The organism is Actinokineospora terrae (genome assembly GCF_900111175.1).
In the GTDB taxonomy this organism is placed as follows: Bacteria; Actinomycetota; Actinomycetes; order Mycobacteriales; family Pseudonocardiaceae; genus Actinokineospora; species Actinokineospora terrae.
On sequence record NZ_FOGI01000001.1, the window covers coordinates 288,358 to 403,700 of the forward strand.

The following is a 115,343-nucleotide window of genomic DNA, read 5'->3' on the forward strand; positions in this document are numbered from 1 at the left end:
CCGCGGCCGGTCTCAGCGAGATCCGGTACCGGCGCAGCCGCACCGCGACCACCAGCGCCGCGGCCAGCAGCGGCGGCAGCAGCACCGCCGCGCTGAAGTACCAGATCGACGCCTGGTCGATGAACTCGACGGCCCCGCGCCGCGCGCGCTCGACCCGGCGGCGCTGCTCGCTCGCCGCGGTCAGTTCCGTGTAGGTCAGCGCGCACGCGACCAGGACCAGGAACACGCCCCAATCGCCCGCGCTCACCCGTGGCGCCAGCACCACCGCGGCCACCACCGCGAGCACCGCGGCCGTGTCCGTGCCCAGCAGCATCGCCACCGTCGGTCGGTCGAACTCGTCGGTCCACCGCCTCCTGCGCCGCGGTGGCATCACCCAGCCGCGCCCCGCGCCCGCCGGACCGGTCAGCCCGCCGTCGACCGGGCGCGACAGCGCGAACGGGATCCCGGCGAACCGGGACGCCGCGAGCTCGTCGTACCGCGGCCGCGCGCGCACCCGCCGGTCGAGGCCGGACCTCCGGCAGTCCGACCCGGTGTGGATTCCCCCCATACCGCCCCTCCCCGTGAGCAGCCCAGAGCGGACCCGCCGTCGCACAGGGGGTGGAAGATGTCGGCCGGACCCCCGTCCGGCCTCGCGGAGGCCGCCCCCAGGGCGTGGCTCCGCGTGATCACCTCGCGGTCCCCCGTGGGCGCGAGTCCCTCACCCAGAACCTTAGGGCAAGCCACCGACAACGGTGGGCGGAGCGCGTCAACCACTCATTCGGAGCACCGCGGCGGGGGCGAACAGCGGCGCGAACCCGGCGCGACCGGCGGCCGCGATGCCCGCGGACGGCGCTATCTCTTGATCATCAAGGCAGTGTGCGCACGCGCGGGGACTCAAGGAGCCCAAGTCTGCGCCACCGGGCGGTCGCTGTCGAGACCTCGCCGCCCCGGGCGGAAGAGGTGAGGCCGCGGCGGTGGGTTGGTGGACCACCGCCGCGGCCTCGGCTCGCGGTGCCGGACGAGTTCCGCCCGGCAGGTCCAGGGTGTCAGAAGAACCCCGGACCGGCGTGGCGAACCCATCGGACGTTCGGGCGATGCAGCACGGCCCCGCCCGGGCGCCGATACCCGCGACGGTAGGTGGCCTAGACCAATTCGTCAATGCGGCAGCAGGTCAGTGCGCGTCGAGGTCCCCGGCGACGAACCCGGCGAGGTCCTTGCCGCCGGGGAACAGGCCCTGCGCGACCCAGGTGTCGTAGGTCTTCTGCAGCTTGCCCGCCAGCGCCGCGTCCAGCGGGACCCGCTGGTAGGCCGTCTCGTCCGGGCGGACCTCGGTGGCGACGGCGAGCGGCTGGTGGGCGAACTCGGCGTACCACTTGTCGAAGGCGTCGGGGTTGGCGCGCGACCACTCGTAGCCGCGGTCGAGCCGGGCGGCGAAGTCCTTGATCGCGTCGCGCTTGCCGTGGTCGGCGAGCGCCTTGTCGGTGGCGCTGAGCACGTTGAGGCCGGTGTTCACGCCCGCGCCGTCGCTGAGCACCCTGGCGCCCTGCTCGGTCCTGGCCCGCACCGCGTACACCGCCCAGGTGGCCCACGCGTCGATCCGCCCGGTGGAGAACGCGGCGTTCGCCTCGGTCGGGGCCAGGAAGTTCAGCGTCACGTCCTTGTCGGAGATGCCCGCCTTGGTGAGCTCACCGATCACCAGGTAGTGCGCGACGCTGCCCTTGGTGGTGGGCGAGATCCGCTTGCCGCGCAGGTCGGCGACGGTCTTGGCCGGGCTGTCCTTGGGCACCAGCAGGTAGGTGCCGCGGCCGCCGTTGGTCCACGCCGCGGCGACCTTGATCCTCGAGCCGTTCGCGATGGCGGTGACCGTGGGGGAGTCGCTGGCGCCGCCGATGTCGATCGCGTCGGCTCGCAGGGCCTCGTGCAGGTTGACCGCCGCCGCGAACTGCGACCACTCGATGTCGTAGGGCAGGTCGTCGAGCAGGCCCGCGGCGCGCAGCCGGGACTGGGTGGCGCCGGTCTGGTCGCCGACGCGCAGCACCACCCGGCCTGCGCTGTCCGAAGTGGACGAACCGCAGCCGGTCAGCGCGGCCGCGCCGAGCAGGGCGACGAGCAGCAGCAGGACACGTCTCGAACGCATGGCGGGCTCTCCCCAGGGCGGTAAACGATCACCAACGGGTGTCCATTCTCGCGGCCGGGCCGGGGGAGTCAACGGCTCCAGGCACGTTCCCAGCGGGCGAGACGGTCTTTCGCGATCCACAGTGGACCGTTCGCGGTCGGCACCTCGACGCCGGGCGCGCGGTCGGTGCCCGCCAGGAGCGACAGCTCGGGACCGGTGAGCGTTTCGTAGTGCGCCAAAGCCTCTTCGGCCGTCAGGGGCGGTTCTGGAGGCAGTGCAATGCCTGACGCGGAGTGGACGGCGTCGATGTACTCGTGCAGCGGCCGCCAGCCCGGGACCACGAAACTGCCGCCCGCGCCGGTGAAAACCAGGGTCGGCAGCGCGTAGCGGACACCGTCGTCGAGTTCTTTCGCCTGACCACTGTGCGGTCCGGGGCCGTTGACTGCCAACACCTTGTCGCACGGGCGCCGCGTCTCCGCGTGGTCGGCCCGTACGGCGTCGGTGGCCGCTGCCAGGTCGGTGACCAGCCGGTCGACGTCCAAACCCGGCACACCCGTGACCGCGCGGCGGATCCCCGGCTCGTCGTCGGCCGGGGTGCCCGCGATGAACGTGCTTTCCCGCAGCCGCCGCACCACCCGCCCGGCGACGTCCACGCCCTGGGTCTCGGCCGCCTTGCCCGCCAGCGACGCGGGCAGGCTCGACCTGGTCAGCCAGGCCAGCCGGTCCGCGTGCGGCGCCCCGGTGTGCGCGGCGACCTCGGCGATGAAACCGGTGTACCAGCGGGCCTCGGCGACCGGGTCCGGGGCCGGGTCATCGCCGTCGTCGAACAGGATGCCGAACACCCGCCGCCACCGCACCGCGCCACCCGCCAGGCCGAGCCGCTGCCGCAGCCAGCGCAGCTTCGGCTCGGTGCCCCACGCCCACGGGCAGGCCGGGTCGGTGTACTCGGTGACCGCGAGCGCGGCACCCGTCACGGCAGCGGCAGGTCGACCGGCGCCCACAGGCTGGGCAGGTTCACCACGATCCCCTCCTGGCTGCTGCGCGCGATGATCACCACCGCCGGTTCGTCGCCGGGGTTCTCCTCGCGGTGCGGCACGTACGGCGGCACGAAGATGTAGTCGCCGGGGCCGGTCTCCAGCCGCACCTCCTGGTCGCCCTCGGCGAAGACGAACACCGGGTTGCCGGACTTGATGTAGATCGCCGTCTCCGCCTCGCCGTGGTGGTGGTCGCCGGAGTTGGTGCCGGGCCCCACGTGCGTCTCGCCCATCCACACCTTGGTCGACCCGACGGTCTTGCCCGACACCGCCTCCAGCCTGCGCATGCCGCTGGTCTGCGTGGTGTCGCCGCTGAGGTCGGCGCCCCTGATGTGGCGCAGCGGGCGGTGCCAGTGCTCGGTGCCCGCCACCCGGTCGTCGTGCTGGGTCATGGTTCTCCTAGTTCGCTATCCGGTGCGGGGTCGGCCCCGCGAGCAGGTGGGCGATGGTGGTCGCGCGCAGCACCAGGTCCAGTTGGGACTCCACGGCGGACCACAGGCCGCCCAGGTGCGCCGCGGTGCCGTGGTAGCCGACCGCGGGCCGCGGCTCGCCCCGCACGCTCAGGTGCGGACCGTCCACCGCGGTCACCGCGTCCCGCACGGTGATCGACGCCGCGTCGCGGGCCAGCCAGTAGCCGCCCTCGCAGCCGCGCTGGCTGCGCACCAGGCCCGCCTGGCGCAGGTCCCTGATCACCGCCTTGATGAACCGCGGCGGGATGTCCTGTGTGGACGCCACCGCCTCACAGGTGATCGGCCGGGAGGTGTCGGCGGCGAGTTCGAGCAGGACCCGGATCGCGTAGTCCGCCTTGGCCGAGACGCGCATCACGCCCGCACGAGCACGGCGTCCGCGTGCACCCGGCCCAGGAACCGGAGCACCTCGTCGGCAGCGGCGTCGTGGGTGGTGTCGTTGAGGATGTCGTGGGCGCCCTCGACCTCGACGAACCGGGCGCGCAGGCGCTCCGCGATCACCCTGGCGATCGCGATGTCGGCCACGGAGTCGTTGGTGCCGTGCAGGAGCAGTGCGGGGACGGCGATCTCGGACACCAGGACGACGTCGGGCTCGGTGTTCAGCGCGCCGCGCACGAAGTGGGCGTCTGCTTCCAGCAGTTCCCGGTAGACGGGGCACGAGGTTCGCGCGGCCAGTTCCTCGCGCCAGGGCAACGTCGGCCCCGCGCCGTGGGGGAGACCGGCGGCGATCGCCCCGCGCACACCTGGGATTTCGGCGAGAGCGAGGGCCGCTGCGGCGCCGGTGTCACTGCCCAGCAACACAACTGGACCTTCGGCCGACGCGATGACCTCTGCGGCTTCGTCTACCCGGGTCGCGACGACGTGATAACCCTCCGCGGCCAAACGGGTGCCGAGGCGTTGGTAGATGCCGGGGTGCTCGCCTCGCCCGGGAAGCACGACTACGGTGCCACGGGTCGCTGATGGTCCCCAGTGGACTGTCCTCGGTGCGCTGGTCATACCGCCACCAGTGCCCGGTTGGCCAGTTCCTGGCGTACCAGCGGGAGGACGTGGCGGCCGTAGTCGATCGCGTCGTCGAGGGGGTCGTAGCCGCGGATCAGGAGCGTGGTGACGCCGATGTCGACGTAGTCCAACAGGGCCTTGGCGACGGTGTCCGGGGTGCCGACGAGGGCGGTGGAGTTGCCCGCGGCGCCGGTGGCCGTGGCGGTCGGGGTCCACAGTGCACGGTCGTGGCGTTCGCCCTTGCGGGCTGCTTCCAGGAGACGCTGGCTGCCGACGTTGGTCGGTTCCCCGCCGCGCCACTGCTTGGTCACCGCCGCGGCGGGGGAACCCTTGATGACGTCCAGGATCCGGTGCGCGCGCTCCCACGCCAGGTCCTCGGTCGGGCCGAGGATGGGTCGGAACGAGACGCTGATGCCCGGCGCCGGTCGACCGGCCGCGTGCGCGGCGGCGCGGATGGCGGCGATCTGCTCGGCCGTCTCGGCCAGGGGCTCGCCCCACAGCGCGAAGGTGTCCGCGTGCTTGCCGCCGACCCGGTAGGCGGCCTCGGAGGAGCCGCCGAAGTAGAGGGGGAGCGCGGGGCCGTTGAGCGGGCGGACCTCGGCCCGGTAGCCGTCGACCCGGTAGTGGGTTCCGTTGTGGGAGAAGGGTTCCTCGGCCCGCCACGCCGCCTTGAGGACGTCGAGGTACTCGTCGGTGCGGGCGTAGCGCTCGTCCTTGCCCAGGTAGTCGCCGTCGCGGGCCTGCTCGACGTCGCTGCCGCCGGTGATGACGTGCACCGCCACCCGCCCCGCACTGAAGTGGTCGAGCGTCGCGAACGCCCGCGCCGCCAACGTCGGCGCCACGAACCCGGGCCGGTGCGCGACGAGCAACCCCAGCCGCTCGGTGTGCGCGGCCACGTACGCCGCGACCTGCTGCCCCTCCGGCCACCCCGACCCGTACCCGATGAGCACCCGGTCGAACCCACCGTCCTCGTGCGCCCGCGCGAACCGCCGCAGGTACTCCCGATCGATCACCGGCCCCGACGGTGCCCTGGTCTCGCTCTGATCCCGAGTCCCGACCATCCCGACGAACTCGACCGCCATCGCTTTCCCTTCCACCCCTGCGAAAACCCCCGCACCCGACCCCGCCCAGCGAACGACACCACCCACCGCGGTGTCAATTGGTCATCTCGGGGTGTCCATTCCCTGGACCCCCCTTGCCCCTCCGCGCTCCGGGGCCTGCGGCGGTCCCGGGTGCTGTTCGGATTCACCCGGTTCAGGGACAGAAGTTATCCACATGTGGATCTTCGGCGGGGTGCTTTCAAGGTCGTCTGTCGGGGGGTGCCGGTAGAGTGGGACCTGGGACGCCCCCCGGTGAGGGTGGGGGCTGGGCCGGGTCGGGACCGCGTGCGCGCGAGGCGGCTGGGGCGGGGTAAGGGCTCAGGTGGGGGTAAGCGGCTTCGGTGGGGGTAAGCGGTTCGGGCAGGGAAGTGGTTTGGCTAGGGGAAGTGGTTTGGGGGAGGGCTAGAGGCTCAGGTGCGGGGCTTGAGGTTCGGGTGGGGGCGGCGCCGTGGGTGTCGGGGCTTGGTGGGGTGGTCGGGTTACCTGCGGCGTTTGGCGGCGGCGATGAGTTGGGAGCGGAGTTCGGTGCGGGGGTGCTGGTCGCCGGGGAAGAGGAGGGTGGTGTGGGTGGGGGTGGCCAGGACCAGGACGGGGTCGCCGGGGCGGGGGATGTGGATGGGGTTGAAGGAGCGGGTCAGGGTGGTGGGCCCGCCGGGGTGGGTGACCGTGACGGTGGCCTTGGGGGACTCGTGGTCGGCGCCGGTGGCCTGGACGTGGGTGATCTCGCCGGTGTGGCGGGTGCCGTGGGCGATCAGCTCCTCGACCAGGGGGTCGTAGGTCGCCCGCTGCCGGGCCTGGGAGACGAAGAGCAGCGTGCCCGCCAAGGTGCACGACAGCAGGTACGCGCCGATGCCGAGGCGTAGCCAGTCGGTGTCGGGCAGACCGGCGAGGACCAGCGCCAGACCCACGCTCAACGACGTTGCCAGCAGCGCGTAGGGGAGCGCCAGGAACACGGCGGCCAGCAGCACCACCGCGCAGACCACGATCCGCGCGACGAACGCCTCCGCCCCGCCGGTGAGCTGCTCGTACAGCGTCCACCCCGCGAACGCCGCGACGAGGCAAGCCACCACGGCGGCCGGGGTGCGAAGGCGCCTGCGCAGCGCCGAAGGGGGTGGGGGAGGCGGGGTGTCGCGGGGGTCGACGGGCACCGTCAGCTCGGCCATGCGCGGAGCAGATCACGGCGCGCGAACCGGGGCTTGACCGGGGGCGGCTCGTCGGCGATCCTGAAAGGGAACTTTCGAAAGAGTCCTTTCAGATCGGGGTCGTGCGATGGCCGAGCTGCCCGAGCGGATGCGGATCCGCGACGTCGAGCTGATGCGCGCGCTGGCGCACCCGCTGCGGGTCGCGCTGCTGAGCTACCTGATGGCGGTCGGCCCCAGGACGGCCAGCGAGTGCGCGGCGGCGGTCGACTCGTCCGCGTCCAACTGCAGCTGGCACCTGCGGCAGCTGGCCAAGTGGGGGCTGGTCGAGCCGGTCCCCGGCGCGGACGGTCGGGAGCGGCCGTGGCAGCCGACGCAGGTGGGCCTCGAGGTCGGCGAGTTCGACCCGGACCCGGCGATCCGGGGCGCGCAGCTCGCGGTGTTCGGCGCCGCCCTGGGCAACGAGCAGGTCCTGACCCAGCGCTACATCGACGTCGCCGGTGATCTCGACCCGCAGTGGCGGCGGGCCTCGCAGCTCAACCAGTACTCGATGCGCATCAGCCCGGACGAGCTGGCCGCGCTCAACGACAAGATCGACGCCCTGGTCCGCCCGTACGTGTCGACGATCCGCGAGGACGCCCCCGACGACGCGCGCCCGGTCCAGGCCAGTTGGCGGGCGTTCCTGCGCATCGAGGCGGACGGTCGGTCGAGCGAATGAGAGACCTGTTGGGGCGCGGGCCGTTCGCCCGTTTGTGGCTGGCGGGGCTGTTCGAGGAGGCCGCCGAGTGGATGGCGCAGGTCGCGCTGCCGGTCTACATCTACCAGAGCACCGGGTCGGCCGGGTCGACGGCGCTGGCCATGGTCGCCGGATTGTTGCCGACCGTGCTGCTTAGCCCGGTCACCGGCGTGCTGGTCGACCGGTGGGACCGCGGGAAGGTGCTGCTCGGGGTCTGCGTGCTGCAAGCGCTGGTGTTGTTACCGCTGCTGGTGGGGCGGGGGTCCGCGTTGGTGATCGCTGTGCTGGTGGGGCAGTCCGCGGTTGCCTCGGTGTTCGAGCCGACCAGGTCCGCGATGCTGCCCGCCGTCGTCCCCGCCGACCGGTTGACCGCCGCGAACGGCCTGATGGGCTTCAACAGCAGCGTCGCGCGACTTGCGGGCAGCGCCCTCGGCGGGATCGTGCTCGGCGCTTTCGGCTTGGAGTGGGTGATTGTAGGCGCGGTGGGGGCACTGGCCGCGGCCGCGGTGCTGCTGCTGCCCGCGATGCCGGGGTCGTCCGTGGTGGTCGTGCCCGCGGCGGTGTTCCGGCAGTGGCTGGCGGGCGTCGCCGAGTTCGGTCGCGGTCCACTTCGGACTCTAGGGGTCAGCCTGGTGCTGGTTTCCCTTGCGCAGGGGATGTTCCTGGTGCTGTTCGTGGTCTTCGTGACCGGTCCGCTCGGCGCGGGAGAGGCCGAGGTCGGACTGCTGCGCGGAGTCCAGGCGATCGGTGGCCTCGCGGCCGGGATCGCCCTCGCGACCGTGGTCCGCGGCGCGCGCCCGGGCACCCTGCTCGGCTGGGGCGGCGTGGCGTTCGCCGCGCTGTCGGCGTCCATCTGGAACATGCCGTCGATCAGCACCGCCATCACGCTCTACATCGGACTCTTCGCTCTCATCGGCGCCCCTGCCGTGGTCGCCACCACCGGCTCACTGACCCTCCTGCAATCCACCGTCCCCCCGGACCGCACCGGCCGCGTGATGACCACGGCCTTCGCCGGGATGGCCGCCTTCCAGGCCGTCGGCATGCTGGCCACCGGCGCCCTCGCGGAACTCGTCCCCCTCGTGGTCCTACTCGACACCCAAGCGGCCCTACTCCTCGCGGCAGGCGTAGTCGCCCTGGTCGGCCTGCGTAAAAGCACCCGACGCCACGACGTGGTCCTGGCATAGTCACCGCCATGATCCACACCGGTGGCGGCCCGGCATGAAGCTCGTGGCGGAGGACTACGGCGGTGGCGGGCCGGTACTGGTCGCCCTGCACGGCACTTTCGGCACCGGCGCCACGTTCCACCGCCTGGCCGCGGACCTGCGGGGACGCGTCCGCGTCATCGCGCCCGACCAGCGAGGCCACGGCCGCACCGGCCCTGCCTCCCGCTACACGCTCGCCGACTTCACCGCCGACGCCGCGGAGTTCGTCGACGGCCTCGACCTCGGCCCGGTCGTCGTCCTCGGCCACTCGCTGGGCGGGCTCATCGCCTTCCACCTGGCGGCCCGGCACCCGGCGCTGGTCCGCGCCCTCATCGTCGAGGACGCCGCGGCCATCAACTCCGCCACACTCGACGTCACCGACTGGCCCACCTCGGCTCCCACCCGGGAAGCCCTCGCGGCGGCCCTGGTCGAGCGCGGCATTCCCGACCCCGCCTACTTCATGCAGAGCGCGGTCCCCACTGACGCGGGCGGCTGGCGGTTCCTCTTCTCGTGGTCGGACATGACGACCGTCCAGCGAGAGGCCCTGGGCGACTGGTGGCCGGACTGGCTGGCAGGCACGCGGCCCACCCTTCTCCTGCGGGGCGCGCGCAGTCCGCTGCTGTCCGCCGCCGAGGCCGACGAGATGGTCACCCGGCGCCCCGACACGGTGCTGACCACCTTCGCCGAGTCCGGCCACTGGATCCACGACGACGAGCCCGCCGCGTTCGCCGAGCGGGTGGCTGCCTTCGTGGACGGGCTAGGTCGTCGGTAGGTAGCGCGGGGCGTGGCGGATCGGGTAGGCCTTCTCGAAGGCGGCTGCCAGGGAGAGGATCTTGGCGTCCGACCACTGGGGGCCGATGAAGGAGAGGCCGATGGGGAGGTGGCCCACGTAGCCCGCGGGGACGGTGGTGGAGGGGTAGCCGGAGGCCGCGGCGGGGGTCGAGGTGCCGAGGATGTAGGCGTCGCCCGCTGTGTAGTCGGTGGGCCAGGCGGGGCTGTTGGTGGGGGCGATGATGGCGTCGAGGTGGTGCGCAGCGAGGGTTTCGTCGATGGAGCGCCGGGCGAGGGTCGTGGTGGTCTGGCGCTGCCTGCGGTAGGTGGGGTCATCGGGGCCGGGGGCGGTCGCGGCCTGTTCGAAGAGTTCCTGGCCGAACTTGCTCAGCTCCACCGGGTCGCGGCGGTTGAAGTCGACAAGAGCCTGGATGGTCTGCGGTGCCCGCGGGCGGTGCTGGAGGTAGATCGGAAGGTCACGGGCGATCTCGGTGATGAGGGCGGGGAACTCGACCTCGGCGATCTCGGCCTGGTACGGCAGGTCAACGTCTACCACCGTGGCACCCTGCGCGCGGAGGAGCGACACGTTGCGCTCCACGATCCGGTCCACGTCCTTGTCCACGCCCGCGTTACGCCAAACGCCGATCCGAGCGCCACGGAGTGCGCGCGGCCGGATAGCGCTGGCGTAGTCGGTGGGCTGAGTGCTCGGGTACGCCAGGGTGGCCTTATCGCTGCGGTCACGGCCCTGAAGCACAGACAGGGTAATCGCGACGTCCTCGACGTTGCGGGCCATCGGGCCTGCCGTGTCCTGCTCCAGCGAGATCGGAACCACACCGGTACGGCTAACCAGGCCCAGGCTGGGCTTGTGTCCCACGATGCCGTTCGCGGCCGAGGGGCACACGATCGAGCCGTCCGTCTCCGTGCCGATGGCCACCTGCGCGAGACTCGCCGCGACGGCCGCACCGGAACCGGACGACGACCCACACGGGTTGCGGTCGAGCACGTAAGGGTTGTTGGTCTGCCCACCGACCCCCGACCACCCCGACGTCGAGTGGGTGGAGCGGAAGTTAGCCCACTCGGACAAGTTGGCCTTACCGAGCACCACCGCCCCCGCCTGCCGCAACCGCGCTACCAGCGTCGCGTCAGCCGATGGGGGAGACCCGAGCAGTGCGCGCGAACCGGCGGTGGTGGTTAGTCCACGCGTGTCGATGTTGTCCTTCAGCAGGACCGGGATGCCGTCCAACGGCCCTCGGCTGTGACCGGACCGACGACGCTGGTCGCTCGCCTTGGCCTGCGCGAGCGCGGTGTCGTCGACCTTCAGGACCGCGTTGACCTTCACGTCCACGGTCTTGATCCGGTCGAGGTAGGTCTGGGTCAACCGGACGGAACTAAGCGAACCCCGGTCCATCAACCGCTGGAGTTGCGGGATGGTCGCCCGGTCCAGGTCGAAGCCAAGAGCCGGGCTCGCCGTCGCCACCTCGCCGGGCAGCACCGTGGACAGCAGGGTCAGGCCGAGGATCGCGATCAATCGCTGCACGCGCACCCGGGTGATTCAAACCTGGACCGCGGGCCACGTCAACGACTCCCGGTTGCCCGTTGGGGAAGCCGCCCGTTCCCCCACCGACGGCGCGGCGCGGGTGTCCGCGCCGACCCGGGCGCGCGATAGTCGACCGCAGGTCAGCACACGCGGGAGGCGCGGTGATTCACGAGGTCGACCTGTGCCTGCGGCGGTTGGTCCGCGACGACGCCCTGCTCGGCGGCGACGTGGACGTCGCGTTCGAGGCGCCGACCAAGGACTGGGCGTCGCGCCGCAACGCGCCCACCGTCAACGTCTACCTCTACGACGTGCGCGAGGACATGCGCCGTAGGCAACGCGGGCTGCACAACGAGTACACCGACGGCGTGGTCACCGCCCGCCACATGCCACCCCGCTACTTCAAGCTCTCTTACCTCGTCACCGCGTGGACCCAACGCCCGGAAGATGAGCACAGGCTCCTGTCGTCCCTCTTGAGTCGATTCCTGCGCTATGAGGCGATCCCGGCGGAACTCCTCGAAGGTACCCTTGCCAGCCTCGGTCTCCCCCTGCCGATGACGGTCGCCCTACCGCCACCGGAGGACCGTGCCTTCGCCGATGTGTGGTCCGCGCTGGGTGGCGAACTCAAGCCGTCACTCGACATCGTCGTGTCCGCGCCTATGGAGACCGGACGCGTCTTCCCAGCAGGCCCACCCGCCAGCGAGGGTGTTCGCCTGGAGGTCGGCGGCGATCACGCGGTCGCGCACAACGTGCCCCAAGACAGCACACCCGGCCATGTGCCGGAGCGGGTCGCGATGACCAGGGTCCGGAGGGGGCAGCAGTGACCGACACCAGCGTTGTGCACTTGTTCGACCGTCTAGCAGCCTTGGAACAACGCATCCGTGACGCCGTAGCGCTCAGACGCGCCGGTGACCCCAACCCGGATGACCCATTCCGTGGGCTCTACCTGTCCGAGGAAGCCATAGACGCGCTGTTCGCCGATAGCCGCTCACCGTTCCCGCTGCCCGGCGACCTCGACCCGTCAGGCCTGTCCGACCGCTTGACCAGTCTGGTGCCTCTTAGCCCACTGGACACCGAGTTGCTGCTCATCGCCGTGGCCCCCGACATCGATAGCCGCTTCGAGCAGTTCTATGGCTACCTCAACGACGACGTCACCCGCCGCCGCGCCAGCGTCGGACTCGCCCTGCGCCTGTGCGGGGTCCCCGAGGCCTCCGCCCCGGCCAGGGCCAGGCTCGACGCCGACGCCCCGCTCATCACCTCGGGCCTGCTCGTCGTCGACGACCGCGACCGACCCCTGCTGTCCCGCTCACTGCGCGTACCCGACCGCGTCGTGGCCCACCTGCTCGGTGACACCCGACTGGACCCCGGCATCACCGGATTCGCCTCCGTCACCACCGAGTTCGACGCGCTACCGGGCAGCGAACTGCTCGCCAGGGCCTTCGCGGGCGGCGTCCGGTCGGTCTACCTGCGCGAGCAACCCGGTTGCGGTGCCGGGGAAACCGCGGCGGCGGCCCTCGCCGAGGCGGGCTTCGCCGCGCTGACCGTCGACACCGGCCGACTCCCCGGCGACCACCCCGAGGACATCGCCCGCGCCCTGCTGCGCGAGGCACTCCTGCGCGGCGCCGGCATCGTCATCGGCCCGATCGACGCGGACGGCACGCCCTTGCCTCTTAGCCGACTCTCGCACCCGGCTGTACCGACCGTGCTGCACGGGACCGCGGTGTGGGACCCCAGGTGGAGCCCCATGCCGCCGGTGCAACACGACCTCCGCCCGCTCACGGCCGCCACCCGCACGGCCATCTGGCGGGCCAGTCTCGCGGGCAGGCTGGCGCCCGACACCGACCCCGGTGAGGTGACCGCTCACTTCGTGCTCGGCCCCGGCCAGATCCGGCACGCAGCGCACGCCGCCGAGCTGGCCGCCGTCGCATCCGGAAGCGCTGTCCGCGCCGAACACCTCCGGGCGGGCGCACGCGGCCAGAACGCCGCGGGCCTGCAACGCCTCGCGCGCCGCATCGAACCCGCCGTCGGTTGGGAAGACCTCGTACTGCCCGAACCGATCCTCATGGGGCTACGCGAACTCGCCGCCCGTGCCCGCCACCGCGACCGCGTCCTCGACGAGTGGCGCATGCGTCCTGGAGCGGGGCGCGGTAGGGGGGTCACGGGTCTTATGGCGGGGGACTCCGGTACGGGTAAGACCATGTCGGCGGAGGTCATCGCCGGCTCGCTGGGCATGGACCTCTACACGGTCAACCTGGCGACCGTGGTGGACAAGTACGTCGGCGAGACGGAGAAGAACCTGGAACGGATCTTCGCCGAGGCCGCGGGCGTCAACGGCGTCCTGCTCTTCGACGAGGCCGACGCGATCTTCGGCAAGCGCTCCGAGGTCCGCGACGCGCACGACCGCTACGCCAACATCGAGAGCGCGTACCTGTTGCAGCGCATGGAGACCTTCGAGGGCATCGCGCTGCTCTCGACCAACCTGCGCGCCAACCTCGACGAGGCGTTCACCCGCAGGCTCGACGTCGTCGTCGACTTCCCGGTCCCCGACGAGCGGCTGCGCCGACAGCTCTGGGACCGCTGCCTCGGCACCGCCCTGCCCCGCGGCGACGACCTCGACCTCGACTTCCTCGCCGACTCCTTCGAACTGGCAGGCGGCCACATCCGCTCCGCCGCCATCACCGCCGCCTACCTCTCCGCCGACGCCGCCGAACCCGTCTCCATGGCCCGCCTGGTCGGCGCCGTGGCCAGGGAATACCGCAAACTCGGCCGCCTCTGCCTCGAACGCGAGTTCGGCCGCTACCACGACGTGGCCATGGCAGGCTGAGCTCGACCCGAGGCTGTTCCTATCTCACACCCCCGTGTTCGCCTACCGCGAACCCGGCTTGCCTCGCCCCCACTACCCGCCTCAAACCCCGCGCCAACCAAGATCAACTCCGCTGGCCGGGGCCCTCCCTCCCGGGGCCTGGGGGCCCATCTCTGAACTTATCGAACCGGGCGGTTTGTCAATAGGGCCGCGAAAAGGCTGTGGATGGCTCGGGGGGTTGGGGATGGAAGGCCGGCCGGGTCTTCGGGAAGTGCGACTGGCGCGCGAGCCGCTTGAAGGCGCGCCGTGCGTTTCCTGTGGGACGCCGACGGCGGTTCGCCGATCCCGCGGTTGAGGCAGTTTGGGTGACCGCCAGCGGGATGGTGCCGGTGACCGCGATGGCCTAGGCCAGGGCTGGTTGGGTTTGACCAGCGCTACTCGGGACCGGAAGGCCATCACCGGCCGCAGGTCTTCCTGCCGGAAGCAAGCCCTGCGACACCTGCGCCCACCGACCGAGGGCGCTCCGTGGCTGTCCAGCACTACCTGCGTGCCACTTGCCGCCGCATATTCAGTCGCCGCGAACCCCTCCACGGCCCACCGCAAGGCATCCGGCGGCGGGCCAGCACGGCCCCGGCCACGGGTTCGCCCACCCCGAACCCCCGGCACACCCCACCAACCGCCCCGGAGCTTCCCCGCCGCCCGCCGCCCATCGCCCATCGCGATGCCGCCCGCCAGCCCCCGATGCTGCCCGCCAGCCACCCCGGAATCGCCCGCCCCGATGCCACCGCCTCGACGTTGCCCGCCTCAACGCCGCCAACCTGCCCCGCCGCCCGCCTCAACGCCGCCTGCCTCGCCGCCGCCCATCGCGCCGCCGCCCGCCTCGGCGCCGCCCGCCTCGGCGCCGCCTGACTCGGCGCCGCCTGTCCCGATGCCGCCCGACACCGCCCGACTGCCGCGACGCTGGCTGTCCCGATGCCGCCTGCCCGATGCCGCCTGCCTCGACGCTGCGTGCCTGGATGCTGCCCGACTGCCCTGCCGTCGCCTGCCTCGACGTTGCCCGCCCCGACACCGCCCGACTGCGCTGATGTTGCCCGCCCGACACCGCCCGCCTGCCTCGACGTCGCCCGCCCCGACGTCGCCCGACTGTCGCGACGCTGCCTGCCTCGGTGCTGCCCGCCTTGATGCCGCCCGTCGCCCGGCCCGGAGTCGCCTGCCGATCAAGATCCACTCCGCGGCCGGGGCCCTCCCTCCCGGGGCCCGGGGGCCCATCTCCGAACCTATCGAGCCGGGCGGTTTGTCAATAGGGGGTGGGCGGGGGCTGTGGATGGTTCGAGGCGTTGTGGACAAACGAACGTCGGCGGGGGCGTGGCCAGGGAGGGACTGTCGCGTGTGGAGAGTGACGAGGGCGCCTGAAGCGGCCATCGCGCGGTGGTCACGGCGTGTGTCTGGCGTACCCGCACGGGAAGTCGCGCGTGGCTGCCTCTTCGGGCAACCGGTGTTACCCCCCGGCGCCGTCGGGTGGCCCTGGGAGGCAGTGGGTATGCGCCGCCAGTATCGGATTCGTCAGCGGTCGACTCCTTGGAGGCAGGTCATGCCCAATTACCTCTCGCCGGGTGTGTACGTCGAGGAGGTGGAGTCGGGGTCTCGGCCGATCGAGGGAGTCGGGACCGCCGTCGCCGCCTTTGTCGGGCTCGCCGAGCGCGGTCCGCACGACGAGCCGACGTTGGTCACGAACTGGGGGCAGTTCACCCAGACCTTCGGCGGTTTCCTGGAGGGCGGGTACCTGGCGCAAGCCGTCTTCGGCTACTTCCTCAACGGGGGCAGCACCGCGTACGTCGTGCGGGTCGGCGCGGGCGGCCGGAACGGCGGCAACGGCAACGGGTCCGCCCCGCCGCCCGCGCAGGCCGAGATCGGCAACTACCGCATCGCCGCGAAGCAGCTGCCGGGGGGCCGCGCCGAGGAGATCACCGTCGAGGTGACCCACCCGACCGAGGAGGGCGCGCCGGAGGACCGGTTCACCCTCGTGGTCAAGCAGGGCGGCAAGGTCGTCGAGACACACACCGCGACCACCAAGCGCGGCAAGGAGAACGTCGTCACCGTCGTGCGCGAGAAGTCGGCGCTGATCACCGTCGAGGAAGTCGCCAGCGGCCAGTTGGCCAAGCCCGACCGCGGAACCGTCGTGCTCGCCGCGCCGCCCTCCGCGCCCGCCGAGGCCATCCGCGCCGACGACATCGTCGGCGACGTCGCCGACCGCACCGGCTTCGGCGGACTGGAGATCGTCGACGAGGTCACCATGGTGGCCGTGCCCGACCTGATGGGCCTCTACGAGCGCGACCTGATCGACCTCGACGGCGTCCGCGCCGTGCAGACCGCGATGATCGCCCACGCCGAGCTGATGGGCGACCGGATGGCGATCCTCGACGCCCCACCGGGACTGACCCCGCAGGGCGTCAAGCAGTGGCGCGACGAGGTCAACTACGACACCCGCTACGGCGCCCTCTACTACCCGTGGATCAAGGTCGCCGACCCCGCGGGCGAGGGCACCGTGTTCGTCCCGCCCAGCGGTCACCTCTCCGGGGTGTGGGCGCGCAACGACGGCACCCGCGGCGTGCACAAGGCACCCGCCAACGAGGTCGTGCGCGGCGTGCTCGCCCTGCAGAGCGGCGTCACCCAGGCCGAGCAGGCGCTGCTGAACCCCATCGGCGTCAACGTGCTGCGCTCCTTCACCGGCCGCGGCATCCGCGTCTGGGGCGCGCGCACCCTCTCCAGCGACACCGACTGGCGCTACCTCAACGTCCGCCGGCTCTTCAACTACCTGGAGGAGTCGATCCTCAACGGCACCCAGTGGGTGGTTTTCGAGCCCAACGACGACGCGCTGTGGGCGCGCATCCGCCGCACCATCAGCGCGTTCCTGGTCAACGAGTGGCGCAAGGGCGCGCTGTTCGGCACCACCCCGGACGAGGCGTTCTACGTCAAGTGCGACCAGGAGACCAACCCGGCCGAGAGCATCGACGCCGGGCACGTGGTGTGCGAGATCGGGGTCGCCCCGGTGAAGCCCGCCGAGTTCGTGGTGTTCCGGCTCGCGCAGCTGTCCGGTGGCACCAGCCTGGTCAACGAGTAACCGGAAGGCGAGAAGCAGATGGCACTCCCCGATCTCGACACCTCGGTCGGCCACTCCTTCGGCCTTGAGGTCGACGGCATCCAGATCAAGAGCATCAACGAGGTCAGCGGCCTGAAGATGGAACAGGACGTGATCGAGCTCAAGCAGAACACCGCCGACGGCAAGTACGTCATCAAGAAGCTGCCCGGGCGGCCCAAGGCGGGCGAGGTCACCCTCACCCGCGGCCTCACCGGCGACACCAGCTTCGAGAAGTGGGTCAAGGACGCCCACTTCGGCAAGATGGCCGACGCGCGCAAGGGCGGGGCGATCATCGTCTACGACTACGAGGGCCAGCCCATCAAGCGCTACAAGCTGACCAACGCCTGGCCCAAGACCCTGGAGATCGGCTCCCTCAAGGCGGGCGACACCAGCGTGCTCACCGAGAAGCTCGTGGTCACCTACGAGCAGATGGAAGTCGAGTAGCCGTGCGCCGATCGATGGCGGGCGTCGCCGACCCGCCGCGGCCGAGCGAGCCGCGGCGGGAGCTGCGCACCGAGTTCGCCTTCGAACTGCCCCGCGGCTACGTCGACGACGCGGGCGTCGTCCACCAGGCGGGCACCATGCGCCTGGCCACCGCCCGCGACGAACTCGTGCCGCTGCGCGACGACCGGGTCCGGGAGAACGCCGCCTACCTGACCGTGGTGCTGCTGGCCAGGGTGGTGACCCGCATCGGCGACGTCACCGACGTGCACGCCGGGGTCATCGAGAACCTGTTCGCCGCCGACCTGGCGTTCCTGCAGGACCTCTACCGCAGGGTCAACAGCGAGGGCCACACCAGGGCGGGGGTCCAGTGCCCGCAGTGCGGCCACGGCTTCGCCGTCGACGTCTCCGGTGGGCGCCTGGGGGAATCGTGACGTACGCGGCCGACCGCCTGCACGAGGAGGTCGCGTACGTCGCCTACCACTTCCACTGGCCGCTCGAGGACATCCTCGACCTCGAACACCCCGACCGGCTGCGCTACGTGGCCGAGATCGCCCGCATCAACACCAGGATCACGCAGGGACGGTGAACGCGTTCGATGTGGCCGTGGCGACGCAAACCCGCCCCCGAGGCCCCGCCCGTGGTCCGGGCGGACTGGCGCGCGCTACCCCCGATCCAGCGGGTCGTGCCCGAGCACCCGGTGGTGAACCCGGTGCAGCGGTTCAGCTCCGGGCTCACGGCCTGGCAGAACCCGTCGATGCTGCGCCCCCTGGCACACCGCGTGGGGGAATCGGAACCCGGCGGGGTGGCCGATGTGTTGTCGCCGGTCGACCTGCCGCTCGCCGGGCGCGATCCGGCGGGATTCCGGCCGACTGTGTGGCTGCCGGTGGTGTCCGAGCCGAACCCGCCTGTGGCGCAGCGGTCGGTTGACGAGGCCGCGCTTTCCGGTGCGGGACAGCGTGTGGATGGTGGGGACGTCCAGCGTGCGGCGGATGCGCCAGTGCCGCTGGATGGCGGGGAGCGGCCGGTGGTCCAGCGTGCGGACACTGGGAGCTCGCCGGGGTCGGAGGCGGGCGCGGTTCAGCACACCGGGGATGCGCTGGAGTCTGGGGATCCGCGGCCGTTGGTGGATGGCGGGGACTTGCCGGTCACGCGGACGGACTCGTCAACGGTCCAGCGGGCCGAGGATGGTGGGGACCTCGCCGCCACGCGGTCGGTTCAGCGGGAGGGTGCGGCTGGCCAGGGGGACGCGCCGGTCGTCCAGCCTGTTCTGCAGCTCCCGGTGCCCCACGCGGTATCCACGGACCCGGCTCAGCTGGACCACACCACTCCGAACGACCCTGGCTGGGACCGCCCGATCACCGCTGCGGATCCCGCCACCGACGAGTCCGGTTTGGACCTCCCCACCGTGAGCCGCTCGACCACCGACCACTCGACTGCGGCCCACCCGGCTGCGGATCTCCCGACCGTGGGTCGCTCGAGCTCCGATCACTCGGCCGCGGCCCACCCGGACGCAGACCGCTCGGGAGGCGAGCGCTCGACCGCGGGCCACTCGGCCACAGAGCTCCCGATCGCAGGCCAGTCAGCCGCGGATCTCCCGACCCTGAGTCGCCTGGCCACTGGGCATTCGACCGCCGCTCATGCGGGCGTGGACCACTCAGTAGGTGGGCACTCGACCGCAAGCCAGTCGGCTGCGGACCTCCCGACCGTGAGTCGCTTGGCCACTGGGCAGTCGGCTGCGGGTCACTCGGCCGCGGACCTTCCGACCGTGGGTCACTCGGCCGCCGAGCACTCGGCTGCGGCCAGTCCGGGCGTCGACCACTCGACTGTGGATCGCCTGACCGTGGGGCGGGAGGCCATCGACTCATCGGCCACTGGGCACTCGGCGGTCGATCACCTGGGCAGGGGCCGCTCGACTGTCGAGCACTCTGCCGCGGATCTTCCAACGGTGAGCCGGTCAGTCACCGAGCCCTCGGCTCGTCCGGGCGCGGATCACTCGGTGGGCGAGCGGTCGGTCGTGGATCGCTCGACGGTGGGTCGTTCGGCTGCCGATCACTCGGGCGGGGGCGACTCGGCGGGTGAGGACTCGGTCGCGGCTCTTCCGATGGTGAGCCGCTCGGTCATCGAGCCCTCGGCTGCGGATCGCCCGGGCACGGAGCACTGGGTAGGCGAGCAGGCGACCGCCGATCGCCCGACTGTGGGGCGTGAGGTCGCCGATCACTCGGGCGGAGGCGACTCGGTGGGCGAGGAGACGGCCGCGGACCTTCCGACCGTGAGCCGCTCGACTGCCGAGTATTCGGCGGCCGAGCACCCGGGTGCGGGCCGTGCGGCAGGTGGGCGCTCAGGCGCGGACCTCCCGGCTGTCAGTCGGTCGACTACCGAGTTCTCTGCCGCCGGTCACTCGGGCGCGGGCCACTCGGCTGTGGATCGGCCGACCGTTGGTCAATCGGCCACTGAGTACTCGGCTACCGGCCACTCGGCTGCGGATGGTCCCTCGGTGGGGCGTGAGGCAGGCGGGGACTCGGCCGGAGGTCATGTGGCCGCGGATCTCCCGACGGTGAGCCGCTCAGTTGCCGGATCCTCGGCTTCGGCTCACCCGGGTGCGGATCACCTGACTGCGGGGCGTGGGGTCGCCGACCACGCGGGTTCGGATCGGCTGGTGGGCGGGCAGTCGGCTGCGGATCTCCCAGCGGTGAGTCGTTTGATCGCCGGGCACTCGGGCGTGGAGCACTGGGCTGGCGGGCAGTCGGCCGCGGGGCGTTCGGACACGGACTACTCGGGCACCGACTACGTGGCTGGCGGGCAGGCGGCTGTGGATCGGCTGACTGTGGGGCGCGAGGGCGCTGAGCACTTGGCGACCGATCGCTCGGCCGCGAGCCAGTCGATCGGCGACCATCCGGTCGTCCAGCCGCTTGGGCTGGGGGCGCCGGTTCAGCGGCAGGTCGTCCAGTCGGGGCAGTCCGGGACTCCGGTGGTTCAGCGGCGGCTCGGGCTTGGGGCGCCGATCGACCCGGCGATCGGTCGGCCGAGTCTCCAGGACTCCACGGGCCCGCTCGTCCCGGCGCCGCACGAGGACCTCCAGGTCGTCCCTGTCTCCCGGGCCGCAGATCCCACTCCCGCGCCGAGCGACGTGCCGACCCTCCAGGACTCCCCGAGCCAGCTCGCCCCGGCGCCGCACAAGGACCTCCCTGTCTCCCGGGCTGTGGACCCCACTGACGTGCCGACCCTCCAGGACTCCCCGAGCCTGCTCACCTCGGCGCCGCACGAGGACCTCCAAGTCGTCCCCGTCTCCCGGGCCGCAGATCCCACCCCCGCGCCGAGCGACGTCCCAACACTCGGTACCCCGATGATCCCCAGGCAGTACCCCACCCGACCCGACCCGCCCGCGGTGCAGCGCGCCCCGGACTTACCCACCGCCGCGCCGCCGACAGCGGTCCAGCACGTCGCGCGGCGGCCCGTCGACCTCGTTCCCGCGGTGCAGCGCGTGGACGACCCACCAGCACCGCCACCGGAGCCCGAGCCCGCCCCGACACCCGAGGCGGCGCCACCCCCGGTGGTCCAGGCACCCGCTCCCGCGGCGGTGTCCACGGCGGCGCCCGCGTCCGGGGCGCCGCCGGAGACCGTTGCGGAGGAACTGGTGCGCAAGCTGTTCGACCCGTTGCTGCGCAGGCTCAAGACCGAGCTGCGGCTCGACCGCGAACGCCGCGGCCGGGTGACCGACCGGTGGCGTTGAGAGCGAGGGGGGCGTGATGACCAGCATCGAGGAGGCCGTCGCCGTCTGCTACGTCGTCAAGATCGACGACGAGAGCCTCGGCGCGTTCAGCAGTTGCGACGGGCTGGGCTGCGAGTTCGTCATGGAGCAGCGGGAGGAGGGCGGCAACAACGGGTTCGTCTGGCAGCTGCCGACCAGGATCAAGTACGGGAACGTGAAGTTCTCCCGGCCAGTCACCGCCGACAGCGCCAAGGTCACCGCGTGGATCGCGGGCATGGCGGGCGGCATCCGGCGCAAGACAGCCACCATCGAGGCCAGGACGCTGGCGGGCAAGGTGATCGCGCGCTGGTCGCTGGTCGACGTTGTGCCGGTGCGCTGGACCGGGCCGCAGCTGTCCGCCGACTCGCCGAAGGTGGCGACCGAGACGCTGGAGCTCGCCCACCACGGGTTCCTCGGCCGGGGGGCGTGATGGGCTCCCCGATCACCTTCACCTCCGCCGGGTCGCCCGCCTCGGCCAACTACGGCGCGGGCGCGCCGCCGAACCTGCAGCGCGCCAAGCTCTCGGTGCACAAGCCACCGCAGGCGGGCAGCACGGCCAAGCCGGGCGCGCTGATGTTCGACATCCCGTTCCAGTTCAACCCCAAGGAACTGTCGCTGTCGAAGAACGCCAAGTGGAAGCGCGACGAGCAGCGCAACGCCAAGAAGAGCGGGCCGCCGGAGTTCAAGGGCGCCGACCCGGTGAAGCTGGCCCTGGAGATGTTCCTCGACGCCACCGACACCATGGACGACAAGGTGGTCAAGACCGTGGAGAAGGTCTTCGGCTGCTGCGTGGCCACCGAGGAGAGCAGGCAGAGCGGCAAGGGCTCGCCGCCGTGGGTGGTGTTCAAGTGGGGCGGGATGACCGGGTTCCCCGCCTACGTCGCCAGCGTCACCGCCAAGTACACCCTGTTCACCCCGGCCGGGGTGCCGGTCCGCGCGGTGTGCACGGTCAACCTGGAGGAGATCTCCGGCGAGCAGGGCGGCCAGAACCCCACCTCCGGCACCCGCGCGGTCCGCTCCACGCACACCCTCGTCGCGGGCGACACGTTGCAGTCGGTGGCCTTCGCCGCCTACGGCGACCCCCGGTTCTGGCGCGACATCGCCGAGCTCAACGACATCGACGACCCGATGGTGCTGCGCCCGGGCACCCGGCTGCGGGTGCCCGCGCTGGAGGAGATCTCCCGTGGCCAATGAGAGCTTCGCCAACTCGCTGGTCGTGGCCGTCAACGGGCAGCCGCTGCCCGCCGACGTCAAGGCCATGCTGGCGGTGGCCTACGTGGACGACAGCAGGAACCTGCCGGACATGTTCGTGCTGCGCTTCCGCGACCCGGGCGGTGTCGTGCTCGGCAAGGCCGGGTTCAAGGTGGGCGCGCCCGTGGAGCTGAAGGTGCAGACCGCCGACCCCGGTGGCCCGCAGCCGCTGATGAGCGGCGAGGTCACCGCGGTGGGCCTGGACCTCGACCGCACCGGCACCTTCACCGAGGTCCGCGGCTACGACCACGCGCACCGGCTCTTCCGCGGCAGGCGGGTCGCGGTGTACCCGGAGATGACCGTGGCCGACGTGGTCCGCAAGGTCACCACCAGGGCGGGCCTGCAAGCGGGCCGGATCGACGACGTCAAGGGCTACGGCGGCACCCCGCACACCCAGTTCGGCCAGGACAACGTCAGCGACTGGGAGTTCCTGTCGCGGCTGGCCGACGCGGTCGGCGCGCAGATCGCCGTGGTGGACAAGAAGCTGGACTTCCGGCTGCCCGAGCAGCCCGCCGCCGCGCCGGACCAGTCCGCGAAGGCCGCCACCGACCCGCTGGTGCTGGAGGCGCACCGCAACCTGCTGTCGCTGCGCGCCGGGGTGACCGCCGCCGAGCAGGTGCCGAAGGTGGAGGTGCGCGGCTGGGACGTGCAGGCCAAGCAGGCGATCACCGCCACCGAGCCCCCCAAGCACGCGGGCATCGAGGTCCCCGGCGCCGACCCGGTCAAACTGGCCTCCGGGTTCGGCAGCCCGCCGCTGGTGGCCACCACGACCAAGGGCACCCAGGGCGCGGCGACGGCGATGGCCAAGGGCCTGGCCGACGAGTTCGGCAGCGCCTGCGTGGAACTCGACGGCGTCGCCAAGGGAAACCCGAAGCTGCGCGCGGGCGCCCAGGTGTCGCTGGCCAACGTCGGGGAACCGTTCGCGGGCAAGTACACCCTCACCAACACCAAGCACCTGTTCAGCGACGAGGTCGGCTACACCACCGAGTTCTCCGTCTCCGGCAGGCAGGAACGCTCCTTCTACGGCCTGGCCTCCGGTGGCCGCGGCGGCGGCAGCGGCGGTCACGGCGGGCTCGTCACCGGCATCGTCAGCGACGTGCGGGACCCGGCGAAGCTGGGCCGGGTGAAGGTCACGTTCCCGTGGCTGGCGCAGGACTACACCAGCGGCTGGGCGCGGATGACCGAGTGGGGCGCTGGCAAGGACCGCGGCGCGATGATGCTGCCCGAGGTCGGCGACGAGGTCGTGGTCGGCTTCGACCACGGCGACTTCGACGCGCCGTTCGTGCTCGGCTCGCTGCACAACGGCAAGGACACCGTGCCCAAGTTCAGCAAACCCGTGCTGGACGAGGGATCCGGCGAGGTCGCGGTGCGCGGGTTCGTCTCCCGCAAGGCGCACAAGCTCGAGTTCGTGGAGGCCGACGGCATCACCATCGCCACCGGCGACGGCAAGTTCGTCATCCGGCTGGACCAGACCAAGCAGACCATCGAGATCACCAGCGGCAAGGAGATCTCGGTGAAGGCCACCAACGGCATCACCGTCGACGCCGGGCAGGGGCCGTTGCAGCTCACCGGCCAGACGGTGAAGGTCAAGGCCACCACCGAGTTCACCGCCGAGGGCGCCACCGTGGCGGTCAAGGGGCAGGGACAGGCCGAGTTCAGCGCCAGCGGGGCGGTCACCGTCCGCGGCGGCATCGTCAAGATCAACTGAGTCAAGATCGGCCGAGGCGCAGTCAAGATCGACCGAGTACGCAGACGAGATCAACCGAGTGAGGATCGAGCAGGGGAGGCGAGATGCCACCAGCGGCGCGGATCGGGGATCCCACCGGCCATCCGGGCACCGTCACCGGGCCCGGGGTGCCGACCGTGCTCATCGGCGGCAAGCCTGCGGCCACGGTGGGCGACATGCACGCCTGCTCGTTCCCGCCGCCGCCACCGCACCCGCCGACCCCGATCGTCCCGCCCGGCTGCCCGACGGTGCTGATCGGCGGCAAGCCCGCGGCCCGGATGGGTGACATGTCCGGCTGCGGGGCACCCATCATCGTCGGCTGCCCGACTGTCCTGATCGGAGGGTGACGTGGAGTTCATCGGCAGGGGCCTGGCGTTCCCGGTGCGCACCGACGCCACCGGGTCGGTGGCGCTGGTCGGCGGGGACCGGGAGATCGTGGAGAGCATCCGGTTGATCCTGGGCACCTCGCCGGGGGAGCGGCCGATGCGCCCGGAGTTCGGCTGCGCCATCCACGACCTGGTGTTCGCCCCGGCGGACGCCGCCACCGCGGGTCAACTCGCCTACGAGGTGCGGATCTCGTTGGAGCGGTGGGAGCCGCGGATCACCCTCGACGACGTGGTGGTCGGGTTCGACGCGGTCGACGAGGGCATGCTGCTCATCGACATCCGCTACACGCTGCGCGACCGCAACGACCCGCGCAACCTCGTGTTCCCGTTCTACGTCATCCCGCAGCACGACCCGGTCGCGCCGCCCGCCGACCGCACGCCTGGGCTGCCGGGTGCCGAGCAGCGGGCCCTGTCCTCCTCGGCGCGGGAGGGCCTCTGATGGGCATCCCGATCCCGAACCTGGACGACCGCCGGTTCCAGGACCTCGTCGACGAGGCCAAGCGGCGGGTGCAGCAGCGCTGCCCGGAGTGGTCCGACCACAACGTGTCCGACCCGGGCGTGACGCTGATCGAGACCTTCGCGTTCATGGTCGACCAGCTGATCTACCGGGTCAACCGGATCCCGGAGCGGTCCTACCTGCGGTTCCTCGACCTGATCGGCGTCACCCTGTTCCCGCCCGCCGCGGCGCGGGTGCCCGCCACGTTCCGGTTGTCGGCGCCGCAGGAGAACCCGGTGTTCGTGCAGGCGGGCAGCCAGGTGGTCACCCAGCGCACCGAGGTGTCCGACCCGGTGGTGTTCACGCTGGAGCGCACGGTGGAGATCCGGCCGTGCACGTGGACCAGGCTGGCCACCTCTTCCGGTGACCGGCCGCCGGTGGACCGCACCGACGACATCGTCGACGACCGCAACCCGCTGCTGTTCGGCACCAGGCCGCAGCCGGACGACACCATCTACTTCGGGCTCTCCGACCCGGTGCCCGGCGGCCTGGTGCTGCTGCGGATGCAGTGCCAGGTCGAGGGGGTCGGCATCGACCCGAAGGACCCGCCGCTGGTCTGGGAGGCGTGGGACGGCGACCGGTGGGCGCCCTGCCAGGTCGCCCACGACACCACCGGCGGGTTCAACACCGCGGGCGATGTCGAGCTGCACCTGCCGGAGAACCACGCGGCCTCGGTGGTCGGCGTGCACCGCGCGGGCTGGATCCGCTGCCGCGCCACCGCTCCCGAGCCGGGGCAGCCGTTCTACCAGGCGTCGCCGACCCTGCGGACCGTCACGGCGTCGACCATTGGCGCCACCGGGTTCGCCGTGCACGCCGAGGTGGTGCGCGACGAGGTCATCGGGGTGTCCGAGGGCGTTGCGGGGCAACGGTTCCCGCTCGCCCGCCGCCCGGTCGTCGCCGGGGACCCGCTGGCGGTGGAGATCGGCGCCGACGACGGCTGGCAGGAGTGGACCGAGGTCGGCTCGTTCGCCGACTCCGGCCCCGACGACCGGCACTTCACCGTCGACCGGGTCGCGGGCGAGGTCGTGTTCGGCCCCGCGATCCGCCAGCCGGACGGGGCGTTCCGCTACTACGGTGCCGTCCCGGCGAAGGCCGCCGCGATCCGCGTCCCCCAGTACCGCACCGGTGGCGGCCGGGGCGGCAACGTGGCCAGGGGCATGCTGGCGGTGCTGCGCGACCCGGTCCCGTTCGTCAGCGGGGTCACCAACCACCGGCCCGCCAGCGGGGGAGTGGACGGCGAGTCGGTCACCGACGCGGCCATCCGCGGCCCGCTGACCCTGCGCACCCTCGACCGCGCGGTCACCGCCCAGGACTACGAGGCGCTCACCAGGAGCGCGTCCCCGCAGGTCGCCCGGGTCCGCTGCGCCACCGATCCGAGCAGCCCCAACGGGGTCAGGGTGCTGGTCGTGCCCGACATCCCCGACACCGGGGAACTGGCGTTCGCCTCGCTCAAGCTGCCCGACCGGATGCGCGACGAGGTCGAGCGCGCTTTGCGGGCCCGCCGCTGCCTCGGTGCCCGGGTCGTCGTCGAACCGCCGTTCTACCAGGGCATCACCGTCGTGGCCCAGCTGCGCGCCCGCCCCAAGGTCGTCTCCGACACCCTCGCCGCGCGCGCCACCCAGGCGCTGCACGACTACCTCAACCCGGTCACCGGCGGCCCGGACGGCGACGGCTGGCCGTTCGGCAGACCGGTGCAGGAGGGCGAGATGTTCGCGGTGCTGCAACGCCTGTCCGGGGTGGAGATGGTGGAGAGCGTGCTGCTCTTCGCCGCCGACCCGGTCACCGGCGCCCGCGGCGACATCGTCAAGCGCATCGACATCCCACCCGACGCCCTGGTGTTCTCCTACGGGCACCAGGTCAGAGTGACGAGGAGCTGACGGCGTGCGCACCGCGTCAGCGGACGTCCCGGTCCGCCACCCGATCGGCGACCGGCTGCCCGCGATCTACGCCGAGAACGACTTCACCCAGCGCTTCACCGCCGCGCTGGACGAGGTCATCGCGCCGCTGTTCGCGGTGCTGGACTCCTTCGCCGACTACCTCGACCCCGACCTGGCCGCCCCGGACTTCCTGGACTGGCTGTGCACCTGGGTCGCGCTGGAGTCCGACGAGGGCTGGAGCGCCCGGCAGCGCCGCGACCTGGTCGGCGCCGCCGTCGCCACCCACCGCAGGCGCGGCACCGCCGCCGGGATCGGCAGGCAGTTGGAGCTGCTGACCGGAGGGCAGGTCGAGATCACCGACAGCGGCGGCTGCGTGGTGCGCGCCGAGCACGGCGGCCCGCTGCCCGGCGCCGACCCCGGCGAGGTGCGGGTGCTGGTGCGGGTCGCCGACCCCGGCGCGGTGGACGTCGCCGCGGTGCGGGCCGCGGTGGCCGAGTCGGTCCCGGTGCACCTGCGGGTCACCGTCGAAGTCGTCGGCGGGACGCCCGCCGGGAACACCCAGGGGAGCACGTGATGATCGTCTGCGCGAAGTGCGGGGAGCGCTCGGCGGGCACCACCCGGTTCTGCCCCGGCTGCGGCAGCTTCCTCGACTGGTCGGGCACCGACGCCGAGCAGCAGGCCCAGGCCGTGCCGACCGCCCAGCCCGCCCCGGTGGTCGAGTCGGCCCGGGTCGCCGCGCCGGTCGGGCCGAGCGGGGTGGTGACGCCGGACCCGATCGGACCGCAGCAGTCCGCCGAGCCGCCCACTCCAACCTCGCCCGGCCCGCCCACCCCGACCCCGCCCACACCGGCCACCCAGTTCGGTGCCCAGCAGCCCGCCGACGCCAGACCACTGCGGGCCAAGGCCCAGGGGGCCGAACCGCGCGTGCTCGCCGAGGACGACCTCGTCTGCGTCGGCTGCCGCACCAGGAACCCGGTGACCCGCAAGCTGTGCATGGGCTGCGGTCGGCCGCTCGACGAGCCGGAGCCGGTCAAGCCGCCGTGGTGGAAGTGGTGGCGCGGTGGCGATCGGGAGCGCAAGCCCAGGAAACCCCGCCGCCGCGGCACCCTCGCCGCGATCTGGCGGTGGACACGGCGGGTGTTCCTGGCGATCCTCGCGGTGCTCGCCGTGCTCTACGGCATCATCCCGGGGTTCCGCGGCTCGGTGAACAAGGAGATCACCGAGGGCCGCAAGTGGGTGGAGCGCCAGTTCGGCACCCAGCTCACCCCGGTCCGCCCGACCAAGGTGACCGCCACCGCCGCCACCCCCGGCCACGAGGCCGTGCTGGTCGCCGACAACGCCAAGAACACCTACTGGGCCGCGCCGACCGGGGCCGCCGAACCGGTGCTGGTGTTCACCTTCGCCCAGCCGGTCGACCTGCGCCGCGCCATCGTGCGCGTCGGCGACCCGGCCGCGTTCCAGGCCACCCACCGGCCCGCCAAGCTGCACCTCGTCTACTCCACCGGCAAGACCTTCGACGTGCCGCTGGCCGACACCCCCGACCCGCAGACCGTGGAGATCGGCGGCAGCGCCGGTGCCACCGAGGTCGAGATCCACGTCGTCGAGGTGCACCGGTCGTTGCAGGGCCTGGACGTGGCGCTGTCCGAGATCGAACTGTTCGAGCAACGATGACCCGGGGGACAGGGGGAGCGTGGCCGCGCCGGGGTGGACGGGCGGCCGCGCGGGTCGCGGTGGCCGCGGTCGTGCTCGGCGGGGTCGCGTACGTGCCGGGGACGGTCGCGGTGGCCCAGCAGCGGCCGACGACGGTCACCGTGTCGATCGACCAGCCCGCCGAGGGCGCCGTGCTCCCGCCGGGGCCGGTCACCGTGCGCGGGACCGCGGCGGTCGGGGACAGCTCGCTGCCGCCGGACACCGCGCTGGTGCTGGTGGTCGACATCTCCGGCAGCACCAACACCCCGTGCGCGCCGAGCACCATCCTGCGGTGCGAGATCACCGCGGGTACCGGACTGCTGCACCAGGCCGCGCTGGAGGGGTCGGTCGGGTCCGTCGCCGTCGTCGCCTTCGCCACCACCGCGGGGACGGCCGACCTGAGCCCGCCGGAGGTGTACGACAACCCGTTCACCGAGTACGTGGCGCCCGGCACCGACGCCGACCACAACGGCGCGCCCGACACCACGACCGTCCTGCTGTCGCTGGACAACGACGACAACGGCGAGAACAGCGACGGCGAGGGCGGGATCGGCCAGTTCACCCCGGTGGGGATCAACGTGGCCTACACCAACTTCCCGCGGGCGGTCACCGAGGCCAAGCGGGTCGCCGCCGCCATGCCGCAGCGCAACAAGCTGATCGTGTTCATGTCCGACGGGCTCAACAACGGCGGCTCCGTGCAGGAGGCGCTCGAACCGATCACCGACACCATCGTCTTCCGCACCTTCGCCGTGGGGGTGGACGCCGTGTGCGGCACGGCGAGCGACCCGACGACGCTGGCCTACATCGGCTACCAGACCCACGGCGGGTGTGACACGATCCTCGACCCGACCACGCTGCCCGACGTGCTGCCCGGGGTGGTCAGGTCATCGCTGGACGGGGTGTTCCTGACCGTCGACGGCGGGCCGGAGCGGCGGATCGACGTCGACGGGCTCCCGCACAGCGGCCCGTACAGCACGCCTTACGAGACCACTGTGAACAACCTCGGCCCCGGCGGCCACCGGGTGTGTGTGACCGCGCGCGGTAAGGACCTCTACGGCAACGGCAGCGCTACCCGGTGCCGCAACATCACCATCAACAGGCCGCCAGAGGTGGACGCCGGTGGCCCTTACGACGGGTTGCAGGACAAGGACATCCCCATCGCGGGAACGTTCACCGACACCGATGGGCTCTCCCAGAGCACCACGTGGTCGATCTCGCCCGCGCCGGGCACCGACGAATCCGCCGAGTGCGAGATCGCCGACGCCGAGGACCTGACTACGACCGTGCGGTGTGACCGGTACGGCACGTACATCCTGACGCTAGAGGGCTCGGACGGCGTCAGTGACGCCGAGCCGTCGAGCACCACGTTGGTGCTACGCAACGCGGGGCCCAAGGTCGACGCGGGTGGTCCTTACACCGGGCAAGAGGACACCGCGATCGCCATCGTCGGCACGGTCGACGACCCGGACAGCCCGGAGTTGGACACCACCTGGTCGGTGGAGCCGCCAACGGACACCTCGCCGGAACCGCCGTGCACGTTCACCGCGGTCGGCGAACTGTCCACTTTGGTCACCTGCGCCGAGTCGGGCACATACACGTTGGCGCTGACCGTGGATGACGGGGTCAACCCACCGGTAACCGACCGTGCGGAACTAGTCGTCACCAAGGCCCCGGTACCGCAAGGGGCACTCTCGGTCGGTCTTACCGCCGACCCGACACCTGGGTACGTCGGCGGGCTACCCGTGACCGTCACCTACACCGTGCGCAACGGCGGTCCGGTGCCGATGCCAGGGGTGCGGTTGACCGCGCCCGCCCCCGCGGGGCTGGCCGCGGGGACACCTGCCGGATGTCCGGTGGCCTGCGTTCTCGGCACCCTGGCACCTGGGCAGGTGGTGCAAGTCCAGGCCGCTTACATCGCCACCACGGCCGTCGACATACCGGTGACGGCGACCGTTAGCACTACCGGGCCGGACATCGACCCGGCCGACAACACCGCCACGGGTCGGGTCGTCGTGCGGCAGCCGGTGCTGCGGGTCGACCCGGCCGCGGGGCCGCAGGGCGCGGTGACCAACGCCATCGGCACCGACTTCCCGCCCGGCGCCACCGTCCGGCTCAGCTGGGACACCGGCATCTCCGAGACCCCCGGCCTGGTGCCGGTCCGGCCGGACGGCACGTTCCAGGCCCAGGTCCTGGTGTTCCACAAGGACGTCCTCGGGCCCCGGCTGCTCGCCGCCGACCCGGTGACCGGCCCGGCCTTCGGTCGGGTCGCCACCGGCCAGTACGTCGTGATGATCCGCTCGCTCAAACCGGTCGCGTTCGTGCTGCGCGGGGACCCCCGCACGTTCGTCCTGCGCTGACCTGCCCCGATCCCCGTTCCAGCACGAAGGAAGGAGCCCGGCCATGGGTGCCTCCGCCACGATGACCACCCCGACCCTCGCGGTCCAGGCTGGCCGGCAGACCACCACCACCGTGGTGATCCGCAACGCCGGTGCCGTCGTCGACCACTTCACCGTCGACGTGATCGGCCCGCCCGCGCCGTGGGCCACGGTCACCCCGAACTCGGTCAACCTGCTGCCCGACGAGTCGACCACCGTCACCGTCACCTTCGCGCCACCGCGCACCGCGGACGTCGCCGCGGGCGTGGTGCCGTTCGGGGTGCGGGTGTTCGCCCAGGAGGACCCCGAGGGCTCGGTGATGGCCGAGGGCGAACTCGACATCGCCGCGTTCGGCGAGGTGACCGCGGAGATCGTCCCCGCCAAGGTGGAGGGCGCCTCGGGGGCGACCTTCGAGGTGGCGGTGGACAACCGCGGCAACCAGGCGACCCCGGTCGTGCTCGCCGCGGTCGACCCGGAGGCGGACCTGTCGTTCGACTTCCGGCACACGGAGGTGACCCTGGAGCCGGGCACCACCGCGTACGTGCGGCTGCGGGTCCGGCCGCCGCGCCGGTTCCTGCGGGGGCAACCGGTCCGGCGGCCGTTCAAGGTCACGGTGACGCCGGTCGGCGGGGCCGTGGTCGTGGCCGACGGGGTGTACGTGCAGCGGCAGTTGCTGCCCAAGTGGGTGCTGCCCGCGCTGGCCGTGCTGCTGGCGTTCCTGCTGGCGATCATCGCGCTGTGGTTCACCGTGTTCAAGCCCGCGGTCCGCTCGGCCGCCTCCGACGCCGCCGCCAAGCAGGCCGCCGAGGTCAAGCAGGTCGCCCAGGCAGCGCAACAGGACGCGGGCGCCGCCAAGCAGCAGGCGGGCGAGGCCAAGACCGGCTCCGACCGAGCCCTGCGCGCCCAAGGCGTCGACCCGGCCCAACCCCCGGCGTCGGACCCCATCGCCCCGCCCCGCACCCCCGCCCCGCCCCCCGCGCCCGCCACCGCCCCCTTCGACCGCCGCATCGCCGCCGACGCCCCCATCGACGCCGACGTCCGCCGCTTCCGCGAGTTCGACTTCGTGGTCCCGGAGAACAAGACCCTCCAGATCACCGACCTCATCCTGCAGAACCCCCGAGCCGACATCGGCACCATGCGCGTCGTCCGCCGCACCCCCGACGGCCGCTCCCTGATGTTCGAGTTCGGCCTCGGCAACTTCCGCGACCTCGACCACCACTGGGTCCAACCCCTCGTCTTCACCAGCGGCGAGGCCATCACCCTGGCGGTCAGCTGCCAGAACCCCCCGGAGAAGGGCAACTGCACCCCGGCCATCGCCTTGTCGGGCCGCATCGAGGGCTGAGCCCTCCGCGGTGGGCGTGGCCCTAGACCACACCATCAGGGCCACGCCCACCGCGCGGCTCTCGAACGCCCGCCCTCAGCCCCTGAAGCCACAGCCACAGCCACAGCCCCGGCACAGCCTCAACCCCTGCCGCCGCCCCGAATCCCGGCCGCAGCCCCGAATCCCGGCCGCAGCCCCGAAACCTCTGCTGCAGCCTCAACCCCGGCTACAGCTTCAACCCCTGCCGCGGCCCCGAATCCCGGCCGCAGCCCGAAACCTCTGCCGCAGCCTCAACCCTGCCGCGGCCCCTAAACCCTGGTCGCAGCCCCGAAACCCTGGCTACAGCGACGAAATCCCCGCCTCGCCCAAGCCCCCGAACCCCCGCCTCGCGCGCCCGCGAGGACCCCGCCCAGCCCCCACCCTCACCGGGGGGCGTCCCAGTGCCAGTCTATCGGTACCCCCCGACAGTCGATCTTGGAACAGGGGGGCGCAAGATCCAGATGTGGATAACTTCTGTCGCTGAACCGGGTGAAGTCCGGGCGGCGGGTGAGGCGCGGCAGCAGAGTGCGGAAGGGGACCACGGCGCCCAGTCCGGGCGGTAAGCCCGGAAGGCGTGGGCCGGAAAAGCGTAGGCCGGGAAAGCATGGGCCGGGAAAGCGTGGCTGGGAATAGGCGGCAAGCGGGAAAGCGCCGCGGAGAAGGCGCGAAGGGGAAAGCGCGGCGGGGACAGCGCGAAGGGAAAGCACAGCGGGGCGGCGGATCGGTATCCGCCGCCCCGTGCGCGTGAGAAACCCCTGTCAGATCAGGCCTTCGCGGAGGGCGAAGGCCACCGCGTGGGCCCGGTTGCGGAGTTGGAAGCGGCTGGTGATGTCGTGCAGGATTCCCTTGACGGTGCGTTGGGAGTAGCAGAGCTGTTCGGCTATCTCGCGGGTTTCCATGCCCTCGGCGACCATGCGCAGGACCTCGGCCTCGCGGGCGGACACCCCGGCCAGGTCCCAGCCGCGGGGGTTGAGGACCTGGCGTTGCAGGCGGGAGACGCGGTCGAGCAGGCGGGCCAGCAGGTCGGGGGGGAGAGTGCCGTCGCCCGCTGAGGTGGCCTCGATGAGGCGGACCAGGGTTTCCGGGGTGGCCTCGGCGCGGCGGATGACGGCGGCGACGCCGATGCCGACGGCTTCCAGGAGTTGGGAGTTGTCGATCTCGCCTGCGACCAGCACGACCCGGCGCCTGCCCTGGACCTGGAGCTTGCGGAACAGGGCCTGGGTGGCGGTGTCCCAGGTCTCGGCCACCACCAGCGCCACCGAGCGGTCGGCGGCGTCGGGGGCGGGCAGGACCTCCTCGGCGGTCAACCGGATCTCGGGGCGGGCGCGCAGTGCCGCGTCCACCCCCGCCCTGGTGATGACGTCCATCGCGTGCAGCACGACCGGGATCGGGTCGGTGATCATCCTCGTCGATCTCCTCCCTGGGATGTGTCCGATAGCACATATCCTCCCGCTCGGCCGGATGGGCGAGAAGTGACCGGCTGTCCCCATTGGTCCCGATCGCCGGGGCCTGGTCCCACGCCGGTCCCACGGTCGGCAGGGACCACGACGGTTTCACCGCAGGCCGGCCGCGTGGCCCTTGCGGATCGCGTCGGCGCGGTCGACGACGTCGAGCTTGCGGAAGATCCGGGTGATGTGGTTGCGCACCGTCTTCGGGCTCACCACCAGGTGCCTGGCGATCACCGCGTTGCCCTCGCCGCGCACGATCATCGTCAGCACCTCGCGCTCGCGGGCGGTCAACCCGGTGAGGTCGCCGGCGGGGGCGGGGTTGTTGGCGACCATCGCGCGCACCCGCGCCGCCACCGGACCACCGAAGATCAGGTCCCCGTCGGCGACCGCGTGGATGGCGCGCACGATCTCGTCCTGGCCCGCGGTCTTGAGCAGGTAACCGCCCGCCCCGGCGCGGATCGCGGCGAACACCGCCTCGCCGTCGTCGTCCATCGTCAGCACCAGCACCGCGGTCTCCGGGTGCGCGCGCACGATCCGCTCGGTGGCGGCCACCCCGTCCACATCGGGCATGTGCAGGTCCATCACCACCACGTCCGGGCGCAGCGACGCGGCCATCGCCACCGCGGCCTGCCCCCGGTCCGCCTCGCCGACCACCTGCACGCCGGGCACGGTCTGCAGCAGCGCGCCGAGCCCGAGCCGGAACGTCGCGTGGTCGTCGACGATGAGCACCCGGCGCACGGCGGCTCAGCCCGAGCCGAGCGGGAAGGTCGCCACCACCCTGGTGCCCACCGGGACCCCCGGCTCGATCGACCACTGGCCGCCGAGCTCGGTGACCCTGGTGCGCATCGAGGTCAGCCCCACCCCGCGCCACGGGTCCGCGTCGCGCCACGGGACCCCGATGCCGTCGTCGACCACTTCCACGTTCAGCTCCCCGTCGCGCTCGTCATCGGTCCGGATGAGCACGACGCAGGTGCGCGCGCGGGAGTGCCTGGCCATGTTGCTCAGCGCCTCGCACACCACGCGGTAGGTGGCCACCTGCACCGGCAGCGTCAGCACGGTCATGTTCCCGCGCGCCTGCACATCGATGCTCAGGGGTGTGCCGGAGCCGGACACGTGGCCGCTCAACGCGAGCGCGTGCCTGCGGATCGCCTCCACCAGGCCCACCCGGTCGAGCACGTCGGGGGGAGCGCCGTCGGTCAGCCCGCGCAGGTCGCAGATGGCCCCGTGCAGCTCCTCCTCCAGCTGCGCCAGCAGCCGCGCGGCCGACTCCGGGTCGCGGCCGACCAGGTTGCGCGCCGCCCGCAGGCCGAACGCCATCCCGGTGAGCGCGGGCCCGATCGCGTCGTGCAGCTCCCGCAGCAGCCGCGCGCCGTCGGGGCCGGCGTCCCCGGTCACCGCAGAAACCGTCTTGTTGCGACGCATGTCCCCTCCGCAACACCCTTATCGGTGACCATAGGGGCTGCGTTTCCGCCATGCGGCCACCTGGCGACGGCGTAGCCCGTTCGTAGCAGCGGATCACACCCGGCCGGGGAACAATCGCACTTTCCGCTCATCGCGGCGATCGGGATAGGGCCACCCGGGGTGCGCCGCGGCACCGGCCCGGCGCGCCGACCGCGCCGGATTCCGTTGCGGCACGGGCAATCCGCACTGCCCTAATGGGTGAACGCACGGTCGTTGCCCCGGCCGGGCGACCCGGGGACGCTCGGCGTCGAGGCCTCGCCACGGGCGATGACGCCCCGCGCGGCGCCGACACGGCGGACGAGGGTGGGGGAGGGCAGGCGGCAGATGCGCGAGCACGAACACGACCAGGAGACCGAACACCGGCAGGCGGCGGACCGTGGCCACGACGGCGAGGACCACGCCCTGCTCGGCAAGGCGGCCGCGGCGGGCCGCCCGGAGGTGCTCGGCGCGCCGGGCCTGCTCGGGTTGCAGCGCGCGGTCGGCAACGCGGGCGTCGGCGCGCTGGTGGAGGAGGAGCGCTCCCCGGTGCACTCCGTCGTCGGCTCCGGCGGCAGCCCGCTGGCCGCGGGCACCCGCGCCGAGATGGAGGACCGCTTCGGCGGCCAGGACTTCTCCGACGTCCGCGTGCACACCGGCGGCGCCGCCACCGAGTCCGCCAAGTCGGTGCACGCGCAGGCCTACACCGTCGGATCCGACATAGTGTTCTCCGACAACCACTACGACCCCGGCTCGGCGCAGGGCAAGCACATGCTGGCCCACGAGCTGACCCACGTGGTGCAGCAGCGCTCCGGCCCGGTCGACGGCACCGACACCGGCGGTGGCGTCAAGGTCAGCGACCCCGGCGACCGCTTCGAACGCGAGGCCGTCGCCAACGCCGACCGGGTCATGTCCGCCCCGACCGCCGACCCGGCCGTCCAGCGCAGCGCCGACCACGACCACTCCGGCCACGACCACGCTGACCACTCCGAACACGACCATGCCGACCACGGGACCGACGCGGAGTTCGGCGAGCCGTCCGTGCAGCGTGCCGAGGAGCCCGCCCCCGAGGAGGAGGAAGAGGAGGCGCCCGCCGCGCAGACCTTCGTCCAGCGGCAGGAGAGCGGCGAGGACTTCGCCGAGGAGGAGTGATCGGGCGTGCGGACGCCCGGCACGAAAGGGGACCAGGAGCCCCGGCGCGCGCCCCCGGTCGACCGTTCGGACGAACCACGGCACAGGGCCCTCCCCGCCGCACGGATGTCCGTCGCCCACGTGCGGCGGTTGCAGCGGTCGGTGGGCAACCGGGCCGCGACGAAGGCGGTCGGTCGGCCCGCCGTGCAGCGCCTGGAGTCTCCGCCTGAGACGGTCACCCGGCCCACCGCCGAGGCCGACCCGCGGTTCGCGTCGGTCGAGGCCGATGTTCGGGGGAAGCAGAAACAGGTCGCCGCGCACCCGCCCGCGGCGTCCGAGGCCTCGGCGGCCCAGGCGGCCGCCGTCGCGCCGCAGGACGACAAACTGGCGCAGGGCAAGGCAGCCAACGCCGAGAAGATGAACGCGGCCAAGCCCGGCGAGTTCGACAAGGCCGGGTTCGTGCGCGCGGTCGAGCAGGCGATCGCCGCGCAGGCACCGAAGAACCTCGACGAGGCCGACGACTTCGCCGGGTCCGGCAAGGCCGACGCGGTCAAGGGCCAGGTGCAGGGCCAGGTCACCGCGGGAAAGCAGGCGTCGGCCGGTCCGATCGAGTCGACGACCAACGCGCCCCCGGACACCGCCGCCGCCACCGAGAAACCGGTCACCCCGCTCGCGCCGGACCGCCCGCCGGGAGCGCCCGCCGCGCCGGACGCCGCCAAGGCCGTGCCGGAGAAGGCACCCGCGGCGGCGACCGACTTCTCCGCCGGGCCCAAGCAGGTCGACGGCGACATGGCCGCGGCGGGGGTCACCGAGGAGCAGCTGGCGAAGTCCAACGAGCCCGAGTTCACCGGTGCGCTGCAAGAGAAGAAAGAGGTCGAGCAGCACGCGGCGACCGCCCCGGGGAAGGTGCGCGGCGCCGAGGCGGAAACCCTGGGCGAGGCGAGGGCCGCGGCGGCGGGAACGGGCGCGGCGGCGATGGCGGGCCTGGCCGGTGAGCGGGCGAAGGCCGGGGGCAAGGTCACCGCGGACAAGCAGGGCGCCAAGGGCAAGGACGAGGCGAGGCGCGCGCAGGTCACCGCGACGCTGCAGAAGGTGTTCGACGCGACCAAGACCGATGTCGAGGCGATCCTGTCCGGCCTGGACAAGAAGGTCGACGACGCGTTCACCACGGGGGAGAAGGCGGCGCGCGACGCGTTCACCGCCGAGCACAAGCAGAAGATGGACGCCTACAAGGACAGGCGGTACTCCGGGTTCACCGGGAAGCTCAAGTGGGTCAAGGACAAGTTCGCCGGGCTGCCCGAGGAGGCGAACCAGATCTTCGTCACCGCGCGGCAGGGCTACGTGACCCGGATGCGCGCGGTGATCTCCTCGGTCGCCGACGTCATCGGCGGCGAGCTGACCCGCGCGAAGACCCGGATCGCCTCCGGCCGCGAGCAGTTGCAGGCCGAGGTCCGCAAGCTGCCCGCCGACCTGCAGGCCGTCGGCAAGCAGGCGGCGGGGGAGCTGGCGGGCAAGTTCGACGAGCTGACCGAGTCCGTGGACGCCAAGGGCTCGGAGCTGGTGCAGACGCTGGCGTCGAAGTACAACGAGGCGCTCAAGTCGGTCGACGCGGAGATCGACGCGGAGAAGGAGAAGAACAAGGGCCTGGTGGCCAAGGCGGTCGGCGCGATCAAGGGCGTGATCGACACGATCCTGAAGCTCAAGGACCTGCTGCTGGGGATCCTGGCCAAGGCCGCGGCAGCGGTGCTGGGGATACTGAAGGACCCGATCGGGTTCCTGGGGAACCTGGTGTCCGCGGTCGGTTCCGGGCTGCGCGCGTTCATGGCCAACATCGGCGAGCACCTGAAGAAGGGCCTCATCGGCTGGCTGCTGGGCGCCATGGCCGGGGCCGGTGTGCAGCTGCCCGCGAAGTTCGACCTGCGCGGCATCATCATGATGATCGGCTCCCTGCTCGGCCTCACCTGGTCCGCCATCCGCGGCCGCGTCCTCTCCCGCGGCGTCCCGGAACCGGCGATGGCCGCCGCCGAGGGCGCGGTCCCGGTCGCGCGGAAGCTGAAGTCCGAGGGCGTCGGCGGCATCTGGGAGACCATCAAGGCCAAGACCGGCGACCTCAAGGCGGGCCTGTTCGGCAAGATCGCCCAGTTCCTGGTCCCCACCGTGCTGATCGCGGGCATCACCTGGATCATCAGCCTGCTCAACCCGGCCTCCGCCTTCGTCAAGGCGGTCAAGATGATCATCGACATCGTGACCTTCATCGTCACCCAGGGCGCCCAGATCCTCCAGTTCGTCAACGCCGTCCTCGACGCCGTCATCGCCATCGCGGGCGGCGGCGCGGGCGGCGTCCCCACCCTGATCGAGGCCGCCCTGGCCACCTCCATCCCCGTCCTCATCGGCGCCCTCGCCGCCATCCTCGGCATCTCCGGCATCGCCGACAAGGTCAAGAAGATCATCCAGTCCCTGTCGAAACCCGTCATGAAGGTCATCGACTGGGTGGTCGACAAGATCGCCGGGATCGCCAAGAAGCTGTGGGCCAAGCTCAAGAGCAAGGTGGGCGGCAAGGACAAGGGCAAGCGGGGGGAACCTGGCGCGGACGGTGCGAAGAAGGGCAAGGACCCGCGTATCCGCGAACTGGTCGCGGCGGACGTCGCCGCCGCGCTGCCCGACGGGGTGGCCGACGAGAAGGTCCAGCCCGCGCTCCGGTCGATCATGGCCAAGCGCGGCCCGCAGGGGCTCGACATGCTCGAGGTCAAGCGCGGCGACGCGCCCGGCCGGTTCGACGTGTCGATGGCGGCCAGCCCGGTCACCCGGATCCGCACCACCAAGGTCGACCCCGGCAACGCCACCGCCCGCCAACTGCTGGACCCGGGCAACAACCCCTACGCCGAGTTCGGGTTCGCCATCCCCCGCAACGTCGTGCTGTCCGGGTCGTTCAAGCTCCCGGTGGTGGGGAGACCGGGCGGGTTCGGCGAGACCAACGCCCTCGGTGAGCTCCACACCCAGTCGCGGGTGACCTCCTACGAGAAGAAGGTCAGCAAGGACGAGCACACCCACGCCGAAGACCTGCTCATCGGCGAGGTGAAGTCCACCTGGGACGCGCACGTCGGGACACCGGCAGAGCAGACGCGCGCGGGGGAGGCGAGGCCCCGTGGCGTGCTGGAGGTGAAGGTGACCCGCACGCCCTGCCCCCGGTGCGCGGGCAGGCTCGGCGAGTTGCGCGTGTGGGCAAGCTCCGTCAAGGGCTGGGACCTCGGGGTCGAGGTCCGCTCACTCGGCCTCTACCACGGCAAGACCGAGGTCACCGACGCCGTGGGCACCACCAGGACGCTGCGCGGGGTCACCAGCGGCAAGGAGGGCCTGCTGCGCCTGAGGCAGTGGGGGATCGCCGTGACGCCGATGCCCGCCACCGACCCCGCCATCCAGCGCGGGCTGGCCGCGCTGGACCCGGCGGACCAGATCGCGATGATCGACAAGATCGACGCCTACAACACCAAGCTGGACGCGGCGATCGCCGAGATCAACCTGGTCCCGGTGACACTGCGCAGGATCTGAGGATCATGCCCGTTCGACCGCTTCCAGCAGCAGCCTGGAGTTGCCCGCGAACCGCCGGACGCGGTCGCTGCCGTCGGACTCGGCCACCTCGCGGACCCGGGGCAGCAACCGCGTCCAGCGGGTGTAGTTCGCGACCTTCAACGCCGCCACCCTGACGTCCTCGCGCTCGTCGTCCAGCGCCGCCGTCGTCGCCTCGACCACCTGGTTGTCCACCGGGCCCGGCGCCGTGCACGCCAGCAGCCGAAGCGCCCTGACCACGGTCTCCCGCGGCTGCGCCAGGTCGAGCGCGCCGAGGCAGTCCGCCTTGTCGTAAGCGGTGAACTCGGCCTTGACCGCGTCCTCCACCGGCCCGCTCGGCTCAGCCTCGATGTCGAGGTACTGCACCTCGACGACCGTGTCGTCCACGAAGGTGACCCGCCCGCCTGGCGCGTCCCACCGCTGCCGGGGCCGGTCCTCGTCCTCCTCGTCCGCCCCGGCCTCGTCCCAGCCGTTGTCGCGCGCGTGTTCGGCGAACACCTCGGGGTCGATCTCCAACACGAAAGCCAACCGACGCGCCATTCGGACGCACCTCCGCTCCTGGACCGAGCAGGAGTCTACCGAGCCGGGCGCGGCCCGCCGAGCCCACGAAAGGATGACCTATCTGTCCACAAAGGACGTTTCAGGTCCGCGGACAGCACGGTGCCCCGGTGAGCCGAAGCTCACCGGGGCACCGTCATCCTGTCGCTATCTCAACTCGGTGGGGCTCACTCAGAGGGTGAGGGTCCACGAGTTGATGTAGCCGGTGTCGTTGACGTACTGGTCGGACACCCGCAGGTTCCAGGTGCCGTTCTTGTTCTCCGAGGACAGGTTCACCGTGTACGAGCGGTTGATGTTGTCCGCGGAGCCGCCCGCGCGGTTGTGCAGGACGTAGGTGCTGCCGTCCGGGGCGACCAGGGTGACGACGAGGTCGCCGATGTAGGTGTGGACGATGTTGACCGCGACCGTGGCGGTGGCCGAGGCGCGGCCGGTGCAGTTGGCGACGGTCACCGGGCTGGAGACGGTGGCGTTGTCGCGGATGGTGTAGTCGGCGGAGTTGGTGACCGGGCCGCAGGAGCCGCCGGTGGTGCCGACGGTGATGGTGAACGACGCGGTGCCGGTCTTGCCCGCGGAGTCGCGGGCGGTGACGGTGACGTTCGCGGTGGCCGCGGCGGTCGGGGTGCCGGAGATGGTGCCGGTGGAGGAGCTGATCGATAGGCCCGCGGGCAGGCCGGTGGCCGACCAGGTGTACGGGGAGGTGCCGCCCGAGGCCGAGTTGTTCAGGCTGAACGGCTGGCCCACGGTCGCGGTCTGGTTGCCCGGGTTGGCGACCGAGACGTCACCGGGGGTGGTGCCGCCGTTGAGGAAGCTGATGTTGAGCAGGCGGTTCGGCGAGCCGGTGCCGATGCTCGTCAGCTTGTTGGTGCTGGAGTTGTTCACCAGGGCGGTCTGCACCTGCGCCGAGGTGGCGGAGGGGTTCTTGCCCAGGTAGACCGCCGCCGCGCCCGCGGTATGCGGGGACGCCATCGAGGTGCCGGTCATCGTGGCGGTCCCGGTGTTGCTGGAGTACGACGCCGAGATGATGCTGGTGCCCGGCGCGAAGATGTCCAGGCAGGAACCGTAGTTGCTGGTGGAGTTGCGCGCGTCGCTGGAGTTCGAGTTGCCGACGTTGATGGCCTCGGGGACCCGCTGCGGGCTGTAGTAGCAGGCGTCGTCGCTGGAGTTGCCCGCCGCCTGGACCCACTGCACGCCGCTGGCCACGAGGGCCTTCACCGCGTTGTCGAGCGAGTTGTCGGTGCAGCGCTGCTGGCAGCCGATGCTGTAGTTGACGACCGCGGGCTTCACCGCGTTGTTCCGGATCCAGTTGATGCCGGCGATGATGTCGTCGTTGGCGCCGGAGCCCTGGCAGTTGAGCACCCGGACCGCGGAGATGGTGGCCTTCTTCGCCACGCCGTAGGTGGTGCCCGCCGCGGTGCCCGCGACGTGCGTGCCGTGGCCGTGGCAGTCGGTCGGGCTGCTGTCGCCGTCGACGAAGTCGTAGCCCGCGGCCATCCGGCCGGAGAACTCCTGGTGGTTGGCGTTGATGCCGGAGTCCATGATGTACACCCGCACGCCCTGGCCGGGGTTGCTCGGGTAGGTGAAGGACCGGTCCAGCGGCAGGCTCGCCTGGTCGATGCGGTCGTCGCCCCAGTTCGGCGGGTTGGTCTGGGTGTCGGTCAGCGCCATGGTGGTGACCTGCTGCACGTAGGCCACGCTCGGGTCTTTGGCGACCTTCGCGGCCTCGGCGGCCGACATCCGCGCCGAGTAGCCGTTGATGCCCGCGTCGTAGGTGTGCCGGATCTGGCCGCCGTAGCGCTGGGTGAGCGAGGTGGCCGAGGCGCTGACCGAGGCGATGCCCTGGCCCTGGGACTTGAAGGCGACGATGTAGCGGTCGGCGACCGAGTTGGCGGCACCGGCGTTGACGATGGCGGCGGAGCTTTCCTGGGCGGAGAACGCGGGCGGCGCGATGATCGCGGCGGCCCCGGCGACGGCGGCGACGGAGATGGCCACGACCGCGGATCTCCGCGAGAGGCGAATCTTCATTGGTGTCCTTCTGTGCAGGGGACAGAGCCGAACGGTCCACGATGCCCTCACGGTGGACCGGACTCCGGAACAGTGCAATTGTCCCAATTCGGATACAAGCCCTAGTCCTTCCCTGTGACCGTTCCGCTGTGAAAGCGCAGGTGAACGGCGTGAAGAACTGGCAAGGATGGAACGTTCACAGTTGTTCACAAAAACAGTGAATGTCGCGCAATTCACTGTATTGACCAACCGCCTGCCTGCCGCTGCCCCGTTGAGGCGCGAATGCGGCGCCACTCCGACGAAGGGTGGACGCGGTATCGGCCACGCGGATGACGCGGACCGGCGCGCCCCATCGTTACCGTCGGTGGTATCCGGTGACAAGGGGGAGTCACGATATGGGACGGGTGTCGAGTCTGGACGTGCTGCGCGGGGTCGCGATCCTGGGCACGTTCGGCACCAATGTGTGGATCTTCAGCAGCCCGGACGGGCTCGCCGCCGTGCTCGGCGGCGGTGGCACTGTCGAGTCAGGACTGCGTGCGCTGAGCAACGGCAAGTTCCTGGCGCTGCTGTCGATCCTGTTCGGCGTCGGTCTGGCCATCCAGCACGCGTCGGCGGTGCGTCGCGGCGCTAGATGGCCGGGCTGGTACCTGTGGCGCTCGGCGCTGCTGTGGGTCGAGGGCGCGCTGCACTTCGTGCTGGTCTTCGAGTTCGACGTGCTGATGTTCTACGCGACCGTGGCCGTGCTGTGCGCGTTCGTGGTCGGCAGGAGCACCAGGGTGATCCGAGGCTGGATGATCGGCGCCGGGCTGCTGAACGTGGCGGTCGTCGGTCTGCTCACCGCTGCGCTGTACGGCCAGGACCTGGTCGGCGGCGACTCACCGGACACCTCGCGGTGGACCGACCAGGTCGCGTTCCGGCTGGAGCACGCACTCACCCTGCGCTTCGAGGCTGTTTTCGTGCTGCCACTGGGCACTGTGCTGTTCCTGGCGGGTGCGCAATTGCTGCGTGCGGGCGCTCTGGAACGGTCGGTGCGCGGAGACGCGATCCGACGGCGCCTCATGGTGTGGGGACTCGGGCTCGGCGTTCCGCTCAACGCGCTCACCGCGTTCGCGGGGACGGACTGGGCGCTGGTCGACCGCTACCTGTGCGCGCCGATCGTCGCTTTCGGACTCCTCGGCGCGGTCACGGCCCTTGTTCACCGAATGGCCGAGGCGCCCGGTCCGCTGCGCCAGGGAATTACCGCGGTCGGCCGTAGCGCGCTGTCGTGCTACATCGCACAGAACGTCCTGGCCTCGGTCCTGTGCTACCAGTGGGGACTCGGCATCACCGGCGGTCCGCTGTGGACGATCACCTGCTTCGCCGTGGTGTCGGCGGTGGTCACGACCGGGGCGTGGCTGTGGCTGCGGCGGTTCCCGCGGGGGCCGGTGGAGACGGTGTGGGACGTGCTCCACCGGGCGCCCCAGCGGTGGCTCAGCTCACGCAGAACTCGTTGCCTTCCGGGTCGGTCAGCGTGACCCAGCCGTGCGGGCCCTGCGTGCCCTCGTGCAGCCGGGTCGCGCCCCTGGCCACCAGCGCCTCGACCGCGGCGGGGATGTTCTCCTGGCCGACCCAGACGTCGACGTGCACCCGGTTCTTCACCGTCTTGGCCTCGGGCACCCACTGGAACAGCACTCGCCGCCTGGTGCCGGTCGTCGGGTCGTCCGGGTGCTGGATGGCCGCGCCGACGCGCCAGACGAGCACCCCGTTGTGCCTGGTCGTGTCCTCGTCGGTGGCGAACCCCTTGTCGATCATGGAGCGGATGAACGCCTCGTCGGAGGGCTCGACCACCCAGCCGAGGGTCTCCGCCCACCAGTCGGCGAGCGCGTGCGGGGTCTGGCTGTCGACGACGACCTGGAAGACGTGTGGACTCATGCGGACAACCCTAGGCACCCTTGCGGACAAGTGCCGTCCTCAACAGACTCGTCACGAACCCAAGGTCTGACTGGGCAGGACACCGAAGGCCTCTCGGTAGTAGCCGGTGAAGCGGCCCGCGTTGAAGAAGCCCCACCTGGCCGCGACAGCGGTGACGGTCTCCTCGCCGGGGGACGCCGACCGCAGTTCCTGGTGGGCGTGGTCTAGCCGGATCCGGCGCAGGTAGGCCAGCGGCGTGGTGTCGAGGTGGCGGCGGAACGCCAGTTGCACGGCCCGGACGGTCACCCGCGCGGCGGCGGCCACCTCCGGCACGCTGACGTCGCGGGCGGCGTTCTCCTCCAGGTAGGCGATGGCCCGGCGCAGGGTCGGCGGGTACGCGTCGTGCCGGTCGGCCCCGGTGGGCTCGGCGGCGGTGGTGCTGGGGAAGGTGTTCAGCGCGGTCGCCGCCAGCAGCCTGCCCGCGTTGGACAGCACCAGCCGGGAGACGGGTTCGCCGGTGAGCACGTCGTCGACCAGGTAGGCCACCATCCGCCGCCAGCGGCCCGCCGCGACCGGGCTGACCGGCCGGTACCCGGTGAACCGCGGCTGCCCGCTGGACACCTCGCCGAGCAGGGCGGTGTCGAAGGTGACCGACCGCAGCAGCGCCATCGACGACCGCGCGGCGAACCGCTGGCCGGGACCGGCGTGCACCAGCACGTCACCGGGGACGAGTTGGGCGTGGTCGCTGCCCTGGGTCCGCTCCGCGTGCCCCGCCCACAGCTCGACCACCAGCGGCCCGGTCGACTCGGCGCTGAAGCTCAGCTCGAACGGCAGCTGCAGGTCGTCGACGACGAACCGGCCGCCGCAGGCCCGCTCGTGGCGCAGCGTCCCGCCGTCGAGGGAGCCGATCCGCAGGTCGTGGTCCAGGGTCTCCACCAGGTACTGGTGCGCCACGTCGGGGTCGTCGGTCTCGAACCGGGACCGGCCCGGGTCGCGCTGGCTGGGCAGCACCACGTGAGTGCCGCCGGGCGCACTCGGTCGCGTCGTCATCGCCTGCCCTTCCGCCTACGGGTGTCACACCCGGCTACCCACCGCTGAACTGGGCTACCCCTGCTGTCCACCGCCCCGGTGACCACCACCGGGTGACCCCGGGGCATTCGGGCTGGTCACCGTGGACCTGGGAGCAGCCTGTGCGACCCATGAGTTGGCTGTGCGTACCGCGGGTTCGCTCGGATGGGCTAGTGGCGGTGCCGACCTCCCCGGGGCAAGCGAACCCCACCGCGAGGCAGGAACGATGACCGTAAGCAGCATCTCCAGCGCGCAGACCACCGCGCTGACCCAGAAGTCCGACGCCTCGTCCACGCGCAAGGCCTTCCAGGCCGCGGCCAAGGCGCTGGACATGTCCACCGACGACCTGCGCGCCGCGTTGCGGGACGGCCAGTCCCTCGCCGACATCGCCAAGGCCAAGGGCGTCAGCGAGTCGACCCTCACCGACGCGATCACCAGCGCGACCTCCTCCAACGGCGCCGAGATCGCGCAGAAGCTGCTCGCCGGTCCCGGCGGCGGCCACGGCGGCCCTGGCGGCCCCGGTGGTGGCCCCGGTGGGCCCCCGCCGCCGCCCCGCGACTCCCGCGTCGACTCGGCCCTCAGCGCCGTCCAGGACGCCCTGGGCATCGACGACCTCGACGACGAACTGGCCTCCGGCGAGTCGCTCACCGACGTCGCCGCCGCCAACGGGATGGACGCCGACACCCTCAAGACCACCCTCACCACGGCCATCAGCGCCGCCGACTCCACCCTGTCGGCCGACGCGGTGTCCGAGCTCGCCGACAAGATCATCGAGGGTCCACCGAAGCCCGAGCAGGACGACGCGGGCCCGCGCCGGCAGTTCGACCTGGCGCAGCGCGCGTACGACTCCACCGCGGTCGGCAAGCAGTTGGTGCAGAGCCTCTATGCGCAGCAGTCGCAGTTGGCCACCTCGTCGACCTGGGCGGCCTGAGCGGGTGCGACGCGCGTCATGTAGTCGGGTAGTTCGACAGGTGGCGACGTAACATCGCCGCTGGACGTGGTGGTGACGGGACGGGAGACGCGGCATGGCGACCTCGAGCGCACGTGTGGTGACCGATCGGCCGGGGCGCTACGCCAAGCAGTTGGCGGCGCACATGGCCCGCAAGGTCGACACCAGCTGGGACGCCGACACCGGGGTCGGTGAGCTGCGTTTCCCGTTCGGCACCTCCAGCCTGGTCGCCGAGCCGGACGCGCTGCTGCTGACCGTGGACGGGGCCGCCGAGGACCTGGAGCGGCTGGAGGCCGTGGTCGGCAAGCACCTGGTGCGCTTCGGCGCCAAGGACGAGCTGGTCGTGCTGTGGAGCCGGTCGACGGGCGAGGCGGGCACCGAGTGGCGGCACTCCGGGGATGAATGACGCGTCCGGTATGTGTCACCCGGTGTGCTGACCCGCCTCAAGGCGGCGCGGCCCGACGGTCGATGATCAGGGCATGCTGATCCGCCTCGTCCCACCGGTGGTCATCGCGTTGGCGCTGACCGCGTGCTCGTCCACCACCCCGGCCCAGCAGGCCGGAGCCCCCGCCGTCACGGCGGAGGAGATCGGCTGCCTCAAGACCGGGCAGTCCGCGGCGCCGGTCGCGCCCACGACGACCACGCAGGCGTTCCGGGCGGCACCCCGGGTCCGCCAGGACGACGAGGAGAAGGGCGCCGACGCCGTCTCCGCCGAGATCCGGCGCCAGCTCGACACCTACCAGAAGTCGGACTACCAGCACACGACCACGGTCAACCGCTCCGCGGGCACCTACATCGTCGACTGCTCCGGCTGGGGCAACGTCCTGCTCCGCGCCGCCGACTGCCCCGCCTACGCCGACCTGGTGCGCATCACCAACGAGACCAGGGGCACCGGCTTCCTCGCGGGCTGCGACCTCGGCGTCGGCGCCATCGAGCACGGCCCCTACGCCGCCGACTGGGCCGCCATGCTCACCCAGATCGAACCCGGCACCACCAACGGCCACTGGACCCGGGTCCGCACCGTCCCCGCCCTCACCCCCGGCGACATCGTCACCTACGCCCTGGGCCCCGGCGCCACCGACACCGGCCACGTCATGTTCGTCGCCGCCAAACCCACCCCCACCAAGGACCCCACCCGCTGGGTAGTCCCCATCGCCGACTCCACCGCGTTCCAACACGGCCCCACCGACAGCCGCAAGAACAACCCCCGCAACGTCGACGGCAAGGGCATCGGCACCGCCGAGATCACCCTGATCACCGACGCCGCCGGGGTGCCGACCAACCAGTTCCTCTGGTACCCGACAGCCCCGAACGTGGACACGGTGCCGAACCCGGTGCTGTTGGGGCACCTCAACTAGCTGTTTCCCGCGTACCTAGAGCGCTATGCCGGTGTAGTTCTCGGCCAGGGCGGTGGTGGCCGCGCGGGAGGCGGTGAGGTGGCGGAGCCGGGCGAGTTGGAGGTGGGTGTCGAACTCCGACTGGTCAGGGGCCAGGTGCAGGGTCGTGGTCATGAAGTGGGAGAAGTGCTGGGCTCGCCAGACGCGGTGCAGGGCGGTTCTCGGGTAGGCGTCCAGCAGGGCGGGGGAGCCGGTGCGGTTCAGCTGGTCGAAGGCGGCGGCGAGGAGGGTGACGTCGGAGGCGGCCAGGTTGAGGCCTTTGGCGCCGGTGGGTGCGACGATGTGGGCGGCGTCGCCCGCCAGGAACAGGGGGCCGTTGCGGAGGTTCTCGGCGACGGAGGCGCGCATGGGGAGTACGGACTTGGCGGTGATGGGGCCGCGGTGGGGGCGGTGGTCGGCGAGGCGGTGCTCGAGTTCGGTCCAGACGCGCGAGTCCGGCCACGCGTCGGGGGACTCGCCGTTGGGGACCTGGAGGTAGAGCCTGCTCACCGACGGCGAGCGCATGCTGGCCAACGCGAAGCCGCGCCGGGAGTGCGCGTACACCAACTCGTGGTGCACCGGCGGCGCGTCGGCCAGGATCCCCAGCCACGAGTACGGGAACGCGCGCTCGTGCACCGGCCCCGGCACCAGCCCGCGGGTCACCCCGTGGAAACCGTCGCAGCCCACCACGTAGTCGCACACCAGGGTCCCGCCGTCGTGGTGCACCCTCGGGCGGCCGTCGAGGTCGGTCACCGCGTGGACCTCGGTGTCGAACAGCAGCGGCAGCCCGTCGCCGAGCCGCAGCGCCACCAGGTCCTTGACCACCTCGGTCTGGGCGTAGATCCACACCCGCGCGCCGGTCGTGCCGAGGAAGTCGACCCGGTGCGCCGCGCCGTCGAACACGAGGTCGATGCCGTCGTGCGGGATGCCCTCGCGGTCCAGCCGCTCCGCCGCCCCCGCCGCGCGCAAGGTGTCCACCGTGCCCTGTTCGAGGATCCCCGCCCGCTGCCGCCGCTCGACGTACCCGCGGTCACGGCTCTCGAACACCACGCTCTCGATCCCCGCGCGCTGCAACAACCTGCCCAGCAGCAATCCCGCGGGCCCGGCGCCGACGATCCCGACCAGCAGGCTCATTCCAGGACCTGTTGCGCGATGGCGAAAGCGGCGTTCGCGGCGGGCACCCCGCAGTAGATCGCCGACTGCAACAGCACCTCGCCGATCTCGTCGCGGGTGAGCCCGTTGCCCAGCGCCGCGCGCACGTGCATCGCCAGTTCGTCGTGGTGCCCGCGCGCCACCAACGCGGTCAGCGTGATGGCGCTGCGCGTGCGCCGGTCGAGCCCGGGCCGGGTCCAGATCTCGCCCCACGCGTAGCGGGTGATCAGGTCCTGGAACGCCTCGGTGAACGGCGTGGTCCGCGCGATCGCCCGGTCGACGTGCTCGTCGCCCAGGACCTCACGCCGCACCCGCATCCCCGCGCGATCCCCGTCCAGGAAGGCGAGCAGCGCCGCGGTCACCGCCTCCGGTCGATCCACGACGGCCAGGTGCGCGGCCCCGGTGATCTCGGTCAGGCTCGCGTCCGGGATCCCGTCGACCAGCTCACGGGCCAGCGCGGGCGGTGTTGCCGGATCCGCCCGCCCCGCGATCACCAGCGTCGGTGCCTGGATCTCGGGCAACCGGCCTCGAATGTCGTAAGTGGACAGCGCGTCGCAACAGGCGGCATACCCGGAAGCGTCCACAGTGGCTAGATCGTTGACAAGTCGTTTGCCCAAAGGGGACGAACCGGCGCCGGCGAACCACCGTGCCACGGTCGGCTCCAGCAACGACGCCGTCCCGTTGGCCCGCACGGACTCCGCCCGCTCCCGCCACTGCCGCGACTCGCCGAACCGCGCCGACGAACACACCAGCGCCAGCCGTCCGACCCGGGCGGGCTCCAGCAACGCCAGCGTCGCCCCGACCGCGCCGCTGATCGAGATCCCGGCGTAGTCGAACCGCTGCCAGCCGAGGGAATCGGCCAACCGCAGCACCAGCCGGGCCAGGTCCTCGACGGACGCTCCGGCCGGGAGTGACGGCGTGCCCGCGTGGCCGGGCAGTTCGAACCGCGCCACCCGGAACCGCCTGGCCAGCGCCGGGACCTGGTGGTCCCACACCGCGCTGGAGGTCCCCACCGACGGCCCCAGGACCAGCGGCGGCGCGCCATCGGGTCCGTCGAGCCGGTAGGTCAGGTCAGCAGAAGTCAAAGAACACCGTCTCTCGCTCGCCCTGCAGCCGGATGTCGAACCGGTACAGACCAGCGCGCTCGCGCACCGCCAGCAACGTGTCCAGCCGCTCCGCCGGCAGGTCGGGGAAGTCCGCGCGCACGTGGTCGGCCCGCTCCGGCAGGTACACCCGCGTGTAGAGGTGCCGCAGCAGCCCCCGCGCGAACACCGCCACCGCCAGGTACGGGGTCGCCCCCGGCCGGTGCGGGCCCGGCGCCACCGTGCGCACCGCCCAGTGCCCGTCCGCGTCGGTCGGCACCCGGCCGAACCCGGTGAACGCCGTCCCGTCCCGGCCGACGACCTCGCTGGTCACCTGGTCGTGCCGCAGCGAGCCGGGCGCCCCGGCCAGGCAGCCGTCCCGGTCGGCCTGCCAGATCTCCACCAGCGCGTCCGGCACCGGGCCGCTCGCGCCGTCGAACACCCGGCCGTGCACGGTGATGGTGTCCGGGTCGCCGTGGCCCGCGATGTGGCCGCCGCCGGTGAAGGGCAGCGCGTAGCCGAAGAACGGGCCCACGGTCTGCGCCGGGGTCGGCGGCAACCAGCCGGGGGCGTGCCCGCCGGGAGGGTGCGGGTCGGGCTGTGGCGTCATCGATCCTCGTACGGCGTCATCGATCCTCGAACAGGGTGCGGGCCGGTCCACCCAGGACGATGTCCCAGCGGTAGCCCAATGTCCACTCGGGCAGGGACAGGTCGTGGTCGTACACCGCGACCAGCCGGTCGCGCGCGGACTGGTCGGTGACCGACCGCAGCACCGGGTCGTACGGGAACAGCGGGTCGCCGGGGAAGTACATCTGGGTCACCATGCGCTGGGTGAACGCGGTGCCGAACAGCGAGAAGTGGATGTGCGCGGGCCGCCACGCGTTGAGGTGGTTGCGCCACGGGTAGGCGCCGGGCCGGATGGTGGTGAAGTTGTACTCGCCGTCGGAGTCGGTCAGGCAGCGCCCGGAGCCGGTGAAGTTCGGGTCCAGCGGCGCGGGGTGCTGGTCGAGGTCGTGCGCGTAGCGGCCCGCGGCGTTGGCCTGCCAGATCTCCACCAGCTGCCCGGCCAGCGGCCGCCCGGTGCGGTCCAGCACCCGCCCGGTGATGGTGATCCGCTGCCCGGCGGGCTCACCGGTCTGGCCGAGGGTCAGGTCGTTGTCCAGCGCGGACACGTCGGTCACGCCGAACACCGGGCCGGTCAGCTCGACCGCCTCGGGGTCCACGACCGGCAGCGGCGCCTGCTTCGGGTGGCGCAGCGCGCTGCTGCGGTAGGGCGGGTAGTCCCGGTCGGGGTGGTCCGGGTCCGGTGGTGGTCGCCGGTCGGCCTCGGCCATCGCGGCGTCGATGTCGCGTTGGGTCGGTTCCCCGGTCAGCGGTGTCGGCGGTCGCACGGCCTTGCTCCCCTCAGCGCGCTTGCAGGTCGGCGTCGGTCCGCGCGGCCACCTCGGCCGCGCTGACCCCCGGTGCCGTCTCGACCAGCACCACCCCGGTGGCGCCCACGTCGAGCACGGCGAGGTCGGTGATGACCCGGTGCACGCAGCCGCGGCCGGTCAGCGGCAGGGTGCACCGCCGCACGATCTTGGGCGCGCCGTCCTTGGTGGTGTGCGTCATGACCACGATGACCCGCCGGGCGCCGTGCACCAGGTCCATGGCGCCGCCGATGCCGGTGACCAGCTTGCCGGGCACCGCCCAGTTCGCCAGGTCGCCGGTGGCCGACACCTGCATGGCGCCGAGCACCGCGGTGTCGATGTGCCCGCCGCGGATCATCCCGAACGACAGCGCCGAGTCGAAGTAGGCGGCTCCGGGCAGCACCGTGACGGTCTGCTTGCCCGCGTTGATCAGGTCCGGGTCGACCGCGTCCGCGGTGGGGAACGGCCCGGTGCCCAGGATCCCGTTCTCCGACTCCAGCGTGACGCTCACCCCCGGCGGCAGGTGCTCGGGGATCAGCGTCGGCAGCCCGATGCCCAGGTTCACGTACTCGCCGTCGCGCAGCTCCGCCGCCGCCCGCGCCGCCATCTGCTCCCTGCTCCAGGCCACTACTCGGCCCGCCCGCGCACCGTGCGGAACTCGATCTTCTTGTCGGCGGCCTGCTGCGGGGTCAGCTCGACCACCCGCTGCACGAACACGCCGGGCAGGTGCACGTGGTCCGGGTCGATCTCACCCGGCTCGACCAGCCGCTCGACCTCGGCGACGGTGGTGCGCCCGGCCATCGCGGCCAGCGGGTTGAAGTTGCGCGCGGACTTGGTGAACACCAGGTTCCCGTGCCGGTCGCCCACGGCGGCCCGGACCAGCGCGAAGTCGGTGGTGATGCTCTCCTCCAGGACGTACTCGACGCCGTGGAACACCCGGGTCTCCCTGGCCGGGGAGGCGAGGGCCACGGTGCCGTCGGGGTGGTAGCGCCAGGGCATCCCGCCCTCGGCGACCTGGGTGCCCACGCCCGCCGGGGTGAAGAACGCGGGGATGCCGTGCCCGCCGGAGCGCAGCCGCTCGGCGAGGGTGCCCTGCGGGATCAGCTCGACCTCCAGCTCCCCGGCCAGGTACTGGCGGGCGAACTCGGCGTTCGCGCCGATGTAGGACCCGGTCACCCTGGCGATCCGCCCCGCCGCGAGCAGCACGGCCAACCCGGAGTCCAGCGCGCCGCAGTTGTTGGACACCACGTGCAGCCCACCCACCCCGGCCTCGTGCACCGCCTCGATGAGCGCGTTCGGCACACCGCTGAGCCCGAACCCGCCCACGGCCAGGCTCGCGCCGTCGGCGATGTCGGACACCGCTTCCTTGGCACTGGTGATGACCTTGTCCATGTGCTGCCTGCCCCAGGTGGTTGGTCTGCTCTGCTGTGGTCTTGCTCTGCCTCGGTGTGCTGTGGTCTGCCTCGGGTGTGTGGGTGGGTTCGCTTGGGGGTGTTCGCCTGGTGAACTTGTCTTCACCGTGTTCTCGCGGACGAGTGTCGGGCCGGGGCTGGGATGCTGTCAACCGGACCGGAATGTTGGATGACCTGGCGTGGGCTGGTCGGGGCAGGGGGTCACGGCCGTTCAGTGGCTGGGGTGGGTGCGGTTGGGCATGGTGGGCTGGGTGCTGGTTGGGGGTTGTCCACAGGCCTCTGGCTCGCTTGGTGTGTTGAGTCGGTGCTGCTCGGTAAGCTGTATATCGGGGGCTGCTGTGGCGAGTTTGATCTTGAGCTGGGGGTCGGCGGCTCCCGTGCTCGCCTGCGGCGTCGACGGAACCGCCTCGCCTTCGGCATTGGCCTTGACGCGAGTTTCGAGCTGTGCTCGATGCGGCGAACTCGTTTTGCGCGGGGCCCCTACGACACCCGGGCAGAACCACAAAGCAGGGGCCCACAAACAGGCCCTGCCACGGTGAGCGACGCTACGGGTGCCGTCCCCCCCCCCCACACACAAAACAATTCCACCCCATCGAGCCGGCTTGGCACCAGCGAAACCGAGGAGCGCTTGTCGGCCAACGTCTGTGAGGGCCGGGTGGGGGCCAACGTTGTTGGGGGTCCTGGCTTCTAGCGTCCCTACTTGATGGGGGGTTAGACCTTGGGGACTGTGGCGAAGCGCTCGGTGACGTGGAGGTCGGATTCGATGGTGGTGGCGGCGTGGTGGAGGAGGGGGAGGACGTCGGTCAGGCATTCTTCGGGGGTGCGGCGTTGGCTGTGCATGGCGACGTTCACGGCTGCGACTACTGCTCCGGCTCGGTCACGTACCGGTACCGCCACCGAGCGCACGCCGATCTCCAGTTCCTCGTCGACCACTGCGTAGCCCTGGGTTCTGACCTCGTCCAGTGCGGCTAGCAGTTCCGCTCGGCCGGTGATGGTGTGTGGTGTGAGTGGCCGCTGCTCGGTTCGGTCCAACCGCCTGCGTAGTTCGGTTGGGGGGAGGCTGGCCAGGAGGACTCGGCCCATTCCGGTGGCGTATGCCGGGAAGCGGGTGCCCAGGGTGATGTCGATGTCCATGATCCGCCGGGTCGCGGCTCTGGCGACGTACTGGATGTCGCGGTCGTCCTCGGCGGCGATGGCCAGGGAGGAGGAGTCGCGGACCTGGGCTGCCAGTTCTTCCAGGTGCGGGGTGGCGATCCTGGCCAGTGTGGTCGCGGCCAGGACCGGGAAGCCGAGGCCGAGCACGCGGGGTGTCGGGCGGAACAGGCGGCCGTCGGTGCTGACGTAGCCGAGGTGGACGAGGGTGATCAGGGCGCGCCTGGCCGTGGCCCTGGCCAGGCCGGTGGCGTGGGCGACGGCGCTCAGGCCCAGTTCGGCGCGGCCCGCGCCGAACGCGGTCAGCACGGTCAGGCCCCTGGCCAGCGACTCGATGAACTCGCGGCCCAGCTCCTGCTTCGACGCCCCGGTCCACGCCGCCAGGCCCACCGCCGAGTCGCCGTCCGCGGGCTCGCGCGCGGTCCGCAGTTCGTGCTCCATCGCGGCGGCGGCGTCGCGCAGGCAGGGCAGCAGCTCCCTGCGCAGCGACTCGGCGCTGTGGCGGCTGGTGTGGCTCGACACGCTCGTCACGCAGGCCACCCGCCCGTCCGGCGCCCGCACCGGCACCGCCAGCGCCACCAACCCGCGCTCGACGAGCTGGTCGTCCACCGCCCACCCGCGCTCACCGGCCGACGCCACCAGGGCCGGGAAGTCGGGCGACGGGCCCTGGCGCGGGCCCACGGCGGGGAAGCCGTGGTCGTCCGGGTCGGCGACGCGGCGGTCCTGCCAGCGGGCCCAGTCCTGCTCGTCCCAGCCCGTGGCGACCAGCTGCCCGGCGGCGGTGCGCTCGGCGGGCAGCAGGTCGCCGATGCCGAAGGTCAGCGACACCGCCCGGCGCCGGGTGGCGTGCTGGACGAACCGGACCCCGTCGCCGTCCCCGACGGCCAGCGACACCGACTCGTCGAGCTCCTGGGCCAGCCGCCGCGCCATCGGGCCGAGCCGGTCGGGGATGCCGAGCGCCGCCAGGTAGGCGTTGCCGAGCTCGAGCAGCCGCGGCGCCAGGCCGACCTCGCGCCGGTCCACCCGCAGGTAGCCCATCCGGGCCAGGGTCGCCACCACCCGGTCCACCGTCGAGCGGGCCAGGCCGCTGGCCCGCTGCAGCTCGCTGGGGCTGAGCGTGCCACCGGCGTCGGTGAGCAACCGGGTCAGCAGCAGGCCCCTGGCCAGCGGCGCGACGGCGTCCACCGGGACGTCGGCTGGGGCTGGGTCCTCGGGCGTCGGTGGCATCGGCTCTCCGTACGTGGTCAGCGCTAGACCCTAAACGACCACATGCGACCCTGGATGACCCCGGTCACGCCCGGTGCCCGGCTAGTTGCCCGCGGTGGGCTGCGTCGGCGGCTGGCCGCCCTCGGTGCCCTGCTCACGGACGGTGGTCGCGGTGGCGGTGTCGCCGGACACGGTCGCCACGACGGTCACCGTGTCACCCGAGGCGATGTCGTCCGTGGCCGCCCCGCTGGCGGTGCCCGCGGTGAGGTCGGTGTCCGCGGTGATCGTGTAGGTCTTGGTGTAGCCGTCCTCGCTCACCGCCGTCAGCTCGGTCGCGCTGATCGCGGTGACCTCCCCAGTCTGCAACACCTGGGTCGTGGTGCCACCGGACCCGTCGGAAACCTGGAACTCGCCGTGCAGCGCGCCGGTCAGCCCGCCGCCGGGGCCCACGCCGCCGCCCTGGCCGCCCGGACCCTGGTCCGTGGTCTGGCTGGTGTCGCTGCCGGTGGCGGCGTAGGCCGCGTACCCGCCCGCCCCGGCGATCCCGACCGCGACGATCATGGCCAGCGCGGCCCTCCTCGGCGACCAGCGGCGGGGGGTGGGGGAGTCGCCCTTCTCGGCCGGAGCGCCCCAGGTGGACTGGTCGGTGGTGGGGGACTCGGTGTTCATGCGGTGCTCCTCGGGTGTCTGCGCCGTTCGTTCGGTACGCACCGAGGTTCGCCGCCGCCGCTATGCCTGGCCTGTGTGGTCGGCCAGAGGACCCTGTGCGGTGGGCGCGGTCCACTGTGGGCACTTCGGCGGTCGACAAACAAGATCATCTAATGGTCGCCCGGGTGCCGGGCCGCGCATAGGGTTCGCCCGCAGGAAGGGAGTTCCATGCTGAAGCGACTCACCCTCGTCACCCTGGCCCTGCTGGTGGCCGCCACCGCCCCCGCCGCGGCCGCCGCCCCGACCCCCACCGGGGAGGTCGTCTACACCACCCGGAGCGCGGGCAAGGTCCTCGCGCTCACCTTCGACGACGGTCCGGCTCCCGAGATCACCCCGGCGCTGCTGGACCTGTTGCGGGAGCACCGGATCCGCGCGGTGTTCTGCCTGATGGGGTCCACCGCGGCCCAGGCGCCCGACCTGGTCAAGCGGATCGTCGCCGACGGTCACCCGCTGTGCAACCACTCGTACGCGCACGAGGACCTCTCGGCGCTGACCCCGGCGGAGGTCCGGGCCAACCTGACCGCCACCGACGCCGCCATCCGCCAGGCGGCGGGCAACCCGGGCCTGCCGATCCCGTACTTCCGGGCGCCGTTCGGCAGCTGGGGCAACGGGGTCACCGACATCGCCGCCTCGCTGGGCCACTCGTCGGTGGCCTGGACCGTCGACCCCCGCGACTGGGACGGTTCCGCCGCGCCGGTCCTGGTGGAACGGCTCGCCGCGCAGGTCTACCCGACCGCGGTCGTGCTGTCCCACGACGGCGGTGGCGACCGCCACCCCACGCTCGCCGCGTACCAGCAGCTCATTCCCCGCTGGAAGGCCGAGGGCTACACCTTCGACCTCCCCGCGGTGACCGGTGGGCCGTACCCGCCCGCGTGCACGGCTCCCGTGTGGCAGAAGAACTCCACCTACGTCGCGGGCAACCGGGTGTCGCAGGACGGGAAGCTCTACCAGGCCAACTGGTGGACCAGGTCCGAACGGCCCAGCGGGGCACCGTGGACGTGGACCAGCCTCGGCGCCTGCTGACAGTTCCGTGCATTGTGGCTGATAATGCGGAGCCCGGTCACCGGTGGTGGCCGGGTTCCGTCATTCGTCGCGCTACAAGGGTTTTCGCGGCGTCCAGTGGGGTGGCGCCGGTGTCGAGGATCGTGCGGACGGTGTCGGCGATGCGGTCGACCTCCGCCAGTGCGGCGTCGTGCGGGAGGCGGTCCACCTCGCGGGCGATGGTGTAGATGATCCCGCCCGCGCTCGCGACGAAGTCCGGGATCCAGGTGATCCCCTTGTCCGCCAGGGTGTCGGCGACGTCGTCGGTGACCAGTTGGTTGTTCGCCGGGCCGACGACGAGGTCGGCGGCGATCTCGGTGTCGTGGTCGATCAGGCCGCCGATGGCGGCGGGGATGAGGACGTCGGCGGGAACGGTCAGCGCCTGTTCCGGGGCGACCCACTTGGCGCCGAGTCTTGTTGCCGGCAGGTGTTTTTCGGCGTCGATGTCTGTGATGGTGACCTCGGCACCGTCGCGGATGAGGCTCTCCGCCAGGTACGCGCCCACCGAACCGAGCCCGACCAGGACCACCTGTTTCCCGGCCACGGAACCGGTGGCCGCGCGCAGTGCCGCCCGGACGCCGATCGCGGTGGGTTCACTGGACGACCCGCTCCCGCCCGCGGACTCGGGGGCGCAGAAGGCGTGCGGGAACTCGAGCATGTCCGCCGGGCCGGTGCCGATGTCGGGGCCCGCGCGGTAGTCGCCGTCGAAGTCGGCGATGAGGTCGGCGTGGTCCAGGATCGCGGCTCGGCGGAGGTCCGGGTCGAGTCGCGTGCCCGGGGGCAGCGCGATGACGCTCTTGCCGCCGCCGAACGGGACACCGGCGGCCGCGCACTTCGCTGTCATCGCACGGGAAAGCCGCAGCACATCGGCGATCGCGGCGTTGAGGTCCGGGTAGTGCTTGAGCCTGCACCCGCCGATCGCCGGTCCCCGCGCGGTCGAGTGCACGGCGACCATCGTCGGCAGCCCCGAGCGTGCGCCGCGGCGGACCACCAGTTCCGAGTGCTGTGCGTCCATTCCCTGTCCCTCCCGGATGTCGAACACCTCACGGCCGGAAAGCTAGGGTGATCACCAGGCAGGTGGGGGCGCCGCCGAACGAAGTTCGGTGGCCGGGGGAGTGGGGGCGTCGTGGACGACGTTGATTCGGCGATCGTGCGGCAGTTGCAGCTGGACGCGCGGCAGTCCAACCGCGACATCGCGGCCAAGGTGGGCATCGCGCCGTCGACCTGCCTGGAACGCATCCGGCTGCTGCGCGCCCGCGGCGTGATCCTCGGCTACCACGCCGAGATCGCCCCCGCCGCCCTCAACCGGGGCGTCCAGGCCATCGTCTCGGCCAAGGTCCGCCCCCTGAGCCGCCGGGTGATCGACTCCTTCCAAGCGGGCCTGGCCACCCTCCCCGAGGTGGAGTCGATCTACGTCACCGCGGGCGACGACGACTTCCTCATCCACGTCAGCGTCCAGTCCATCGACCACCTGCACGCCTTCCTGGTCGACCGACTGGCCGTCCGCCAGGAGATCGTCACCTTCCGCAGCAACATCATCTACCGCCACCTCCGGGACCCGGTTCTGGAGCCCCTCCCCGCTCCGTAATCGCTTCTTGCCGCGATCTTCCTTTGGCTGGTCTGTGTTATCCGCATCGCTTGATCCGCTAACCGCTATCAAGATAATGGGCAGAAGGTGGAGAGCGCTGGAGCAGCCGGTGAGCCGACACGTCACCACAAACCGCGCCTGGAGGGGAGACCGGGACCTTCAGCGATGTGACTCGGGTCAACGGGTTGTGCCAAGGGGTGTCAAGGTCCTGACGTGCGTGATGGTGACGGGGGTGTGTGGTGGGGTGGATCGGGGGTTGTTGCGGAGGGTTGGGGTGGGGGCGGGGGTGGTGCTCGGTTGGGGTGGGCGCTGCTCCATCCAGGGTGTGCCAAGGGAGCGGGCGGGCGGCATGGGTGGTGTGGGAGTCACCCCATGGTGATTGTGGACAGTGGCATAGTCGGTGGGGGTTGTCGCTGGCGTCGGGAGGTCGCGTGGTCGACGACGGTGGGTTCGACGTGTTGGGGCCGTTGCGGGCCCACCGGCTCGGGGCCGCGCTGCCGGTGCCGGTCGGGGTGCAGCGGGTGGTGCTGATGACGTTGCTGGTCGCGCGGCGGGCGGTCACCGGGCGGCACCTGCTCGACCTGGCGTGGCCGGACTCGGTGCCGCCGTCGGGGATGAAGGCGGTGCACGTGGCCATCTCCCGGCTGCGCGGCTGGCTGCGCTCGGCGTTCCCCGGCACCCACATCACCCGCGACAACGACTCCTACCGGCTCGACCTCGGTCCGTGGACCCTCGACGCCGACCGGTTCGACCACCTGGCCTGCCGCGGCATGGACCGCACCGCCGCCGCGGTCGTCCGGGTCCGCCACCTCGCCGCCGCCCTGGCCATCTGGCGCGGCCCGGTCCTCGACGCTCACCCGGTCGCCGCGGATTTCCCCACCACCGCGGGATGGGATCTCACCCGAACAGCCGCGGCCTGCGCCTTGGCCGACGCCGCCATCACCTCCGGCAGCCACCTGGTCGCGGTGCCCGCCCTCGCCGCCCTGGCCATCGAACGCCCGATGGACGAGGCGGTCTACGCCAGCTGGGCGCACCTGCTCACCACCTGTGGCAGACAGGCAGAGGCGGTCGCCGTCCTCAACACCATCCGCGCCCGCCTGGTCGACCACCTGGGCCTGGAACCCGGCCCGGTCCTGCGCGCCGCGCTCCAGCAAGCCCTGGCCCGCCCACTCCCCGAAGCCCCCTGCACCCCCACCTGCGTCTCGGCCGACTGCTGACCCGACCGCACTCGGCGCGCCAAACCCGGTAGCACCAACCGGCCCGCACCAGGCTGTCGAACGCCGCACCGATAGGTCCTTTATGGACTCGATCGACACGCGAACGGCCCAGGTCGCCCCGGGGAGGGTGACCTGGGCCGCTCGCCGCAACGGGTCAGTCGGTGATGGTGAAGCCCGCGTAGCGGCCGTCGGGCTCGGTCTGGGTGGTGGACCAGACCTGGCGGTCGGTGCCGGTGGCGAAGACCTGGAGGCGGCCGTCGACGTTCACCGAGACCGCGGCGCCGCTGGCGAAGCGGCCGCCCAGGGTCACCGGGGCGGTGAACTTGCCGGAGCCCGCCTCGGTTTCCACGACGGTCCAGATGGCGTTGTCGGAGCCGCGGCCGAAGACGCTGAGGCGGCCGTCAGCCTGGCGGCTGGAGGCGAACTGCTCGGCGGCCCAGTCGCCGCCCACGCGGGTGTAGCTGCCGAACGGGCCGCTCGGCTCGGTCTGCGGGAGTTCGTAGAGCGCGTTGTCCAGACCGCGCACGAGCAGGTGCAGCAAGCCGTCCACGCCCCGCTGCACGGCGGGCGGGGTGTTGATGGCACCCCCGATGTAGGCGTAATCGGCCTCCCACGCGCCCGACGCCACGGCCTGGGTCTTGACGTACACCGCGTCACCGCCGCCCCGGACGACGGCCACCAGGCGCCCGTCCGACTGCGCGGCGACGGCCGGGGACCCGATGATCCCGCCGCCGAGGTTGGTCCAGGTGCCGGTGGTCGAGTCCGGCCCGTCCTGCTTCCACACCCACAGCTCGCCGATCGTCCCGCGCACCAGGGCCGACAGCGACCCATCGGCGTTGCGGGCCACCGCGGGGTCGTCGGTCAGGCTCCCGCCGATGCGCAGCCACGGCCCGAAGGTCCCGGCGTCGGTCTGCGCGCGCCACCACAGCGCGTTGTCCGTGCCGCGCGCGAACACGACGAGGTGTCCGCTGGCGTCGCGGTCCGCGACCGGTTTGCCGCCCAGCTGCCGGTTGCCGATGTTGCGCCACCCGTTCCAGCCGACCCCGGGAACGGCCTGGGTGTCGTACCAGAGCGACCGGTCCGAGCCTCTGGAGAAGACCACCAGCTTGCCGTCGATGTCCCGGCCGACCGCGGGGGTCAGCGTGGCCACCGGGCCGTAGTCGGCGCTCAGCGGCTTGTTCTGGACCGCTCCGGCGGTCCCGGCCACCCCCACCGCCACGGTGGCGGTGGTGACCGCGGCGATCAGCGCCCGACGCAGCAACGCGCGCATCTCGATCCTCCTGCCCGTTCCCCGAGGGGGCATGTCCTGCCCGTCGACTCCCGGGGAGCGTTCGCCGCCGATGCTGTCCACCGCCGTTTGCCCGGTGCTTGCGCCGGGCTTGCGCGGCGCTGATGCCGTTGCGGGACAACCTGTTCGGAGGCCCGGTGGTGACCGGGTGTGCGCGCCGGACCGCCGTTCGGGTGCGCGCGCACACAACCGGTGCCGTCGCACTCGACTGCCTGGCCCGGCTGAGTACGGTTACCCAGGACACTCCGCGACCCCGCGGGTGCCTGCGCGCGAGGGACGGGCGATGAGCGACACGCGAGTGGACGGCGCTCACGCTGGGGCCACCGAGGAGAGACGGGGCGACTCCTCGCACGGCGTCGGCGAGTTGGAGCTGCGCGGATTGCTGGCGGGCCTGACCGCGGTGCGCGACGGCGACTTCGGCACTCGGCTGCCGGACGGCGCCGATGGTCTGCTGGGCGAGATCGCGACGGTGTTCAACGGCATGGTGGACCAGCTGTCGCTGTTCACCTCCGAGGTCACGCGCGTGGCCCGTGAGGTCGGTACGGAGGGCAGGCTCGGCGGCCAGGCGGACGTGAAGGGCGTGTCCGGCACCTGGCGGGACCTGACGGACTCGGTCAACGCCATGGCGGGCAACCTGACCACCCAGGTGCGCGACATCGCGCAGGTGGCGACGGCGGTGGCGAAGGGCGACCTGTCGCAGAAGATCGACGTCGATGCCCGGGGCGAGATCCTGGAGCTCAAGGACACCGTCAACACGATGGTCGACCAGCTCTCCGCGTTCGCCGACGAGGTCACCCGCGTGGCCCGCGAGGTCGGCAGCGAGGGCAGGCTCGGTGGTCAGGCGCAGGTGCCGGGCGTTGGTGGCACGTGGCGGGACCTGACCGACTCGGTGAACTTCATGGCGGGCAACCTGACCAGCCAGGTGCGTGACATCGCGCAGGTGGCGACGGCGGTGGCGAAGGGCGACCTGTCGCAGAAGATCACGGTCGACGCGCGCGGGGAGATCCTGGAGCTCAAGGACACCGTGAACACCATGGTGGGGCAGCTCTCGGCGTTCGCCGACGAGGTGACGCGTGTGGCCCGCGAGGTGGGTAGCGAGGGTCGGCTGGGCGGTCAGGCGCAGGTGCCGGGCGTTGGTGGTACCTGGCGGGACTTGACCGACTCGGTGAACTTCATGGCGGGCAACCTGACGGCGCAGGTCCGGTCCATCGCGCAGGTGACGACCGCTGTCGCGCAGGGCGACCTGTCCCAGAAGATCACGGTGGATGCCCGGGGCGAGATCCTGGAGCTCAAGAACACGATCAACACGATGGTCGACCAGCTCTCCGCCTTCGCCGACGAGGTCACCCGCGTGGCCCGTGAGGTGGGTACCGAGGGCATCCTCGGCGGCCAGGCGGACGTCAAGGGCGTGTCCGGCACCTGGCGCGACCTGACCGACTCGGTGAACTTCATGGCGGGCAACCTGACGGCGCAGGTCCGGTCCATCGCGCAGGTCGCCACCGCCGTCGCGCGCGGTGACCTGTCCCAGAACATCACCGTGGACGCCCGGGGCGAGATCCTGGAGCTCAAGAACACGATCAACACGATGGTCGACCAGCTCTCCGCCTTCGCCGACGAGGTCACGCGAGTCGCCCGTGAGGTCGGCACCGAGGGCAGGCTCGGCGGCCAGGCGGACGTCAAGGGCGTGTCCGGCACCTGGAAGGCGCTCACCGAGTCGGTGAACGTGATGGCCGACAACCTGACCGCGCAGGTCCGGTCGATCGCGCAGGTGACCACGGCGGTGGCCAAGGGCGACCTGTCGCAGAAGATCCGGGTCGACGCGCGCGGCGAGATCCTGGAGCTCAAGGACACCATCAACACGATGGTCGACCAGCTCTCCGCGTTCGCCGACGAGGTCACGCGCGTGGCCCGCGAGGTCGGCACGGAGGGCAACCTCGGTGGCCAGGCCACGGTGCGGGGTGTGTCCGGCACCTGGAAGGGCCTGACCGACAACGTCAACGTCATGGCATCGAACCTGACCGGCCAGGTGCGCTCCATCGCCCAGGTCGCCACCGCCGTGGCCAGGGGCGACCTGTCGCAGAAGATCACCGTGGAGGCCAAGGGCGAGGTCGCGGCGCTGGCCGGGGTCATCAACGTCATGGTCGACACGCTGTCCGCGTTCGCCGACGAGGTCACCCGGGTGGCCCGCGAGGTGGGCACCGACGGCAGGCTCGGCGGGCAGGCGCGGGTGCCGAACGTGGCGGGCACCTGGAAGGACCTGACCGACAACGTCAACTCGATGGCCAACAACCTGACCAGCCAGGTCCGCAACATCGCCCAGGTGACCACCGCGGTGGCCCAGGGCGACCTGACCCGCAAGATCGACGTGGACGCCGCAGGCGAGATCCTGGAGCTCAAGACCACGATCAACACCATGGTCGACCGGCTCTCGTCGTTCGCCTCCGAGGTGACCCGGGTGGCCCGCGAGGTCGGCACCGAGGGCAGGCTGGGCGGCCAGGCCGAGGTCGAGGGCGTGTCCGGCACCTGGAAGCGGCTCACCGAGAACGTCAACGAGCTGGCCGGGAACCTCACCAGGCAGGTCCGCGCGATCGCCGAGGTGACCAGCGCGGTCGCCGAGGGCGACTTGACCCGCTCGATCAGCGTGGACGCCTCCGGTGAGGTCTCCGAGCTCAAGGACAACATCAACTCCATGGTGGAGTCGCTGCGCCAGTCCACCCAGGCCAACCAGGAGCAGGACTGGCTCAAGTCGAACTTGGCGCGCATCTCCGGGTTGATGCAGGGCCACCGCGACCTGACGGTGGTCGCCGCGCTGGTGATGGACGAGCTGGTGCCGCTGGTCGGCGCCCAGTTCGGCGGGTTCTACCTGGCCGAGGAGCTGGCCGAGGAGGCCAGCGGCTCGGGCCTGCGGCTGATCGGGTCCTACGGGCACCCGGACGGGCCGGGGGAGCGCCGCTTCGAGCAGGGCCAGTCGCTGGTCGGGCAGGCCGCGCGCAGCAGGCGGACCATCGCGGTGGACGACGTGCCGCCGGGGTACGTGCGGATCACCTCCGGGCTCGGCCAGACCGACCCGACCTCGGTGCTGGTGCTGCCGATCATGGTGGAGGACCAGGTGCTCGGGGTGATCGAGCTGGCCTCGGTGCACCGCTTCACCCCGGTGCACGTGGCCTTCCTCGAACCGCTCATGGAGACCATCGGCGTCAACGTCAACACCATCGTCGCCAACGCCCGCACCGATGCCCTGCTGCAGCAGTCGCAGCGGCTCACCGAGGAGCTGCGGGCCCGCTCGCAGGAGCTGCAGGTCCGCCAGGACGAGTTGCAGTCGTCCAACGCGGAGCTGGAGGAGAAGGCGGTGCTGCTCGCGGTCCGCAACCGCGACATCGAGACCAAGAACCTGGAGATCGAGCAGGCCCGCCAGGAGCTGGAGGCGCGCGCCCAGCAGCTGGCGCTGGCCTCGAAGTACAAGTCGGAGTTCCTGGCCAACATGAGCCACGAGCTGCGCACCCCGCTCAACAGCCTGCTGATCCTGGCCCAGCTGCTGGCGCAGAACCCGACCCGCAACCTCTCCGCCAAGCAGGTCGAGTACGCCGGGATCATCCACTCCGCGGGCTCGGACCTGCTGCAGCTGATCAACGACATCCTGGACCTGTCCAAGGTCGAGGCCGGGAAGATGGACGTCTCGCCGGAGCGGGTCGCGGTCCGCCAGCTGCTCGACTACACCGAGGCCACCTTCCGGCCGCTGACCACCCAGCGGGACCTGGGGTTCCGGGTCACCGCGGCCGCCGACGTGCCCTCGCACGTGTTCACCGACGACTCGCGGCTGCGGCAGGTGCTGGGCAACCTGCTGTCCAACGCGGTGAAGTTCACCGAGACCGGCGAGGTGGAGCTGGTCATCGAGCTGGCCGACGCCGCCGAGCTGCCGCCTGCCGCGGCCGGGAACGGGCCGGTGGTGGCGTTCCGGGTGAGCGACACCGGCATCGGCATCGCCGAGGACCAGCTGGAGTCGATCTTCGGCGCGTTCCAGCAGGCCGACGGCACCACCAGCCGCAAGTACGGCGGCACCGGGCTCGGGCTCTCGATCAGCCGGGAGATCGCGCACCTGCTCGGCGGCGCGGTCACCGCCCGCAGCGTCCCCGGGCGCGGCTCGACGTTCACCCTGTACCTGCCGGTGAGCAGGCCGGACTACGAGGCGGCCCGGCCTGCCGAGATCGGGCCCGCCGAGCAGACCGACCTGGCGCCGCGCCGGTTGCTGGTGGTCGAGCAGCGGGCCAGGGGCCTGCTGTCGCTGGTCGCCGAGAGCGCCGTGATCGACGTGACCGGGGAGCTCAGCGAGCACCGGCCGATCGAGCTGGTCACCGCGGTCGGGCTCCAGGAGGCCGCCGCGGCGCTGGCCGGGGGCGCGTTCCACTGCCTGGCGCTGGAATTGGACCTGCCCGACGACGCCGCCTCCAGGTTGCTGCGCGACATGACCGCCGACGCCGCGCTGCGGTCGGTGCCCGTGCTGGCCTACCACAACCGGCGGCTGGCCCCCGAGCAGGAAGCGGCGCTGCGCGAGGGCGGCGGCACCCGCAGGCTGGAACTGCTCTCCAGCCTCGACGAGCTGCGTGAGCGGATCGCGCTGCACCTGACCGCCGCCGACCCCGCCGAGGTGCTGCCCCTGGTGCGGCCGCACGAGCAGGTGGTCGAGGCGCCCCGCCGCCCGGACGCGCGGCTCGCGGGCCGCAAGGTGCTGGTGGTCGACGACGACGCCCGCAACGTGTTCGCCCTGACCAGCATCCTGGAACTGCACGGGATGCGGGTGCTGCAGGCGGAGAACGGGCGGCGCGGCATCGAGGTGCTCGGCGAGCACCCGGACGTCGACCTGATCCTGATGGACGTGATGATGCCCGAGCTCGACGGCTACGCGGCCACCGCGTCGATCCGGGCGATGACCCAGCACGTCGACCTGCCGATCATCGCGGTCACCGCCAAGGCCATGCCGGGCGACCGGGAGAAGAGCCTGGCCTCCGGCGCCAACGACTACGTCACCAAACCGCTCGACGCCGACGAGCTGATCGCCCGCGTGCACCGCTGGCTGGGCGACTGAGCATGGCGCAGGACACCACCCGGGAGCTGCCGGTGCCCGAGAGCCGCCGCGAGGACGTCGTCGGCAGGCTCGCCGCGACGGTCGACCGGCTGCGCGCCCAGGTGCGGCACACGCACGACGCCACGGCCGGGCGGACGCTGCTGGAGCTGGCGACCGGGGTGCTGGTGGAGCGCCTGGGCTGCGGGCCCGCCGCGGCGGCGGCGCAGCTCGCGTCGTTGGCCCGGCGGGCGGGGCGCTCGCAGCTGGAACTGGCGGCGGAGATCGTCGACCAGGCGGCGCGCGACGAGCTGACCGAGGCGGCGCGGCGGCCGGTGGTGGACGCCTCGGCGGAGCCCGAGGGCGAGGTCGCGGTCCGGTTGCGCACGGCCGAGAGCGGCGCGTTGGCGGCGAGCGACACCCAGGCGGTCGCGGTGTCGTTGCTGCGGCACGCGCTCGTCCCGCTGGGCGCGGTCGGGGTGGCGGTGTGGCTGGCGGGGGGCGACTCGTCGCTGACGCTGGCCGGGTGCGCCGGGTTCGCCGACGACGAGTGCGGCCGGTGGCGGTTCGTGCCGCCGGGGGTGGCCGTGCCCGCCCGGCTCGCGTTGGCGGAGCGGGACGTGGCGTGGGTGCCGTCGCTGTCGGCGGCGGGGTTGCCGTCGATCGGGCAGCGCGACCTGCCGGACGGGGCGCGGGCGGCGATCCCGGCGGGCAGCGGTGGCCGGGTCCTCGGGGTGCTGGAGGTCTGCTGGCCAGGGCCGATGGAGCGGCCAGCGGCCAGGGTGTGGCGGCAGTTGGAGGCGCTGGCGCAGTTGTGCGCGCGCACGTTGGGCACCGCGGCGGCCGAGGCCGACCCGGGTGGGCGGTCGGAGTTGGCCGATCTCGCCGACAGCCTGCGGGACCCGGCGCTGGTGCTGCGGCCGCACCACGACGCCGCGGACCGGGTGGTCGACTTCCGGATCGCGCACGTGAACCCGCGCTACACCGACCCGGGTGGTCGCCCGCGCGACGAGGTCGTCGGCGCGCTGCTGCTGGAGGTGTACCCGATGGCCGCGGTCGACGGCGGCCTGTTCGAGCGGGTGGAGCACGTGTACGCCACCGGTGAGCCGTTCCGGGCCGACCGCGTGGACTTCACCGCGCTGGTCGAGCAGGTCCCGCTCACGGCGGCGCTCGGCGTCGGGATCAGCCGGGTCGGCGCGGCCGTGCTCCTGGTGTGGCACATCGAGGACGAGGCGACCCGGCTGGCGAACCTGCTCCAGCACGCGCAGCGGCTCGGCCGCATCGGCGGGTTCGAGGAGAACCTGGTGACCGGCGAGATCGCGTGGAACAGCGAGCTGTTCGCCCTCTACGGCCTGCCCGCCTCGGCGAAACCGGTGCCGGTCGAGCAACTGGCCCGGCACGCGCACCCGGACGACGCGGTGCTGATCGGCCGGTTCCTCCGCACACTGTTGCACCACAACCGGCCCGCGTCGACGGCGTTCCGGTTGCGCAGGCCGGACGGGGTGGCCAGGCACATCCGGGTGATCGCCGAGCCGGTTCCCGGGGACACGCCCGCGGTGCGCGGCGCGTACCAGGACATCTCGGCGCAGCACTGGACCGAGGTCGCGCTGGCGGCGACGCGGGAGCAGTTGGCGCACAGCGAGCAGGAAGCGGTCGAGCGCACGCGGCTCACGTTGCAGCTCCAGCACGCGATCATGCCGCCCGCGCAGAACACGTTGCAGACCCCGCACCTGGATGTGGCCGTGCGGTACCGGCCCGCGGAGAAGGAACACCTCATCGGTGGCGACTGGTACGACGCGGTCGTGCTGCCGTCATCGCAGATCCTGTTGTGCGTCGGGGACATCGCGGGCCACGGCATCGAGGCGGCGACGAGCATGGTGGTGCTGCGCAACGCCTTGCGAGGTCTCGCCGCGACCGGGGCCGGGCCCGCGCAGTTGCTGACGTGGCTGAACCTGGTCACGCGCCACTTGACCGACCACGTGACCGCTACTGCTGTGTGTGCGTTGTTCGACCCCGCAGACAGCACCTTGCGTTGGGCACGCGCTGGTCACCTACCGCCCGTGCTCATCCAGGGCAGCACCGCGACCACGCTGCCCCTGATCACCGGCCCCCTGCTGGGCGGCCTGGCCAACCCGGTGTACGAGGAAGCCCACCTGTCCCTGGTCCACCGCGACACCCTGCTCCTCTACACCGACGGCCTCATCGAACGCAAAGACCGCACCGTGGAGGAATCCCTGGCCCGCCTCCTCGCCACCGCCGCCCGCGCCACGTCCACTTTGGACCAGCGCCTGGACCGCCTCCTCACCCACAGCAACTCCGACACCGACGACGACACCTGCATCGTCGGCGTCCAACTCCGCCACCCCTGACCGGTTGCCCGACGCGGTCGCGGGCGCCGACGAAGGTGTCGGCGCCCGCGGTGCGGTCAGTCGGCGAGGAGCCAGAGCCAGTAGCTGCCCTTGCCGTTGGAGCCGTGCCAGTCGCAGCGGTAGTCGTAGACGTTGCTCGCCTCGGTGTAGTAGCGGCCCGCGTTCTCGCAGGAGTACTTCTTGTTGAACCTCTCGCCGGTGTCGTGCCACGCCTTGGCCACCTCGCCGGACGTGGTCGCCTGGCTCGTCGTCGCGGTGGTCAGCGCGGCGAGTGCGACCAGCGTGGAGATCAGGATCGCGCGCATTGCTCCCCCTTGCCGTGGTTGCTGGATCCGCCCTGGTGGGCTGGTTCCAGTGTTTCGAGCACGTGCGGGGTGTGCGATGCCCATTCGCGCACGGGTCGTGCCGATCCGCGCAGACCCGCGCGGTAGTCGCTGGGCGGCTGCCCGTAGGTGGCGTGGAACAGCCTGCTGAAGTGCGCCGAGCTGGCGAACCCCCACCGCGCGGCGACCGTGTGCACCGGCTGGTCGCGCAGCAACGGGTCCACGAGGTCCCGCCTGCACCGGTCCAGGCGCCGGTGGCGGATCCACGCCGCCGGTGAGGTGCCGCGGGCGGCGAAGAGCTGCTGCAACCTGCGCAACGAGATGTGGTGGGCGCGCGCCACGGCCTGCGGTGTCAGCGCGCTGTCGCCGAGCGCGCGGTCGATGAAGCCGTCGATCCGCACGACCAGGGCGCGTTCGCGGGCCTGCTGGGTCAGCGCCGCGCCGCCGCCGACCGGCTCGGCCATGGCGGCGGCGAGCAGGTCGACGGTCATCGAGGCCAGCGGAGCCGCGTGGTGCTCGGCGAACTGGTCCGCGCGGCTCGTCAGGTCCACCAGCCACCTGGCGAGGGTGCCGCCCATCCCGTGCCGCGCGTCGAACGGCACCGCGGTGAGCCCGCGGACCACGGAGTCCGGCAGCGGGAGCCGCGCCCTGGGCACCTGCACCAGGACCGATGGCGACATCGGGTGGCACGACCGCAGGGCCCGCAGCGGGCGCGAGGTGTCGTACACCGTGAACTCCCCGGTGCCGACGGCCGCCTCCCGGTCGGCCTGGTCGATCACGGCCGCGCCGGACAGCATCATGTTGACCTGGTAGGCCTCGGGGTCGGACCGGCGGATCAGCCGTGTCGGCCTGCGCACCCGCAGCGAGGGGAACCGCAGGGCGGAGACCTGGACGTCACCGAGGGTGAGCACCCGCATGGACGCGGCGAAGCTCGACACGTCGTCGGCGGTGGCGAACACCGGGGTGAGGGAGTGGGCGCCGAAGGCGAGCCAGCTGTCGAACCGGTCGCCCGGCGCCACGGTGTCCGTGCTGAACTCGGTGACCATGCCGAACTCGCCCAGCACCGTGTCTCCTCGACCGCGACGCAAGCCAGCCTGTCTGGCCCGAACTTACCGGAATGCCAGGGGAATCGGCCACTCACCTGCCGGGTGGTCACGCTTGTGGTGGGCCGTTCCGGTCGGTGCTTGCCCTGTCTCGCGCCCGGGATGACGGTCCGTGCCGCGACCGGGACGTGATCTCACGGTCCGTGCTCGGCCCGTCCGGGAAATCGCGCTGGTTTCCGCCGCCGGGCTCGCCTAGGTTTGGTTAGGCAATCCTTAGCGGAATGGTGGGCTATGACGGCGGTGGACGAGGGGTTCGCGGCTCGGCTGCGGGCGGGTACCCGGGACGAGCACGAGCGGGCCGAGCGGTCGGTGTTCGTCGAGGCGTTACTGGGCGGGGCCCTGGGGCGTGAGGCCTACGCCGGGCTGCTCGCGCAGAGCTACCTGTTCTACGACGTCCTCGAGGCGGCCGGTGAGTCGTGGCGGGGGGACCCGGTGATCGGCGGGTTCGTCATCGATGGGCTGTTGCGGCGGGATGTGCTCGCGCTGGACCTGGACTTCCTGCTCGGGCCCGGCTGGCGGGACGCGCTCGAGCCCCTGCCCGCCACGCAGTCCTATGTGGACCGGCTGGTCGAGGTCGGCTCCACCGATCGCGGCGCGTTCGTCGCGCACCACTACACGCGCTACCTCGGCGACCTCTCCGGCGGTCAGGTCGTCCGCCGCCGCATGCAGGAGATCTACGGGCTGACCGACGACGGCGTGCGGTTCTACGTCTTCGACCGGGTCACCAAGCCCAAGCCGTTCCGCGACCACTACCGGGCGTTGCTCGACGGGGCGCCGTGGCGTGATGACGAGCGCGAGTCGCTGGTGGCCGAGGCCAACCGGGCGTTCCAGCTCAACCGCGCGGTGTTCGACGATCTGGCCACTGTGTACTGCTGACCCGGCCGATAGTCCTTGCTTGACAAGGGGTTCCGCCACGGAACCCCTTGTCCGCGCGCCCGGATTCCACACAGGACAGTGTGTCGGCCGTCGCTCTTGTCAAGCGTTGAACAATCTAGTTAGGCTAGCCTCGCCTAACTACGACCGGGCTCGGGGGCGCGCGGTCCCGCGCAGGAGGAAACGCACATGGCAAGACCACACGCGGCCAGGGCGGTCGCCGTGGGCGCGGCGGCACTGCTCGCCGCCACCGTCCTCGGCGCCACGCCCGCGGCCGCCGCCACCGCGACCGTCACCGACGCGACGTTCGTCTGGGGTCTGAGCGGGTACGCCCAGGTCGGCGTCTTCGGCCCGTGGAACATCAAGGACCTGACCGGGAACGCCGCGCTGCTCACCGGTTCGGTGTCGGGCGGCGCGCAGACCCAGTACGTCGTCGCCCCCGCTCCGGCCACCTCGATGCCGGTCTCCTCGCCGCAGAAGACGCCCAACGCGGTCAGGTTCACCGCGGGCACCGGCACCGTCGACCCGGCCACCGGCGCGGGCCGGTTGTCCTTCACCGGCAGCTACACCGTCAACGCCTACCCGCCGCAGTTCAACGCCCCCAACGAGGTCTACGAGAACCCGGTCGTCACCGTGGCCGCTGACGGCTCCGGTTCGCTGACCGCGGAGTTCAGCCTCGGCGCGGGCATCGACGTGTCCGGCAACCCGACCCCGGCGCAGGACTTCGGCCGCCTCAGGCTGGTCACCTTCGACGCGGGCTCGCTCAGCGGCCTCACCGCCACCGGTTTCCGGGTCACCCCGGACTACCAGGGCACCGAGGTCACCGTGCCGGACGGCACCGCGCAGAACCGCACCTGCGCGGGCGGCCAGTGGGGTTCGTGGGCTCCGGAGTTCGTGACCACCGTGCCCGTCGCGGTCCGCCCGCACTTCTACTCGACCGGGTGCGGCGGCAGCCAGGACTACAAGCCCGCGCTGCCCTTCGACATCGGCTACACCGTGGCCACCACCCCGGACCCGCAGCCCTCCGCCACCGAGCAGGACGTCCGGGTGACCGTCCCGCAGGTGGTCCAGCCGGGCGAGTTCGTCTGGACGATCGACGGCACCAACGGCCTGGTCGACCTCGGCACCGCCGTGGCCGCCGGTGACCACTACCAGGCCACCGGGTCCATCAACCCGGTCCGGGTGACCGACACCCGCGCCGGTGCCCCCGCGTGGTCGGTGTCCGCGCAGGTCAGCGACTTCGCCGCGAACGGCACCTCGTTCGACGGCAAGTACCTGGGCTGGACGCCGAAGGCCACCGAGAACACCGGCGGCGCGGTCGCCGGTGCCGCCGTGGCCCCGGGCTTCGACGACGGCTCCGGCCTCAAGCGGCCCGCGACGCTGGGCAGCGCGGCGCTCGACCACGCGAAGGGCTCGGTGCTGCTCGGCGCCGACCTGAGCCTGAAGGTCCCGGTGAGCGTGGGTTCGGGGACCTACGACGCCACCCTGACCCTCACCGCACTGAGCTAGTCACCCCGGTTGTGGGCACCGTCGCCGCCGCGGTGCCCACAACCGCCCTCCCCGGACTGGATCCCCACCATGACCCGCATCCTCGCCGCGGTCACCGCCGCGGTCCTGCTCGCCCTGGGACTGCCCGGCCTGGCCGCCGCGCAGAACGTCACCTGGGGTGTGCGTCCCGCCGACTCCGCCCTCGGCGCGAACCGGCCCAACTTCGCCTACTCCGTCGCGCCCGGCGCCGCGTTGTCGGACGCGCTGCTGGTGAGCAACCACGAGCAGCGCGCGCTGACCTTCGCCGTGTACGCCGCCGACGCCTTCACGACCTCGTCCGGGCAGCTCGACCTCAAGCCCGCCAACGACACCTCCACCGGCGCGGGCACCTGGGTGCGGTTCGACACGCCCACGGTGACCGTCCCAGCAGGACAGACGGTCACCGTCCCGTTCACCGTCGCGGTCCCCGCCACCGCCACTCCCGGCGACCACAGCGGTGGTGTCGTCACCTCGCTGCGCGTCGAGTCCGGCTCCGGCATCACCGTCGACCGGCGCCTCGGTGCCCGCATGCACCTGCGCGTGGCCGGGACGCTCACGCCCGCCGTCGAGGTCCGCGGCCTGGAGGTCGAGTACGACGGCACGCCGAACCCGGTGGGCAAGGGCACGACCAGCGTCAGCTACACCGTCGCCAACACCGGCAACACCCGCGTCGCCGCCACCCACACCGTGCGCCTCGACGGCCTGTTCGGCTGGTTCGGCACCGACGCGGCCGTCGAGCCGATCCCGGAGCTGCTGCCGGGGGAGAGCGTCACCCGCAAGCTGAGCGTGGGGTTCGTGCCCGCCGGTCGGGTGACCGCCGCGGTCGCCGTGACGGCCTCGGTTCCCGGTGGCGCACCGTTGCCGCAGGTGACCGCGACTGACGGGGCGTTGGCGCTTCCCTGGGCCGTCGCCGTGTGCCTGCTGCTCGTTGTGTGCTTGCTGCTCGCGTTGCGCGCCAGGGCCAAGGCCCGGGCAGCGGGGGAGCAGAAGCGCATCAAGGCCGCCGTCGCCGCAGCGTTGCAGGAGCGTGAGGCTTGATGCGGGTCCTGCTGCTCCTCGCGCTGCTCGTGCTGACGGGGTGCTCGTCCCCGCCCGGCGGCGCGGGACACGTCCCCGCCCAGGCCGGGGAACGCCCGCCGCTGTCCGCGCTGACGGCATTGCCCGACCCGCGGTCGTACCAGGGTCCGACGACGGCCTTGGTGGCGCACAACGACATCGTGCCGGTCGACACCCCGACGCCGCGGTTGCCGGTGACCGTCACCGACTTCCAGGACACCTCGGTCACCGTCACCGACGCGAGCCGCGTCCTGGCGCTGGACGTGTCCGGAACCCTGGCCGCGACCGTGTTCGGGCTCGGGTTGGGCAGCCGGGTGGTCGGTCGGGACATCTCGACCGGGTTCCCCGCCGCGAAAGATCTACCGCTGGTGACGGTCAACGGGCACCAGCTCAACGCCGAGGCCATCCTGCGCCTGCGGCCGTCCGTGGTGCTCACCGACACGACCCTCGGCCCGTGGGACGCGGTCCTGCAGCTGCGCGACGCCGGGGTGCCGGTCGTCGTGGTGGATCCCAAGCGCGCCATGGACACCAACGTCCCGATCGTCCGCGCGGTCGCCACCGCCCTGGGCGTGCCTGAGGCGGGTGAGTTGCTGGCCAGGCGCATGGAGTCCGAGATCGCCGACACCGTCGCCCAGATCAAGCGCCTCGCCCCGGCCGACCCCGCCCGCAAGCCGCGCGTCGTGTTCCTCTACCTGCGCGGCCAGGCGGGCGTCTACTACCTGTTCGGCAAGGGCTCCGGCGCCGACTCCCTCATCCAGGCCCTCGGCGCGGTCGACGTCGCCACCGAGGCGGGCATCGACGGCATGCGCCCGATCAACCCCGAGGCGCTGGCCAAGGCCAGACCCGACGTCATCCTGATGATGACCAACGGCCTCGCCTCGGTCGGCGGCGTCGAGGGCGCCCTGACCGCCCCCGGGTCGCCCAGACCCCGGCCGCGAGCAACCGCCGCTTCGTCGACATGGCCGACTCCGTCGTCCTCGGCTTCGGCCCCCAGACCGCCGCCGTCCTCGACGGCCTGACCCGGGCGCTGTACGCGCCGTGACCGCGCGGACGAGGGTCGTGGTGCTGTTCGCGGTGCTGGTGACCGCGCTGGTGGTGGTGTCCGTGGTGTCCGCCGGGGCCGGTCAGTACGGGCTGCCGGTGTCGGACGTGGTGCGCGCGCTGCTGGACAAGCCGCTGGCCGACCCGTTCGCCGAGGGCGCGCTGTGGGCGGTGCGGTTCCCGCGGGTGGTGATGTCGCTGCTGGTGGGCGCCGTGCTGGGGGTGTGCGGGGCGTTGATGCAGGGCAGCTTCGGCAACCCGCTGGCCGAGCCGGGCGTGGTGGGGGTGTCGTCGGGCGCGGCGGTGGGGGCGTGCCTGTCGATCGTGTTCGGGTGGACGTTCCTGGGGGCGTTCACGGTGCCGGGCCTGGCGTTCGCGGCGGGGCTGGTCACGACGTTCTCGGTGTACGCCCTGTCCCGGTCCTCGGGGCGGACCGGGACGGTGTCGATGATCCTGACCGGGGTCGCGGTGAACGCGGTCGCGGGGGCGGTGGTGGCGCTGCTGATGTTCATCGGCGACCAGGCCGCGCGGGAGCAGATCGTGTTCTGGCAGCTGGGATCGGTGGCGGGGGCGCGCTGGTCGTACGTGTGGGTCGCGCTGCCGCTGGTGGCGATCACAGCCCTGGCGTCACTGGTGGTGGCCCGCCGCCTGGACCTGCTGTCCCTCGGCGACCGCCAAGCCCGCCACCTGGGCGTGGACGTCGAACGCCTGCGCCTCGTGGTGATCTGCGCGGTAGCCATCGGCGTCTCGGCAGCGGTGTCCTACGCCGGGATCATCTCCTTCGTCGGCCTGGTCGTCCCCCACCTGGTGCGGATGGTGGTGGGACCAGGCCACCGGGTCCTGGTACCCGCCAGCCTCCTCGGCGGCGCCGTCCTCCTCGCCGCCGCGGATCTACTGGCGAGGACGGCGGTGCGGTACGCGGACCTCCCGATCGGAATGGTCACCGCCCTGATCGGTGGCCCGTTCTTCTTCTGGCTGCTGCGCCGCAATCGCACCAAGGCGGGGGGTTGGGCGTGATCGCTGGTGCTGGGCGGCTGAGCGGAGTCGATCGAGGATCGTCGGGTGCGATCGCCACCGGATGGCTTGGTGTGTGGCGGTTGGTGGGCAATGGTGCCTCGCTGCTGTCGCGACGACACAGCGTTGTCGGCGTCGGTGGTTCCGTTGCGGTACTGGGGCTGATCGGCGGGGTGTCATCTTCGTTGCCGCGCCGCAATCGCACTAAGGCGGGGGGTTGGGCGTGATCGCGGCGGTGGGGGTGAGTGTGCGGGTGGGGGGTGCGTTGTTGGTGGATGACGTGTCCTTGGAGTTGGGGGTGGGGGAGGTGTTGGTGTTGGTCGGGCCGAATGGGGCGGGGAAGTCGACGTTGTTGGGGGCGTTGGCGGGGGATGTGGCGGTCGCGGGTGGGGAGGCGGTGTTGGACGGCAGGGGGGTGGGGCAGTGGCGGGCCGTGGAGGCGGCGCGGCGGCGGGGGGTGTTGGTGCAGCAGAACTCGGTGTCGTTCCCGTTCGACGTGCGGGCGGTCGTGGAGATGGGGCGGGCGCCCTGGCGTGGCACCGACGCGGAGGATGAGGACGAGGTCGCCGTCGCGAGTGCGTTGGCGGACACCGGGGTCGAGCACCTGGCCGACCGCGCGTACCCGACGTTGTCCGGTGGTGAGCAGGCCAGGGTGGCGCTCGCCCGGGTCCTCGCGCAGCGCACGCCCGTCATCCTGCTCGACGAACCCACCGCCGCCCTGGACGTCCAGCACCAGGAACTGGTGTTGTCGCTGGCCCACCGGCACGCCGGGAACGGCGGTGGCGTGCTCGTCGTCCTGCACGACCTGAGCCTCGCCGCCGCCCACGCCGACCGCGTGGCCGTGCTCGACCGCGGGAAGCTCGTCGCCATCGGGCCGCCCGCCGAGGTCTGCACCGCCGACCTGCTCAGCGCCGTCTACCGGCATCCCGTCGAGGTCTTCCCGCACCCGCGCACCGGCGCCCCCGTCGTGCTGCCCGTGCGATCCCGAGAGGAGCAACCGTGACCTTCAGGACGCTCGCAGTAGCGGCCGCCGCCCTGGTCGCCGCCGCACTACTGCCTGCAACGGCGGCAGCCACTGCCCGCGTGAGCCTTTCAGTGTCCACAGCGGACCCCGATTACGCCACACCCGTAGAGGTACGCGGCACCGGTTTCCAGTCCGTCCCCAAGGCGCACGGCGGGATCTACGTCCTGTTCGGCTGGGTGGACGGCGGGACGTGGCAACCGAGCAAGGGCGGCGCCGCCGGGTCGACCTACCGGTACGTGCAGGACAGCGAGGCCAAGAACAACAACGGCTTCCAGCGGTTCGTGTCCTTCCCCGGCAGCGACACCGCGGCCAGCGCGAACGGCGGGGTCGTCGCCCCCGACGGCTCCTGGAGCGTCCGGATGATCATCCCCGGTGCCCGGTTCAAGGCCGTCGACCGGTCCGGGAACACCACCGAGGTCGACTGCGCGCGGGTGACCTGCGGCGTCATCACCATCGGTGCCCACGGCGTGGTCAACCCGACCAACGAGACCTTCACCCCCGTCCGCTTCGCCGCCCCCACCGCCGGTCAACCCCCGGCCACGCCGACCGGCGCCCCGAGCACCAACGCGGTACCCGGCACCGCCGCCCCGCTGCCCGCCCGGTCCGCCACCCTCTCGGCCGCCGCCGGGGTCGTCGCCGCCGGTGCCACCGTCGCGGTCACCGGCTCCGGGTTCGCCGCCGACGAGCAGGTCACCGTCGTGCTGCGGTCCGACCCGCTGTTCCTGGCCCCGGCCAAGGCCGACGCCGCAGGCGCGGTCTCCTACCAGGCCGCGATCCCCGCCGACGTCCCCGCCGGCGCCCACACCCTCGAGTTCACCGGCGCGAAGTCGGGCGCGGTCGGCACGGTTCCGCTGACGGTGTCCGCCGCCGTTCCCCCTGCCGCGGCCCAACCCGTGCAGCCAGCAAGTTCGACTGACGGGCTGGGTTGGTGGCCCATCGCGGCCGCCCTAGGTGCCGTCGCGTTGGTGGTTGTAGTGATTGCTTTGCTGCGCAAGCGAAAGAAGGTCGAGGCATGAGCGTTTCCCTTGTCACCGGCGCGATGCTGCTGGCGGTGCTGACCCCCACCAGCGCGCCGGTCACGACTACCACAGCGACGCCCCCGGTCCAGTCGGTGCGGGAGACCACGACAACGCCGTCAACGACAACATCGGCGCCCGGCTGCGACCTCAACCAGGCCAACGCGCGCAAGGGCGACCTGGTGTGGGGCTTCAAGAAGAGCTTCCGGCAGTACGTGGGCGTCGGCCTCGCGGGCGCGACCGGCAACTCCATCACCGCCACCAACGGCGCCACCATCACCGCCCTCGACGAGGTCGTCCGCGACGGCGTCCCCAACCCGGCGGGCATCCCCACCGGCGCGTACCGCTTCACCTTCGACTCCGCCGACTACACGAGCCCCACCCGGTTCACCTCCCGCTACCGCGGCACCGTCGCCTTCTCCTACCCCGCGCACTTCTTCACGCTGCTCCTGTCCGACCCCTGGGTGACGACCGCCAACGGCACCGCCACCCTGCACGCCGACATCGAGCTCAAGGCCACCCCCGGCGCCCCCGCCCAACCCGCCAACCTGCCCGACGTGGCCCTCGCCCGCCTCACCCCGCCCGCGGCCACTGCCGTCAACGGCCTGCTGACCTGGCCCGACGTCCCCGCCACCCTCACCAGCTCCGAGGCGTTCGCCGGCTTCTACCAGGCGGGCGCCCCGCTCGACCCCCCGACCATGACCCTCGCCGCCGACTGCGCGACCACCCCAACGGCGCCCCCCACGGCGAACCCGGTCATCCCCACGGCGACAACCTCGACCGAGAACCTCATCCCGGTCGCCCGCTTCCGCCCCACCCCGGACCTGGCCTCTACCGGCGTAGACGCGGAGCACGGCCTGTGGGCAGGCGTGGTCTTGTTGTTGGCAGGACTGGCACTCGTCCTCGCCGCGTACCGCCCGCGCCGCACCTGATCGCTCAGCGGTTGATGTGCTGGCCAAGACCACCGTCCACTGTGAATCGTTCGCCGGTGGTGAAGGTGGCCTCGAACGCGAGGAACAGAACGGCCGCGGCGACCTCGTCCACCGTGCCGTGGCGCTGCATCGGGGTGATCTCGTCGCCCTGGCGCATGAACGCGGCGCGCTGCTCGTCGGTGATACCCGGGACACCCATCGACGGCGTGTCCACGAAACCGGGAGCCACCACGTTGACCCGGATCCGCCGAGGCAACAAGGCCGCCGCGATCCCACGCGCCAGTGCCATCACCGCCGCTTTCGCCCCGGCGTAGGTGACCATCGCCGAAATGCCACCGACGTCGGCGATGGAGGACGTGAACACGATCGCGCCGCCGTCGTTGACCAGCGGGGCGAGGTGCTGGACGGTGAAGAACGCGCCCCGGGTGTTGACCGCGAAAGTGCGGTCGTAGGACTCCTCGGTGACCTGCTCGAACGGGTCCGACATCGCGAACCCCGCGTTGTAGTGCACGAGATCCACCCGCCCCAACTTCTCACCCACGACCGCGGCCAACTCCTTGTTGGCAGCCACACTCGTCACATCCGACCGCACCACACGCGCCCCAACCTCCCGCCGCGCCGCCTCGACGGTGCCCTCGTTGTTGCCGGTGAGCAGAACCTCCGCACCCCCGGCAACCAACCTCTCCACGACCGCCCTCCCCATACCGTGCGTCCCACCCACGACAACGGCTTTCTTGCCCGCATAGCTGTGCACGTTCGATTTCCCCCTGGATTCAGACGCATCTGCCGTGCGTCAACGTATCCAGAGGACTTGAATAGCATCAAGTACGCACAATGAAGTAAGTACCCCAGCGACCGCAGTGCGCACTTACTCGCCCTCGCCCGCACTTGACCGCGTGCGAGTGTCCCGGCAGCGTGGTGCTGCCGGGACACTCCTCACAGGACTAACCGGACCTGGTCACCGTCCGGAAGGGGGTCAGCCGAGCAGTCGGGCGTCGTTCCAGCCGGTGCCGTAGACCGTGCTGGTCCAGCTGGCGCCGGAGAGGTTCCACTCGACCAACCTGTTGTCGGTGCGGGCGGTCACGAACCGCGTGGAGTTGACACCCGCGGCCAGCCTGACGTCACTCCAGTTGCCGGTGATGAGGTAGCTGTTGTAGCTACCGGTACCCCGCACCCAGCGGCGCGCGCCGCCCGAGGTGTCGATGCTGAGGAAGGTCGCGTCGTCCAGCCCGGTGATCAGCTTCAGCGGGGAGGGCGAGAAGTAGATCCCCTGGCTCTCGTAGCTGTGGTTGCTCGACGGGGACTTCCACTCCTCGAGGGTGTAGGAACCGGTCAGCGCCACGAACCGATCGGTGGCGAGCCCGGCGATCGAGGTGACGCTGCTCCAGCCGCCACCCACCCGGTAGCCGTTCCACCCGGCCGACGGCGTGTACTTCCAGTCCCACAGGGTGCCGTCCGTGCGGATCTGGACCAGTTGGGTGGTGCTCAGGCTCGCGATCAGCCTGGTGTTGTCCTCACCCCAGCCCGGCCCGATCAGCTGCGGCTGGTAGCTGCCGGAGGTCTTGTCCCAGCGGACCAGTTCGCCGTTCTGGCGGACGACCAGGAAGCTCTGGGCGCCGGTCGCCGTGGGCGAGTACGTGGGCTCTGTCGGTGCCGCGGTCGCCGAGCCGACAAGGCCCAGGGACGCGACCATGGTGAGCAGGGCGGCGAGCGCCATGCGCAGTCTCACGGTAACTCCTCTTCGGTTGTCCACCCGACGGCACGGGAGGGGTGGTGGACGAACAGAGTCGGCTGGGGCAGCCGCCGTCGTGAACCCCCGTCGATCCCCCAGATCGCGTGTGCTGCAACGCGATTCCCACGGTATCCACGGGCACCATCGGCTCGACATCGGTTCGCCGGCACCCCGGTGATAGCGGGGATCAGCCCAGTGCCTGGGCCAGTTCCGCCGCCTCCGCGACCTCCATGTCCTCGAACAACGCCAACGCCTCCCGCCAGTGCGCGTCGGCCGCGTGCGGCTCGTCGACCGCCAGCACGTCCCCCAGCAGCCGCAACGCGCGCGCCTCCCCGAGCCGGTGCCCGGTCTCGCGGTGGACCTCCAGGGCCCGCCGCGCGTGCTGCCCGGCGAGGTCCTGGTCGCCGAGGTCGAGGAAGGTGCGCCCCAGCGCGACCAGGGCCCGACCCTGGCGGCCCCGGAACCCCACCCGGTCGGTCAGCGCGAGCGCCTCCCGGCCCAGTTCCAGGGCTTGCTCCGGGCGCCCGGCCGCCCGGTGGGCGTCGACGAGGCCGATCAGCGCGCTCACCTGCGCCCGCCGGAACCCCAGGTCGCGGGCCTTGGCCAGGGCCAGCGCGTGGTGTTCGAGGGCGTTGTCCGGTAACCCGACGCGCAGCGTGGCCGCGCCGAGCGTGTTGTGCGCCTCCGCCACCTGCCGGGGGTGACCGGTGGACTCGGCCAGCCGCAGCGCCCGGCCCGCGTGCTCGATGGCCCGGTCGGTGTCGCCCTGGTCGAGGTGGACCCTGGCCAGGCTGTCGAGCACCTCGACCTCCGCCTGCCGCGACCTGGTGCGGCGCAACACCACCAGCGCTTCCTCGAACATCCCCCGCGCCTCGCCGAGCCTGCCGAGTTCCCAGTACGCCGACCCGAGGTTGACCATCATCGTCGCCACCCTCGCCTCCGTGCCCGAGGCCCGCTGCAGCACGAGGGCGCGCTCGTAGCAGTCGACCGCCCGGTCCAGCGCGCCCTGGTCCTGCAAGGTGCAGGCCAGGTTGTTCAACGCCGAGGACACCAACCGGTCGGACCCGATCTCCTCCGCCGTGGCCAACGCCTTGTCGTAGTGCTCGACGGCGCTGGGGTAGTCGCCGAGGCTGGCGTGCATCGTGCCCAGGCTCAACCGCATCGCGGCCATCGCCTCGACGTCACCGGCCGTCGTCGCCGCCTGGAGCCCCGCCCGCGCCGACGCCCGCCACGAGGTGGTGTCGGACTGGACCCAGAAGTACCCGCGCAGCGCGTCGGCCAGCAGCCACGCGGGTTGGTGCGGGCCGTTGGTGGTCACGTGGCACACGACGGCGGCGATGTTGACCCGCTCACCGTCCAACCAGGACAGCGCGGACCCGTTGTCGGTGAACGCCCCGGTCGCGCGCGGCGCGGCCAGCCTGGTCATCTCCGGGTAGAGCACGTCCGCGGCGTGGCCTGCGACCCCGACGTACCAGTTCAGCAGCCGCTGCACCACGTCCTCGCAGTCGCCGGCGGAGTCCTCGACCTTGGCGCGTTCCACGGCGTACAGGCGCAGCAGGTCGTGCAACTGGAAGCGGCCGGGCAGCGTCTGCTCGATCAGGTGGCTCGTGGCGAGCACCCGCAACAGGCCCGCCGCCTCGTCCTCGCCGATCCCGGCGATCACGGCCGCGCTCTCGGCGGTGACGTCCGGCGTCGGCGACAACCCGCACTGGCGGAACAACCGGCGCGCCTCGGGGGTCAGCGCCGCGTAGGACAGGTCGAACGCGGCGCTCACCGCGACGTCCCCGATGACCGTGAGCGCCCGCAGCCGGTCGCGCCTGGTCAGTTCCCGCACGTAGGAGTCGATGCTGCCCTCGACGTTGGCCGCGGCGATCCGCAGGGCCAGCGGCAGCGCGCCGCAGGCCTCGATCAGGCCGGTCACCGCGTCCGGCTCCGCCGCCACCGCCGCGCCGAGCATCTCGGTCAGCAACCGCCGGGCCTCGGTGTCGGTCAGCACCCCGACCGACACCTTGCGCGCCCCGTGCGTCACGGCCAACCCGCGCATCTCGTCGCGGCTGGTGATCAGCACCGCGCACCCGGAGCCGGACGGCAGCAGCGACCGGACCTGCTCGGCGCCCGAGGCGTTGTCCAGCACCAGCAGGGTTCGCTTGTCCGCCAGCAGCGCTCGCAGCAGGTTCGACTGGGCGTCGACCTCCAGCGGGACGCGTTCCGGTGCCACGCCGAGGGTTCTGAGCAGTTGCGCGAGCGCCTGCTCGGCCGTTGTGGACGGTCGGGTCGAGTAGCCGTGCAGGTTCAGCAACAGCCGCCCGTCCGGGAACCGCTCGTGCAGCCGGTGCGCGAGGTGCACCGCCAGGGCCGTCTTGCCCACCCCGGGCGGACCCACGACGGCCACGATCGGCATCGCGGTGCCCCGGGGCGTGAGCAGCTCGGCGACCCGGTCGACCAGCTCGTCGCGGCCCACGAAGTCCGGCAGGTCGGGCGGCAGCTCGACGTGCGCGGCGGTGGCGGGCGCCGGGTCCGGCGCGGGTGGTTCGTCGAGCATGTCCTGGAACAGTTGCCGCAGCTCAGGACCGGGGTCCACGCCCAGCTGGTCGGCGAGCACCGCCCTGACCTGGTGGTACGCCGCCATCGCCTCACCCGCGCGACCGGCCCGCGACAGCGCCCGCACGAGCAGCGCCCACAGCCGCTCCCGCAGCGGGTGCTGCGCGGTCAACGCCCGCAGTTCCCCGATCACCTCGTGCCGCCCCGCCGCGAGGTCCAGCTCGACCCGCCGCTCCACCGCCGCCAGCCGCAACTCCCACAACCGCGGCACCACGCGTTCGCGCACCGCCTCGATGTCGACGTCCACCAGCGGCTCACCCCGCCACAACGCCTCCGCGGCCCGCAGCAGGTCCGCCTCCTGGGCGGGTTCCGCGGTCCTCGCCCGCTCCAGCAGCCGCTCGAACCGGGTCAGGTCCACCGCCGCCATCAGCCGGTACCCGTCCGCGGTGGTCTCGATCGACTCCGCGCCCAGCACCCGCCGCAGCCGCATCACGTAGATCTGCACCGTGTGCCGCGGGTTGCCCGGCGCGTGATCGCCCCACAGCCACCCGACCAGCTCCTCGGTCGACACCGCCTCACCAGCCCGCACCGCCAGCGCCCCGACCAGCGCCCGCAGCTTCCCCGCGCCGACCCCCACCACGACCCCGTCGACCAGAACCTCCACCGGTCCCAGAACGCGAACCTCACCGTTCCCGGCCATTCCCGACCCCCAGTCCGATTGCCCGTTGATCTTCACCAACCCCGGGCGCGCCCGGAACCTTCCGGTGGACCACCCCGACGACCGACATCGGCGCGACCGGAACTTCTGCGCCATCAGCGGAATAGGGACGTTTCGCCACCGCGGGGACAGGGCGGGGCGAATCGCGCTGTGCCATCATCGGCCGGGTGGTGAGCTCCCGTGCCGTGTTGATCGGTGTCTCCACCTACGACGACCCGGCGCTCGTCCCGATCCCGGCGGCGCGCAACAGCCTCGACGGGATGCGCTCGGTGCTCACCGACCCGCTGCTGTGCGGCTGGGCCCCGGAGAGCGTCACGGTGCTGGCCGACCCGGTCCAGCCGGGGCACCTGGCGCGGCAGCTCCGGGCGCTGGCCAGGGACACCGAGGACGTGCTGCTGGTCTACTACGTCGGCCACGGGCAGCTGACCCCGCGCGGCGAGCTGTGCCTGACCACCAGGGACACCGTGGCGGAGGCCCCGGACTTCACCGGCCTGCCGTTCTCCTGGGTCAAGGAAGCCGTGCGCGACAGCCCGGCCGGGGTGCGGCTGGTGGTGCTGGACTGCTGCTACGCGGGCCGCGCGATCGAGGCGCTGTCGGGCGCGGACCAGATCGCCGACGTCACCCACGTGAGCGGCAGCTACACGCTGACCGCGACGACCACCAGCGTCGCCGCGCACTTCGACCCGTCCGACGAGTCGGCGTGCACCACGTTCACCGGCCAGCTCATCGACCTCGTGCGCACGGGCATCCCCGGTGGCCCCGCCCAGCTCACCTTCAGCGCCCTCTACCCGCACCTGCGGCGCAGGCTGGTCGGCCTCGGCCTGCCGCAGCCCAACCAGCGTGGCACCGACACCGCCGACCACTACGTCCTCGCCGCCAACCCGACCACCGGCGCGGCGTCCGAGCAGGCCGAGGCGTGGGCCGAACGCGGCGTCGACTGGTACGCGAGCGGGCACCACGACCGGGCCGAGGCGGCGTTCCAGGAAGCGGTGCGGCTGGACCCGGGCTCGGCGCCCTGCCGCACGGGGTTGGGCACCGTGGTGCTCGCCAGGGACCGGGCCGCCGAGGCCGAGGCGCACTACCGCGCCGCACTGGCCATCGACCCGATGAACCAGTCCGCGCGGATCGGGCTGGGCGACTCCATCCTGGACCAGGGGAGGGGGACCGAGGCCGAGGCGGAGATCCGGGCCGCGATCGGCATGGACCGGGGCAACGCGCAGGCGTGGATCTCGCTCGGTGAGCTGCTCGACCGCACCGACCGGCTGCCGGAGGCCGAGCACGCCTACGCCGAGGCGACGCGGCTGGACCCCGACTCCCCGCTCGCGCACGCGCTGCTGGGCGCGGTGCTGGTGGCGCTGGGTCGCCTCGACGAGGCCGGGTCCGCGCTCCGGGAGGCCATCCGGCTCGACCCCGCGGACCCGAACCCGCGCCTCGACCTCGGTGGGGTGCTCACCCTGCGCCAGGACCTGGCGGGCGCCGAGCAGGAGTTCCGCGAGGTCGTGCGGCTCGACCCGACCCTCGTCGCCGGGCACGTCGAGCTGGGCGGTGTGCTGGAGGCGCAGGGGGAGTGGAAGGCGGCGGAGGCGGCGTACCGGGAGGCGGAGCGGCTCGACCCCACGTCCGCGACGATCCAGCTGCACCTCGTGGACCTGCTGCGGTACGGGTCCGGGCCGTCGGACGACGCGCTGGCGGCCTGTCGCCGGGCCGTCGAACTGGCCCCCGAGGTCGCCGGGGCGCACTCGCTGCTGGGCGAGCTCCTGTGCGCCGGTGGGGAGTGCGATCGGGCGGTCGCCGCGTACGAGGCCGCGCTGGACCTCGATCCGGACCTCGTGTCCGCGCACGTCGGCATCGCCGAGTGCCGGTACCGGCGCGACGGGTTCCACGGCGGTGGCTGGGACCGGGCCGAGACGGCGCTGGAGCACGCGGTGCGGCTCGCCCCGGCCGACGCGAACGTCCGGTTCCTGCGCGGTGAGCTGGCGTGGGCGCGCGGGGATCTGGTGGCCGCGGAGCACGAGAGCGGTGAATCGCTGCGGATCACGTCGAACAACCGGCGAGCCACCTACACGCGGGGGGAGGCCCTGCTCGGTCTCCGGCGGTTCGACGAGGCCGAGGCGCACTACCGGGACTACCTCATGGCCGACCCCGATGACGGCGTCGGGTACCTCGGCGTGGGCCGCGGTCACCACGGACGAGGCGAGTACACCCTGGCCGAGCAGTGGTTGGAGCGCGCCGTCGAGCTCATGCCGGGGTCCGGTCAGGCCCGCCGGGCGCTGGCCTCGACGCTCGCCGAACTCGGCCACCTGGATCGTGCTGCCGAGCAGTTGCGGGTGGCAATCGGGCTCGACGACAAAGCGGCCCACCTCGACCTCGGCCGCGTCCTGCGCACGGCGGGCAAGGTCGACGAGGCGGAGCAGGCGTACCGGGACGCGCTGCGGGCGATGCCCGGGTGGGCCCTGGCATACCGCGAACTGGGTGATCTGTTGTCCCAGCAGGGAAGGGCGACCGAGGCCGAGTTGGCCTACCGGCACGCCACCGGTCCCGCTGTCGACCGCTGACCGGGGCCTCGATCGGGTGATCGGGGGCGTCGGGAGGCGTGCGGGGTGGTGGAGTGGTGAATGTCGGGGGCGGAGCGCGGCCGGGAAGAGGTGGCGCCAGATCGAGGAGAACGTGCGGTGAAAAAGTGGACAGCGGTGGCGTTCGCGCTCATGGTGGCGGTCGGGGTCGTCACGAACCCGACCTCGGCGGTCGCCCAACCGGCGGCGGGTGATCCCCTCGCCGGGGTCTGGGTGTTGCGCGCGGCGAACGGTTCCGCGCTCGTCGAACGCGGGGGCACGATCGGTCTCGGGTCTTCGGCAAGAGCGACCCGGTGGCGGTTCGTGCCGACCGGATCGGGTGAGGGCGGCGCCGAGTACGTCATCCACACCAAGGACCTGCGGGGCTGGGTGCTGCCCAGGGTCGCGCCGAGCGCGCCGGTCAAGGTGCAACCGTTGCTGGCGCTGCCGACCGACACCCGCAACCAGCGGTGGCGGGTGTACCCCGACGCCGGGGCGGCCCAGGCCGGTGTGCGGCAGGTGACGATCGCCTCGGCGGTCAACGGCTGGCCGGTCGTGGTGACCGGCGACTACCTGCCGCACCTGGCGGTGGTCCCGGAGACCTTCGCGCCGGTGACCTACCGGGCGATCAAGGTCGGCAACTAGCGGCTCAGCGGGACCGGCCGAGGCCCGTGGCGACCATCGTCCACCCCTGCCGGTCCCGCACCGCCGCCGTGGTGGCCCGCAGCGCGACCTTCCGGAAAGGCTGCTGCGCCGAGGGGTCCAGCACCGTGAGGCACCTGCCGTCGGTGGCGCAGACGCTCGTGGTCCGCCCGGAGTCGCGGCTGGCGACCGTCCAGTACTGCTCCGGCGCCCGGCGGTCGCAGACGGCCTGCGGGACCTGCTCGGATCCCGCCTGGGCGCGCAGGCAGCGGTGGCTGTCCTTGTTCTGGACCACGAAACCCCGGCCGTCGTCGGACTGCGTGAACAGCCACTCCTGGCGATCGGTGTTGCCGACGCAGTTCTGCGCGATGGCAAGGCCTTCGGGGGGAGGCGTGTGGGTGAGGCACAGCGCGGACCCGCCCTGGGGAGTCCACTGTGCACTGTACGGACCGTACCGGTGGAGCTGGCTGTCGGCGTGTGCCGGTGGCGCGCCTGCCAGCAGCAGGGCGACCAGTGCGGCGATCCTGGTGGGCGACATGGGCACCTCAGTTCTGCTTGGCGAACCGGACGGGGTGGTGGTCGGACCGGTAGAGGATGGTGTTGCCGTTCACGACGCGGTCCTGGACGACCTTCGCCGTCATCACCTCCGCCGTGCGCCGGTCGAACCAGATCATGTAGTCGTACACCTTCCTGCTCGGCCGCATGGTCCGCTCCACCGTCGCGGTCAGCCGCTCGCCCGGGCCCAGCAGCGGCCGCAAGTACTTCGGCTCGATGTTGAAGTCGCCGAGGAGCACCCAGTTCTCGCCCGCGTTCGCCGCGCGCACCTTGTTGACCAGTGCGGCCGCGTTGGCACCTGGGGGACTCGCGTCCGCGTGACCGGTGTGGATGGTCGTCCCATCGGCCAGCGTCAACTGCAACAGCCCACGATCCCCGTCGTGGAACTCATCCGACCGCACCGGTGGCTGGTAATCCCAGTCGACCACGTCCACCGCGGCGTGCTTGACGACGAACGCGAGGTTGTCCTTCCGGTTCTGGTCGCCCACACCCAGTTCCCGGTCCTCGGACTCCACGAAGTACAGCGTGCGCGGGTACGTCACCCCGTTGACGTCGATGAGCCAGATGCACCGCCGCGCCCGCCGCAACCCCTTCACATGATGCTGACACGCCCACCGCGGCGGAAACGCCAACGCCCCGCGATCAATGTCCCCGAGCGACCCCGCCTCCTGCAACGCCACGACGTTGTACGACTGCACCAGGGGCACCACCCCCAGCATCGTGTCGAGGTCCGTGCCCCACTTGCTGACCCCCTGGTAGTTGGCCCCCTGCATATTCCACGTCGCGAACGAGTAGTCCGCGATCCCCACCGCCCCCGCGGGCTCCGCCCCACCCACCAACACCCCAACGGCCACAACCGCCGACAGCCACACCCCACGCGCTCTCACGAGACCTCCCACCACATCCACACCACTGCCGCTGAACGTCCCACCCCCGTCCACTCCGGACAAACCTCACCAGCCGAAAGCCCCGTATTCTCACCCGGTGGTGGCTCCCCCCTCGGTGTCGCAGACCGTGTGCTGCTCAGTCTCACCGAGCTACCGACTCGTGGGTGGAAATTCGCGATCACGCGATGTGCGGGAACCTCACAGGAAGAAGGCGGCCAGGTCGGCGGCCAAGGCTTCGGGTTCTTCGGTGGCGGCGAAGTGGCCGCCGGTGGGCATGGTGTTCCAGCGGTGGAGGTTGTAGAGGCGCGCGGCCCAGGTGCGGGGGATGTGGCCGTGGTGGGTGTGTTCGTTGTTGAAGAGGGCGATGGCGGTGGGGGTGGGGATCTGGGGGAGGGGGAGGTCGTAGAGGGGGCGGTTGTCGTGGAAGTCCAGGAGGGACGAGGTGATGGTGTTGGTGGTCCAGAAGAGGGTGAGGGTGGTGAGGAGGTCGTCGCGGGTGAAGTGGGGTTCCAGGGAGCCGCGGGAGTCTGACCAGGCGTGCCACTTCTCCAGGATCCAGGCGGCCAGGCCGGTGGGGGAGTCGGCTAGGGCGTGGCCCAGGGTGAGAGGCTTGGTGGACTGGACAAGGTGGTAGCCGCCTTCGCGGGAGACGAAGTCTTCCTCGGCGGCGATGAGGGCGCGCTCGGCGTCGGACAGCGGGTGCGAACCAGGGCCGAGGTACGGGTCCAGCTCCAGGTTGCTCAGGTGCAACCCCAGCAGGTCATCCGGGAAGTCCAACCCCAGGAACGTGGTCACCCCAGCCCCGAAGTCCCCACCGTGGGCGGCGAACCGCGAATACCCCAAGCCGTGCATGAGGTCCCGCCACAGCCGGGCGGTGTCGCGCATCGTGTGTGGATGGTCCGGGCGCGCCGTGAACCCGTACCCGGGCAACGACGGCACCACCACGTCGAACCCGCGCGCCGTCAACAGCGGCACCACCGGCAGGTACTCGGCGAACGTGCTCGGCCACCCGTGCGTCAACACGATCGGCACGCCAGAGCCACCCGCGGCGCGCTCGTGGACGAAGTGGACCTCCACATCGGACACTCGCATGTGGAAGTGCGCGAACCCGTTCAGCCGTCGTTCCTGCGCCCGCCAGTCGAACTCGTCCGCCCAGTACCGCACGACCTCGCGCAGGTACTCCGGATCGATCCCCAGGTCCCATCCGACCCCGCCGGGCGCCGGGGGCCACCGCGTCCCCCGCAGCCGACCGCGCAACGACGCCAGCTCGGCCTCGTCGACGAACACCCGGAACGGCAACGGTTCCACGGACAACACCCTTCCCGAACACCCCCGGTGGCCGCCTGCCCCGCGGGGGTGTGGACAGGCGGCCGGGGGAGGGGGTCTGGGGTCAGCCGCAGGCGGTGGGCGGCTCGACCACCGAGTCGCGCTCGCGCGCCGCGATCGCCGCCACCGTCTCGTCGATCTTCGCCAGCAGCGCGGCGTCGTCGACCAGCTCGCCGCCGAAGGCCTCGGTGGCGAACTCGATCTTGCGTTCGTTGGTGACCGCGCCCGGCCGGTAGTCGGTGCGGGACAACACCTCGCGCACCGCCTTCTCGAACGCGCCCACCGCGTGGTCGACCTCGGCGTCGCCCCAGGCCGCGGTGATCATCTGGGTGCCGCTGTCCTCGAAGTACACCCCGTGGTCGAACGCGGCCCGGAAGATGTCGCGGGCCAGGTCGTCGGACTCCAGGATCACGTCGAACATCATCGGCGGCCCCGCCACGTGCGCCGGGATCCCCGCGTCGGTCAGCACACCGTGCATCCGGGACCGCAGCGCCGCACCGACCTCCTCGGTCCGGGCGTGCACCGACCCGTCCGCCACGACGTCGAGCACCGCGAGCGCCGCCGCCATCGGGGGCACCTCGCGCGTGTACGTGCCGCAGATCCCCGCCTTGTCGTAGGCGTTGATGACGTCCGCGCGCCCCAGCACCGACGCGATGCTGTGCCCGTTGCCGAGCCCCTTGCTGATCGTCACGATGTCCGCGGGCACGCCGCCGGTCCCGTTGAGCCCCCGCGCGCCCCACCGCAGACCGGTGATCACCTCGTCGAGCGCGAACAGCACGCCGTGCGCCCGGCACAGGTCCGAGAGCCGCCGGTAGTAGTCGACGTCGAACCACGCGGGTTCCGGCGTGACGAACACGCACGCGATCTCGTCGGCGAACTCCTCCAGCAGCCTGCGCAGCGCGGTCTCGTTGTAGCCGAAGTTCACCACGCGGGTGCGCGACTCGAAGCCCATCTTCAGGTACGACAGCTGCCAGTCGTGCCACCCGTGGTAGCCCGAGGTGAGCACCAGGTCCCGGTCGGTCGCGGCGCGGGCCAGCCGGATCGCGGTGGTGGTGGACTCCGACCCGGTCTTGCAGAACACCGCCTTCTCCGCGGCCGGGTAGCGCTGGGTCAGCCGGTCGGCCAGCTCGACCCGCTGCGGCGACAGGGTTGTCGCGAACACCGCGCCGTGGTTGCGGACCGCGTCGACGACGGCCTCGACGACCGCCGGGTGCTGGTTGCCCAGCAGCAGCGCGCCGCTGGCCGCGGTGACGTCGAGGATGCGGTTGCCCTCCACGTCGCGCATCCAGGACCCCTCGGCCGCCTCGATGACGACCGGGAAGCGGCTGCCGATGTCGTACTGCTCGGCGGCGGTGACCCGGCGGGCGCGCTCCAGGGTCTCCAGGTTGCCCAGGGCTAGGATGTCGGTCATCTACGGATTCCTCCACTGCTGCGACGTCGGAACTCCCCGAAGGCAAGCACACCAACGGTTTCGGACTATAGGCGAGAACCGGAAGACCAGTCGATCCCCCACCTGGCCGCTGCGCTCGAGCGTAGCCGGCGCGAGTGGACGACGGGGGTGCTTTGGCCGAACTGCTAGTCCCACGTGTACACCGCCCACCCCCAGTTCTGCCCGGAACCCTCGACCAGCGACCGGAAACCGGCCTCCAGCACCAACTCCGGGTACTCGGGGCTGTAGTACAGCAGGTACAGCGTCCGCGGCTGGGCCTGGACGGCGGACACCAGGTTGGCCAGCACCCGGGTGAGCACCTGCGGCCCGAACGGGTTGAACATGTAGATCACCAGGTCGCCGTCCGGCACCACCCACTCGGCCGCGTCGCACGCCTCGAACTCCACGGCGCGAGCCCGCACCGGCCCGGTGTAGCGCGTGACGTTCTCCCGGGCGACCTCCACGAGCGCGGGGGAGAAGTCGACCCCGACGGCGCGGCGGAACGGGTGCGCCGCGGCGAGCAGCACCACCCGTCCCTTGCCGCAGCCGAGGTCGACGAAGGTGAACCCGCTGTGGTCGAGATCGCCGAGCGCGTCCAGGGTCGCGGTGAACTCGCACTCCCTGGTCGGCCAGTAGTGGATGGCGTCCGCCCCGTTGGCGCCCAGGCCGTCGAGGCTGCCGATGCCGACCATCCGGCTGGTCTCGGTGCCGAACCGCTCGTCGAACCGGTCCGCCCGCTCGTGCCGTTTCGCCCGGTAGTAGTGGGTGAAGTCGATGACCGCCTCCCGCGGCCCCCACGCGCGCAGGGACTGCCAGAAGATGCGGACGTCGGTCCTGTCGAGCATGCGCGTTCCTATACCGGGGTCGGGGCGCGGCGGGGCGCGACCAGGTCGTCGGTGATCACCGAGGGCGGGTACAGCACCGCGAGCAGCGGACCGGCCATCGCGGTGGTGACCAGCGCCATCACCACCATCAGCGTGTAGAGCCTGGCGTCGAGCAGGCCCAGTTCGGCGCCGATGCTGAGCACGATCAGCTCGGTGAGGCCACGGGTGTTCATCAGCGTCCCGAGCACAGCGCTGTGCCGAGTGGACATACCCGAGAGCCGCGCCGCCCCGAACGCGCCGAGGAACTTGCCGGTGATCGCGGCGAGCAGGATCCACGCCAGCTCACCGAGTCCGGTCGTGCTGAACGCCGACAGGTCGACCTTGAGCCCGGCCACGATGAAGAAGATCGGCAGCAGCAGCACACCGTTGAGCTCCGCCACCCGGTCATGGACGAGTTCGCGGGCGCCCTGGCGCGGCATCACCACCCCGAACAGGAACGCGCCGAAGATGAGGTGCAGGCCGATCCACTCGGTGAACGCGGCCGACAGCAGGACCCCCGCGACGACCACGGCCAGCGCGCCGGGTGTGAGCTTCCCGCGCCCCACCAGCAGTCTGCCCAGCAGCGGCCGCACGACCCAGACCATCACCGCCAGGTACGGCAGCACCAGCAGCACCAACCACTGGTTGCCGTGTCCCTGCCCGGTCAGCGTGACGGCGACCGCGAGCAGGACCCAGGCCAGCACGTCGTTGATGGCCGCGCAGGTCAGCGCCAGCGAGCCGACCGGGGTGCGCTGCATGCCGCGGTCGGTCAGGATCCGCGCCAGCACCGGGAACGCCGTGATCGAGAGCGCGACCGCGATGAACACGAAGAACCCGGTGCGCCCGGCGGGGGCGTGCGCGTCGGCGAGGTACCACGCCAGCAGCGTCCCGAGCCCGAGCGGCAGCAGGATGGACGCCGTGGCGACCGCCGCCGCGACCTTCCCCTTCCCGCGCAGCAGCCCGCCGTCGAGTTCCATCCCGACGACGAACATGAACAGCGCGACCCCGATGGTGGCCAGCGCCGAGAGGTCGGCCCGGATCGAGGCGGGGAACAACCCGCCGCCGATGCCGTTGGAGATCAGCAGCGGGAGCACGAACACCCCCGCCAGCACCTCCCCGATCACCGGCGGCTGGCCCAGTGCCCTGGCCCCGGCGCCCAGCGCCCGCGCCAGCACGATGATCAACGCCAGGTCGAGCAGCAGGATGGTGGCATGACTGGTCATGGCGGATACACCATTCGACACCCGCGGGAGTTCCCCCGCCCCACACCGCCGCGGCGGGCCGCCCGGCCGGGTCCCCTCCCGACCGCCCCCTCCATGAGCATCCAGCTCCGAGCCAGGGGCTCGTGGCGACTTCCCACGGTAGTGGCCGCGCGGACCCGGGACAAGGTCAGGCCACCAAGTCGTGCGGCCGGACGGCGGCCGAGGTCCACAGCCGTTCCCCGCCGGAGGAGTCCGCGTGGGCGCGCAGCACCGGCAGGACCTCGGCGGGCAGTTGCGACGGGAAGAACTGGACGCCCTTCTCCTTCATAGCCCAGTCCACAGTGACAACGGTCGAGGTCTCCCCGTGCCGGTCGCCCGACCCGAGCGCGTACGGCAGGTCCTCGTACCACACGAAGGGCAGGTCCACAGTGGAGCAGGCGGCGCGCACGGCGGCGTGGTCGACGTGACCGCCGATGGCCAGAGGGGCGAACACCAGGTCAGGCCGGACGTCCCCGATGGCCGCCCGCAGCAGTGCCGACACCGGCGCCACCACCTCGGGCTCCGGTGCCGCGCCCATCTCCGTCTCGTCGGTGAACCCGCGCAGGCTCGCGTCCGGCAGGTCGTGCCGCACCAAGCGCACGCCTGCCCACGCGGCCCAGGCGTCCTCTTCGGCGGCCCGAACACCGGCCGCGGCAGGAGAGTCGTGCGTGGCATCCCCCGGCGCGTAACGGGTCTGACCGAAGAACGTCACCCCGAACACGTCCGCCCGCAACCGCGCCACGGTCCCGCCCAGCGACCACGCGAGGTCGTCCGGGTGGGGCGAGAGCAACAGGACCCGGGCCATCAGAAGAACTCGTCCAGCAGCCGGTAGTACCGCTCCCGCTCCGCGTCGAACCCCACCCCGTACACCTCCAGCACCGACCGGCCCGCGTCCCGGACCAGGACCGCCAGGTCGCGCCACGGATCGGCCATCCCGAGCCGACCGACGTCGATGACCCCGGTCAGCTCGTAGGTCGACGGGTCGATGAGCACGTTGTCCAGTCCGAGGTCTCCGTGGCACACGACCAGGTCCTCGGGCGGCACCGGCAACCCGGACAGCTTCTCCAGCAGCCGCTGCCCCGACCACCCGTCGTGCTCGGGATCCAGGTCGTCCAGGTCGACCACGCCCGACGCGACCGCCCGCCGCGCCCAGTCGGTGGTCACCGTCAGCGAACCGTCGAACGGGCAGTCGCGCAGGGCGTGCAGCGACCGGGTGAACTCGGCCACCGTGGCGACCGCCCGCGCCCGGTCCGGGGCGGTGTCCGCCGGGATGCCCGGGACCTCGGTCATCACCATCCAGGACTGCTCGTCCGACGCGCCGACCTCGATGACCTCCGGGACCGGGAAACCCCGCTCCTGCAACCAGGCCAGCCGCGCGGCCTCGTTGGACGGGTTGAACCGGAAGTCGTCCGCGCGCCGGGGCGGGGTCGTCTTCACGTACAGCGTCGACCGGCCCTCGACCCGGTACACCCGCGTCCCGTACGACCGGGACGCGACGGTGCGCCACCGGCCGCGCAGGCTCAGGGTCGGCGGCGTGGTCATCCGGTGACCGCGGTGGCGGACGTTCCCGCCGAGGGATCGCGGCGCGCCATCAGCTCGACGGTCTCCTCGATGCGCGCCAACACCGGCGGGGTGTCGTGCGGTGAGCCGCCGAACGCGTCCAGGGCGAAGCCGAGCCTCAACTCCTCGGACAGCTCACCCGGCTCGATGTCGGTCGTGGCCGCCACCGCGCGAGCGCCCTTCTCGAAGGCCTCCAGCGCGTGGTCCACATCGGACTGGGTGAACGCGGCGGTCACCATCTGGGTGCCGCTGTCCTCGAACCAGGCGCCGTGCTCGTAGGCGGCGGCGTAGATGTCCCAGGACAGCTGCTCGGACGGCGTGACCACGTCGAACATCATGTTCGGGCCGGTGACGTACGCCGGGATGCCGACCTCGCGCAGCACCTCGCGCATGCCGTCCTTGAGCGCCTGGCCCATCCGCTCGCAGTGCTCGTGCACCGAACCGTCGGCGATCTCGTCGAGCACGGCCAACGCCGCGAACATCGGCGTCAGCTCGCGGTTGTACGTCCCCGCGATCCCGGCCGCGTCGTAGTAGTCCAGCACGTCCGCGCGCCCCAGGAGGGCGGCGATCGAGTGCCCGTTGCCCAGGCTCTTGCTCATCGTGATCATGTCGGCGCGCACCCCACCGGACCCGTTGAGCCCACGCGGACCCCAGCGCAGCGCGGTGATGACCTCGTCGATCACGAACAGCACCCCGTGCCGCGCGCACAGCTCCGCCAGCCGCTGGTGGTAGGCCACGTCGAACCAGGCTGGCTCCGGGGTGATGATCACCGCGGCCACGTCCGCGCCGAACTCGTCGAGGTAGCGGGCCAGCGCGGTCTCGTTGTAGCCGAAGTTCGCGACCCTGGTCCGCGGGTCGTAGCCCATGTTCCGGTACGGCCGCTGCCACTCGAACCACCCGTGGTACCCGGCCGTCAGGATCAGATCCCGCCCGGTCGCCGCGCGCGCGATCTGGATCGCCGCCGTCGTCGCCTCCGAGCCGGACTTGCAGAACACCGCCTTCTCCCCGGCGGGGTAGCGCTCGCACAGCCGCTCCGCCAGCTCGATGCGCTGCGGGGTGATCGTGCTGGCGTACACGACGCCGTGGTCGCGCACCGACCGGACCACGGCCTCCACCACGGCCGGGTGCTGGTTGCCCAGCAGCAGCGCCCCGCTGGCCGCGGTCACGTCGAGGATCCGGCGACCCTCCACATCGCGCATCCACGACCCGACGGCACTGTCGAACACGGACCCGAACCGGGTGCCGATGTCGAACCGCTCCGCCGCGGTCACCCGGCGCGCCCGCTCGATGGTCTCCCGGTTGGACCCGGTGACGATGGTGGTCATCTGCAACCTCTCCGAACGGACCCGACGCGGGAAGGCGGCACGGGAGCGGGGTGGTCAACTCGGGTGCCACGAACCGGCCCCGGTGCTCGCGGACACTACCCGAGCGGACACCCGCGCATCCAGGTTTTCGGCGCAGGGGAGCCGGATAGCCCAACAGCGGCGTCCGAACGCCCCCAGTTGCCCGGAAACGCCGCGGTAACCCGGCGGCGCGGGATAACTTGGTCCGGAAGGGACCGTCCGGCGAGGAAGGATGTCCAGTGGCCGCACCGGTGGCGCAACCGACTCTGCCCATGCCCGGGTTCACACCCGAGCGAGTCCACGACCCGGACGCGTTCCTCAGCCGCTGGGTGTACGACAACCCCGCGCTGGCTGCCCGGCGCGACCTGTTCACCCGCTGGCTCACCGACCCGACCCCACGCGAGGACATCGCCGAGCAGGTGGGTGTCCCACTGGGGGAGTTGTTGCGGTCGTTCAACTCCACCGCGCCGTTGGGCGAGCCGCTGCCGTTCGGCTACCGGTCCGCTCCCTTCGCGACGGTGTCCATGGCCGGGACCTGCGACGATGTCGCCGATGGCCGCTGGCCGCTGTTCGGCACCCCGATGACGCTGCGGTGCTACCTGCGCGACCTCTCCCTGTTGCCCCAGGACATGGTGGAAGCGGCGGACTGGAACTTCATGGACGCGGGCTTACCCGGCTTTCTCGGCTACCTCTACGGCTCCGTCCACGAAGGCACGCTCTACCTGGCAGGCCTGCAAAGCGACCTCGGGGTGCGCTACAGCTACCTGTTCCAGGGCCGCGGCGGGGGCACCGAGGTGCGTGTGGGTGACGACGTGGTCGAGCGCCCCGCCGAGGAGATGGTCGCGGCGTACGGTCGGTACGTCCCGGTGCTGCGCCGCACCTTCCAGCGCTACTGGATCCAGATCATGCTCGGTGCCGCCGTCACCTGGGCGCGTTCGGCCGGGGTGAGCCGGATCGGCATCCTGCGCTTCCCGTTCCGTTCCGAGGAAGACGTCCAGGGCCACGTGGTCCGGAGGGTCTACGCCGAGCTGCCGGAGCGCGTCTCGGGTGTGGACGAGACCGTGCGGGTGGGCGATGAGAGCCACCTGTACTCGGTGGCCCCCATCGCCTCCGTCGAGTCCTACCTCGGCACCAGGTTCAGCAGGCCCTGACGGCCGAGGGTCGGTGCCGCCCCGGGCGTGTGCAGCCCCGAGTCGATGCCGTAGTCGTCGCGCAGCAACCGATGCGCCGTCCGCAGCGCGACAGCCTGGATCGTCAGCGTCGGGTTCGCACCGCCGGGGAACGGCAGCACCGCCCCGTCGCCGACGTACACGTTGTCGGTGTCGTGCAGGCGGCAGTCCGAAGTGGTCACACTCGTCCGCGGGTCGTCACCCATGCGACACGTCCCGTGCAGGTGACTGCTCCCCAGCGCCCAGCCCGAGGGTTCCCGCACGGTGACACTGCACCCCGCGGCCTCCAGCATCCGCGTCCCCTGGTTCATCATGTACTCAAGCCTGGCCAGGTCACGGGGGTGGGCCTGGTAGTCCATCACCACGTCCGTCACCCCGTGCGCGTCCGTACCCGTCCCGAGCCGCACCCGGTTCGTCGTCTGCGGCTCGTCCGGCACCAGTGCCTCGATGCGCACCAGCTGCTCGGTCGACCGCAACCGGAACGGCCGCTCCGGTCGGGCCTCGTACAGCAGCCCGCCGATGCCGCCCGGCGCGTGCGGATCCTGGTACAGGTCCGCGACGGCGCAGGTCGAGAACGGCCCGAGACCCATGGTCTCCCCGCTCAGCTCGCCGACCCCGTTGTACCGGTACCCGACCAGGTACTCGCTCAACTTGAAGCACAGTCCACGGCCGACGAGGTCGTGCGTGTTGCCCAGCCCGCCCGGGTACTGGTCCGCTGTGGACCGGAGCAGCAACGCGGCCGTCTGCACCGCGTTGGCGCACAACACGAACCGCGAGGCGCGGAACCGGTAGCGCTCACCGGTGTCCATCCGCACGCACTCCAGCGACGTCGCCTTGCGGCCCTCCGCCAGCAGCCGCACCGCCTTCATCCCCGCGAACAGCCGCGCGCCGTGCCGCAGCGCCGGGTCGAGGAACCGCGTCGAGTCGCCCTTGGCGCCCGAGGGGCACGTCCGGCAGATGCACGGAGCGTCCGCCGCACATCCCGGGAGCCCGTTGTGCGGCAGGCTGTTGAGCGCCAGGGGAGTGGGGAACGGGTTCCACCCCAACGCCGCCGCGCCCTCGGCCAGCAACGCGCCCTCGGCCGAACGCGCCACCGGCGGCATCGGGTAGGCGCTGGTCGCGGGCAGGGTCGGGTCGGCACCGGCCAGGCCGGAGACCCCGACCAGGTGCTCGACCGCGTGGTAGTACGGGTCGAGCTCGGTGTGGTCCCACGGCCAGCGCAGCGGCAGCTCGGTGCGCCCCAGCACCGTCTCGGCGTCGAAGTCGACCGGGCGGTTGCGGAAGAAGGCGCCGCCGAAGAACAGCGTGCCGCCGCCGACGTTGCAGGTCGTCCACGGGTAGCCGATCTTGCCCCAGGTCCCGTTCTCCTGCCGGACCCACGCGGGCTCGGCCGCGGCGAGCAGGTCGTCGTAGCTGACGTCCGCGGTGACGTGCCCGCCCTGCTCCACGACCACCACCGACAGACCCGCGCGCGCCAACAGCCACGCCGTCGCCGCGCCGGAGGCACCGCTGCCCACCACGCACACGTCATAGGTCTCGGCCAGCTCGGCCCGCGTCGGGACGGGTCCCAGGTTCACGCGACCTCCCCGTCGGCGCCGGTCAGCACGGGTTCGCGGCTCTGCACGACCTCCAGCGCCTCCCGGACCTCCGCCAGCCGCACCGCCACCAGCGGCAGCCCCGGGTCGCCCGCGGGCCTGCCCAGCTCGCGCAGCAGCACGAACGCGATGGACTCCGAGCAGGGCGGCAGGTAGCCGCGCTTGTTGTCGTCGCGCACCACGTCCATCACGTCGTCCACGGTCAGCCCGGCGGGCAGCCGCAGCGGCGCGCCCAGGGCGCTCACGACCTCTTCGTGCAGTTCGACGATCTCCGCGGGCAGCCAGCCCCTGCGGTGCGCGATGGTCGCGGCGACGACCATGCCGAACGCGATCGCCTCGCCGTGGCTGACGCCGTCGTTGCCGCGCCGCCGGTGGTCCGCCAGCTCCACCGCGTGCCCGACCGTGTGCCCGTACTCCAGCACCAGCCCGGTCCGCTGCTCGCGGGCGTCGTCGACGGTGACACTGCTCTTGGCCCGCACGCTCTCGTCGAGCAGCCACAGCAGAGCCGCCGGTGTGGACAGCTCGCCGCCCGCGAGCACCTCCCGCAGCCGCGGCAGCGCCTCGGGGCGGATGGCCAGGCAGTTCTTCGCCGCCTCGCACAGCCCGGAGCGCAGCTCGCGGTCCGGCAGCGTCGCCAGCAGTGCGACGTCGGTGAACACCGCGTACGGCGGCAGGTAGGTGCCGATGTGGTTCTTGCCGATGGCGCTGTTGATCGCCTGCTTGAGCGAGAGCACCGAGTCCATCGCCGCGGTGGTCGTGGTCGGGATGTGCACCAGCCGCACGCCGCGGAACAGCAGCGCCGCGATCACCCCGGCCAGGTTGCCCGGCACCCCGCCGCCCAGGCCGACCACCACCGACCGGCGGGTCGCGCCCGCGGCGAGCACCCGCTCCAGGTCGGCGGCCAGCACCGGCAGCGTCTTCATCGCCTCCCCGGGCGGGTGGCTGATGACCTCGACCCCGGCCAGCGCCCGCAGCCCGGGCAGCAGCGCCTGCCCGTGCAGCTCGAGCACCGTGTCGTCGGTGACCACGACGAACAGGTCGGCGTCCAGCGCCGCCAGTTCCTGCAGCACCAGGTCGAGGCAGTCGACCCCGTAGTAGTAGGGGTAGTCGACCTCGCCGATCCTGATCCGCTGGACCTGCCAGCCCCCGGGGACCGCCCCGGCGTCGCGAGTCGCCATCCATCATCTCCCATTCGCCCAGTGGTCAACGCGAATTCGGTGTTCTCGTCTTCTCGCCGGATGAGTCCGAATGGTCCAAGGTTCGGCGCCGGTCGAACATCGCACAGCCCCATTGCGGCGGAGCATACCGAGTCGCAATTGCGCGTCACAATAAGGACGTGATCACGATTCTGTGGTATGCCCGTCGGGTCGTGCTCGGTAATGGCGCGAGAATTCTCCGGGGACACCGTCGGACGTCGGATGAATAGGGGTTGCCGCGGCCTGCGTGCTGGCCCCTGTCGAACCATCCTTACCGGACCGTCAACACCGGGCGCGGACGCCCGGTGGCCGCGGCCGGGGGCCTGCGCCCGAGCACCCCCCATTGCCCCCGCTGTCCACCCTGGTTCGTTCCCCGGCGGATAACACCAGGTCACAAGCCTGCTTCGGCGGTGGTGACTGCCGACGCGCCGTCCACTCTAGCTACTCGGCGGCGCGGGTGTGTGCGGTTTGGACCAACTCCCCACCGTCCACTGTGAAAAGTTGACGACACCCACTGCGGTGTTGCCAAAACATTTCCAGTGGGTTTCACGAATACCGCGAAGTCGCTTGCCGAGTTCGCGTGCTCGTGGTCTAGTAGAGGGCGCTTGAGGAGAGCTTGTCAAGCCCGTCCCTTCCGGCCGTCCTGGCGTCGCGGGGCAGCGCTGCTGCCCTCTTTCGGAGGCATGTAATGGTCCATCTGCCCTTACTTCCCGTAGTGCCCAGACATGTCACCGTCTTCGTGAACTGGGCGTGCAACCTGACCTGTCGGGAGTGCTGGATGTACGGCGACTCCTCGGCGGAGAGCACCTGGTTGGCCGAGGTGAAGGGCGATCAGGTCAGCATCGAGATGTGGACCGCGATCGTCGACGAACTCGCCGCCGCCGAGGACGGGGTCGGCAAGACCTACCTGACGATCATGGGCGGCGAGCCGCTGATGCACCCGGACCTGGTCGAGCTGGTCCGCATCGCCAAGACCAGGATGCCCGACTGCAACCTGGACATGAGCACCAACGCCACGCTGCTGCCGCGCTTCGCCGACAAGCTCGTCGAGGCGGGCATCGACGACGTGTACGTCTCCATCGACGGCCCGACCGCCGAGGTGAACAACCCCATCCGCGGCCGCAAGTCCTTCGAGCGCGCCGTGGCGGGCATGCAGGCGCTGCAGGAGGCGAGCCGCAAGGCGGGCAAGGGCCCCAAGATCGCGCTGAACTTCGTGGTGACCGGCATGAACTACGAGCAGCTGCCGGACATGGTGCGGATGGCCGAGGAGTACGGCATCGACGAGCTGACCGTCGGGCTGGCCAGCTACTTCACCAAGGAGGAGGGCAAGGCCAGCCGCGCGGCGTTCGAGGACGTCACCGGGCGGCCGTTCCTGTCCTGGGCCGGGTACTGCAACGAGCACCAGCACGCCAACATCGACCCGGACAAGCTCGAGCAGCTGCTCATCGAGGCCGAGAGCATGTCCGACAAGGTCGAGGTGCTCATCGCCCCGACCCGCTACGACGCCAAGGCCAAGAGCCGGTTCTTCACCAAGGACTGGCGCGGCATCGTCCGCGACAACACCTGCATGAAGCTGTGGGCGCAGACCACCGTGCTGCCCAACGGCGACGTGATCAGCTGCACCACCTTCTCCGACACGGTCATGGGCAACATCAAGGGGTCCAGCCTGCGCGAGGTGTTCCACAACGACACCTACGGCCGGATGCGCGAGACCATCCGCGAGGGCCTGCAGCCCATCTGCCACCGCTGTTGCGAGCTCAACATGGACATCGACGTCGACCCGGCGCTCTACGCGACGGCAGCAGAGAGGTGATGATGACCAGCAGCCCCACCACCGAGGCGGCGCCACCGCGGTCGGCCACCCAGGTCACCAACGCCACCTACCAGGACCTCGAGCGGGCCAACAAGGTCTACGGGGACGTCTTCCGGGCCGCCTTCGAGTACGTCTACGGCAGCCACATCCCCGGCGACGTCGTCGAGTTCGGCTGCTACGAGGGGTTCAGCTCGCTGCTGCTGGCCGACCTCATCGGCGAGTTCGACGCGCAGACCGATTTCTACACCGCGTTCTTCCCGCGCCGCATCCACGTCTACGACTCGTTCGCGGGCTTCCCCAAGAGCGAGAACCCGGTCGACTCCATCTCCTACGAGGTCGCCGACAGCGGCTACTGGCGCGAGGCCGAGGACGCCTCCCCGCCCGGCACCGAGGAGATGCTGCGCCAGGAGTTCGCCCGCCGCTTCGGCGACAACGGGTGGACGGTGGTGCGCGGGATGTTCAACGACACCCTCGCGTCCGACCCGCTGCCGGGCGAGGTCGCCATCGCCAACCTCGACTGCGACCTGTACTCCTCGTCGGTCGAGGTGCTCGACCACCTGCTCGGCCGCAGGCTGATGCCCGACGGCGCCGTGCTGCTGCTCGACGACTACAACTGCAACCGGGCCAACCCGCGCTTCGGGATGCGCCGCGCCATGCGCGAGTGCTTCGCCCGCACCGACGGGTTCTACGAGTACAGCGAGTTCCTCCGCTACGGCTGGCACGGCCGCGCGTTCTTCGTGCACCGCCTGGGCGACAGCCCGAACCCGGACGGTGCGTGATGACCGCTGTCGAGGACACGGTCCTCGCCCTGGTCGTGCGCGGGCACAGGGAGCACTCGCTCGAACGCGTCCCCCGGCCGGTGCCGGGCCCGGGGGAGGCGCTGGTCGCCGTCACCCACGTCGCGGTGTGCGGCACGGACCTGCGGCTGCTGCGCGGCACCCTGCACGACGCCGAGTACCCGGTGGTGCCCGGCCACGAGTGGGCCGGGCGCGTGCTGGAGGCGCCGAGCAGGCCGGAACTGGTCGGCAGGGCCGTCGTCGGCGAGGGCATCACGCCGTGCCGGGCGTGCGCGCGCTGCGCCGAGGGCAAGTTCAACCTCTGCCTCGACCTCGACGAGGTCGGCTTCACCAGGGCGGGCGCGTTCGCCGAGGCGTTCACCCTGCCCGCGGCGAACCTGCGTCCGCTGCCCGAGGGGCTTTCCGGCGCCGAGGGCTGCCTGCTGGAGCCGCTGTGCGTGGCGCTGCACGCGGTCGAGCGCGCGCCCGCGGTCGCGGGACGCGATGTCGGCGTCATCGGCGCGGGGGCGGTCGGGCTGCTCGTCGCGCAGCTCGCGTTGGCCGGTGGCGCCGCCTCGGTGACCGTCGCCGAGCCGTCCGCGCACCGCAGGGGCATCGCCGCCGAACTCGGGGTCGGGTCGGTCGACTCGCTCGCCGAGTGGGCGGGCGACACCCAGCCGGACCTGGTCTTCGACGCCACCGGGGTGGCCGCGGTGTTCCCGCAGGGCATCCAGGCGACCCGGCCGGGCGGCGACTACGTGCTGGTCGGCTACTCCGGCGAGGAGTCGGCGCACGTCGAGCCGAGCACGATCATGCTGCGCGAGATCTCGGTGCACGGCGTGCTGTCGGGCTTCGACCAGATCGACCGCGCCATCGAGGTCGTCACCAGCGGCGCGGTGCGCCTGGGGCCGCTGCTGGGGCAGGCGCTGCCGATCGCGGACTACCGGGTGCTGCTCGACGAGAGCGGTGTCCCGCCCCTGCGCAGCGTCTTCGTCACCGACCACGCCTGAGAAGACCGGAGAGGAGCGACCGCGGATGCCCAGGACCCTTCGTCCCCTGTGGACATCCGCGGTCGCGCCGACCCGGTCAACCGTCCCGGGTGGACCCGTGCCGGACCGTCCTGTCGTACACCGCGGCGATGGCGATCGCCACCTGCGCCAGGTCGTAGCGGGCGCGCACCGTCTTCGCCGCGCGCTCGGCGGTGTCCGCGCGCCACTTCGGGTCGGCCAGCGCCTGCTCGATGCCCTCGGCGAACGCCTGCGGGGTGCGCTCGGGCACCAACCAGCCCAGCGCGCCCTCCTCCAGCACGGTGGCGACCCCGCCGACGCCGACCGCCACGATCGGCAGCCCCACCGCCATCGCCTCCAGCATCACGCTGCCGAACTCCTCGTGCAGCGAGGACATCAGCAGCAGGTCCATGGTGCCCATCACGGTCGCGATGTCCTCGTTGGGCACGTACCCGGTGACGGTCACGACGTCGTCGAGCCCGCGCGCGGCCACCTCGGCCTCGAACAGGTCGCGCTCGTTGCCGTCGCCGCAGATCACCCAGTGCGTGCCGGAGCCGCGCAGCCGCTCGGCGATGTCGAGGATGATCGGCCAGCCCTTCTCCCGCGCGATGCGGCCGACGTAGCCGACCACGGGCTTGTCCTCGGGGATCGCGAACCGCGCGCGGAACGCGGCCACGGACTCGGGGGTGGCGCGCTGGGCGAACGCGTCGGCGTCGATCACGTCCGGCCGTACCGCGAACCGCTCGGCGGGCACGCCGGTGCGGCTCGACAGCACGGGGATGGTGCGCGGGGTCAGCGTCACTGTGTTGGCGGCGGCGCGGATCGCGCGCTTCTCGATCCAGCGGGCCAGCGGCTGCATCAGCCGGTCCAGCGGGGTCATCGGGTGGTAGGTGACGATGATCGAGCAGTGCACGGTCAGCACCAGCGGCACCCGCAGCATCTTGGTCAGCAGCCAGCCCAGCAGCGGCGGGATCATCACGCCGCTGCAGTGCACGTGGATCACGTCGTAGCGGCGGCGCTCCCGGACGAGGTGCCACAGCACGCCCAGCGCCCACGCCAGGTTCAGGTCGACCATGCCGCGGATGCGCGAGCGCAGTGGCAGCACGGGGATCCGCACACCGCGCACCGTGGTGCGCTCCGACATCCGCCACTCGCGCGGCGCGCCGGGCAGCCGCAGCGTCAGCACGGTCTGCTCGACGCCGAGCTCGGGCTGGGCGTCGAGCTGGCTGGTGAGCCGGTGGATCTGCGACTGCATGCCGCCGATGGCGTCGAACTTCACCGGCCAGGAGCGGGTCGCCAGCTGCGGCCAGTAGTAGTGCGGGGTCAGCCGCAACACCCGGGTCGGGGGTCTTTGCTCACCGATCACAAGTCTGCCTCCGGTTCGACAAGGGGGAGGGAGCCGCTGGAGAATTCGCGGCGGTGGTTCACGCTATCACCCGGATTGGTCGCGCAGACCCCTTATTCCGGCTTCTCCCGGTCGGTCGGGGAAATACTTCGCGAACGCGCCGGAACGCGGTGTGCTGCCGGTATAGTGCGCTTGAGAGCCAAGCGCGGATCAGGGAGAGAGAAAACCATGGGTGACGTTGACGAGACCGCCGAGGCCGCACCGGTGGCCATGCCGAGGCCGCTGGTGCCCAGGCTCGCCGTCGACGACCTCGTCCCGCACGTGGCCAAGCGGATGGACGCGCTCGACACCGCCGCGGAGAAGGTCAGCCTCGACCTCGGACTGCTGGAACTGGTGCGCACCAGGGCATCGCAGCTAAACGGCTGCGCCTACTGCACCGACGCGCACGCCGCAGAGGCGCTCTCGGCAGGCGAGCATACCCGCAAGCTGCTCAGCCTCCCGGTGTGGCGCGAAGCGCCGTTCTTCACCACCCGCGAACGCGCGGCGCTCGGCCTGACCGACGCCATCACCCGGCTCACTGACGGCCCGGTCACCGACGAGGTGTGGGACAGCGCGGCCAAGGAGTTCACCGAGGTCGAATTGGCCGAACTGGTGTGGACTATCGCTATCATCAACACCTGGAACCGCATCGCGGGCCCGGCCCGCCCGTGGGCCATCGAATAGTCGAGGGGGACCACCGGAAATGAGCACGTCGCTGTCCCCGGATTCCGGGGTTTCTTCGCCGACGCCTTTTACCGGGCGGCTGGCGATGTCCGAGGACGAGGTGTTCGCCGATTTCGCCGCGCGGGTGCCGCTGGCGGGCGCGGTGGTCGCCGAGGTCGGCGGGGCGTTCCCGGTGGCCATGCTGCACCGGCACGGCGTCGCCCGCTGGTACTCCGTCGACCCCAACCGGGTCGCCCAGGTCGACCCGTCCGGGGTGCGGGAGGTGCTGGCCGTGGGCGCCGAGGACCTGCCGCTGCCGGACGCCTCGGTCGACGCGGTGTTCTCCTGCAACGCCTTCCAGTTCGTCGACATCGGCCCGACCCTGCTCCAGGCCGCGCGGGTGCTGCGTCCCGGCGGGGTGCTGTACGCGCACTTCGGTCCTATCTGGAGCGCCGTCGACGGGCACCAGTTGGAGTACACGTCGTACCAGGGGCGTGACCTGACTTTCTGGGATGACACGCTGCTGCCGCCGTGGTCGCACCTGCTCTACACGCGCGACGAACTGCGCGCGCTGCTGAGCACCGGTGTCGACGAGGGCCTGGCCGACGTGCTGGTGGCCCACGTCCACGACAGCCGCACGGTGAACCGGGCGTTCTTCGAGGACTACGTGGCCGCCGCGCTGGCCAGCGGCCTGGAGTGGCTGGAGGTCGCCACCTCCGACCACCTCGACTACGAGATCACCCCACCCGCCTACGACCCCGCGCTGACCCGACCGGTCGACCTGGCCGCGCTCGCCGCCGGGGTGTCCGCCCGCCGCGGCGCCCCGACCCGGCTCGGCGTCCGCGACGTGCTGATGGTCTTACGCAAACCCGCCTATCTCTAGGAGAGCCATGAGTGACCTCGCCGTTCTCGGCGGCACCCCGGTGCGCGCGCCCCGGCCGTGGCCGAGTTGGCCCCAGTACGACGCGGCCACCGAGCGGTCGCTGCTGGACGCGCTGCGCTCGCGCCGCTGGGCGGTCAGCTGGCCCACCGACGGCACCCGGTCCCGGGAGCGGCGCTTCGCCGAGTCGTTCGCCGCCTACAACGGCGTGCCGCACGCGGTCAGCGTCGACCACGGGTCCAGCGCGCTGGTGGTCGCCCTGGAGGCGTTGGACATCGGGCCGGGCGACGAGGTGGTCGTGCCGGTGATGACCTGGGTCGCGCCGGTCGCCGCGGTGCTGCGGGTCGGGGCGCTGCCGGTGGTCGTGGACGTCGACCCGGAGACCGGGTGCGTCACCCCGGACACCGTGCGGGCCGCGCTCTCGCCGCGCACCAAGGCGATGCTGGTGGTGCACCTGGCCGCCACGGTCGCCGACATCGACGGGTTCGTCGCGCTGGCCGAGGAGACCGGGGTCGCGCTGGTCGAGGACTGCGCGCAGGCGCACGGGGCGCAGTGGCGCGGCCGCAAGGTCGGCACCTTCGGCGCCCTGGGCTGCTTCAGCTTCCAGGTCGGCAAGGTGCTGGCGGGCGGCGAGGGCGGCGCGGTCATCACCTCCGACGAGCGGCTCTACCGGCGGATGCAGCAGCTGCGCGCGGACTCCCGGCGTTACCCCGACGGCGAGCTGTCCCCGGGCGACCTGGAGCTGATCGAGTCCGGCGAGGTCATGGGCGGCAACTACTGCATGTCCGAGCTGACCGCGGGGGTGCTGCTCGACCAGCTGACCCGGCTCGACGACCAGCACCGGCACCGCGACCGGATGGCGCTGGAGCTGGAGCGCGGGCTGGCGGCGCTGGGGGACTTCTCGGCGATCCCGGTGCCGGAGCAGGCCGACCAGCGGTCGGTGTACGAGTACGGGATCCGGTTCCGGCCGGGCACCTTCGGCGAGGTGCCGGTGGAGCGGGTCGCCGACGCGGTGGGCGCCGAGCTGGGCATGGCGCTGTGGCCGCCGGACCTGCCGCTGCACCGGAGCGTGATGCTGAACGCGCACACCAAGAAGCGGTTCAGTCTGGTGTGGACCGACGAGGGCCGGGAGCGCGCGCTCGGCCGGTCCTACCCGGGGGCCGAGGCGTACCGCGAGACCACGCTGATCTTCCACCACCAGGCGCTGCTCGGCGACCCCACCGACATGGCCGACCTGGTCGACGCCGTCGCCAAGGTCCGCGACGCGCACAAGGACCTCATCTAGGGAGTCGGGATGGCCGAGGCGATCTGGGACCGCTTCGCCGCGCGCGACCGCGTGGCGATCAACTTCACCCTCACCTGCAACCTGGCGTGCGCGCACTGCATCGTCGAGTCCAGCCCGCAGCGCACCGAACGCCTGACCGTCGACGAGGTCCGCGCCGCCCTGGACGCCGCGGCCCGCAACGGCAAGAAGCACATCACCTTCAGCGGCGGCGAGGTGTTCCTCTACCCCAAGCCGATGTGCGAGGTCATCGCGTACGGCCGCTCACTGGGCCTGGTGGTGGATGTCGAGTCCAACGCTTTCTGGGCGCGTGACGAGCGCACGGCCAAGCTGAAGCTGGAACCGTTCGTGGAAGCCGGGATCGCGGGCTTGTCCCTGAGCGCCGACGCCTACCATGTCGCGTACTTCCCGGTGGACCGCACCATCATGGCCGCCCAGGCCGGTCGTGCCGCGGGCTTGTTGACCGAGATCAACTTCTGCCCGTCCGACCAACCCGAGGTCGACGCCGCCATCAAGTCCGCCCTCGACGCCGCGGGCGAGCCCTACCTGGAGAACGAACTCCTCGACCGCGGCCGCGGCAAGGACCTGCACACCATCGTCACCCGCCGCCACATCGACGACCTCCCGGAGTGCACCAGCCTCACCACGACTGTCCACGCCACCGGCGACGTCTACGCCTGCTGCGAACTCGACATCTCCACCGACGCGATGAAGCAGACCCCCGTCTTCCTCGGCAACATCCGCACCCCGTCGACCGAGCAGGACGAACGCGAACACCTGGTCACCGCGTTCTACGACCCCACATCCCCCATCTACTTCCGCCGCCTGGTCGAGTCCCACCCCCTCTTCCAGGACCTCGCCACCGACCGCTACGCCACCATCTGCGACTTCTGCATGACCACCCTCCGCGACCCCGCTCGTCTTGCCGCCCTGCGCGCTCTCCTCGCCGCAGTCCCTGCCTGACTCACCCCTCGCCATCCACCCTGGTCCGCCTGCGCCAGTAGGCGACGTTCTTGAAGGTGAGAAGGGTGTGAGGGTGGTCGATTCCGAGGATGCGGACTCGGTCGTCGAGTAGTTCGGTGAGGGTCTGCGCCGCGCCTGCCGGATCCCCGGCTTCGCCCCGCCAGTTGGCGAGGTTGTGGCGGGTGGTGAGGGTGTGGGGGTGGTCGGGTCCGAGGACGCGCAGGTTGTCGTCGAGTAGTTCGGCGAGGGCTTGTGCCGCGCCTGCCGCGTCGCCTGCCTCGCCCCGCACGCGGGCGAGGTTGTGGCGGGTGGTGAGGGTGTCGGGGTGGTCGGGTCCGAGGACGCGCAGGTAGTCGTCGAGTAGTTCGGCGAGGGCTTGTGCAGCGCCTGAGACGTCGTCTGCTGAGGCCTGCCATCGGGCGAGGTTGTGGCGGGTGGTGAGGGTGTGAGGGTGGTCGGGTCCGAGGACGCGCAGATGGTGGTTGAGTAGTTCGGTGAGGGTCTGCGCCGCGCCTGCCGGATCCCCGGCTTCGCCCCGCCAGTAGGCGAGGTTGTGGTGGGTGATGAGGGTGTCGGGGTGGTCGGGTCCGAGGACGCGCAGGTAGTCGTCGAGTAGTTCGGCGAGGGCATGTGCTGCGCCTGCCGCGTCGCCTGCCTCGCCCCGCCAGCGGGCGACGTTGTGGCGGATGGCGAGAGTGTCGAGGTGGTCAGGCGAGAAGTAGTGGTGTGCGGCGGAGCCAAGGTTCTCGAAGTGGGCGACGGCGGCGTGCACGAGGCCGGCTTCGCCGAGACTTTCGCCGGCGTGGAACAGCACAATGTGGCCATCCGGCTGCCACAGGTGTTGTCCGCTGTTGTCGGCAAGGGCGTTGGTGTTGGTGCGGAGTGTGGCCGCGTACTTGGTGTCGCGTTCGATGTCCGGCCAACTGGCCATGAGTGCGTCGGCGGCCGCGTGGGCGAGTAGGGCGAGTTGGTCGTCGGACAGTTGGTCGCGGGTGGCGTGTTGGACCAAGGCGTGGATGCGGGCGGTCGTGTCGGTGACGGTGATCAGGTTGAGGCGTTGCAGAGCGCCTAGGGCCCTGGCGGCCAGGTCCGCATTGGCGACGGACAGGTAGTCCAGGATGGGCTGGGAAGTCAGCACGGACAGCGGGATGCCGTTGGGGTCCAGCAGCGACATCACCTCCAGCATCGGCCGGGCCACCTGTGCGGGCGGCAGAGCGTCGGCGGCGTTGATCGAGACAGCCCAGGTGGTGGCTATCTGGTCGCCGGGGCCGGACCAGTCCTCCGGGAACAGCTCGGCCAGGGACGCTCGGCGGGTGCGCCAGTTGTCGATGTACGACTCGCAGGTCATCCCCGGTGTCATGTCGATGAGCGCGGCGGCTTGGCTCAGGGCCAGGGGCAGGCGGCCCAGCAGCGCGGCCAAGTCCTCCACCCCCGACACATCGCCGAGTACGCCGCGCAGGTAGTCCGCCGACTCCGCCTCGGTGAACACGTCCAGGGGGACCATCCGCCGGGACTTCGCTTGCAGCACCCACTTCTCGTGGCGGCGGGTCGTCACCACCAACCGCCCAGATGTGCCGGTGTTCGGCCACAGGTCCTTCACCTCGGCCGGGTCGGACACGTCGTCCAGTACCAGCAGCCACTTGCGGGAGGTTGTCGCGCACCAGTCCAGGAAGCGCTTGGCGGCTCGCTCGGGATCGTCGATCGCCGAACCGAAGACGATGGCTGCCAACTCAGCCAAGCCGCTGAGCAGGTTCGACCGGGACGCGGCGGTCACCCACCCCAGTAGATCCACATCCCGCACCCGGTTGGCGTAGTCCGCCGCCGTCTGGGTCTTGCCGACGCCGCCCATCCCGGACAGCACGACCCCGCCGGTGACCAGCGACTCCAGTTCCGGCACCGACCGCGGCTGGAACCCGTCCACGACCACCGGCACCGCACCCGACCGGTACGGCAACCCCTCCACCGACCGCTGAGCGCCGAACGACACCGGCCCGTGCACCACACCGATCTGGGCCGAGGTTCCCGACACGTCCCCGTCCAGGTGGTTCCCGTCCGTCATAGGTCCATCATCGACTACGGGGCCGTACGTGATACCACCCGGGCGAGGGCGGCGATGTCGGAGCGCGTCACCCGGCAGCAGCCGCCCACGACCTGCGCGCCCGCCGCCACCCACTCCGCCGCCAGGTCGACCGAGAAGCGGGACGGGCCGCTCCACGTGCCCGTCCACGACTCGCCGCTGTTCGGGTACACGACGATCGGCTTGTCCGTCACCGAGCGGGCCGTCGCGATGGCCGGGCCGATGTCGTCGGGCGCGCTGCAATTCACCCCCACCGCCGTCACCGAGGGGCTCGCCGCGGCCACCTCGAAGGCCTCGGCCAGCGGCTGACCGGCGCGGGTCCGGTCGCCCTCGACGGTGTAGGTGATCCACGCGGGCACGTCCACCTCCGCCAGCGCCACCCCGAGCGCCTCGGCCTCCACCGCGTCCGGGACCGTCTCGCACGCCAGGATGTCCGGTCGCGCGGCCGCCAGCACCCGCAGCCGCGGCAGGTGCCAGTCGACCAGCGCCGCCACGCTGAGCCCGTACCGGCCCCGGTACTCCGACCCGTCCGCCAACATCGCGCCGTACGGGCCGACCGACGCCGCCACCCAGCGGTCCACGCCGTCGGTGAACTCGGCGCGTGCGGCCACCGCCACCTCGACCCCCAGGCGCAGCACCCGTTCCGCGTCGGCGCGCCCGAGCCCCCGCGCGGCGAACCCCTCGAACGACGCCTGGTAGGTCGCCGTGGTCACGATCGTCGCCCCGGCCTCGAAGAACGCCGTGTGCGCCGCGGTCAGCGCCGCGGGCTCGTCGAGCAGCAACCGGGCCGACCAGAGGTGGTCTGACATGTCGTGGCCCCACGCCCGCAGCTCGCTGGCCAGACCACCGTCGAGCACCGTGGGGGAGTCCGGGAAGTCCACCGCGCCGAGGGTAGTCAGGTGCGCAGGAAGGACGCGGCCGGTCGGTGGACGCCGTTGAAGTCGCAGGCCAGCTCGATGGCGTAGCCGGTGATGTTGCCCAGGACGAACGGGTCGCCGGGGCGGGGGAGGGGGCCGCCCTCGGCCACGGGGATCGGCTCCCACTCGTCCAGCCAGTCCTCCTCGAAGCAGCTGCGCCCGCAGATCCGCCACGGTCGGGTGTCCCCGGGGACCAGCGTGCCGAGTACCGGTATCCGGATGTGGTCGGCCCACTGGAGGTGGCTCATCAGGCCGAGGTCGAGCAGCAGCACCACCTGCGACGCGGTCTCCTTGACGTCCAGCACCTGCGTCACCAGGGCCATGCAGTCGGTCATCCAGAACCGCCCCGGCTCCAGGATCACCTCGACCCCCGCGGGGACCGCCGCCCGGACCGCGCTGAAGAACGGGTCCAGGTCCGCGGGCTCCGAGAGCAGCCCGCCACCCAGGTCCACCGACGCCAACTTCAGCCCGGCGGCCGAGGCGGCCGACACGATGGCCGACGCGGTGAACACGTAGCTCGCCAGGTCGTTCTCCTCCGACCCGTTGTGCGCGTGCACCCACCGCAGCGAGCACCCGTACCCGGCCGCGATGTCCCTGGCCAGCGGCAACTGGTCCAACCGGATCCCGAACCGGCTGGGACGCCACAGCGGCATGCCCTCCGGGATCTCCAGCCCGTCCAGGTTCACCCGCACCCCCACCGGCGACCCGGGGCACTCCCGAGCCAGCTCCTCCAGCTGCGCCAACGAGTCGCAATGCCAGCGGTCGATCTCCCCGCGCCGGAACGCCTCGTAGAGCGCGGCCCGCTCACCGAACGGCAACCCCGGCGAGGTCAGGCTCAGGAACGCGCTGGGCGACGCCTCCCGCGCGGCCGCCACCTCGAAGGCGTTCGCCACGTCGAACCCCAGGCCCGCCCGCGCCGCCCCCGCCAGCACCTCCGGGTGGGTCGACGCCTTCACCGCGCACAGCAGCCGGATCCCGTGTCGCTGCGCGGCGGCCGCCCCGGCGGCATACCGGTCGTCCAGCGTCGTCAGGTCCGCGACCAGGCCGTACGACCCCGAGGCGCACCGGTCGAGCAGCACGTCGCGGAAGGCGGGGGAGAGCCGGTCCGGGGGCAGCAGGGCCGCGGTGATCACGTCGGTCATGTCCAGGACTGCTTCCTCGTCAGGTGCTCGGCGATGATCTCGGCGGCCTCGGTGGTGACCGCGGGGTCGTGCATGCCGAAGCACACCCGCAGCACCGTGTGCGGGTGGCCCTGGGGGCGCGGCGGGTCCTCGGCGGCGTACCAGCTCAGGCCGGTGTAGTGGAACCCGAAGCTGGCCGACTTCCACACCGGGATCGACCGCCGGGCCGCGTGCTGCTCCACCAGGGTGAGCTCGGCGTCCAGGTCGTCCCACAGCGGCCAGGTCGGCGGACCCCCGATCGGCTCAGGGCCGGGCAGCTCCAGCAGGTGGACCTCGACGAAACAGCCGTGCTCGTTCTCCTCGACCGCGTACCGCACGCCGTCGAGCTTGTCCTTCAGCACCGCGCCAGCCAGCACGTTCGCCGCACGCAGGTGCCGGTTCGCCCGAGCGGACAGCGGCTCGTTGGGTAAGTCCACCGCGGCCAACAGGCGCAGCGTCGCGGGCGACACACAGGCACCGGTGACGGCGAGCGCGTCGGCGAAGAACCGCTGCATGCCCTCCAACCACAGCGGACCCTCACCGGTGTTCGCCTCCGTCGTCACCATCGCGACCGAGCCCAGCGAGCACAGCTCGAGCCCCAACTGGTCGAGCTTCGCGTGGCTGCGCAGGACCACCAACGTCGTGTTCAACTCCGCGCGAACCACCGGCGACTCCACAGTGGACTCGCGGTGACCGTCGACCGTCTCGAAGGGGTTGTCCGCGCTGGAGCAGCACGTGTTGTCCCACAGGACGCAGCCGACCTTGCCCGGGTCCAGCTCGCGCAGCACCCGCGTCACCGCCTCCGCTCCGCCGTCCGGCCTGCTGGAGTCGAGGAACACCGTCACCGGGTCCTCGGCGGCGTGCGCGGCGGTCAGCAGCTCACCCACCGTGTCGTGCTTGTGGACGACCACCCCGGACAGCCGCGCCATGTGGAACAAGATCTCGGTCTCGTGGTAGAGCCGGTTGGTCAGCACCAGGTGCGGCCGCCCGCGCTCACTGGCCATCCGCGCCACCGCGATCAACCACGCCGTGATCGCCGACATCCCGTTGCGCGCGTACCAGGTCTCCACCGCGCAGTCCTCGCCCCGCACCCAGCTGTACGGGCGGGCCAGCGGCGACTCCGGCGGGAACCGCACCTCGGCGCGCTCGTAGTCGTAGGTGCACACCGCCTCGTCGACGCCGCTCGGGTCGCCGATGTAGGACAGCGAGTTGCGCCACGACCCGTCGCTGTCCGCCGTGCGCAGCACCAGCTGCCGCACCGCGAACCCGCGCTGCACGGCGGTCAGCAGCGAGGCTCCGGAAACATCCGACCACCAGGCCGCCTCGTCGAGCAGCCGGTCGGCGACGCTCGGGTGGGCACCGGCGAGCAGCCGCGCCAGCAGGTGCCCGACCTCCTCGGCCATCCGGTCGAGCTGCGCCGGGTCGCCGGTCGCGCCCTCGGGCGGTGCCGTGGTGGCCATCGGTCTGCGCACGCGATCACACCTCGGGACTAGGTCGGGAACAGGTCAGGGAGGGAGGACACTCGGACAGAGCAACGCGAGTAGTCCACCAGGAGTAACCCAGGACTCGTCAGGGGCGGACGGATCGCAAGCGTAGCAAGAGGATCCCCGCGCGTGGCCGCTTTTGGTCCACTTCGGTCTGACCCGCGCGAGGAGTCCACCCGCGACCGGTTCGCCGATTTCGCCCACGCGGCCGAGCCGGGTTGCTACTATCGACGCGGCGCCACGCCACCCCGCGATTCGTCCTCCCACGAACCGGGTTCCCGTCGCGCCGTTCGTGACCGCTCATCGCGGGCGCGTGATCCGCGGGGGCCCCAGGCCACCGGCGGGCCGACCTGGCTCGTCGTGGCGTGGTGTGGCCCTTCCCGCACACCCCCGGCGCCGGTCGGGGGTGAGGGCTGCATCCTTCGGGGTAGCGCGAACCACGTGCCACCCCGACACGACGTGACCTTTGGGGATGGGTATGGGATCGAACAACGGTTTCGCGGGCTGGTGGCGCCGGGCCAGGGGGCGCGCGCCGCTCACCGAGCACCTGGACACCGCGGTCGACGCGGGCGTCCGCCTCGACGACACCCACGGCGCGGTGGACGCCGACTTCGTCGCGCTGGGCCTGGGCGGCACCAACATGATGGCGATGCTGTGGAGCGTCGCCATGGGCCGCCGGGTGGTGGGCGTGGAGCTGCGCGGCGACCCGGCGCTGGGCGTGCACTGGAACATCCGCGAGGACTTCTACCACCACCTCGGCCTGATCGACCAGCTGATGGCCGAGCACTACCCGCCGCAGCGGCTGCCCCGGCGCGCGGACGGCAGGCCGTTCAAGCTGCGGGAGACCTTCTACACCCCGCACACCGAGCCCGGCGGCATCTACACCGACGAGGTCATCAGCGGGTTCCTCAGCTCGCTCGGCGACGAGACGCACGTGGCGGGCCTGATCCACCACACCGAGTTCATCGACGACCGGTGGGCCGATGGCAAGCCCACCCGGGTGCTGACCATCACCGACCCGCCGCGCCCGCCCGAGTGCCACGACCCGAGCAAGATCGGCCGCGACATCGCCGACGTGCTCGACGGCCCGTCCACCTTCCAGATCGGCGCCTCCGAGGCGCTGGTGATGATGCGCCGCTACCTGGAGATCATCGAGGAGATGGACCTGGCCGCGGGCGTCGAGCCCAGGGTCCGGCTGTT

99 protein-coding genes (2 of these 99 only partly in view) are annotated in these 115,343 nt (G+C 71.8%); 50 read left to right on the forward strand and 49 right to left on the reverse strand.

What is annotated here, in order from left to right; genetic code table 11:
* From BMY07_RS01195 to BMY07_RS01230, 8 genes are all read right to left on the reverse strand, one after another.
* Nucleotides 1-547, reverse strand: the beginning of a protein-coding gene (locus tag BMY07_RS01195) for a GGDEF domain-containing protein (RefSeq protein ID WP_092774508.1). Its footprint begins 983 nt before the window's first position; only the first 547 of its 1,530 coding nucleotides appear in the window; its start codon is at nt 545-547; its stop codon lies beyond the left edge, outside the window.
* Nucleotides 548-1,150: 603 nt separating this feature from the next.
* Nucleotides 1,151-2,116, reverse strand: a complete 966-nt coding sequence (locus tag BMY07_RS01200; protein WP_092774509.1) for an ABC transporter substrate-binding protein — start codon at nt 2,114-2,116, stop codon at nt 1,151-1,153.
* Between the two features lie 68 nt (nt 2,117-2,184).
* Nucleotides 2,185-3,069: a DsbA family oxidoreductase gene (locus BMY07_RS01205; RefSeq protein ID WP_092774920.1), complete on the reverse strand. Its 885-nt coding sequence runs from the start codon at nt 3,067-3,069 to the stop codon at nt 2,185-2,187.
* On the reverse strand, nt 3,066-3,521 hold the full coding sequence (locus BMY07_RS01210) for a cupin domain-containing protein (RefSeq protein WP_092774510.1): 456 nt from the start codon (nt 3,519-3,521) through the stop codon (nt 3,066-3,068). Before BMY07_RS01210 ends, BMY07_RS01205 begins: the two co-directional genes overlap by 4 nt.
* Nucleotides 3,522-3,528: 7 nt before the next feature.
* Nucleotides 3,529-3,951, reverse strand: coding sequence for an RrF2 family transcriptional regulator (locus BMY07_RS01215; RefSeq protein ID WP_092774511.1), 423 nt, complete (start codon nt 3,949-3,951; stop codon nt 3,529-3,531).
* The gene (locus BMY07_RS01220) at nt 3,951-4,532 is read right to left on the reverse strand and encodes an alpha/beta hydrolase (protein ID WP_218150558.1); all 582 of its coding nucleotides are present in this window, start codon (nt 4,530-4,532) and stop codon (nt 3,951-3,953) included. Before BMY07_RS01220 ends, BMY07_RS01215 begins: the two co-directional genes overlap by 1 nt.
* Before the next feature lie 56 nt (nt 4,533-4,588).
* Nucleotides 4,589-5,677 (reverse strand): LLM class flavin-dependent oxidoreductase, encoded by a 1,089-nt coding sequence (locus BMY07_RS01225; RefSeq protein ID WP_092774513.1) that lies wholly within the window; start codon nt 5,675-5,677, stop codon nt 4,589-4,591.
* 497 nt (nt 5,678-6,174) lie between these two features.
* Entirely contained in the window at nt 6,175-6,858 is a 684-nt protein-coding gene (locus BMY07_RS01230; protein ID WP_092774514.1) for a hypothetical protein, read from the reverse strand.
* 106 nt (nt 6,859-6,964) lie between these two features.
* On the opposite strand from BMY07_RS01230, the gene BMY07_RS01235 reads away from it, so the two are divergent.
* Genes BMY07_RS01235 through BMY07_RS01245 form a run of 3 tightly spaced genes read left to right on the forward strand, consistent with a single transcriptional unit; the run spans nt 6,965 to nt 9,544 of the window.
* Nucleotides 6,965-7,552 carry an ArsR/SmtB family transcription factor gene (locus tag BMY07_RS01235; RefSeq protein WP_092774515.1) on the forward strand — a complete coding sequence of 196 codons (588 nt, stop codon included), beginning with the start codon at nt 6,965-6,967 and terminating at the stop codon, nt 7,550-7,552.
* Nucleotides 7,549-8,754, forward strand: a complete 1,206-nt coding sequence (locus tag BMY07_RS01240; protein WP_092774516.1) for an MFS transporter — start codon at nt 7,549-7,551, stop codon at nt 8,752-8,754. The genes BMY07_RS01235 and BMY07_RS01240 overlap by 4 nt, the downstream gene beginning before the upstream one ends.
* Before the next feature lie 34 nt (nt 8,755-8,788).
* Nucleotides 8,789-9,544, forward strand: coding sequence for an alpha/beta fold hydrolase (locus BMY07_RS01245; RefSeq protein WP_092774517.1), 756 nt, complete (start codon nt 8,789-8,791; stop codon nt 9,542-9,544).
* Here BMY07_RS01245 and BMY07_RS01250 read toward each other — a convergent pair.
* Nucleotides 9,530-11,080 (reverse strand): amidase, encoded by a 1,551-nt coding sequence (locus BMY07_RS01250; RefSeq protein ID WP_092774921.1) that lies wholly within the window; start codon nt 11,078-11,080, stop codon nt 9,530-9,532. The genes BMY07_RS01245 and BMY07_RS01250 overlap by 15 nt on opposite strands.
* Nucleotides 11,081-11,241: 161 nt before the next feature.
* On the opposite strand from BMY07_RS01250, the gene BMY07_RS01255 reads away from it, so the two are divergent.
* A complete protein-coding gene (locus tag BMY07_RS01255) occupies nt 11,242-11,901 on the forward strand; it encodes a Pvc16 family protein (protein WP_092774518.1) in 660 nt (219 codons plus the stop codon).
* Nucleotides 11,898-13,901, forward strand: coding sequence for an ATP-binding protein (locus BMY07_RS01260; protein ID WP_092774519.1), 2,004 nt, complete (start codon nt 11,898-11,900; stop codon nt 13,899-13,901). Before BMY07_RS01255 ends, BMY07_RS01260 begins: the two co-directional genes overlap by 4 nt.
* 783 nt (nt 13,902-14,684) lie before the next feature.
* Here the strand turns inward: BMY07_RS01260 and BMY07_RS34040 are convergent.
* Nucleotides 14,685-14,822: a hypothetical protein gene (locus BMY07_RS34040; RefSeq protein ID WP_177215372.1), complete on the reverse strand. Its 138-nt coding sequence runs from the start codon at nt 14,820-14,822 to the stop codon at nt 14,685-14,687.
* Nucleotides 14,823-15,471: 649 nt separating this feature from the next.
* On the opposite strand from BMY07_RS34040, the gene BMY07_RS01265 reads away from it, so the two are divergent.
* From BMY07_RS01265 to BMY07_RS01280, 4 genes are read left to right on the forward strand one after another with little or no spacing between them, the layout of a single operon-like run.
* Nucleotides 15,472-17,001 carry a phage tail sheath family protein gene (locus tag BMY07_RS01265; RefSeq protein WP_092774520.1) on the forward strand — a complete coding sequence of 510 codons (1,530 nt, stop codon included), beginning with the start codon at nt 15,472-15,474 and terminating at the stop codon, nt 16,999-17,001.
* A gap of 18 nt (nt 17,002-17,019) precedes the next feature.
* Nucleotides 17,020-17,463 carry a phage tail protein gene (locus BMY07_RS01270; RefSeq protein WP_092774521.1) on the forward strand — a complete coding sequence of 148 codons (444 nt, stop codon included), beginning with the start codon at nt 17,020-17,022 and terminating at the stop codon, nt 17,461-17,463.
* 2 nt (nt 17,464-17,465) lie between these two features.
* Nucleotides 17,466-17,894, forward strand: coding sequence for a hypothetical protein (locus BMY07_RS01275; RefSeq protein ID WP_218150559.1), 429 nt, complete (start codon nt 17,466-17,468; stop codon nt 17,892-17,894).
* Complete coding sequence (locus tag BMY07_RS01280) at nt 17,891-18,049, forward strand: DUF6760 family protein (RefSeq protein ID WP_092774522.1); 159 nt, start codon at nt 17,891-17,893, stop codon at nt 18,047-18,049. Before BMY07_RS01275 ends, BMY07_RS01280 begins: the two co-directional genes overlap by 4 nt.
* 576 nt (nt 18,050-18,625) lie before the next feature.
* Here the strand turns inward: BMY07_RS01280 and BMY07_RS35810 are convergent.
* Complete coding sequence (locus BMY07_RS35810; RefSeq protein WP_281245014.1) at nt 18,626-18,751, reverse strand: hypothetical protein; 126 nt, start codon at nt 18,749-18,751, stop codon at nt 18,626-18,628.
* Between the two features lie 1,401 nt (nt 18,752-20,152).
* Between BMY07_RS35810 and BMY07_RS33335 the strand changes: the two genes are divergently transcribed.
* The 11 genes from BMY07_RS33335 to BMY07_RS01335 all read left to right on the forward strand — a co-directional run bounded on the left by BMY07_RS33335 (nt 20,153) and on the right by BMY07_RS01335 (nt 32,353).
* Entirely contained in the window at nt 20,153-21,193 is a 1,041-nt protein-coding gene (locus BMY07_RS33335) for a hypothetical protein (protein WP_143073295.1), read from the forward strand.
* A gap of 16 nt (nt 21,194-21,209) precedes the next feature.
* A complete protein-coding gene (locus BMY07_RS01290; RefSeq protein ID WP_092774524.1) occupies nt 21,210-21,641 on the forward strand; it encodes a phage tail protein in 432 nt (143 codons plus the stop codon).
* Nucleotides 21,641-22,405 (forward strand): CIS tube protein, encoded by a 765-nt coding sequence (locus BMY07_RS01295; protein WP_092774923.1) that lies wholly within the window; start codon nt 21,641-21,643, stop codon nt 22,403-22,405. Before BMY07_RS01290 ends, BMY07_RS01295 begins: the two co-directional genes overlap by 1 nt.
* On the forward strand, nt 22,395-24,170 hold the full coding sequence (locus tag BMY07_RS01300) for a VgrG-related protein (RefSeq protein ID WP_092774525.1): 1,776 nt from the start codon (nt 22,395-22,397) through the stop codon (nt 24,168-24,170). Before BMY07_RS01295 ends, BMY07_RS01300 begins: the two co-directional genes overlap by 11 nt.
* A gap of 83 nt (nt 24,171-24,253) precedes the next feature.
* The gene (locus BMY07_RS01305) at nt 24,254-24,535 is read left to right on the forward strand and encodes a PAAR domain-containing protein (RefSeq protein ID WP_092774526.1); all 282 of its coding nucleotides are present in this window, start codon (nt 24,254-24,256) and stop codon (nt 24,533-24,535) included.
* Between the two features lies 1 nt (nt 24,536).
* The gene (locus BMY07_RS01310) at nt 24,537-25,013 is read left to right on the forward strand and encodes a GPW/gp25 family protein (RefSeq protein WP_092774527.1); all 477 of its coding nucleotides are present in this window, start codon (nt 24,537-24,539) and stop codon (nt 25,011-25,013) included.
* Nucleotides 25,013-26,947 (forward strand): putative baseplate assembly protein, encoded by a 1,935-nt coding sequence (locus tag BMY07_RS01315; protein WP_092774528.1) that lies wholly within the window; start codon nt 25,013-25,015, stop codon nt 26,945-26,947. The genes BMY07_RS01310 and BMY07_RS01315 overlap by 1 nt, the downstream gene beginning before the upstream one ends.
* Nucleotides 26,948-26,951: 4 nt before the next feature.
* Nucleotides 26,952-27,521: a phage tail protein gene (locus BMY07_RS01320; RefSeq protein WP_092774529.1), complete on the forward strand. Its 570-nt coding sequence runs from the start codon at nt 26,952-26,954 to the stop codon at nt 27,519-27,521.
* The gene (locus tag BMY07_RS01325) at nt 27,521-28,618 is read left to right on the forward strand and encodes an NADase-type glycan-binding domain-containing protein (RefSeq protein WP_092774530.1); all 1,098 of its coding nucleotides are present in this window, start codon (nt 27,521-27,523) and stop codon (nt 28,616-28,618) included. Before BMY07_RS01320 ends, BMY07_RS01325 begins: the two co-directional genes overlap by 1 nt.
* Complete coding sequence (locus BMY07_RS34045) at nt 28,615-30,993, forward strand: DUF11 domain-containing protein (RefSeq protein ID WP_177215373.1); 2,379 nt, start codon at nt 28,615-28,617, stop codon at nt 30,991-30,993. The genes BMY07_RS01325 and BMY07_RS34045 overlap by 4 nt, the downstream gene beginning before the upstream one ends.
* A 43-nt stretch (nt 30,994-31,036) precedes the next feature.
* A complete protein-coding gene (locus BMY07_RS01335) occupies nt 31,037-32,353 on the forward strand; it encodes a COG1470 family protein (RefSeq protein ID WP_177215374.1) in 1,317 nt (438 codons plus the stop codon).
* 776 nt (nt 32,354-33,129) lie between these two features.
* Here BMY07_RS01335 and BMY07_RS01340 read toward each other — a convergent pair.
* From BMY07_RS01340 to BMY07_RS01350, 3 genes are all read right to left on the reverse strand, one after another.
* On the reverse strand, nt 33,130-33,774 hold the full coding sequence (locus BMY07_RS01340) for a helix-turn-helix transcriptional regulator (RefSeq protein WP_092774532.1): 645 nt from the start codon (nt 33,772-33,774) through the stop codon (nt 33,130-33,132).
* 150 nt (nt 33,775-33,924) lie between these two features.
* Nucleotides 33,925-34,557 (reverse strand): response regulator, encoded by a 633-nt coding sequence (locus BMY07_RS01345; protein WP_092774533.1) that lies wholly within the window; start codon nt 34,555-34,557, stop codon nt 33,925-33,927.
* A gap of 6 nt (nt 34,558-34,563) precedes the next feature.
* Nucleotides 34,564-35,214 (reverse strand): sensor histidine kinase, encoded by a 651-nt coding sequence (locus tag BMY07_RS01350; RefSeq protein WP_245782120.1) that lies wholly within the window; start codon nt 35,212-35,214, stop codon nt 34,564-34,566.
* Between the two features lie 390 nt (nt 35,215-35,604).
* Between BMY07_RS01350 and BMY07_RS01355 the strand changes: the two genes are divergently transcribed.
* Together BMY07_RS01355 and BMY07_RS01360 are read left to right on the forward strand one after the other, a co-directional pair.
* Nucleotides 35,605-36,408 (forward strand): eCIS core domain-containing protein, encoded by an 804-nt coding sequence (locus tag BMY07_RS01355; RefSeq protein WP_092774535.1) that lies wholly within the window; start codon nt 35,605-35,607, stop codon nt 36,406-36,408.
* Between the two features lie 105 nt (nt 36,409-36,513).
* Nucleotides 36,514-39,936, forward strand: a complete 3,423-nt coding sequence (locus BMY07_RS01360) for a phage tail protein (RefSeq protein ID WP_092774536.1) — start codon at nt 36,514-36,516, stop codon at nt 39,934-39,936.
* A 3-nt stretch (nt 39,937-39,939) separates the two neighbouring features.
* Here the strand turns inward: BMY07_RS01360 and BMY07_RS01365 are convergent, their stop codons facing one another.
* Together BMY07_RS01365 and BMY07_RS01370 are read right to left on the reverse strand one after the other, a co-directional pair.
* Entirely contained in the window at nt 39,940-40,494 is a 555-nt protein-coding gene (locus tag BMY07_RS01365) for a hypothetical protein (RefSeq protein ID WP_092774537.1), read from the reverse strand.
* Nucleotides 40,495-40,683: 189 nt separating this feature from the next.
* On the reverse strand, nt 40,684-42,534 hold the full coding sequence (locus BMY07_RS01370) for a S8 family peptidase (RefSeq protein ID WP_092774538.1): 1,851 nt from the start codon (nt 42,532-42,534) through the stop codon (nt 40,684-40,686).
* A 374-nt stretch (nt 42,535-42,908) separates the two neighbouring features.
* Between BMY07_RS01370 and BMY07_RS01375 the strand changes: the two genes are divergently transcribed.
* The gene (locus BMY07_RS01375; protein WP_092774539.1) at nt 42,909-44,027 is read left to right on the forward strand and encodes a DUF418 domain-containing protein; all 1,119 of its coding nucleotides are present in this window, start codon (nt 42,909-42,911) and stop codon (nt 44,025-44,027) included.
* On the opposite strand, the gene BMY07_RS01380 is transcribed toward BMY07_RS01375, so the two are convergent.
* Both BMY07_RS01380 and BMY07_RS35120 read right to left on the reverse strand, forming a co-directional pair.
* Entirely contained in the window at nt 43,984-44,424 is a 441-nt protein-coding gene (locus BMY07_RS01380; RefSeq protein ID WP_092774540.1) for a VOC family protein, read from the reverse strand. The genes BMY07_RS01375 and BMY07_RS01380 overlap by 44 nt on opposite strands.
* Before the next feature lie 51 nt (nt 44,425-44,475).
* Nucleotides 44,476-45,453, reverse strand: a complete 978-nt coding sequence (locus tag BMY07_RS35120) for a helix-turn-helix transcriptional regulator (RefSeq protein ID WP_245782121.1) — start codon at nt 45,451-45,453, stop codon at nt 44,476-44,478.
* Nucleotides 45,454-45,697: 244 nt separating this feature from the next.
* Here BMY07_RS35120 and BMY07_RS01390 point away from each other — a divergent pair, with 244 nt between their 5' ends.
* The 3 genes from BMY07_RS01390 to BMY07_RS01400 all read left to right on the forward strand — a co-directional run bounded on the left by BMY07_RS01390 (nt 45,698) and on the right by BMY07_RS01400 (nt 47,778).
* Nucleotides 45,698-46,402, forward strand: a complete 705-nt coding sequence (locus BMY07_RS01390; RefSeq protein ID WP_092774541.1) for a helix-turn-helix domain-containing protein — start codon at nt 45,698-45,700, stop codon at nt 46,400-46,402.
* Between the two features lie 94 nt (nt 46,403-46,496).
* Nucleotides 46,497-46,826: a DUF2218 domain-containing protein gene (locus tag BMY07_RS01395; protein WP_092774542.1), complete on the forward strand. Its 330-nt coding sequence runs from the start codon at nt 46,497-46,499 to the stop codon at nt 46,824-46,826.
* Between the two features lie 73 nt (nt 46,827-46,899).
* Nucleotides 46,900-47,778 (forward strand): hypothetical protein, encoded by an 879-nt coding sequence (locus BMY07_RS01400; protein WP_092774543.1) that lies wholly within the window; start codon nt 46,900-46,902, stop codon nt 47,776-47,778.
* Nucleotides 47,779-47,793: 15 nt separating this feature from the next.
* On the opposite strand, the gene BMY07_RS01405 is transcribed toward BMY07_RS01400, so the two are convergent.
* The 8 genes from BMY07_RS01405 to BMY07_RS01440 form a co-directional block, all read right to left on the reverse strand.
* The gene (locus BMY07_RS01405; protein WP_092774544.1) at nt 47,794-48,930 is read right to left on the reverse strand and encodes a 4-hydroxybenzoate 3-monooxygenase; all 1,137 of its coding nucleotides are present in this window, start codon (nt 48,928-48,930) and stop codon (nt 47,794-47,796) included.
* The gene (gene pcaDC / locus BMY07_RS35130) at nt 48,927-50,033 is read right to left on the reverse strand and encodes a bifunctional 3-oxoadipate enol-lactonase/4-carboxymuconolactone decarboxylase PcaDC (RefSeq protein ID WP_092774545.1); all 1,107 of its coding nucleotides are present in this window, start codon (nt 50,031-50,033) and stop codon (nt 48,927-48,929) included. Before pcaDC ends, BMY07_RS01405 begins: the two co-directional genes overlap by 4 nt.
* On the reverse strand, nt 50,020-50,640 hold the full coding sequence (gene pcaG / locus BMY07_RS01415) for a protocatechuate 3,4-dioxygenase subunit alpha (protein WP_092774546.1): 621 nt from the start codon (nt 50,638-50,640) through the stop codon (nt 50,020-50,022). The genes pcaDC and pcaG overlap by 14 nt, the downstream gene beginning before the upstream one ends.
* Nucleotides 50,641-50,656: 16 nt before the next feature.
* On the reverse strand, nt 50,657-51,364 hold the full coding sequence (gene pcaH, locus BMY07_RS01420) for a protocatechuate 3,4-dioxygenase subunit beta (protein WP_092774926.1): 708 nt from the start codon (nt 51,362-51,364) through the stop codon (nt 50,657-50,659).
* Nucleotides 51,365-51,434: 70 nt separating this feature from the next.
* Complete coding sequence (locus BMY07_RS01425) at nt 51,435-52,067, reverse strand: CoA transferase subunit B (RefSeq protein WP_092774547.1); 633 nt, start codon at nt 52,065-52,067, stop codon at nt 51,435-51,437.
* Nucleotides 52,067-52,831: a CoA transferase subunit A gene (locus tag BMY07_RS01430; protein WP_092774548.1), complete on the reverse strand. Its 765-nt coding sequence runs from the start codon at nt 52,829-52,831 to the stop codon at nt 52,067-52,069. The genes BMY07_RS01425 and BMY07_RS01430 overlap by 1 nt, the downstream gene beginning before the upstream one ends.
* 731 nt (nt 52,832-53,562) lie before the next feature.
* Nucleotides 53,563-55,230, reverse strand: coding sequence for an IclR family transcriptional regulator domain-containing protein (locus BMY07_RS36025; protein WP_092774549.1), 1,668 nt, complete (start codon nt 55,228-55,230; stop codon nt 53,563-53,565).
* Nucleotides 55,231-55,311: 81 nt separating this feature from the next.
* A complete protein-coding gene (locus BMY07_RS01440) occupies nt 55,312-55,878 on the reverse strand; it encodes a hypothetical protein (RefSeq protein WP_092774550.1) in 567 nt (188 codons plus the stop codon).
* Between the two features lie 207 nt (nt 55,879-56,085).
* Between BMY07_RS01440 and BMY07_RS01445 the strand changes: the two genes are divergently transcribed.
* A complete protein-coding gene (locus BMY07_RS01445) occupies nt 56,086-56,940 on the forward strand; it encodes a polysaccharide deacetylase family protein (protein WP_092774551.1) in 855 nt (284 codons plus the stop codon).
* A gap of 37 nt (nt 56,941-56,977) precedes the next feature.
* Here the strand turns inward: BMY07_RS01445 and BMY07_RS01450 are convergent, their stop codons facing one another.
* The gene (locus BMY07_RS01450; RefSeq protein WP_092774552.1) at nt 56,978-57,973 is read right to left on the reverse strand and encodes a Glu/Leu/Phe/Val dehydrogenase dimerization domain-containing protein; all 996 of its coding nucleotides are present in this window, start codon (nt 57,971-57,973) and stop codon (nt 56,978-56,980) included.
* 111 nt (nt 57,974-58,084) lie between these two features.
* Between BMY07_RS01450 and BMY07_RS01455 the strand changes: the two genes are divergently transcribed.
* Together BMY07_RS01455 and BMY07_RS01460 are read left to right on the forward strand one after the other, a co-directional pair.
* Nucleotides 58,085-58,546, forward strand: coding sequence for an Lrp/AsnC family transcriptional regulator (locus BMY07_RS01455; protein WP_092774553.1), 462 nt, complete (start codon nt 58,085-58,087; stop codon nt 58,544-58,546).
* A gap of 431 nt (nt 58,547-58,977) precedes the next feature.
* Nucleotides 58,978-59,763: an AfsR/SARP family transcriptional regulator gene (locus tag BMY07_RS01460; protein ID WP_092774554.1), complete on the forward strand. Its 786-nt coding sequence runs from the start codon at nt 58,978-58,980 to the stop codon at nt 59,761-59,763.
* A gap of 154 nt (nt 59,764-59,917) precedes the next feature.
* Here the strand turns inward: BMY07_RS01460 and BMY07_RS01465 are convergent, their stop codons facing one another.
* Complete coding sequence (locus BMY07_RS01465) at nt 59,918-61,033, reverse strand: DUF8189 domain-containing protein (RefSeq protein WP_092774555.1); 1,116 nt, start codon at nt 61,031-61,033, stop codon at nt 59,918-59,920.
* A 640-nt stretch (nt 61,034-61,673) separates the two neighbouring features.
* On the opposite strand from BMY07_RS01465, the gene BMY07_RS01470 reads away from it, so the two are divergent.
* Nucleotides 61,674-66,134: a HAMP domain-containing protein gene (locus tag BMY07_RS01470; RefSeq protein ID WP_177215409.1), complete on the forward strand. Its 4,461-nt coding sequence runs from the start codon at nt 61,674-61,676 to the stop codon at nt 66,132-66,134.
* Between the two features lie 2 nt (nt 66,135-66,136).
* Complete coding sequence (locus BMY07_RS01475) at nt 66,137-68,479, forward strand: PP2C family protein-serine/threonine phosphatase (RefSeq protein WP_092774556.1); 2,343 nt, start codon at nt 66,137-66,139, stop codon at nt 68,477-68,479.
* 56 nt (nt 68,480-68,535) lie between these two features.
* Here the strand turns inward: BMY07_RS01475 and BMY07_RS01480 are convergent, their stop codons facing one another.
* Both BMY07_RS01480 and BMY07_RS01485 read right to left on the reverse strand, forming a co-directional pair.
* The gene (locus tag BMY07_RS01480) at nt 68,536-68,784 is read right to left on the reverse strand and encodes a hypothetical protein (protein ID WP_092774557.1); all 249 of its coding nucleotides are present in this window, start codon (nt 68,782-68,784) and stop codon (nt 68,536-68,538) included.
* Nucleotides 68,769-69,866 carry a helix-turn-helix domain-containing protein gene (locus tag BMY07_RS01485; protein ID WP_092774558.1) on the reverse strand — a complete coding sequence of 366 codons (1,098 nt, stop codon included), beginning with the start codon at nt 69,864-69,866 and terminating at the stop codon, nt 68,769-68,771. The genes BMY07_RS01480 and BMY07_RS01485 overlap by 16 nt, the downstream gene beginning before the upstream one ends.
* 270 nt (nt 69,867-70,136) lie before the next feature.
* On the opposite strand from BMY07_RS01485, the gene BMY07_RS01490 reads away from it, so the two are divergent.
* The 8 genes from BMY07_RS01490 to BMY07_RS01525 all read left to right on the forward strand — a co-directional run bounded on the left by BMY07_RS01490 (nt 70,137) and on the right by BMY07_RS01525 (nt 78,388).
* Nucleotides 70,137-70,781, forward strand: a complete 645-nt coding sequence (locus tag BMY07_RS01490) for a biliverdin-producing heme oxygenase (protein WP_092774559.1) — start codon at nt 70,137-70,139, stop codon at nt 70,779-70,781.
* Between the two features lie 186 nt (nt 70,782-70,967).
* Nucleotides 70,968-72,287 carry a hypothetical protein gene (locus BMY07_RS01495; RefSeq protein WP_092774560.1) on the forward strand — a complete coding sequence of 440 codons (1,320 nt, stop codon included), beginning with the start codon at nt 70,968-70,970 and terminating at the stop codon, nt 72,285-72,287.
* Between the two features lie 69 nt (nt 72,288-72,356).
* Nucleotides 72,357-73,343 carry an Fn3-like domain-containing protein gene (locus tag BMY07_RS01500; RefSeq protein WP_092774561.1) on the forward strand — a complete coding sequence of 329 codons (987 nt, stop codon included), beginning with the start codon at nt 72,357-72,359 and terminating at the stop codon, nt 73,341-73,343.
* Nucleotides 73,343-74,380, forward strand: coding sequence for a heme/hemin ABC transporter substrate-binding protein (locus BMY07_RS01505; protein ID WP_245782123.1), 1,038 nt, complete (start codon nt 73,343-73,345; stop codon nt 74,378-74,380). Before BMY07_RS01500 ends, BMY07_RS01505 begins: the two co-directional genes overlap by 1 nt.
* 19 nt (nt 74,381-74,399) lie before the next feature.
* Nucleotides 74,400-75,419, forward strand: a complete 1,020-nt coding sequence (locus BMY07_RS01510) for a FecCD family ABC transporter permease (protein ID WP_245782124.1) — start codon at nt 74,400-74,402, stop codon at nt 75,417-75,419.
* 232 nt (nt 75,420-75,651) lie between these two features.
* A complete protein-coding gene (locus BMY07_RS01515; protein WP_281245025.1) occupies nt 75,652-76,419 on the forward strand; it encodes a heme ABC transporter ATP-binding protein in 768 nt (255 codons plus the stop codon).
* Nucleotides 76,416-77,456, forward strand: coding sequence for a hypothetical protein (locus BMY07_RS01520; RefSeq protein WP_092774563.1), 1,041 nt, complete (start codon nt 76,416-76,418; stop codon nt 77,454-77,456). The genes BMY07_RS01515 and BMY07_RS01520 overlap by 4 nt, the downstream gene beginning before the upstream one ends.
* Entirely contained in the window at nt 77,453-78,388 is a 936-nt protein-coding gene (locus BMY07_RS01525; RefSeq protein WP_092774564.1) for an HtaA domain-containing protein, read from the forward strand. Before BMY07_RS01520 ends, BMY07_RS01525 begins: the two co-directional genes overlap by 4 nt.
* Before the next feature lie 4 nt (nt 78,389-78,392).
* On the opposite strand, the gene BMY07_RS01530 is transcribed toward BMY07_RS01525, so the two are convergent.
* The 3 genes from BMY07_RS01530 to BMY07_RS01540 form a co-directional block, all read right to left on the reverse strand.
* Nucleotides 78,393-79,142 (reverse strand): SDR family oxidoreductase, encoded by a 750-nt coding sequence (locus tag BMY07_RS01530; RefSeq protein WP_092774565.1) that lies wholly within the window; start codon nt 79,140-79,142, stop codon nt 78,393-78,395.
* Nucleotides 79,143-79,364: 222 nt separating this feature from the next.
* Nucleotides 79,365-80,117 carry a hypothetical protein gene (locus BMY07_RS01535; protein ID WP_143073296.1) on the reverse strand — a complete coding sequence of 251 codons (753 nt, stop codon included), beginning with the start codon at nt 80,115-80,117 and terminating at the stop codon, nt 79,365-79,367.
* Nucleotides 80,118-80,307: 190 nt separating this feature from the next.
* Nucleotides 80,308-83,325, reverse strand: a complete 3,018-nt coding sequence (locus BMY07_RS01540) for an AfsR/SARP family transcriptional regulator (RefSeq protein ID WP_177215376.1) — start codon at nt 83,323-83,325, stop codon at nt 80,308-80,310.
* Between the two features lie 221 nt (nt 83,326-83,546).
* On the opposite strand from BMY07_RS01540, the gene BMY07_RS01545 reads away from it, so the two are divergent.
* Both BMY07_RS01545 and BMY07_RS01550 read left to right on the forward strand, forming a co-directional pair.
* Nucleotides 83,547-85,934, forward strand: a complete 2,388-nt coding sequence (locus tag BMY07_RS01545) for a caspase, EACC1-associated type (protein WP_092774568.1) — start codon at nt 83,547-83,549, stop codon at nt 85,932-85,934.
* A 117-nt stretch (nt 85,935-86,051) separates the two neighbouring features.
* Nucleotides 86,052-86,576 (forward strand): hypothetical protein, encoded by a 525-nt coding sequence (locus BMY07_RS01550; RefSeq protein WP_143073297.1) that lies wholly within the window; start codon nt 86,052-86,054, stop codon nt 86,574-86,576.
* Nucleotides 86,577-86,580: 4 nt separating this feature from the next.
* Here BMY07_RS01550 and BMY07_RS01555 read toward each other — a convergent pair whose 3' ends face one another.
* The 9 genes from BMY07_RS01555 to BMY07_RS01595 form a co-directional block, all read right to left on the reverse strand.
* Nucleotides 86,581-87,111, reverse strand: coding sequence for an RICIN domain-containing protein (locus BMY07_RS01555; protein ID WP_092774570.1), 531 nt, complete (start codon nt 87,109-87,111; stop codon nt 86,581-86,583).
* Nucleotides 87,112-87,118: 7 nt separating this feature from the next.
* Nucleotides 87,119-88,015: an endonuclease/exonuclease/phosphatase family protein gene (locus BMY07_RS01560; RefSeq protein WP_143073298.1), complete on the reverse strand. Its 897-nt coding sequence runs from the start codon at nt 88,013-88,015 to the stop codon at nt 87,119-87,121.
* 198 nt (nt 88,016-88,213) lie between these two features.
* Entirely contained in the window at nt 88,214-89,323 is a 1,110-nt protein-coding gene (locus BMY07_RS01565) for an epoxide hydrolase family protein (protein ID WP_092774929.1), read from the reverse strand.
* 82 nt (nt 89,324-89,405) lie between these two features.
* Nucleotides 89,406-90,752: an aminotransferase class III-fold pyridoxal phosphate-dependent enzyme gene (locus BMY07_RS01570; protein ID WP_092774572.1), complete on the reverse strand. Its 1,347-nt coding sequence runs from the start codon at nt 90,750-90,752 to the stop codon at nt 89,406-89,408.
* Nucleotides 90,753-90,916: 164 nt separating this feature from the next.
* Nucleotides 90,917-91,615 (reverse strand): class I SAM-dependent methyltransferase, encoded by a 699-nt coding sequence (locus BMY07_RS01575; RefSeq protein ID WP_092774573.1) that lies wholly within the window; start codon nt 91,613-91,615, stop codon nt 90,917-90,919.
* Between the two features lie 8 nt (nt 91,616-91,623).
* Nucleotides 91,624-92,856: a cation:proton antiporter domain-containing protein gene (locus BMY07_RS01580; protein WP_092774574.1), complete on the reverse strand. Its 1,233-nt coding sequence runs from the start codon at nt 92,854-92,856 to the stop codon at nt 91,624-91,626.
* A gap of 166 nt (nt 92,857-93,022) precedes the next feature.
* Nucleotides 93,023-93,679 carry a PIG-L deacetylase family protein gene (locus BMY07_RS01585; protein WP_092774575.1) on the reverse strand — a complete coding sequence of 219 codons (657 nt, stop codon included), beginning with the start codon at nt 93,677-93,679 and terminating at the stop codon, nt 93,023-93,025.
* A complete protein-coding gene (locus tag BMY07_RS01590) occupies nt 93,679-94,416 on the reverse strand; it encodes an aminoglycoside 3'-phosphotransferase (protein ID WP_092774576.1) in 738 nt (245 codons plus the stop codon). The genes BMY07_RS01585 and BMY07_RS01590 overlap by 1 nt, the downstream gene beginning before the upstream one ends.
* Entirely contained in the window at nt 94,413-95,759 is a 1,347-nt protein-coding gene (locus tag BMY07_RS01595; protein ID WP_092774577.1) for an aminotransferase class III-fold pyridoxal phosphate-dependent enzyme, read from the reverse strand. Before BMY07_RS01595 ends, BMY07_RS01590 begins: the two co-directional genes overlap by 4 nt.
* A 290-nt stretch (nt 95,760-96,049) precedes the next feature.
* On the opposite strand from BMY07_RS01595, the gene BMY07_RS01600 reads away from it, so the two are divergent.
* Entirely contained in the window at nt 96,050-96,928 is an 879-nt protein-coding gene (locus BMY07_RS01600; RefSeq protein WP_143073299.1) for a hypothetical protein, read from the forward strand.
* On the opposite strand, the gene BMY07_RS01605 is transcribed toward BMY07_RS01600, so the two are convergent.
* The gene (locus BMY07_RS01605) at nt 96,898-98,523 is read right to left on the reverse strand and encodes an FAD-dependent oxidoreductase (RefSeq protein WP_177215377.1); all 1,626 of its coding nucleotides are present in this window, start codon (nt 98,521-98,523) and stop codon (nt 96,898-96,900) included. The two genes, BMY07_RS01600 and BMY07_RS01605, sit on opposite strands and share 31 nt — an antisense overlap.
* Nucleotides 98,520-99,719: a 2-deoxy-scyllo-inosose synthase gene (locus BMY07_RS01610; protein WP_092774580.1), complete on the reverse strand. Its 1,200-nt coding sequence runs from the start codon at nt 99,717-99,719 to the stop codon at nt 98,520-98,522. The genes BMY07_RS01605 and BMY07_RS01610 overlap by 4 nt, the downstream gene beginning before the upstream one ends.
* A gap of 733 nt (nt 99,720-100,452) precedes the next feature.
* Here BMY07_RS01610 and BMY07_RS01615 point away from each other — a divergent pair.
* Genes BMY07_RS01615 through BMY07_RS01625 form a run of 3 tightly spaced genes read left to right on the forward strand, consistent with a single transcriptional unit; the run spans nt 100,453 to nt 103,336 of the window.
* Nucleotides 100,453-101,550 carry a radical SAM protein gene (locus BMY07_RS01615; protein ID WP_177215378.1) on the forward strand — a complete coding sequence of 366 codons (1,098 nt, stop codon included), beginning with the start codon at nt 100,453-100,455 and terminating at the stop codon, nt 101,548-101,550.
* A 2-nt stretch (nt 101,551-101,552) separates the two neighbouring features.
* On the forward strand, nt 101,553-102,329 hold the full coding sequence (locus tag BMY07_RS01620) for a TylF/MycF/NovP-related O-methyltransferase (protein ID WP_177215379.1): 777 nt from the start codon (nt 101,553-101,555) through the stop codon (nt 102,327-102,329).
* Complete coding sequence (locus BMY07_RS01625; RefSeq protein WP_092774583.1) at nt 102,329-103,336, forward strand: zinc-dependent alcohol dehydrogenase; 1,008 nt, start codon at nt 102,329-102,331, stop codon at nt 103,334-103,336. The genes BMY07_RS01620 and BMY07_RS01625 overlap by 1 nt, the downstream gene beginning before the upstream one ends.
* Before the next feature lie 76 nt (nt 103,337-103,412).
* Here the strand turns inward: BMY07_RS01625 and BMY07_RS01630 are convergent, their stop codons facing one another.
* The gene (locus BMY07_RS01630) at nt 103,413-104,699 is read right to left on the reverse strand and encodes a glycosyltransferase family 4 protein (RefSeq protein WP_092774584.1); all 1,287 of its coding nucleotides are present in this window, start codon (nt 104,697-104,699) and stop codon (nt 103,413-103,415) included.
* Nucleotides 104,700-104,906: 207 nt separating this feature from the next.
* On the opposite strand from BMY07_RS01630, the gene BMY07_RS01635 reads away from it, so the two are divergent.
* The 4 genes from BMY07_RS01635 to BMY07_RS01650 all read left to right on the forward strand — a co-directional run bounded on the left by BMY07_RS01635 (nt 104,907) and on the right by BMY07_RS01650 (nt 108,505).
* Complete coding sequence (locus BMY07_RS01635; protein ID WP_245782127.1) at nt 104,907-105,401, forward strand: carboxymuconolactone decarboxylase family protein; 495 nt, start codon at nt 104,907-104,909, stop codon at nt 105,399-105,401.
* 85 nt (nt 105,402-105,486) lie between these two features.
* Entirely contained in the window at nt 105,487-106,263 is a 777-nt protein-coding gene (locus BMY07_RS34750) for a methyltransferase domain-containing protein (RefSeq protein WP_245782128.1), read from the forward strand.
* 7 nt (nt 106,264-106,270) lie between these two features.
* Nucleotides 106,271-107,545 (forward strand): DegT/DnrJ/EryC1/StrS family aminotransferase, encoded by a 1,275-nt coding sequence (locus BMY07_RS01645; protein ID WP_092774585.1) that lies wholly within the window; start codon nt 106,271-106,273, stop codon nt 107,543-107,545.
* 9 nt (nt 107,546-107,554) lie between these two features.
* Complete coding sequence (locus BMY07_RS01650; protein WP_092774586.1) at nt 107,555-108,505, forward strand: radical SAM protein; 951 nt, start codon at nt 107,555-107,557, stop codon at nt 108,503-108,505.
* A gap of 1 nt (nt 108,506) precedes the next feature.
* Here the strand turns inward: BMY07_RS01650 and BMY07_RS01655 are convergent, their stop codons facing one another.
* Genes BMY07_RS01655 through BMY07_RS01670 form a run of 4 tightly spaced genes read right to left on the reverse strand, consistent with a single transcriptional unit; the run spans nt 108,507 to nt 114,131 of the window.
* Nucleotides 108,507-110,564, reverse strand: coding sequence for a tetratricopeptide repeat protein (locus BMY07_RS01655; protein ID WP_092774587.1), 2,058 nt, complete (start codon nt 110,562-110,564; stop codon nt 108,507-108,509).
* Between the two features lie 14 nt (nt 110,565-110,578).
* Nucleotides 110,579-111,463, reverse strand: coding sequence for a homocysteine S-methyltransferase (mmuM, locus tag BMY07_RS01660; protein ID WP_092774588.1), 885 nt, complete (start codon nt 111,461-111,463; stop codon nt 110,579-110,581).
* A gap of 14 nt (nt 111,464-111,477) precedes the next feature.
* Nucleotides 111,478-112,641: a diaminopimelate decarboxylase family protein gene (locus tag BMY07_RS01665; RefSeq protein WP_092774589.1), complete on the reverse strand. Its 1,164-nt coding sequence runs from the start codon at nt 112,639-112,641 to the stop codon at nt 111,478-111,480.
* Entirely contained in the window at nt 112,638-114,131 is a 1,494-nt protein-coding gene (locus BMY07_RS01670; protein ID WP_143073301.1) for a hypothetical protein, read from the reverse strand. Before BMY07_RS01670 ends, BMY07_RS01665 begins: the two co-directional genes overlap by 4 nt.
* A 490-nt stretch (nt 114,132-114,621) precedes the next feature.
* On the opposite strand from BMY07_RS01670, the gene BMY07_RS01675 reads away from it, so the two are divergent.
* Nucleotides 114,622-115,343, forward strand: the 5' end (the start) of a protein-coding gene (locus tag BMY07_RS01675) for an FHA domain-containing protein (protein ID WP_177215380.1). The gene runs 1,246 nt beyond the window's last position; only the first 722 of its 1,968 coding nucleotides appear in the window; the start codon lies at nt 114,622-114,624; its stop codon lies off the right edge, out of view.

What these genes read in the sequence shown, in the direction of transcription:
- BMY07_RS01270 (WP_092774521.1), top strand. Translation starts at nt 17,020, where the DNA reads ATGGCACTCCCCGATCTCGACACCTCGGTCGGCCACTCCTTCGGCCTT.
- BMY07_RS01665 (WP_092774589.1), bottom strand. Translation starts at nt 112,641, where the DNA reads ATGACCGACGTGATCACCGCGGCCCTGCTGCCCCCGGACCGGCTCTCC.
- BMY07_RS01290 (WP_092774524.1), top strand. Translation starts at nt 21,210, where the DNA reads ATGACCAGCATCGAGGAGGCCGTCGCCGTCTGCTACGTCGTCAAGATC.
- BMY07_RS01465 (WP_092774555.1), bottom strand. Translation starts at nt 61,033, where the DNA reads ATGCGCGCGTTGCTGCGTCGGGCGCTGATCGCCGCGGTCACCACCGCC.
- BMY07_RS01445 (WP_092774551.1), top strand. Translation starts at nt 56,086, where the DNA reads ATGCTGAAGCGACTCACCCTCGTCACCCTGGCCCTGCTGGTGGCCGCC.
- BMY07_RS01505 (WP_245782123.1), top strand. Translation starts at nt 73,343, where the DNA reads ATGCGGGTCCTGCTGCTCCTCGCGCTGCTCGTGCTGACGGGGTGCTCG.
- BMY07_RS01390 (WP_092774541.1), top strand. Translation starts at nt 45,698, where the DNA reads ATGACCGTAAGCAGCATCTCCAGCGCGCAGACCACCGCGCTGACCCAG.
- BMY07_RS01380 (WP_092774540.1), bottom strand. Translation starts at nt 44,424, where the DNA reads ATGAGTCCACACGTCTTCCAGGTCGTCGTCGACAGCCAGACCCCGCAC.
- BMY07_RS01490 (WP_092774559.1), top strand. Translation starts at nt 70,137, where the DNA reads ATGACGGCGGTGGACGAGGGGTTCGCGGCTCGGCTGCGGGCGGGTACC.
- BMY07_RS01405 (WP_092774544.1), bottom strand. Translation starts at nt 48,930, where the DNA reads ATGAGCCTGCTGGTCGGGATCGTCGGCGCCGGGCCCGCGGGATTGCTG.
- BMY07_RS01525 (WP_092774564.1), top strand. Translation starts at nt 77,453, where the DNA reads ATGAGCGTTTCCCTTGTCACCGGCGCGATGCTGCTGGCGGTGCTGACC.
- BMY07_RS01235 (WP_092774515.1), top strand. Translation starts at nt 6,965, where the DNA reads ATGGCCGAGCTGCCCGAGCGGATGCGGATCCGCGACGTCGAGCTGATG.
- BMY07_RS01210 (WP_092774510.1), bottom strand. Translation starts at nt 3,521, where the DNA reads ATGACCCAGCACGACGACCGGGTGGCGGGCACCGAGCACTGGCACCGC.
- BMY07_RS01585 (WP_092774575.1), bottom strand. Translation starts at nt 93,679, where the DNA reads ATGGCCCGGGTCCTGTTGCTCTCGCCCCACCCGGACGACCTCGCGTGG.
- BMY07_RS01335 (WP_177215374.1), top strand. Translation starts at nt 31,037, where the DNA reads ATGGGTGCCTCCGCCACGATGACCACCCCGACCCTCGCGGTCCAGGCT.
- BMY07_RS01450 (WP_092774552.1), bottom strand. Translation starts at nt 57,973, where the DNA reads ATGGACGCACAGCACTCGGAACTGGTGGTCCGCCGCGGCGCACGCTCG.
- BMY07_RS01580 (WP_092774574.1), bottom strand. Translation starts at nt 92,856, where the DNA reads ATGACCAGTCATGCCACCATCCTGCTGCTCGACCTGGCGTTGATCATC.
- BMY07_RS01240 (WP_092774516.1), top strand. Translation starts at nt 7,549, where the DNA reads ATGAGAGACCTGTTGGGGCGCGGGCCGTTCGCCCGTTTGTGGCTGGCG.
- BMY07_RS01265 (WP_092774520.1), top strand. Translation starts at nt 15,472, where the DNA reads ATGCCCAATTACCTCTCGCCGGGTGTGTACGTCGAGGAGGTGGAGTCG.
- BMY07_RS01495 (WP_092774560.1), top strand. Translation starts at nt 70,968, where the DNA reads ATGGCAAGACCACACGCGGCCAGGGCGGTCGCCGTGGGCGCGGCGGCA.
- BMY07_RS01360 (WP_092774536.1), top strand. Translation starts at nt 36,514, where the DNA reads ATGTCCGTCGCCCACGTGCGGCGGTTGCAGCGGTCGGTGGGCAACCGG.
- BMY07_RS01325 (WP_092774530.1), top strand. Translation starts at nt 27,521, where the DNA reads ATGATCGTCTGCGCGAAGTGCGGGGAGCGCTCGGCGGGCACCACCCGG.
- BMY07_RS01295 (WP_092774923.1), top strand. Translation starts at nt 21,641, where the DNA reads ATGGGCTCCCCGATCACCTTCACCTCCGCCGGGTCGCCCGCCTCGGCC.
- BMY07_RS01480 (WP_092774557.1), bottom strand. Translation starts at nt 68,784, where the DNA reads ATGCGCGCGATCCTGATCTCCACGCTGGTCGCACTCGCCGCGCTGACC.
- BMY07_RS01375 (WP_092774539.1), top strand. Translation starts at nt 42,909, where the DNA reads ATGGGACGGGTGTCGAGTCTGGACGTGCTGCGCGGGGTCGCGATCCTG.
- BMY07_RS01475 (WP_092774556.1), top strand. Translation starts at nt 66,137, where the DNA reads ATGGCGCAGGACACCACCCGGGAGCTGCCGGTGCCCGAGAGCCGCCGC.
- BMY07_RS01610 (WP_092774580.1), bottom strand. Translation starts at nt 99,719, where the DNA reads ATGGCGACTCGCGACGCCGGGGCGGTCCCCGGGGGCTGGCAGGTCCAG.
- BMY07_RS01200 (WP_092774509.1), bottom strand. Translation starts at nt 2,116, where the DNA reads ATGCGTTCGAGACGTGTCCTGCTGCTGCTCGTCGCCCTGCTCGGCGCG.
- BMY07_RS01595 (WP_092774577.1), bottom strand. Translation starts at nt 95,759, where the DNA reads ATGACCACCATCGTCACCGGGTCCAACCGGGAGACCATCGAGCGGGCG.
- BMY07_RS01370 (WP_092774538.1), bottom strand. Translation starts at nt 42,534, where the DNA reads ATGAAGATTCGCCTCTCGCGGAGATCCGCGGTCGTGGCCATCTCCGTC.
- BMY07_RS01395 (WP_092774542.1), top strand. Translation starts at nt 46,497, where the DNA reads ATGGCGACCTCGAGCGCACGTGTGGTGACCGATCGGCCGGGGCGCTAC.
- BMY07_RS01590 (WP_092774576.1), bottom strand. Translation starts at nt 94,416, where the DNA reads ATGACCACGCCGCCGACCCTGAGCCTGCGCGGCCGGTGGCGCACCGTC.
- BMY07_RS01245 (WP_092774517.1), top strand. Translation starts at nt 8,789, where the DNA reads ATGAAGCTCGTGGCGGAGGACTACGGCGGTGGCGGGCCGGTACTGGTC.
- BMY07_RS01500 (WP_092774561.1), top strand. Translation starts at nt 72,357, where the DNA reads ATGACCCGCATCCTCGCCGCGGTCACCGCCGCGGTCCTGCTCGCCCTG.
- BMY07_RS34045 (WP_177215373.1), top strand. Translation starts at nt 28,615, where the DNA reads ATGACCCGGGGGACAGGGGGAGCGTGGCCGCGCCGGGGTGGACGGGCG.
- BMY07_RS01315 (WP_092774528.1), top strand. Translation starts at nt 25,013, where the DNA reads ATGGGCATCCCGATCCCGAACCTGGACGACCGCCGGTTCCAGGACCTC.
- pcaG (WP_092774546.1), bottom strand. Translation starts at nt 50,640, where the DNA reads ATGACGCCACAGCCCGACCCGCACCCTCCCGGCGGGCACGCCCCCGGC.
- BMY07_RS01305 (WP_092774526.1), top strand. Translation starts at nt 24,254, where the DNA reads ATGCCACCAGCGGCGCGGATCGGGGATCCCACCGGCCATCCGGGCACC.
- BMY07_RS01645 (WP_092774585.1), top strand. Translation starts at nt 106,271, where the DNA reads ATGAGTGACCTCGCCGTTCTCGGCGGCACCCCGGTGCGCGCGCCCCGG.
- BMY07_RS01365 (WP_092774537.1), bottom strand. Translation starts at nt 40,494, where the DNA reads ATGGCGCGTCGGTTGGCTTTCGTGTTGGAGATCGACCCCGAGGTGTTC.
- BMY07_RS01600 (WP_143073299.1), top strand. Translation starts at nt 96,050, where the DNA reads ATGCCCGGGTTCACACCCGAGCGAGTCCACGACCCGGACGCGTTCCTC.
- BMY07_RS36025 (WP_092774549.1), bottom strand. Translation starts at nt 55,230, where the DNA reads ATGCCACCGACGCCCGAGGACCCAGCCCCAGCCGACGTCCCGGTGGAC.
- BMY07_RS01570 (WP_092774572.1), bottom strand. Translation starts at nt 90,752, where the DNA reads ATGACCGACATCCTAGCCCTGGGCAACCTGGAGACCCTGGAGCGCGCC.
- BMY07_RS01230 (WP_092774514.1), bottom strand. Translation starts at nt 6,858, where the DNA reads ATGGCCGAGCTGACGGTGCCCGTCGACCCCCGCGACACCCCGCCTCCC.
- BMY07_RS01625 (WP_092774583.1), top strand. Translation starts at nt 102,329, where the DNA reads ATGACCGCTGTCGAGGACACGGTCCTCGCCCTGGTCGTGCGCGGGCAC.
- BMY07_RS01215 (WP_092774511.1), bottom strand. Translation starts at nt 3,951, where the DNA reads ATGCGCGTCTCGGCCAAGGCGGACTACGCGATCCGGGTCCTGCTCGAA.
- BMY07_RS01430 (WP_092774548.1), bottom strand. Translation starts at nt 52,831, where the DNA reads ATGGACAAGGTCATCACCAGTGCCAAGGAAGCGGTGTCCGACATCGCC.
- BMY07_RS01620 (WP_177215379.1), top strand. Translation starts at nt 101,553, where the DNA reads ATGACCAGCAGCCCCACCACCGAGGCGGCGCCACCGCGGTCGGCCACC.
- BMY07_RS01400 (WP_092774543.1), top strand. Translation starts at nt 46,900, where the DNA reads ATGCTGATCCGCCTCGTCCCACCGGTGGTCATCGCGTTGGCGCTGACC.
- BMY07_RS01225 (WP_092774513.1), bottom strand. Translation starts at nt 5,677, where the DNA reads ATGGCGGTCGAGTTCGTCGGGATGGTCGGGACTCGGGATCAGAGCGAG.
- BMY07_RS01355 (WP_092774535.1), top strand. Translation starts at nt 35,605, where the DNA reads ATGCGCGAGCACGAACACGACCAGGAGACCGAACACCGGCAGGCGGCG.
- BMY07_RS01655 (WP_092774587.1), bottom strand. Translation starts at nt 110,564, where the DNA reads ATGACGGACGGGAACCACCTGGACGGGGACGTGTCGGGAACCTCGGCC.
- BMY07_RS01575 (WP_092774573.1), bottom strand. Translation starts at nt 91,615, where the DNA reads ATGCTCGACAGGACCGACGTCCGCATCTTCTGGCAGTCCCTGCGCGCG.
- BMY07_RS01340 (WP_092774532.1), bottom strand. Translation starts at nt 33,774, where the DNA reads ATGATCACCGACCCGATCCCGGTCGTGCTGCACGCGATGGACGTCATC.
- BMY07_RS35120 (WP_245782121.1), bottom strand. Translation starts at nt 45,453, where the DNA reads ATGACGACGCGACCGAGTGCGCCCGGCGGCACTCACGTGGTGCTGCCC.
- BMY07_RS01650 (WP_092774586.1), top strand. Translation starts at nt 107,555, where the DNA reads ATGGCCGAGGCGATCTGGGACCGCTTCGCCGCGCGCGACCGCGTGGCG.
- BMY07_RS01555 (WP_092774570.1), bottom strand. Translation starts at nt 87,111, where the DNA reads ATGTCGCCCACCAGGATCGCCGCACTGGTCGCCCTGCTGCTGGCAGGC.
- BMY07_RS01440 (WP_092774550.1), bottom strand. Translation starts at nt 55,878, where the DNA reads ATGAACACCGAGTCCCCCACCACCGACCAGTCCACCTGGGGCGCTCCG.
- pcaH (WP_092774926.1), bottom strand. Translation starts at nt 51,364, where the DNA reads ATGGCCGAGGCCGACCGGCGACCACCACCGGACCCGGACCACCCCGAC.
- BMY07_RS01635 (WP_245782127.1), top strand. Translation starts at nt 104,907, where the DNA reads ATGGGTGACGTTGACGAGACCGCCGAGGCCGCACCGGTGGCCATGCCG.
- BMY07_RS01470 (WP_177215409.1), top strand. Translation starts at nt 61,674, where the DNA reads ATGGCGGGCAACCTGACCACCCAGGTGCGCGACATCGCGCAGGTGGCG.
- BMY07_RS34750 (WP_245782128.1), top strand. Translation starts at nt 105,487, where the DNA reads ATGTCCGAGGACGAGGTGTTCGCCGATTTCGCCGCGCGGGTGCCGCTG.